Source organism: Niallia tiangongensis (genome assembly GCF_044704065.1).
Lineage (GTDB): Bacteria > Bacillota > Bacilli > Bacillales > Cytobacillaceae > Niallia > Niallia tiangongensis.
Genome location: NZ_CP162613.1, coordinates 4,666,542 through 4,781,884 on the forward strand (window position 1 = coordinate 4,666,542; position 115,343 = coordinate 4,781,884).

Below are 115,343 nucleotides of genomic sequence, written 5' to 3' on the forward strand. Positions count from 1 at the left end.
CTTTACTTGCACCGATAAGAACACTTGTCACGATACCATCGCGAAGGATCCAAGCAACAGCCATTTCCGCAAGTGTCTGCCCGCGGTCCTTTGCAATATTGTTTAGTGCTTTTACTTTTTCAATCGTCTGCTCCACATTCTCTTTATGTAGCCAACGTCCTGTTTCTCGATTTGCCCGTGAATCCTCTGGAATGCCGTTCAAATAGCGATCTGTCAATAGACCTTGTGCAAGTGGACTAAACGCAATTGCTCCAAGCTGCTTTTCAACTAGTACATCCTTCAAGCCATCTTCAATCCCGCGATTAAACATGCTGTAGGATGGTTGGTGAATAATAAATGGCGTTTTTTTCGCTTCAAAAATTTCTGCCATTTCTCTTGTTTGCTCTGGGGTATAGTTAGAAACCCCAACATACAGCGCCTTTCCTTGACGTACTAATAAATCCAAAGCCTCTGCTGTTTCCTCTAATGGCGTTTCTGTATCTGGACGATGGTGGTAATAAATATCTACATAATCAAGCCCCATACGCTTTAAGCTTTGGTCAAGACTGGATACTAAATACTTTTTCGAACCTCCATCCCCATAAGGACCTTTCCACATTGGATAACCAGCTTTTGTTGAAATGATGAGTTCATCCCGATAAGGCTTCATATCCTTTTCCAAGATTTTCGCAAAATTCTCCTCCGCACTACCAGCTGGGGGACCATAGTTATTCGCCAAATCAAAATGAGTAATCCCTAAGTCAAAAGCTCTTCTCACTAAGGCACGCATATTTTCAAAGAAATCCACCTCCCCGAAATTATGCCAAAGCCCTAAAGATAGCGCCGATAATTTCAAGCCACTTTTTCCAACACGATTGTACATCATCTTTTCATATCTATTTTCATCTGCAATATACATGGTTTCCCTCTTTTCTCCTTTTTTATCGTTTACTAACATTATTTATGTACTTCTTTCTTGGTGTATGGGATGAACGATTTGCGAGACTTTATGGTGATTCTTATGTTGATAAGCTCTTTTTTTGTGTGCGAATGCACGTTTACTTGGGAGTCAGTGGCTTTTATTTGCGGCTTTGCCTTTTTACTTGTGGGTTAGCCTCTTTTATTTGCGGCTTTCACACTTTTTCTTGCAACTTTGCATCTTTTATTTGCGACTTGCCTTCTTTTTCTTGCGGCTTCATCACTTTCACTTGCGGCTTTGCCTCTTATACTTGCACCTTCACCTCTTTTTCTTGCGGATTTACCTTTTATTTACAGCTTAGCCTCTTTTTTTTTGCGGCTTTCACACTTTTTCTTGCGACTTTGCCTCTTTTATTTGCAGCTTCACCACTTTTTCTTGCGGCTTGCCTTCTTTTACTTGCAGCTTCACCACTTTTTCTTGCGGCTTTACCTCTTTCACTTGCAGCTTCACCACTCTTACTTGTGGATTTACCTTTTATTTACAGCTTAGCCTCTTTCACTTGCAACTTCACCACTTTTTCTTGCGGCTTCACCACTCTTACTTGCAACTCTAACAATTTTACTTACGACTCTCCCAATTACTTGCAAATCCAACTCGCCTTTACTCCCCAAACGCAAGCTGATAGTTATAAACAGCACCAATTAAATTTGCATCATTCCTGAATTGGCATAATTCCACTTCTGGAAGAAAGGAGGCAACTTTAACGCTTTTCACTACTTTTTCGAGGTGAGCATTTAACTCGCCGATTAGGCCCTCTTTGCTGGAGATTCCACCGCCAATGATGATTTTCTCAGGGTCAAAGCTGTACTGGAGATTATAGATGCCTGTTGCTAAATAGTGATAGAAGGTTTCTACTTCCTCTTTTGCCACCGCATCACCTTGTTCTGCGAGCTCAAATACTTCCTTGCCGCTTAATTCAGTCTCCAGCTCCAGTCGCTTGGAATAACGCTTCGCCATTCGGACAGGGGTAGCAAGTGTACTGAATGTTTGATCATCTTTAAGGAGCATAAAGCCAAATTCGCCGCCAAATAGATGCTTGCCGTGTTGAATTTTCCCATCGACGATAACTGCACCGCCTATTCCAGTGCCGATGACTACAAATAGCACATTCTTTAATCCAGTTGCTGCTCCTCGCCAAACCTCTGCAAGTCCTGCACAGTTTGCATCATTTTCCATCGTGACTGGGCAATCAAACAGTTCTTCTAGTTCGAAAACTATAGGAAAGTGGTGAATATACGGAACAGCGCTTGCTCCTTCAATCACGCCTTTTGCTTGATTTACGGCACCTGGAGCACTGAATGCAACGCCCTCAATCGTATATTCCGCTGCCATTTTTTCTTTTAGCTGGAGCATTTCTCGTTTCATCTCTTCCCAAGTTTTCGGTGTAACAAAGGAGCCTTTGTCCACTAGCTGTTCTTTTTCCCATACTGCAAACTTTACGGAAGACCCGCCTATATCCATTACTAATAAAGACATTTTATCACCACCTCATTTATGTCTGCGCTTTCAATCCTATTATAGCCTGTAATAAAAGACCACCGCAAAGAATGTGCGATGATCTTCGTAAAATATTATTAAAACCCGTTATTTTCACTTACTTCTTTGATCCAATGACCAGACTTCTTAATTGTCTTCACTTGTGTATGGATATTGTTAGAGATAAATCCATAGCGATTGCGATACGCATTCATCCAGCTCCAGCAATCAATTGGCGTCCACAAATGATAGCCGTAGCAATTAGAGCCTTCTTCGATTCCTTTATGAAGCCACTCTAAATGCTCTTGGATAAATTCGATACGATAATCGTCCTCGATTACGCCTTCTTCATTTAAAAAGCGTTCTTCTCGGGAAACACCCATTCCATTTTCAGAAACGAACCACTCAATATTTTTATAATTATCACGGATATTAAGGGCGATATCATAAAGTGCCTTCGGATAGATTTCCCAGCCCTTATCTAAATTCATGCGGCGACCAGGCATATCATAGTTATCAAAGTAACGGTCTGGCATCCAGTCTCCCACACTATTCGGCGCAACATCTGGCGCTTTTACACGAGATGGATGATAGAAATTCACCCCAAGTGTATCAATCGTATTTTCTTTTAATATCGCAAGCTCTTCTTCTGTTGATTCCCAAATCGCTTTATCTTTTGTCAAAAGCTCTACTAATGCAGGTGGGAATTCCCCATAAACAGCTGCATGCAGGAACATTTCATTGCGCCACAGGTCGGCAGTTTGGCCTGCTTCCACGTCTTCTGGCTTATCACTTGCTGGATATGAAGGCGTTAAGTTTAGGATTGTTCCGATTTTTGCCCCTGTTTCATTCAACTTCAGGTCACGGAATTCTTTAATGGCTTTTGCAGAAGCAAGATTTAGATTATAAGCTACTTGCACCGCTTTTTTCCCATTTACTAGTTTTGGATAATGGAATTGATATAAATATTGACCTTCCACAATTACCATTGGCTCATTAAAAGTAAACCAATGTTTCACACGATCACCGAATAACTCAAAGCAACGTCGCGCAAATTTTGCGAAAAGATCAACGACATGCTTAGACTCCCAGCCACCATATTTATGATAAAGCTCTGCTGGCAAATCAAAATGATGTAGGTTAAATACAGGAGTAATACCTTGTTTAATAAATTCATCAATGACATTATTATAAAAATTCACGCCATCCTCATTTAAACTAGCTGTTTCGAAATCATCAATTAAACGAGTCCATTGAATCGAAGTACGGACAGAGTTTAAGTTGATTTCTTTCATTAGCGCAATATCTTCTACGTAGCTATTATAAAAATTAGATGCTGTGTCTGGTCCAACTTGGTTATAAAATACTTCTGGCTCTACTTCATACCAGTAGTCAAAAACGTTCGCATGCTGTTTATTAAAACGACCTTCACTTTGTGGTCCAGACGTAGCTGCACCCCACCAAAAATTCTCCGGAAATTTCTTCATTATTCTATCTCCTTTATCTTTTGTCGTTGAGTCTTCTAATCTAGTAATTTTTATTTCGTTCATACTCTTTCCTGTTATCGTTTTCATTATAATGTATATACTTAAAAATGTAAATGTCTAGATTAATTTTCACTTTATAAAAATCATAGTTGGTGGTAAAGGGGTTTTGAGGTCCTATTTTAGAAAGGTTAGGTAGGATTTACTTGGTAGGTGTAATTTTTTTTGTGGAATTTGATATTGGATTGTGGTGGGGTGGAGTTTATTTGCGGTTTTAAATCTTTTATTTGCGGCTTTTCCCTCTTTATTTGCTAGTTTCGCCATTTTACTTGCGGCTTTTACACTTTTACTTGCAGCTCTTACACTTTCTTGCAACTTTCTCACGTTTACTTGCAGCTTTTACACTTTCACTTGCGACTCACGCACTTTTACTTGCAACTTCTACCCTTTTACTTGCGACTCTTACACTTTTACTTGCAACTCCCACACTTTTACTTGCAACTCCCACACTTTTACTTGCAACTCCCACACTTTTACTTGCAACTCTCCCCAATTCCCTTCACCTCCATCAACCCAAAACCCAACAATCTTTAAGAAAAAACCGGAATTAATGTATATCTGCGGAATTGTCTGCATTTCTTAGAAGTAACAGATTTTCAATTAAAGGGGGACTCTATGGTGGGACGACATTCGAAGAAGTTAATGGTGGTAGAGGCGGTAAAGGATTGGGTGATGGAAGGGAGAGTGAAGCCGGGGGAGCGGATTTATTCGGAGTATGAGCTTTCTAAACTGTTTGATGTGAGCAGGAATACGGTTCGCTTAGCGATTGGGGAGCTTGTGGATGATGGGTGGCTTTATCGGGAGCCGGGTGTTGGCACTTTTTGTGGGGAGCCTTTTGCTAGTAAAATAGGGGATAACCGAACGAATGGGAAGAATATTGGGGTGATGGCAACGTATATTTCCGATTATATTTTCCCATCAATCATTCGTGGAATGGAGAGCTATTTGAAGGATAGAGGCTACTCCTTAACAGTAGTTTGTACGGAAAATGATCATGCCAAAGAACGCCTATGTATTCGGAATCTCCTTGATTTGAAAATGGATGGACTTATTTTGGAGCCTACGAAAAGCAGTCAATTTAATCCCAATATGGACTATTATCTGGAGCTGGAGGAACGTAATATTCCGTATGTGATGATTAATCAGTTTTATTCGCAGCTTTCTCCTTTTCATTTCATCATGGATGATGTCAAAGGTGGATATATGGCGACAGATCATCTGCTTCAGCTTGGTCATGAACAAATTCTAGGCATCTTTAAATCGGATGATTTGCAGGGAGTCAATCGGATGAAGGGCTTTTTGCAGGCGATGCGAAATGGGAAGCTTCCGATTGTTCCAGAGCTTTTAGTAACCTTTACTACGGAACAGTTAAGCGATGATTTTGAAGAAAGATTATTGAATACGCTTACAAATAAGAAGACGATGCCAACTGCGATTGTTTGTTACAATGATCTCGTCGCACGATCTGCATTAAAGGTTTTACAAAAATTACAATTATCCGTACCAGAGGATGTCTCCCTTATCGGTTTTGATGATTCTTCTTTAGCAGAAGAAATAAACCTAACAACCATGGCTCATCCCAAAAGCCGTATGGGAATCGATGCCGCTAAATCTATACTTGCAGCTATAGAGGGAAAAGAACTCGATCCATTAGAGACTTCAACTATTTACGAACCAGAATTAATCGTACGTTCATCGACCGACGTCGTTAAAAAGAACAGATCCGCAGTGTTTTGACACATGCGGATCCTCGGCTACTATAAAATAACTTTTCCTATTAATCCACTGATAATACCTAATACAACAACGGAAAGACTTACAAATACGAGCACTTTCCTTGGGAAGGATTTCGCTACGATCAATAAGGATGGCAAGCTAATGCTTGGTAATGTAATAAGCAAGGCTGCAGCTGGTCCTGCGCCAAGCCCCATCAGCATTAAGGTTTGAATAATTGGGATTTCTGCTGCCGTTGGAATAACGAACAGCATTCCAGCAATGGCAAAAATCAGGATAGCGATTAAACTATTAGACATGCTGTCACTTAATTGTGGGAAAATCCAAAATCGTGCAGCTCCTAAAATTAAAACAGACAAAACATACGCCGGAACGACATAAAGAACCATGCTTCCTAAAGAAGTAAGCCATCTTTTCATAAAGGAACGCTTATCCTCTTCTGCATCTTCTAGTAATTTATCAACAGATACAGTTGGCGTATCTTTCACAAAGCGATTAGCGAGATAGCTAATGCCAAACGTTAAAACTAGTCCAATCACAAGACGTAATAATGTAAACTTCCAAGAAAGGACAAAGGTCATAAAAATTAAGGTTGCTGGATTGATAGTCGGGTTCCCTATCCAAAAAGCTAAACTTGCGCCGACGGAAGCATTTTTTTTGCGAAGTCCAACTGCAACTGGCGCGGCACAGCAAGTACACATCATCCCTGGAATGGATGCAAGTCCTGCAGCTGCTGTACTGCCAAAGCTAGTTTTCCCTAGAACCTTCAGCAACCACCCCGACGGTAACAGCACTTGAACAAGGGATCCAAGCAGAATACCTAAAACTGCTGCTTTCCATACAGATTGGAAGTAGGCAACGGTATAATTTACTGCCGCATTCCAAGTAAAAGTGTTTGAAATCTGATCTTGGAGAATCGAATCTCCAATAGAATGTGTTTGAAAAGAAAGGATCGCTTTATGATAATAAGGCCACCATTTCACATAAGTAAGACCAATTACCGTAACTACTATAAATAGAAAAGCGAACCAAAACGTTCTTTTTTGGCTTGATTGCTCCTCTGTTAACGTACTCATCTCTTTCACCTTCGATATCATTAAATTAAGTGCGATTAAATTATATCACATATTTATTTTTAGACACTCGAAAAAGATTTAACCTCCTTTTTTTCCCATCCAATCTACATAGCATGCATTGAGCTTCCCATTGCTTTATAATAGATAATGAAGCTTATAAAAAAATATTTATTTTACTAGAAAGAAGGTTGGTGTCATATGACACAGTCTTATTCCGTTAAACTTACATCTTTATCTTCCAAAGGAGGCTGCGGCTGTAAAATTGGACCTGCTGATTTATCTGAAGTGATTCGTACCCTTCCACCAGCTGAAAAAAATCCAAATCTTCTTGTTGGCTTAGATACAAGCGATGATGCTGGCGTATACAAGCTTACAGATGATTTAGCGATTGTCCAAACCGTTGATTTTTTCACACCGATTGTGGATGATCCCTATTCATTCGGACAAATTGCTGCGGCAAATGCCTTAAGTGATATATATGCAATGGGCGGCAAACCATTAACTGCCTTAAATATTGTTGCTTTCCCTATTACTGTATTGGAAAAAGAAATTCTGGCTGATATTATGCGCGGAGCCGGCGATAAAGTAAAAGAAGCTGGAGCTACACTTGTTGGCGGTCATTCTATCGATGATAAAGAGCCTAAATTTGGTCTTGCTGTCACTGGTACCATTCATCCAGATAAAGTCCGTACAAATGCAGGAGCTAAGCCTTCTGATAAACTAATTTTAACAAAGCCAATTGGTGTCGGCATTTTAACTACTTCTATTAAAAGAGGCCTTTTGACAACAGAAGAAATTGATCGTGTTACGAAAGTTATGGCTACACTAAATAAGAAGGCTGCTGAAGTGATGGAAGCTTATGAGGTGCATGCTTGTACGGATGTCACTGGATTTGGACTTCTTGGACATGCTTCTGAAATGGCAAAAGGAAGCAATACCACTATTAAAATCGCGTCCAATCAAGTTCCTGTTCTTCCTCGTGTAAAAGAACTAGCACAAGAAGGCGTTATTCCTGGTGGTACGAAAAATAACTTTGCTCATTTAGAAGGCGATGTTACTTTCTCTTCTGAATTGGATGAAATCGATCAATTGATTTTATGCGATGCGGTAACCTCTGGTGGATTGTTGATCTCCGTTAAAGGCAACCAAGCAGATTCATTGCTGCAAGAATTAGTTGATGCTGGCGTAGAAGCTGCCATCATTGGTGACGTCACAGACGAGAGCCCTGGCCATATTTTTGTTGGGTAAGAGAAAGGCGGAGCTACCTTGTTTCAAGATATAACGATTGAACGATTATTTGAATTACGGGAGAAAAAAGAATTTTCCTTAGTGGATGTTCGCTCTCCCTCTGAATTTCATGAGCATTCCATTCCAGGCAGTATTAATATTCCACTTTTTACAGATGAAGAAAGAGCAGAGGTTGGAACAATTTATAAACAAGTCAGCGTAGAAGCAGCAAAGGCTCGTGGCTTGGAAATTGTTTCAGCCAAGCTGCCTGCTTTCATCCAATCATTCCAGGAACTATCCAGAGATGTAGTGGTCTTCTGCTGGCGCGGCGGAATGCGTAGCAAAACAGCGGCAACGCTTATCGATTTAGTGGGTGTGCATAGCTACCGCTTGCAAGGTGGATTCCGCACGTATCGCAGGTGGGTCATTCACAAACTAGATACAATGGAAATGGCTCAAGAAGCAATCGTGTTAAATGGCTATACTGGTTCCAATAAAACCGTGATTCTGCAGCAATTAAAACAAGAAGGACTTCCTGTTCTCGAATTGGAAGGAATGGCGAATCACCGTGGGTCGATCTTCGGACAAATTGGCCTAAAGCCTAACAATCAGAAAACATTTGATTCCTTACTTGTCGGCGAAATCGAAAAGCTGCCCCCTTCTCCCTATTTTTTAATGGAAGGAGAAAGCAAGCGCATCGGAAAAGTATTGCTGCCAGACTTTCTTTTGAAAAAAAAGGAGTATGGTGCGCAGCTCTTTATCCATATGCCAATCGAGGAGAGAGTCCAGCATATATTAGCAGACTATTCTCCATGGGATCATCACGACGAATGTGTAGAAGCATTTCAGCTAATAAAGCGACGCATTCACACACCAGCTGCCGCTAAAATAGAAGAAGCATTGCAGACCGAAAATTACGCCGAGGCCGTCGCACTGCTGCTAACCTATTACTACGATCCACTTTACGAAAGAACGGCAATGCAATACAAAGATGAACAAACAATCGACTTATATGTAAAAAACACAGAGGATGCGATTGCCAAAGTAAAAGAATTTTGGCAAAAGAAAAGTCGCACTGCACAGAAAAGCGAAGTTAACTAGCACTCTGTTGGTTTTTGCGGTAAGAGTGAGCTTTACTGCTTGTTTTTGGACAAGCGGTAGAGCTTTTTTGTTGTTATGGATTGGTGAGAGTTGCAGTTACAATCTGAAAGTTTGGTTCTATTGTCTAAAGGTTTGGTTTATGATCTAAAGTTTTCGGTTATGTGCCAAACTTTTCGGTTTATGCGCCAAAATTTTCGGTTATGCGCCAAAATTTCGGTTTATGTGCCAAAATTTTCGGTTATTGTCCAAACTCTCTACTTTATGAGCCAAAATTTCGGTTATTGTCCAAACTCATCCCCCTCAGCTTTTGATTAAAGGCACAAGCAAAAAGTAGTTCATCAAACGAACGAAAACCACTTTCCCCACCATCCTCCTAATAAATAGCTTTCATCCTCCAAATAAATCCCACCTTTCCCACAATCCCCCCCCAAAAAAACACAAAAAAAACACCTCTCAAATGTAGATATCCCTACACTCAAAAGGCGTTTCATTCTTATAAAACTTTGATTTTATCTAAATCAGATTTATCAAGTACTTGCTTCATATATTCAAGAATTTCTTCTCTCATTTCATCACGTTGCAGTGCAAATTCTAATGTTGTTTTTACGAATCCTACCGTTTCGCCAACATCATAACGATCTCCTTCGAAATCATAAGCAAAGACGCGTTGAATTTGGTTTAATTGTTGGATAGCATCTGTTAATTGGATTTCTCCGCCTGCACCTGTTTGTTGCTTTTCCAAGTACATGAAGATTTCTGGTGTTAACACATAGCGACCCATGATTGCTAAGTTAGATGGAGCTGTTCCAGGTGCTGGTTTTTCAATGAAATTGTTAACCTGGTATCTTCTTCCTTCGCTATCGCTTGGATCCACAATTCCGTAACGATGTGTTTCATTGTCCGGTACTGTTTGAACACCAATAACAGAAGCATGTGTTTCTTCATACTGGTCAATTAATTGTTTTAAGCAAGGTGTATCGCTTTGTACGATATCGTCACCAAGTAGAACAGCAAATGGCTCATCACCGATAAAGCTTTTCGCACACCAAACGGCATGTCCTAAGCCTTTTGGTTCTTTTTGTCTAATATAATGAATATCTGCAAGATTAGAGGAATATTGAACTTTTTCAAGCAATTCAAATTTCTCTTTATCACGAAGGTTTTGTTCTAATTCGTGGGCGTAATCGAAGTGATCTTCAATCGCTCTTTTTCCTTTACCAGTAACGATAATAATATCTTCAATACCAGAAGCAATTGCTTCTTCTACAATATATTGAATAGTAGGTTTATCGACAATTGGTAACATTTCTTTCGGCATTGCTTTCGTTGCTGGCAAAAATCTAGTTCCTAGACCAGCGGCTGGAATGATCGCTTTTCTTACTTTTTTCAAGTTATTTCCTCCTTTAGGCAATTCACTTTATGATTATACCATTTTTTTGCTAAAAAGGAACTCTAATCCGTATTTACTATTGGTGAATTTTTTACAAGACCTACAGAAAGACGTTCTATATTACGTCCAAATAAAAAAGAAAAACTAGATAATATTTTTAAAAACGTTCTTAATAACGTACATCTATCATATCACTTTTATGTTTCATTGAAAATAGTTTTATATGTATTTTTATATAAGCTTATCATCTTTTACAATTTTTTGTCAAATAAGCTTATACTTTCTCCTTTCCCAAACACGAATAGAATGTTCAGAAAACTTTATTCAAGCATACAAAAAAGAGTTGTAATTACAACCCTTTTTTTACAATATTATTCAGCAAATATTTCTTCCTCTGTAACCCATTTGTGATTGGTTACCATCTCACCACCTGTTGTTGGTTGGTAGTCTACCATATACACGGTTGTGTTCTCAGCGAATTCAATAGTTGCCTTCGCGCCTTTCATGCCTTCCATATGATCTGCTTCCAAGGTGACCTCTGTCCCCTTCTCCAGCATTTCACTTCCAGCTTCCTTTATTTCATCCTGGATTACCCATTTATGATGCTTGACCGGTTCTCCTCCTGTCGTTGGAGTGTACGTCACTTGATAGGCGATGGTATTGAATGCATTTAATACGGTCGCTTCTGCACCGTCCATCCCTTCCATGTGATTAGCCTTTAAGATCACTTGACTACCTTCCTTATATGTCGGATCCGCTGCAGGCTCTAGACCTTCAGGGATTTCTGGCGAGCCAGTCTCTTGATGCTCCTGCTGGGTTTGGCTTGATTCCTTGTCACTATTTTCTTCAGCAGATGAACAGCCATAAAACAGTAGCACTACGGTAAAAATAGCAGCGATGGAAACATGTCTACTTTTCATACAATTACCTCCTCTATAATGAATTCTTTCACTTTAGAGGAATTTTTAAACATACGAAAGAATTAATTGGCTAAAGGCAATCGAATCGTGAAGGTTGTGCCGACACCATCTTCTGATACGAAATCTATTTTGCCTTTATGTTCTGCAATAATGTTATAGCAGATGACTAATCCAAGTCCTGTTCCTTTTTCTTTTGTTGTATAAAAAGGTTCACCAAGCTTATTCTTTATTTCCTTTGGAATCCCTTTGCCATTGTCTTTAATAGTGACCACAATCCATTTCCCATCCAGTTTTGCCTCTATATTGATAATGCCGCCATTTTCCATTGCTTCAATTGCATTTTTGACCAGATTGATAAAAACCTGTTTCAACTGATCTACATTACATAAAGCATATAAATTATTGTCATATGTATCTAAATTAATGGCAACATTATCTAAATTGGCTTGTGATTGCATTAAAGTATAGACATCCAGTAGAATCTTCCCAATGTTTATTTCTTTAATTTCCGACTTAGCTGGCTTTCCTAAAAACATTAACTCGTTCGCAATTGTTTCGATCCGGTTAATTTCGATATCTAGGATTGGATAAATATCTTCTAATTTCATTGCTCCTTGGTATGCGAGCTTTAGAAATCCTTTTATAGCAGTAAGGGGATTTCTAATTTCATGAGCAATACTTGCTGCTAATTGACCCGCGATTCCTAGTTTTTCATTTTTAATCTGAAGCTGTTGATTTTCTTTTCTGACACTTATATCTCTCGCGATGATAATAAGTGTCGAGCTTAAATCTTCGAAGAGAAAAGGATATGCTAGAATCTCTACCTCTACTATTTTGCCATTTGGAGTAATAAGCTCCATTTCGTAGGGAGTGGCTATTTCTCCTCCCCAAATAAGCTCTTCCTTATCTAAATACTTTTCTAAGAAATCCGGTTCCATAATCTCATAAGCTGATTTTCCAACAATGTCTTCGGTTTCTAATAGTTTTGAAGCTGCTTTATTTGCATACATAATAATATTGTTGGAAGTAATGAAGACCGCGTCTAGCATGTCTTCTACTAGTCGGGAATAGTAGGTTTGTGCTAGTTGAAGATTGGCAAGGGTTTCTTCATATTTGCTATTCTGTACGGGGGATGGAGGCTTGATTTCTTTTTTATAAGCATTAGATAATGTGAATTCCGTATCTGTCATCACATATGGATGGGAGTTTTTTAAATAGATATAATTGCTTGCAGATAATTCCGTCCCATCATAGGCACATACCGCGTAATTCTGATAATTTCTTATGTATTCATCTACTTCATCCTCATATTGAAGCAGGCTGTCCATGATTTTGTCTTGATTGGAGAGACTTGGGGCTTTCCCCCAAAACCGAACCGTTATATCCTTATTGAAAAAATAATCGGGATCAATTGAGCCACTAGTTGCTTCTATAATACTTGCTAAATGAAGATCTCCACTTCTAAAATAGACCTCTTCACTATCTAAAAAATGAATCCGATTAATTTGTTCCTTATATAACCCGCTTTCTTCCAGCTTCTTGATTATTAGTGGCCATATTTTCTTCTGATCTACTAAGACAACTTTTTGCTCCAAAAGCAGACCGGCTTTTATGAAGGACGCTGCATTCGTTATGTATGTATTTTCGTTGCTTGTTATGTACATGATATGTGCGCCACAAGTCATATCAGAAAGATTTGTAAGAGCAACCTCTGGATGAAACCTTGTCTGAGGAGTATATACAGCCATTAAAAACCCCCAACTTTCTTTATAAGTTTAATATCCTTTTATTATAACACGGAAATTTCCGACAATTTGGCTCATTTTCGTTTTTCTATAAAAATTGAAGGAAGAGTTCCTGCACTACTTTAATGTAGTTAAGGAACTCTCCCTCCTCTTATTCTTCATATTCATACAATGTGGCACTTTCAATATAGTTAATAAATCGACGCAAGTCTTTTGCCTGTTCTCGATTCAATTCCCCCTTTTCATACATCTTCTGAATGCCTGCACGTTGTTGATCGACGATATGTAGTCGTAGTTCTTCTTTCTGTTCCTGTATTTTTTCATTAAAGGCTACGCTTGGTTTTTCCCAACGATCAACCAAGCGTTGATACTCTAGAATGACTATTTGTACTAGCTGCTTTTGCTCCGAGGATTCTTGCCATTTTTCTAGATACGATATGGCAGATTTCATCGAGTTTAACTGAATTTCTTTTCCGATGCGAATTTGTTCTCTTCTATCCATCTTTGTTCCACGATTCTTGCGCATAATGCGACTCCAGCTTCTCATCGCCTTTCCAAATAGAAACCTCGTGCCCGCCTGTACATTTGTGGAAAGTGCTTCTTCCCGATAATCCAATGATTTTTCAAATATCCCAAACACTTCTTCTGTAATTTTATGCTCATTTAGTAATTGGTGAAGATAGCTTCTTTCTTGCTTCAGCGCTCGCAGCCTTATTTCTGTCATCATCTTAAGATTGGTCTCTTCTTCCTCTGTTCCTGCCACGTAATTTAACTGGCGAATACGTCGTTTATATTCATCGATTAATTCATAGGCTGCTGTGCTATTTTCTTCCGTCATGTCTAAGTATAGCTTGTCGATGGTTGAGACCATGATCGTTTTCTTTGCACTTATTAATAAATCCTCATCATCCATTTCGAGTGTGTCACTATTTTTACTAAGAGATGGCAAGAATATCGTTGCTGCAAGTAAAGTGAAAAGAATAACACCTGCAGCAAGAAAGAGGATTAATGATCGTTCGGGAAATCCTTGTCCAGTATGGATAACAAATGGGATGGAAAGAACCCCTGCCATTGTTACCGCTCCTCGAACCCCTGTCAAACTGATAATCAGCGTATGCTTTATACTTGGCTTCTCCATTTCGTTGGTCTTATCGGTTTTATATTCATAAATGGAAAATAAATACGACCAGAAAAAGCGGATACCAAGAATGACAATGCCAATTAGAAGGACGTAACCGATAATTAACCAATTGCTCAAGGAAGGATCTTCTACCGTATCCACAATGGAAGAAGGTATATTTAAGCCTAATAATAAGAAAACAATTCCATTGAGAATAAATATAACGATGGACCAAATATTTTCTGTTAGAACCTGTTCCTCCGCAAGCATTGTCTCTGTTCTTTCACTTACTAATGAATGAATAATCCCTCCGACCACGACAGCAATAACACCAGAAGCATGAAGCATTTCCTCTGCCACAATAAAGATTAAGAAAGGAGTAAGCACCTGTAATAAGGAGTGAAACGTGACATCCTGTATCCCCTGTTTTCGTAAAATAAAACGAATCATGATAATAAGAAGACTTAACGCTAATCCTGCAACTGCTCCTATGAAAAAGGTATAGGTAAAATCAGTAATCGCCTCTGCAACCGAGAAATAGCCTGTAACTACAGCCGCAACCGCATAATTAAAGGCAACTAATCCTGAGGCATCATTTATAAGGGATTCTCCTCTTACTAGGTTAAGCACTCTACCCGGGATATGAATTCGCTTGGCAATCCCATTTACTGCAACTGGATCTGTCGGGGAAAGAATCGCTGCTAATGCAAAGGCTGCAGCTAAAGGGATACTGGGTATAAGCCAATGAATAAAGTATCCGCCGACAATTGTCGTAAGCAATACTAATATAATCGCATTTCCTAGAATGGACGTGCGCATTTTCCATAATTCTTCTCTTGGAAAATGCCTGCCATCGTTATAAAGCAGCGGTGCAACAAAAAGTAGCAAAAACCACTCTGCCTCTAGTTCAAGCTCAAACTCAGAAAATAGAAGGGCCATCACAACCCCAAATGCAATTTGCGTTAGCGCCGTTGGAATGGACGGGATATAGTGGCTAATAATATTGGATAGCAGTAAACAAAATAATAGTAAAATGATTGTGATTAATAAATCCATCTTGTTGTCTCCTTGAAGTTTGCTTTGATTAGTTTCTCTCCTATTTATGTGGATTATGTTGTTCGTAAGGTAATAGTGATCAAAAAGTTAGCAATCCACCTATTTTTTCCCAATGAACGACTAAAAAGAGACTCCCCTAATGGAATCTCCCTATTTGCTTTTAAAGCGTATATCTTTCTTTTATTAATTTCAAATGATGGCGTTCATGACCTGCAATAATATAGGCAAGGGCATTCACTGTAAATTCTCCCTTATTCGCAAAGCCTCTCTTTTCCCAAGCATCCTCTGGAAGACCTTCTATCAAGGCAATGGTAGACGAACGAACAGCTGCGAATTCTTGGAGAAGATTATCTATTGTTCTGGTCGAAAAATTAGCATTCTCCACATAGCTTTCATCATCATAGCCTGCTAATGGCGTTTTATCTCCCCTTGCAATTCGCAATAAGCGATAAGCCTGAATTCTTTCCGTATCGATAATATGCCCAAGCACTTCAATAAGCGACCACTTTCCCTCTGCATAGCGAAAATCCCTTCGATCTTCATTCGCCTTCACATAAGCAATCGTTTCATCTAGCTGAGAACCAATAATTTCGATAATGTCGCCTTCTGGAACTAAACCTACATAGCCTCTATAATGTTCTGGATAATCCGTAACTGCTGGTTTTGCCATCTTAATTCCTCCTTATCCTTCTACTGGGGTTTCTGGACCTTTCAATTCTAGCTGATAAAAAGCTAAATCTAGCCATTTCTCAAATTTATAGCCTGCTTTTTTAATCGTGCCTGCATAAGTAAATCCTAATTTCTCATGGATGAAAATACTTCCTTGATTCGTACTATCGATCCCCGCAATTAACGTCGCATAGCTCTCTTCTTCTGCACGTTCGATTAGAGCTTTTAATAGCTTTGTGCCAATCCCTTTTTTTCTTGCCTCTTTATGGACATAAACAGAATGCTCAATCGAATACTTGTAAGCTGGCCACGCCCGAAATGGACCATATGTAGCAAACCCAATCACCTTTCCATCCTCCTCAAAAACAAAAAGGGGATATCCTCCTTCTTTTTTCTGGTTAAACCATCCTTTTCTGTCTTCCAACGAATGTGCACGATAATCATATACGGCCGTTGTATGTAAGATTGCATCATTATATATTTCTAAAATCTCTCCTAAATCTGTTTCCTTCATCTCTCGGATCATCGTTCTATCCCCTTTTTTCTACTATTGAAAAAATTCCATCTAATTTTATAATCTTATTAAGTAAGATACCAATTCGTCGCGAAAAATGAAAGTATTTTTTATTGGTGGAGAGTAATATTTTCACAGAAAAAGAGATGACTTTTTCAGTAAGCAGTTCTGTTTTTGTGGAGAAAATAGCCTATCAATTAACATAGTAATCGGTATGTTTTTTTCATTAATACATCAACTTCTATAAAGAATTATGTTTAAAATAGCATAAGTATACTGCATCCAAAATAACATCACAAATGGCTGTTGTCATCGTGCAATGCTAATTCTAATGTTAATAAGAATAGATGAAAGCAGGACCTAGCCATAGTAATTATAAAAAGACACATTCCGATAAAATCCGTATAAAAAATATCGAGTGAATCATAAATATTAACGATAATATGTATTTGTAAAGGAGGGAAATGAATGTTACAAGAATTCAATAATTTAATGGATTATATCGAAACACATCTAACGGAAGAAATCTCTGGAAAAGATATATCGAAAATCGTAGGACAATCTGATTATCATTTTAAAAGAATGTTTTCGTATATGGCTGGAATGTCATTGAATGAGTATATCAAAAATAGGAGATTATCGGTTGCGAATGTTGAATTAATTAGCGGAGCAAAAGTTACAGATATTGCCTATAAATATGGCTATCAATCAATAGAAGGATTTTCAAGAGCCTTTCGTGAATGGAGTGGTTTTTTGCCTTCAGAAGTAACTAAAAACAAAATTCAAAAATCATTTCCCAAATTTTCATTCTATATTGATATCAAAGGAGGAAAATCAATGGAATTCAAAATAGAAAAGAAAGAGAAATTTAATATAGTAGGTGTATCGAAAAGAGTACCAATTCAATTCGAAGGTGAAAATAAAGCTATCTTCGAACTAGCTCAGTCCATTACCGAACAACAAAGAAATGAAATGCATCAATTAGCTGATTTATATCCTCATCAGGTCTTAAATGTTTCTTGTGATTTTGATGATGACTACTTGGAGGAAAAAGGCTGTTTAACACATATGATTGGTTTTGCAACGACAAAAGAAAATCCAGTCGATCATTTAGAGCAAATTACTATTGAAGAAAGTTTATGGGCGATTTTCCCTAATCAAGGACCATTTCCAGCTACACTTCAAGAAACTACCGCAAAAATTTATTCTGAATGGTTGCCTTCTTCAGATTATGAACTAGTAGAATTACCTGGAATTTCATTTACAAATTACAATGGTACCTCGGAAAATGTATATAGTGAAATTTGGGTGGCAGTAAAGAAAAAAAGTTAGGGATAAACTTGGATGATTAATATATTTACAAAAGTATTTTTCCGAAAATCACAAAAGGTTGGGTTTTCTTTCATTTTGACCCCAACCTTTTTAAATGCTAATTTATTGTTATTTATGTTGCTAATACAACTATTATTCAATCTCAGATATACCCTTATTTTTTCTCATTATTGTAGCCCCTATCTCCAAACGGCAACAGTTTTTCTAACCATTTATCTTCCAGTTTTGCTAGCTCTTCTTTTTCATTATAATAAGGATCCTCTTTTGGCTTTAACACTTCTACTATCTCAAAGGAAAATGCATCCTTCCCGTATTCCTTCCATTCTTCCACCAATTTTTTATTGGCATATCCGCCATTTTCTAGGGAGAACTTAACTCCATTAATCGTTTTAAAATTCCTCGTGCTAGCTACAAAAATTTTTCCATTCTTTTTATTTGTTATCGTATAAATACCAGCTTCAATCGGAATTTCTCGATATTGTTGTTTTAGTGCTTTTTTGCGGTCCATTATCTTTCACCCTTCTCTCATTTTTTTAACCAATAAAGGCTTCCATCTGTTTTGCGATCAAGGAATCCGTATTCGATTAAATATCTTCTGATTAAAACGTAGTCCTCATAAATGCTCATTAAAAGTTGATTTAATTCCTTTTCCGAATAGCTCTGCTGCTCCTCTAATCGTTTCGCTATTTCACGGAGAACAATTAATTTTTGCTTTTGTTTAATCGGAAATTTACTTAACACTCCTGCTTTAAAATACTTAGCTGCTATTTCTTCCTGCTCTGCTTCGGTAATATTATAGCGGTCATCTACCATCGTAGCCGTTTGATGAACAGGGATAAAACTAGGCGCATGATTGTCCTTTTCCTTCATTAGCTCCATAATCGCCAAAAAATTTCTAGCTTGCCGCTCTTTTTCTTTTAGGGCAAAGCGATGATGCCTAATCGTTGAGGCACTGCCAATTTCCAGCTCCTTTTTCACCTCTGCATCACTTTTCCCTTGATAAAAAAGCTCCAGTAACTTTGTCTGATGCTCCGTTAACCCCGTCATCTTTTTATCAAGCCTAATTAAATAATGAAAAACAGATTGATGGGTCTCTTTAATATGGTAATTCATAAACTTTTCCGCTTCATATAATTTCCCATCCTGGGGATAAATAATGCCTTTCTCCATCTGCTCCCCACATAAAAGACAAAGATAGGAATCTGGTTCCTCTATATAACCCTTTTTCAATTCATCAATTGTTGCATTTTGAAAAAATGATGAAACACCCACAAAACAAACACCTCGTAATTTCGTTTGTTATTTTATAAACATTTTTGTATTTTGTTAGTTATATAATAAATGAGTTTTGATTATTCGTCAATATTGGGGGGTTTTTGGTTTTGGTTTTGGGGTGGCTGGTTTTTGGCATTTATGGGAGCGGAACCGCTTTTTTTTTGTTGCTGGGGTTTTTGGCTTTCATTTGCTTGATGAACGTTGCTTTTTGGTTTGCTGCTTTGCTTTTTGGCTTTCATCCGGGAAAGGTAACAGAGAGAGGTTCTCTGTGACCAAGAGCAAGAAAAACAGCAGAGAACCCTCTTGATGAACGCTACTTTTCGCTTTGCTGCTTTGCTTTTCGGCTTTCATCTTCTTGATGAACGCCACTTTTCGCTTTGCTGCTTTGCTTTTTGGCTTTCATCTTCTTGATAAACGCCACTTTTCGCTTTGCTGCTTTGCTTTTTGGCTTTCATCCTCTTGATGAACGCCACTTTCCGCTTTGCTGCTTTGCTTTTTGGTTTTCATCCCCCAATGAATACCGCTTTTCGCATTGCTCCTCCAATTCCCAGCTTTCAGAACACCATTTTCCTCCTTCCCACTCCTAATTTTCAGCTTTCATCCCCACACCCTCTCTCCCACTCTAGCAATCTCCCAATAGACTTTCCAAATTAAGTATACTAACATAAAAGAAACAACATTTATGGAGGATTCCTATATGAATATTCTTTGGGATTTTGATGGTACGTTATTTGATACGTACCCTGCTTATACAGATGTTCTTTACAAGGTACTTGGAGAAAAAATAGAAAAGGACTCTATTTATAAAGAGTTAAAAGTTTCCTTTTCCCATGCGATTCAATTTTTCAACGTAACGGAACAGCAAATAAAAGAGATTAAGGCTATGAATAAGGAAATCGATGGGAGTGCGGTAAAGCCTTTTCCAGGTGTAGAAGAGATTTTAAAAAAAGCGGATACGAATGTGATTATGACGCATAAAAGCTATGCGGGAGTTACTCATTTTCTTCGCCATTATGGATGGGAGAAATATTTTGCGGAAATAGTAACTTTAGAGAATGGATTTCCTAGGAAGCCTGCGGTAGATTCCTATCACTATTTACATACGAAGTATTCGATTGACTTGGCGATAGGAGATAGAGAATTGGATTTAATTCCAGCAAGTAAATTAGGGATTCAAACCTGTATGTTCCAAAATCAATGTGAATTTGCTGACTTTCATCTAGTAGACTATGCCGACTTTTTCACCGTATACCCGGTGGCAGATAAAGCATAATGGGAAAAAGGAGCCTTCCAATAAATTCAAATTCTTCTAAGGAAAGCTCCTTATTCTAACACTACTTCCACAATCTCTGGTCGATTAAAAATCCGCTGGGGAATAATGCTATTTCCTAAACCTCTATTAACAATCATTACCGTATTTTCTTTTTTATACATACCGGCTGAAAATTGGGGCATGAAGCCTTGATCTGGTGCGACCATCCCCCCGATAAACGGTAATCTTACTTGCCCCCCGTGTGCGTGGCCTGTTAAAACTAGATCCATTTTTTCATAGAGAGAAAACAACTCTGGTCGATGGGACAGCAGCAAATTAAAATGTTCTTCATGAGAAAGGCTGTCTACTATTTCGGACAACTCCTCCTCACCTGACAAAAAGGTTGGGTCATCCACACCAATAAGATTTACCGTTTCTCCTATTATTTTCACTAGCGTCTGTTCATTTCTTAAGACATAAACGCCTGCTTTCAGCAAATTCTCTTCTAAAGTAGGAAATTTTCCTGACCAAGATTCATGATTTCCAGTTACATAATAGGTTGGTGCTATTTGGACAAGTTCTTCCATTAACGTCATGCTTTTCTGTTCGTCATAGGCTTTCGAATCAACAAGATCACCTGTGAATGCAATGATATCAGGGTCTAGTTTTTTTACTTTCCTTATTATAGGGTTTTGATCCTTTCCAAATTCTTTACTATGTAAATCCGATAGCTGCACTACTTTTATCGGTTCTTTTATTTTTTCAGACGAAAGCGTGAAGGTTGAGGTAGATAGACTATTATTTTGGTAGTAGGAAAAAAGCATAAGGATGCATATGCTTATGCCACCTATAAACATTCTTTTTTTCACTCCAATCTCACCTTTTCTCCCAGCTCACCTCAAAACCACCCTGCAATCCATCGCCGGTAATAATGAGCATATAGGTTTCTGTATTTTTTGCTTCAAAGGTTAAATTCGCCTTTTCTTCATTACTCAATCCAATCCTCCGATTCTTTTCATCTATTAAATAATAGCCAAATCCGCCGCCATTTCGATTCGTAAAATCAATGTGGATGGTCACATTTTCTCCTTTTTTCGCTTTAATTGGGATTTGGTCTTCCCCGTTAAAATAAGAAAAATAAGCTTCATAAGACTGGTCACCTCGGACTGTATTCCATTCTTTTTTCACCGTAAAATCAGGAATCGTTAACAAAAGAAAGACAATAGGTGTAAAGGCAAATGTCCATTTAAATCCATTTACCTTCGCCGCTAATTTAATTCCTATATAGAATAATAACGAGCAAATCAAGCCAATGGTTGCAGCTATTAGAGGGAAAACATTCCACACAATCGGTAAAAACAGACACAGTCCTGCTAAAAGATACAACACGATTTCTAGTTTCGGATAAAATTTTACTATACGATCAATTAACATAGAAACAAGAATCCCCACGCCGAAAAAGGCTATCCAAAAGACGGGATTTTTGATTTCATGGGAAAATAAATATAAATCAAAGCTGGATAGAAAAATATAGCAAAAAAAGAGGGTGGCAGCAAAGCCTGCTCCTGCTAGCTTTATTAAGGCATATCGCATTCCCCTACGGACATTCTGACTCTCTAGCATATATGTTCCTCCCAAAGGATAGTTACTAATATTCTATCAAAATAAGGAAATAAATTGTTAAAAACTTGAAAAAATAGTGAATGATTTAAAAGCAATTATTGTTTTATATGCTTCTATTGAATGGATGATTCCTTTTTCATGAGCATTCTCGTTTTAAATATTAACGAGTGGGTCATACTTATGTTATGTACCTTTTCAGGAGTGAAATTATGATGTGGTTTCCTTATATTTATCTCATTTTTACGCTAATCATCATTTGGTTTATGCCAAAACGCCTCACAAAAGTAGAGATATATGTGACCTGGTTTGTGGTTGCATTAATTAATTTAAGCTCAGATATCATTTTGAGCTTTGTGTTCCATATGTATGAGCTCGGACCAAAAGGTGTACAGCTTTCAGTTCATCTAATTGAATTAACACTTGGTTCCATCCACGGAATCCTTTATTTAAATTTTATGCCCCATGATGTTAAAAAATTTATTCCCTATTTTTTCGCTTGGTTTGTCTATTCTATCCTATTAGAGTCTATCCTAATTTACTTTGGGTTCATTACCTACAGCGGATGGAGCTTATGGTATTCAGGAATTTATTATGTAATTGCTTTGATTTATACGAGATGGCATTTGAATTTTATTCGAAGCGGAAAGTAAGGATTATCTGGAGTGATGAATGTTACTTTCTTCTAATGGAGACCCATTGATAAAAAAGCTCTGGTTATGAGCCAGAGCCTAAATCTTTCATCCTTCTCTTGTCATTACCAAAAACTCTACATCATTTGCATTCGTAAATGCAAAAATTTTCCGAAATCCAAATTTTTCATATAACGCAATGGCTCGTTTATTAAAGGCTGCAACAGTTAGGCGTAAAGGTTGATTCATCTCTAAGGAATCAATTATAAATTTTAAAAAGCCGGGTCCCTGTCCCTGCCCTGTTAAATCTGGGCGCATGCCTAAACCAATATCGAGGTACCCTTCTGGATAAGCTTGAAAAAAGTAGCCGATTGGAACTTGCGCTGCATAGCCTGTGCAATAGAAGCCAACTACTTCTCCTTCTTTATAAAGTGTATAGTACGGATTTTCCGCAAACTCCTGTAATGCTTCCTCTGACACTTCACTATTATATAAGTCATACGGTGGCAAAAATGTCCAGCTAAGGATTTCCCTTGCTGCTTGTTCTGTCATCTTTTGCAGTGAATAACTCATTGTGCACTATCTCCTACATGATTTTTACGGGTAAAGTCTAGATATCTTGTTCCTTGAAATTGCAGTTCTCCATTATCTCCTTCTACTAGAATGCCAAATTGTTCTCCTTTTACCTTAAATTCCGTGCGATCTCCACTAGGAAATTCAAACGTAACATAATAGCTACTATGCGCGTTTGTTTCTCCCCCGCCACTCACCTTCGATCTTTTTGTAACTACTGTAGCAGGTGTAGAAAGTCGTGGTTGCTGATTATTTTTACTCCAACTATGAATGCTACCTATCACCGCAAAAATAATAATTCCAATAATAATAGCAAACACAATAAAGATAAAGATCGGTACAGCACTAAACATGAAATCTCCACCAATAAAAGACTCTTCCATATGCTTATCTCCTTTTATGAAAATAATTTTTTCTTTCTTCTAAATATAGCATTTATTACGAAATCATATTGGAAAAAGTTTCAAAAAGGCACCTGAATTTAATTGTTTTATAAAATCAAATTCAATTATTAATAATTTTAAATTGAAACTTAATTTTATTAATTTTATCAAAAATAAAATTGACTTTTTTAATAACATTAATTAATCTAACATAGAAAGGAGGTAGCTATTAGATATGAATTATCCCGTTATTAATGATTGTCCTGTCTGTCATCAAGAGCTTCATGTAACAAAGCTTGAATGCGGAAATTGTCATACGACGATTGAAAATCGATTCCATCTGTCCAAATGGCATGCTTTTTCAGATGAGCAGATGCACTTTATTGAAACATTTATCCTTTCAAGAGGAAGCATTAAAGAAGTGGAAAAAAAGCTTGGTATTTCTTATCCAACTGTCCGAGGAAAACTGGATGATATTATTCAGATTATGACAGAGGGCGAAGCAACAGAAAGAAAAGCAAGCAACATAAGCGTTGAAAGAAAAGCAGATATTTTAGGAAAGCTAGAGAACAATGAGATAACGGCAGACGAAGCTATCCAATTAATGAAGGACATTTAAGGAGGATATAAAGCATGAATGAAGAAATGAAACGAATTTTAACAATGGTTGAAAATGGAAAATTGACATCAGATCAAGCAGCTACACTTATCGATTCATTTGAGGAAAAAACCGAAAAGAAAACCTTACTTGAAGACAGCCCTTATCTAAATCGTTTACTTAAAGTACGTGTACATTCGGAAACAAATGATAATATTAATGTGAATGTTCCAATTAGACTTGTGAAAGTACTTCTCCAAACAGGAATTGGTATCGCAGCAAAAATTCCGCAAGCCCAAGCATATACTGAAAATATCGATACGGAATTATTATTAAGTGCTATCGACAGCGAATTAGTCGGCGAAATCGTGAATGCCAAATTAGCGAACGGTGACACTATCAATGTCTATGTGGAATAGTGGTGGGAAACTATGGTGAGAGTATTTGTCCAAACAGATAAGCATAAGCGCATTTCCCTTATTGTCCCTCATTTTCTGTTGAGTACATTCATTGATATTTCCTTATCCCAACAATTATGGAAATTTATTCATCACCAGACGAAGGACAAAACAGTCGATGCGCTCTATACGAATATAGTCGATATCAAGTTTTTAATAAAGACTTTAAGTAAGGAGCTTAAAGATGTGTCACTTCCTGAACCACTTGTTGATATTCGTTTAAAGGACGGGATGTGTGTTAAGGTGGTCATTATATGAAGCGTGTACTTTTCTTAGAAAAGAAAAAATCCAGTGCTCGCAACACTAGATTTGTGTGAAACCTTATTTTTTTATTACATAGAACTCTTTTTCTGCACTCGTTTGATAAGGAAAGGAGTTCTTTTCATACTATAGCATAGGACGGAAAATTTGTGAATTACTCCAGTGGTGCACCTGGCGGGTAGAAACTTGGCGGCATTTTAATCCATCCATGCTCTCTCATTTTCGTTTTAAGCTCCATCCCATAAATGCTTTTCTCTGTATGAAAACGAAACCACATTAATCCCAAATCGCTGCGGACACTTTGAGTAATATTGGTCGAACATATAACAATATTGCTTGTTACCTTCGCTGCTAGTAAGTTAGCTATTTCCATATCGGTAGATTTTGCTCCTAAAGGGATGGCATTCGGATCCGATTTGGGCTTTGATTCAGCGGAATTGGAAAGAGGGACTCCTTCTTTTATCATAAATTCCTCTAAAACCTTGCGTTGCTGGGTTGCTAATTCTTTGGCTCCATTAATCAATTCGATCAACACATTGTCTGTCGTCGTATTAAGCGCCATTTCCAATACAGGAATTTCATCCGCAATCGCAGCATGATATGTCCATAAGCCCATTGCTTCCCCAATATGGAGAAGCGGCTTCGGTTCCGAATCAAATCTCGTCTTAAAGTAATCGAGAAACGCTTCCATTTTATGTGCCATTATGTTCACCTCTTAGTGTTTTTACCTATACTATTTACTTCAAAATGGAATTTTATGCAAAAAATAAATAATCCTGTCTTTTTGTATTTAAAACATACAGAAAATCTGTAGGAAAAAAGGGAAAGTAGCCCTTTCATGCTCCCTTTTTACCCTTATTTGAGCTTTATAGGATTATTGTGATTAGCAGGCGTTCTTTCCTTTTGATTTTGGTATTTTTACTTGCGACTTCTCCACTTTTACTTGCGACTTCTCCACTTTTCCTTGCAACTCTCCAACTTTTACTTGCGACTTCCCCTCTTACTTGCGACTTTCCCACTCTTTCTTGCGACTCCCCCACTCTTTCTTGCGACTCCCCCTCTCTTCCTTGCGACTTCTCCTCTCTTCCTTGCGACTCCCCCACTTTTACTTGCAACTCTCCAACTTTTACTTGCGACTTCCCCACTTTTACTTGCGACTTCCCTACTCTTACTTGCGACTCACCTCAAGCACTCTTACCCGCAACTCAGCTACTCTCAACGCGAAACCCCAATTTGCTTTCTTACCTCTTCCAAAAATGGCAGGGTTCGGGAGCGCGCTTTTTCGGCTCCTTGTGCAAGAATGGCATCTATTTGCTCCGGATTTGCCATTAATTCCTTGTATTTTTTGCGCGGTTCTTCTAAAAAGCGATTCATGACGTAGAACAATTCTTTTTTGACTTCTCCCCATCCGATGCCATTTTCGTATCTTTTGCGCATCTCGGCAGTTTCTTCCACGCTTGCAAATTCCTTATACAAAGTAAACAGAATAGACGTCTCTGTATCTTTTGGTGCTTCTGGAGGCAATGAATCTGTCTTGATTTTATTGATCAGCTTCTGTAATTTTGCTGGCTCTTCAAAAAGAGGAATCGTATTCTGATAGCTTTTGCTCATTTTTCGACCATCTAAGCCTGGTAAAATGCTCGTGTCTTCGTCCACAATATATTCTGGCAATATAAAGGTTTCTCCGTATTGATGATTAAAGCTTTCGGCAATATCTCGTGCAATTTCCACATGCTGGATTTGGTCTTTGCCGACGGGTACCATATTTGCCTGGAATGCAAGAATATCAGCAGCCATTAAGATTGGGTACGTAAACAGCCCCATGTTTACACCATCATCTATATCTTTCCCTGCTTGTTTATTGCTGTCGATGATTCCTTTATAAGCATGGGCCCGGTTCATCAACCCTTTTGGAGAAAAACAGGCTAATATCCAGTTCAACTCAAAGATTTCCGGCACATTGGATTGGCGATAAAAGATAACTTTTTCAGGATCTAATCCAAGCGCTAACCATGTTGCAGCCACTCCATTTGTTAATGTTCGAAACTCTTCTCGGTCATGAATTTTCGTTAGTCCATGGTAATCTGCGATAAAATAGGCTGCCTGATACTCGTTATTTTTCGCTAGCTTTAAAGCAGGCTTAATCGCGCCTATATAATTACCTAAATGAATCTGGCCAGTTGGCTTAATTCCAGTTAATACGATGTTTTTCATTTTCTGGTCCTCCTTTTTATTTTAGGCTCTGTTATTATTCATTGTTGATTTTCTTTATAACAGAGCTTATTTTAAAAGCAACACAAAAAGGGCTACCCATCCTGTAAATAAGGACGAGTAACCCGTGGTGCCACCTTTATTCGTTTATGAAAATAAACGCACTTATCCGTACAGAAACAAAGCTGTTTCTTATACTTTGTCTTTTTTAACGGTAAGACGTTCCGCGCAGCCTACTATTTGTTCAGCCTTGTAGCTCCGAAGCCCATTCAGCAATCAATCCGTACTGATTCGCACCAACCATCAGCTCTCTTTAAACCTTTCAACTGCTTACTCTTCTTCCTCATTGCTCTTTTATATTAGCTATATAGTAAATTATATGGAAAAAAAGGTCAAGAGATGTGTACATATTCCTGTCTTTTAGAAGGATATTATGGATAACAATTCAATAATAGGAGCGAGAAAATCTCATGAAGAAAACACTCTGCTTTACCCTCATTTTTCTGTTTATTTTTCCGATTACAACAAGCTTCGCGGCCCCACTAAAGGACGTAAAGGCAGCCTTTATTAGGGAGGGAAATTTATGGATTTATCTCCAGGAAAAAGAGAAGAAAATTACAACCTCAGGGAATGTTATTGGCGAGCCCCAATGGTCCCATGACGGACAATATCTAGCCTATCAAATGACTGGTCCTCCTGAGCTAAACGAGAATCAGCAAGAAATTGAAATTTGGATTTACGATGTGAAAAAGGACAACAAACAGAAACTCTTTCATAATGGCTATTCTCCCACTTGGGCACCAAAAAAAAATTCTCTAGCTTTTACCGATCACCGTATCCTTGATGTAGCTGATTTCAACCATTTTTTTAACATCGAGCTTGGTGTAGATGCCTATCAATGGTTCCCAAAAGGTAATGGGTTTATTTTATCAACAAGTGGAAATTTAGAAGCGGATGGCTGGAAGAGCGCTAAGCTTTATAAAAAAACGATTCAATCGCCGTATAAAAATATTCAGACTGCTACAAGTACACCCTTTTTCACCCTTCCAAAAGAGGTCGGTGTCGGGGACAGCAAAATTATTCCGATAAATGCTTCTGATTTTACTTTCTCGCCAAGTGGCAAATGGATTTCGTTTATCGCATCCACAACGGCAAGCATTTCGATGGATAGCAATATGCTGTGCGTTCTCTCAAACGACGGAAAAAAATTCGAGGTAGTAGATGAAATCATTTGGCAGGTAGGAAAGCCAAAATGGGCTCCTTCCAAGGATACACTTGCCTATATCGAAGGCGGGGGCAGACTTGTTTTCGGGTTAAATAATAAAAAATTAAAAACAAAGGATATGCCAGTAAGTGGCGCCTTTACACCAAAGCATTATGCAGATTTAGACTTTGATTGGCTCGATAATGAATCCCTTGTTGTTTCAAGAATTCCAGAGGCCGAATGGAACAATGATTTAACGAAACAACCGCGCCCCTCTCTTTATGCAATTTTGACAAAAAGCAACAGCCAGAAGAAGATAACGAATCCAGCTAAAGGCTATGGTGACTATCAGCCGAAATTCAATCCATCTGTGCAAAAAATTACTTGGTTCAGAGGTACTTCTCTCGTCGATAATAAACGAAATGTATGGATTGCCAATCCAGATGGCAGCGAAGTAACCGAATGGCTTAAAAATGTTGAAACTATCGCTGTTTATTAACAAATAAGGGATTACCCTCCTATAATGTGAAACTTCCATTAGTGGGGTTTTCCTTCATCTCCACTGATGGTTATCAGATAAATTATTTTCAAAAGAAAATAAAATTGTCTCTTGAATTTCCCAATTGTATCTGGTAGTATCTTTATCAAGTTAGTGCTAACTAGAAAAATTTGTTTATAATGCCTTTTTATATATATGCTTTGATTGGAAACAGTAGTGCCTATTTCCCTGTTATTAGAGAGTCAATGGTTGGTGCAAATTGACACAAAAATAGACGCGAATTACCTCCAGGAGCATTCTTTGTGAAAGAGTTTTTTCGATTAGCAAAGAACGGATGAGCCGTTACCCATAATGAGTGGAGGAATATTCTATATTCTTCAATTAGGGTGGTACCACGTGCATAAAAGCAACCACGTCCCTTTTTTAGGGGCGTGGTTTTTTGTTTTTTTATCATTAATTTAACGAAAGGAGTAAGAAAGATGAGTCCATTTATTGAACAGTTAACGAGTGACCAAGAAAAAGAAATGCAGAGGCAACTAGATGTCTATCGTCAAGGCGTACAAGATATCATCCCAACAGAAGAACTCGCCGAAAAAATCGCTAAGTCCCTTGTGACAAATACACCTTTGAAAGTAAAGCTCGGCCTTGATCCATCTGCGCCAGATGTTCATCTTGGCCATACAGTTGTCTTGAATAAACTGCGCCAATTCCAAGAAAACGGGCATACGATTCAACTGATTATCGGTGACTTTACCGGAAAAATTGGCGACCCAACTGGCAAATCAGCAGCAAGAAAACAGCTGACAGATGAAGAAGTGAAGGAGAATGCGAAAACGTATTTTGAGCAATTTGGAAAAGTCCTGGACATGGAAAAAGTCGAACTTCATTACAACTCTAAATGGCTCTCTTCCCTTTCCTTCGAAGACGTCATTGGACTCGCTGGTAAAATAACCGTTGCTCGTTTACTAGAACGGGATGATTTTGAAGAGCGATTAGCTTATGGAAAATCGATTTCCTTGCATGAATTCTTTTACCCGTTAATGCAAGGCTATGATTCTGTCATGTTAGAGGCAGATATTGAGCTTGGCGGAACAGATCAGCATTTTAATATTCTGATGGGTCGCCATTACCAGGAGAAGTTCGGAAAAGAAAAGCAGATTGCGATATTAATGCCTCTTTTAGAAGGGTTAGACGGCGTCGAAAAAATGTCAAAGTCGAAGAAAAACTACATCGGCATCGATGAAAGTCCAACTGAAATGTACGGAAAATCAATGTCCATCCCTGATCCATTGATGAGCAAATACTTTGAACTGATTACAGACTTAGAAACTATTGAAATAGCTCAAATCAAAAAAGATTTACATGCAGGAACTCTCCATCCTCGAGATGCGAAAATGCTTTTAGCAAGAACGATTGTCCGGATGTACCATGGAGAAGAAGCCGCCGAAAAAGCGGAGCAGCAATTCATCACTATTTTTCAAAAAGGCTCCTTACCAGATGACATTCCGACCATCCATTGGACTGGAAAAAATCCTGAATCGCTCATCCAGCTTCTAGTTGACTTACATCTATTAACTTCCAAAAGCGAGGCAAAGAGGATGATTCAAAATGGAGGAGTTCGGATTAATGGAGAGAAAGTAGAAGAAACCGATCTAGACGTTTCCATCAGCAAGGAAGTAATTATTCAAGTGGGAAAAAGAAAATTCATCAAACTACTTGGCTAATAAGCGGAAGAGGCTGGGACATAAGTATTCCAGCCCAGGTGAAAGCCAAACAATTACACGAAATTTCGTATGATTGTTTGGCTTTTTAATTAGCTTTTTAAAAAGCTGTTTCAGTTGGATCACCCGCAGCCTGAATACACTCCGCTTTCCGTGGGGCTCGCGCTGAGCCGCGGTCTGCCTTTGGCCTGCAGGGTCTCAGGCTGTCTCGCTAATCCCACAGGAGTCTACGTGTATTCAGGCTGCTTCATATCTCCTACTAATTTATTTTTTATTAAAAAAACAATATTTTTTTAGGAAATTGCCTTTAATAACGGAGTGGAATGGAGCGGAAAACACTCGACTCCTGCGGGAAATAGAGGAAAGGCTGAGACCCCACAGGCGAAGCCGAGGAGGCTCAGCTTCCTCCCCGCGGAAAGCGAGTGTTTGTAGCGCAATGGAACAAAATAGTTTATACACCTGACTATATTTAAAACAGAAATAACCATTGTATAAAAGGAACCTTTATTTAAGCGCTAAATTAGAGATTGTTCGTCTTTACAGATTGGCTATTTAGTTTTGTCCCAGCCTCTTCCAATCATTACGAGCTTACTACTTCTCCACCGTTTACATGGAGGACTTGCCCTGTTACAAAACGAGAATCATCGGAAGCTAAATATACAAACGTTGGAGCCAATTCAAATGGCTGTGCTGCTCTTTGCATTGGGTTATCAGAACCGAAAATAGCTACTTGATCAGAGGAAAAGCTAGCTGGAATTAACGGCGGCCAAATGCGTCCCGGTGCTACTGCATTCACTCGTATTCCATCTTTTACAACGCTTCTCGCAAGGGCACGAGTGAAACCAACATTTGCTGCTTTTGTGGCAACATAATCAATTAGCAGCGGTTCCCCTGCATACGCAACAACAGAAGCCGTATTAATAATGCTGCTTCCCGGCTTTAAATGTGGGAGTGCTGCTCTTGTTGTGTAAAAATGGGAGTAAATATTAACCTTAAATGTATCATCAAATTGTTCATCTGTGATATCCGTTAATTTAGCCTGTTGAAATTGAATACCGACATGGTTACAAAGAATATCCAGCTTCCCAAACGTCCTTACCGTTTTCTCCACAATGTCGATACATTGCTTTTTTTTTCGTAAATCTCCTGGTAATAAGAGACAGCGTTGCCCTAATTCTTCGATTCTTTTTTTCGTGCGGTTCGCATCCTCATGCTCATCTAAATAAGCAATTGCCACATCTGCACCTTCTTTTGCAAAGGCAATCGCAGCAGCTGCACCAATCCCACTGTCTCCCCCAGTAATTAACGCCACTTTCCCCTTTAGCTTTCCACTTCCTATGTAGTGGTCATTTTCGATAATTGGCTTTGGAACCATATAGCTTTCTAACCCTGGCTGACGGAGCTGTCTATTTTCTGGAAAATTAAGCGAAATTTCCTCATACTTTGTTACTTTTCCATAATTAGGATATAGCGGATATGGATCCGTCTGCTTATTTGCTTCAAAAAGCTCTTGCATTTCGGTTAACCGGATAAGCTGTTCCGATTGATGGTTTCGTGTTTCGAATAATTGATAGTATGCTTCTGGAACTTGATACATCGGATCTCTCGGATCATTCACATAAAAGGACATACTGACCCCTCCAATAATAGTAGTAAATTATCCTATGTGATTCTGCGTATTTGGTGCCTAATTAACTACTATATAAAAGCCGGACTCGCTCTCTTTTTAGGAATAATGAATACGTTAAAGGAAGGAACTGAAGGAGGGGTATTAAATGAGGTATGAATTTAATCCAAAACTAAAATTATTGCTACTGAAACAATCGAAAGATACGGTTAACATGACATATATCAACCATAAATGGTCAATGCCAAAAACCACAGTGAAACCACCTTATTATAAAAAGCCAATTTATGAATTGCATTATCCGAAAGTTTGAAAAGAAGTTAAAACTAACTTCATATGCATTCTCCAATAGCAAAGTTTGTACTATTGGAGAATGCTTTTTTTATGATGCTCTCCCCACTGAAATCTGAATTAGGTGGTTTTCATTCCATCTCAGAAACTATCTTCTTTAATAAATCTACTGGTATATCATAACTTAGGCGGCCATTAAGGGAATTATGTAATTCAATTGTCACCTCATTAGCAGCCCCTCTACCCTTTTTTATTCTCAGAACCATTCTTGGATCTTTAAAAATTTCTACCGTATCTATCTTTTGATGAATGGTGTGTTTCCCATATTTTTTCTCCATATCAGCAGCCACCCCCTTTTTTCCTATGAGCGTGATAGCGACCTTCTTCTCCAATCCCTGTATCAATTAGATAAACTACTTTATTTGTATCTTGATTAATGGAAGGTATAACATCAAATACCTGTTCAATTAATCCACCTGTCGGACGGGTAGGAATCGGAATTAACACATTTATTTCTGATTCTGGATTACATTCTTTTAATCTCTCTATTAATTCATGGACTTTCATCACACACCTCTTATCAACTAGTTTTTTCCACATCCTAATTCACCGATTCACTTATTTTCCGCTTAAAAGCAGCTCGCGTTTGTCCCCAAAAAATAAGCACAATGCCGATAATTTGGAAAATATCGGGGCGATACGCTGTTAATACAATGTCCATAAAAATCGCAACTGCTGGATCGATAAACACGAGAACGGCAATGGATCCAGAAGATAATTTCGGCAAGCTGCTGAAAAATAAATAATAAACGAAGCCAGTATGGATAATTCCTGTTAATAAAATATAAAACCAATTTTCCCCTGTTAGATGATTAAAATAATCCCATTTTACAAAGGGCACAAGCATAATGATGCCGACACCTGTTTGAATAATCGTGGTTAAGATTGGATTTAGCTTAGCAATTTTCTTCCCTGTCAATGTCGTTAACGCATAAAATAGCGCAGCGCCAAACGCCCACGGTAATCCAGCAGACAGAAGCTCATCGATAGACAGATAATCCTGCATTCCCCCTACCAATAAAGTTCCGACGAAACAAATAATAACCGTTAGCATTAATTTAAGCGTAATCCTTTCTCGATAAAGAAAGCTGCCTAATAAAACGACAAGCACTGGTGCCAAATGATAAATTGAAACGGCAACCGTTACAGACAGATGTTCAAAGGAACGGAAGAAAAATACCCAGTTCACGACAAGAAACACGCCACACAGAATACTATAGCCAATCTCTTTTTTCTCAACCGCTTCCTTTTTTCTCCTTGAAAAAAGATAGACAATACTTAGCACCACACAGGCACAAATACACCGAATAAAAACCAATTCAATAGATGGCAAATTCGTTTTTGCGGAAAAATAGCCAATCGAACCAAATATCGCCATCGATAATGCAAATTTCATTGTTGCGTTCATTTTTTTCCTCCACAGCTGTTTTCAAGTTGCTAGTTTTTTTGCTTATTTCTCTATCATATAGAAAATTTTAGCTTTAATAAATATAATAGATTGCCTTTTTTCAGTTAATTTAGTAAATTCTATTAAATTTTAAGGTGAAGTCTGTGGATATGTTTGCTAGTTTTGTTTTTATTGTCTAAAATCTGAGGGATATAATCCAAACTTTTGCTTTATTGTCCAAACTCACCCGCTTATGATCCAAACTTCCCTTTATTGTCCAAACTCACCCGCTTATGATCCAAACTTTCTTTTATTGTCCAAACTACACAGCTTATGATCCAAAGTCCCTTTTTATTGTCCAAACGCCATAATATATAATCCATACACAAAAAAAACCCATCCAAAAGGAAAGGGTTCAATTCTTTTTGCACCATAATATTTTGTTTTCCAATAAGAGTTGGATAGCTTGTCCACTTTTACTCCTTTTGAAGAGGAACTATGGATAAACTTATTACTTCCTATGTATATACCAACATGGGATGCACCTTTTTTATATGTTTCAAAGAAGATTAAATCTCCCCGTTTTAAGTTCGCTTTTTTTACTTTTTTTCCTTTTTTATACATACTTGCAGCTGTTCTTGGCAAGGATTTGCCTGTTTTTTTATAACTATAGCCAACAAAGCCGGAGCAATCAAATCCTTTAGGAGTAGTTCCTCCATATTTATAAGGTGTACCAATATAGTTTTTTGCTACCGTAACGACTGATTTCTTTGAAGCAGCACTTGCTTCGTTCGTGCCAAATATGCCAGTAAAAAATAATCCAAATGACAGGAGTGACAAGACAATAACCTTTTTCATCTAGCGACCTCATTTACGTAAGATTAGGTTCCAAGGCTTCCTTCTATCAACAAAACTATCTTCTCATATTATTCAGATAATGAGGTTACATCTATATACAAAATAGATTACAATTCTATTACAATACTATATAAGAATAATATCCCTCCCATTCCATAATCTTCTTTTTCCAAGCTATTCTAATTTAACGAAGGAAAAGTCGTAACATGATATACTAGTAGAAAAAAGAGGGAGCGTGTAAACAGTGGATTTTATTGCTATCGATTTTGAAATAGCAAATGCTGATATGGCTAGTGCTTGTTCGATTGGACTAGCTTATGTGGAAAATAACTCCATTATAAAAGAGCAATACTTTTTAATGAAACCTCCAAGTCTATCATTTGATCCAAAGTTTATAGCGGTTCATGGGATAACAGAAAAGGATGTTGAAGACGCGAAAAGCTTTCCGGAAGTATGGGAAATGATAAAAGAGGACATTTCCAGCCATACAATCATTGCACATAATGCGCAGTTTGATATGAGTGTGCTCTATTGCTGTCTGGAAAAATATCAATTGGATAAGCCTGACTTTTCGTATATTTGCAGTATCCCTATTAGTAATCGGGCAACAAGAGGAGCAAAGGTTGGGCAATCTTTAAAGGATCGCACATCTTACTTTGGCATCTCGATGGAAGAGCATCACCATGCAGGTTCAGATGCGAGAGCATGCGCGGAGCTTGTGATTGCTTGTATTGAGTCAAGAAAAAAGGATTCGTTAACTAATTACTGTGCTTCTTATCCTACTCTTCCTATTAAACTGTTTTCTGAATTAAAGCCACAAACCACTTTTGGAAGAGCAACGACTTTTTCAAAAAGAAAGCCTGTTAAACAATTCAATTCCATTTCCATATCGGAAATTATGCCATCAACTGATTCATTTGATGAAAATCATCCACTCTATCAAAAAAATCTAGTCTTTACTGGAGACCTGCATTCGCTTGATAGAAAAGATGCTATGCAACAGGTTGTAGACGTTGGTGGTGTCATTAAAAGTGGTGTGAGCAGCAAAACCGATTATTTGGTTGTAGGTGTACAGGATCAAAAGCTTGTTGGTTCTGAAGGCATTAGTTCAAAAGAGAAAAAAGCCTACGATTTACAATCAAAAGGAAAGCCGATTGAAATTATTAACGAGCAACAATTTTTAGCGCTTTTGAAAAAAGAGCGAGTTAATTATTAAAAAAGAAGAGCTGGGACAAAACAAAATAGCAACCTGTAAAGACGAACCATCCTTAATTTAGCTCTTAAATAAAGGCTATTTTTTCATGCTAGTTATTTATGATTTTAAATATAGTCAGTGTAAAAACTAATTCGTTATTAAAGATTGTTTTTCTATAAACTATTATGGAAATAGAAAAAATTAATTAATTGGAAAGACGGAGCAGCCTGAATACACGTAGACTCCTATGGGAGCTGCGAGAAAGTCCGAGACCCTGCAGGAGCGTGAGCGACGAAGCGGCTCGGCGCTCGCCCCATGGAAAGCGAAGTGTATTCAGGCTGCGGATAATAACACCATCTTTACGGAAACAGCCTTTTATAAACCAATATAAAACCGAACAATTACACGGAACTACCGTATAGTTGTTCGGGTTTATCTATGGCTGGAATACTTATGTCCCAGCCTCTTTACCTTTTTCTTCTAAGTTGAAAAGGCAGAAGCAAAAGGTAAAACAAAGCAAGTGCCACTACTTCAAGAACCAGCAAGTAATATGGATATGGCCCTAAATAATCTAAGAGGGAACTGTTTGCTGGCTTATATGCTAAAAACATATAATTGCCACCTGTTAAACGATTGACTATCCAGGTTAGTGCCGCGCTGCTATTTAAAAAAAGAAAAGACAGAATTAGTCCTTTTTTTGTCGGTTTATACTGATGGACAAGCACAAAGTACAGACAAGTCCATATAATAAGAATGTGCGTGATAAAAAAGTGGAAATAGCGGAAATGGGGATAACCTAAAAATAATTCAGGTGTGATAACGGCCATTAATGCGCCGATAATCCCGATAAAATAAACCACTTGAAATACAAGCTCCCATTTAGTAATTAGAAGCAATAAGCAAAGGATTAAACTGATGGAACAAAGATGGAACGGCAGCATAAAAGCAGCATCCCATAACCTATCCTTATACATCCAATAATGGTACATTACCTCTAAACCAAGTAATAATCCAAAAATTACAGACCGAAAAACACCGCTTCGCATTTGGATGTAATGTCGAAAAATTGCAAGCAAAACTCCCCCAATGAGAAGAATGCCTATCATAGTTAGATGGGATATAGAAAATAATGCAAAGGGGAAATCATCATATAGATGCCCGTACCATCCCTTCATTTAAGCAATTCTCCTTTCTGGTATTTTCCAAAAAAGTATTTTTTCCAAATTTTTTTACAAACTACGTATAAAAGTTTAATAGTTTGGGAATATTATAGACAAATACTACTGATCAAAGAAAATCAATTTCAAAAGGAGAGGATTACAATGAAAATACAAACAAATTCTGCGGTGACTGATTTTATTGAGAAAGATAAATTTGAATTAGAATCCTACCTTGAATATTTATTTAGCCTTGTTTCGGAAAAATAATCGGAAGGATATGATGATCTATCCTTAATAACCTGGGCATTTGACACTTCCCTTTTAAAGAAGAGATGTGTTAAATGCCCATTAACTTACGCTTGGTTTCCCTGCAATCAGAAGAGAGGCAAAAACCTACACTGATTGATAGCCACCCTTTAGAAAATTATCGTATCCTCCAGATCTTTTCTTTGTATACCGATGTTTTTCCATCCATGTATTGCTCCAAGCCTTTATCAAAGCCATCTACCCACATTTTTGTAAATTTTATTTAAAAAACACTTAATATTTCCAATTTAATTTGATAGAATAGTAAAAGCAATCTATAAAAGGTAGGAGCATCAATAAAAATGGAACTTTCTCGAATTAATATCGAAAATGTTTGTGAATTATTGGACACAATCGATCTTTTAAAAACCGAATTGCTTAAACATGGGGTTGAAAAAGGCTTAAATGATCCCCATACCATCCAAATAAGCGAGCTACTAGATACATATATTGTCATGTATCAAAAAAGGATAGCCCAGAAGTAGAAAAATTCTATAACCTCTTCCAATCCACTTCTAAACCAATTCCAACAAAAATGAATTAGCGAATGAGATTAATCACATCTTTTAAGGCTGCTGCCGCTGCTCCTTTAGGATGAGAGGCACCGCCAACACAGCAAATCGTTCCCATCTCCTCTGTTTCAAACAATATTCCTTTATTTGTCCCTTTTACATGAATCAATGGATTTTCAGGAGTAAGAATTTCCGGTTTGACCTGCAGAATAAGCTTGTCTCCTTGTTTTTTTGCTGATGCAATAAGCTTCCACTCACACCCATTTATCTTTGCCCGCTGCATATCCGCTTTTGTAATCTTTTCAATTCCCTCTATTGCAATATCCTCTAATGTTAACTTCGTATGAAATAATCCATTTGCCAGCAGTAATATTTTGCAAGCACTGTCTAGTCCTTTTATATCTAAATCAGGGTTTTTCTCTGCAATCCCCTTCTCTTGTGCCAGATGTAATGCCTCTTCAAAGGTTATATTCCCCTCTGACATACTTGTTAAAATAAAATTGGATGTTCCATTTAGAATTCCTTTGATCGATAGAATGTTGCTTCCTGCCAAACTAAATTCTCCAATGTCTATTGTTGGTAGCGCTGCTGCTGTTGCCCCACTATATTTAATTTGGCATCCATTTGCATTTGCCCTTTCTAATAATTCAGGCAAGGAATGGACAAGTGCTCCTTTGCTGACAGAAACAATATCCATATTTGACTCAAGTGCTTGTTTTATGTAAGAAAGGGCAGGTCCGCCTGTTTCTAGATTGGTAGGTGTGCATTCTAGTAGAATATCCCCTTTTAACGCTGGGGATTCAACAGTTAAATCTTTCATACTAGCATATTGGGAAATTCCTAGAGACCCTTTTGGCAAATTATATAAGACAGAAAGGTTTAAGCCATCCGGTTCATAAATCATCCCGATAGAACCGATTACTCCAACTACTTTAAATTCTGTGTGATATTTTTCTACAAAATCTTCCTTTTTTCGATCCAATAACTCGACAAATTCCTTTGCAACTGTCCCATACCCAGTAATGATTATTTTTCTTTGCTTCATCGTTTAAGTTATTCCTTTCTTTCTTTTTTTCCTATAGATTTCTTTCTTTTTGAAAGTATTTCCTTTATTTTGGATTAAATATTTTCATTTCAGTTAATTTACTGTAACTTTTCGTAGACTTAACCGTGTTATTAGGAGGGTACTGAAAAAGTATAGTTTCTCCAAATTAAATAAGTATTTATTTATTTGAATGCGAATATAAAGTTGGTTTGGAGAGGCGACAGCTCGACTCCTATGGGAGCTGCGAGAAAGTCCGAGACCCTGCAGGAACGCAGTGACGAAGCGGCTCGGCGCTCGCCCCATGGAAAGCGAGCTGTCGCCTCGGAAAACAAATGAAATACCCGAATTTAAAAGTCGGCCACCAACAATTATGATTATATTGCAGTTTTTCAGTGGTCTCGTTATTAGTAAGAGGGGGCGAAGATGAAGGATTCTATAGATACTATTTATCAAACCAATTTTAATGATATATATTATTTTCTCCTTTCACTCTGCCATAATCATCATTCCGCGGAAGATTTAGTTCAAGAGACATTTTTTAGAGCACATCTCTATCTAGAAAATTTTCAAGGTGAAAATGTGAAAGCATGGCTACTTACTATTGCTTATCATGTATTTATCGACCATTTTCGAAAAAATAAGCGACTAGTAATCAAAGAACACGATTTCTTTCAAAGAGAGATGGATCATGCACAGAGAATAGAGGATATTGTCGTAGCAAAAGAAGATATCCAAAGAGTTATAAACATTCTCAAAATATTACCTGAAAAACAAAGGATGGCGGTGTTATTAGCTGATTTTCATGAATTAACAACCGAAGAAGCAGCATCGGTAATGAGCGTTAGTCCTACGTACTTTAAAGTACTACTGTTCCGAGGAAGACAGGTAATAAGACAGAGGGGGCAAAAAGTTCATGAGTGAGGAATACAAAAAAAAATTAGAAGCCTTTAAAAAAGGGGAACTTTCGAAGGCCGAAGCAAAAGAGATTGAAAGTGATTTAGAAAAAGTCGAACAATATTTACAAGTTTTCGAGGAAGCTGAAATGGAAAACCAGAAACAAGCTCCGAATTCTATAATGAATCAAAAAAAACAACAGAGAATTTTAAGAAGGGGAAAATGGAAAGCAAGATTTCAAACAGCATTTACGGCATTAGGTATATTTATTTTGTTCACCATTATTTCTACCATCTCTACAGCTGCTTATTATGCTTGGGGTAGTCCAGATAGAAGTGATTTATACCGAAATGTTATTGATTTAACATTAACAGTAACGGATCCATACGGGAGTTTCAGTGGAACGAGCATAAATACAAAGCCTTATTTTGGAATGGAAGCAACAACAGATATGAAGAAAAAAGTGGGAGATGAATTATTTAAAGTTGGAGAATATAAAACAAATTTTCTATTCTCCTTGATGGGGATGCCTGAAAAAGAAATACAAGGTACCACCTCTCAACAACAACCCGTTTTCTCTTTTTTACCTAAAGAAACATCACCATCAGAATGGAACAGGTTAGAAAAAGTGAAAAACGGCACCGTTTCATCTGTTTATCTTTCCTTTTCCGAATTATTCACTACTGACCAAGTATTTGATTATTTTAAAGAAAGAAATTTAGAAATTATTTGGTTTGCAGTAGATACAGGAATAGAGAATAAAGGAGACTACGGAATTGATCCAATCGGTTTTCCTAATTCACCAATATGGCACGACGATGATATGATTATTGATTCAGTCGAAAAAACAGGGAATTTTTGGCTTTCAACGGAGTCTATCTCCTCATCTTCACCTGAGTATACTGAAGGGGATTCAAAGATTCTTCAAAAACAATTTATAAAAACACTCACATTTTTAGAGAAATATGAAAAAAAAGCAGAGAATTTTTATTTTGGTAAGTTAGAATTAGATAAACGAATAGCTTATATGGAAGAGCATGGAATTTACCACTATGGAGTAGTTATTACAGGTCCAACAGAGGAAATTTTAAAATTGAAAAAAGAAAGTTGGATTAAAGAAATTCGTATTGATGAAGTAAGATTTTGGAATTGGGATAATTAATAGAGAGAGAGGCTGGGACAAAACTAGATAGCCAATCTGTAAAGACGAATAATCTCTAATTTAGCTCTTAAATAAAGCTACTTTCTCATGATGGTTATCTATGTTTTTAAATATAGTCACATGTAAAAACTAAGTCGCTCCATTGCGCTACAGACACACGATGCGCAGGGGAGCAACCTAAGCCTCCTCGGCAAAGCCTGTGGGGATAAAGATTGCTCTACTTCCCGCAGGAGTCGAGTGTCTTCCGATCCATTCCACTTCGTTTTTTAAAATTTTTTAATAGAAAAATTTAATTATATGGAAGCACTGAGCAGTCTGAATACACGTAGACTATGGGAGCTGCGAGAAAGTCCGAGACCCCGCAGGAGCTAGCGACGAGGAGGCTTGGCGCTCGCCCCATGGAAAGCGAAATGTATTTTAGACTGCGGATAATAGCAACAGACTTTTTTGAAACCTTCTTTCTAAAACAAAAAACACGAACAATAATGCGTCTACATAGATATTCGTGTTTATTACTAATTGAAATGCTTATGTCCCAGCCTCTTTCCCCCCTACAGATATTTCCGATGCAATGCCTTGCCATCATAGGTATAAAGAAGTTCTTTATCCTCTACCACTGTTTCAATATGGACGCCTCTTCCCCATAATTGCTGAATATATGGAAGCACCTTTTCTAAGTATTTTAAGTCTAATTCTATTCCTTCATAACCATGCTTTAAATATAACTCACCGTTTTTGTTATAGTCCCCGTCATTGACTGTAATATATGGAAAGCCTCCATTTACCCGCATGCTCACCAATTGATCCCGCACCTGTTCCCAAGCTTTATCGACAACTTTATAATCTCTACCCTGCTTTTGGAAAAGATACATATCTTCTCTCATTACGAGATCCTTTGCTAAATAATTTCTTAAGAAAGAAATATCCGATTCTATTTCACGTACCTCAAACATTTTTTCTCGGCCAGATCCTGGTTTAACTCCCCTTTTCTTCATTTCTTCGGTTGGATTATTATAGCGGTCCTCGATATCTTCAAATATCTTTAATCCTAGATAATAGGGGTTGATGCCTGTTTTGGACGGCTGTACTACACCCGCATTTAGCTTTGCAAATTCGATTGCTTCTCCACTTGTTAAATCTAATTCCCTGACAATTCGCTGATGCCAATAAGATGCCCAGCCTTCGTTCATAATCTTTGTTTCTAATTGTGGCCAGAAATAGAGCATTTCTTCTCGCATCATCGTTAAAATATCCCTTTGCCAATCAGAGAGCTCTCTACTAAAGTTTTCGATAAAAAGCAGTAAATCCTTCTCTGGCTGTGGCGGGAATTTCTTTGCTACCTTTTTCTTTGGCTTTTTCGGTTTATTCCGATCATCTAATCCCCATAATTCATCATAAGGAGTACTCGAAGTTTCCTCTTCCTCTACAAACTCAACATCCTCCATCGACCACGCTAGTTTTGGTCGCATTAAGCTCGGATCTATATGTTCATCGATCGCTAAAACTGCATCCAAAAAGGTTTCCACTTCATGCTTCCCATATTTAATTTCGTATTGGCGAATACGATCGGCTGTTGCTGCCATACTTTCGACCATTTCACGCTTCGTATTTTGAAAACGAACATTATTTTTAAAGAAATCACAATGCGCCAAAACGTGGGCAACAATTAGTTTATTATTTATTAGGGAGTTACTATCCAGCAAAAAGGCATAGCACGGATTTGAGTTAATGACTAATTCATATATCTTTGATAAACCTAAATCATAATGCAGCTTCATTTTATGAAACTGCTTACCAAAACTCCAATGGGAAAATCGAGTAGGCATTCCGTATGCACCGAATGTATAAATGATATCCGCAGGACAAATTTCATATCTCATTGGATAAAAGTCTAGTCCAAATCCAGAAGCAATCTCGGTAATTTCGTCAATGGCATATTCTAATTCCTTTTGTTCTACCTCATTCATTCCGCTCTCTCCTTTCACCGTTTAAACTAATGTATGAAAGGAAAAAGTGAATCATGAGTAAATTAGATAGAAATTGCGTTAGATTGATGGTTTTTTATTAAGGATGAGGTTGGGGTTAATGGGAGGAGCGATTCCTGGGAGATGCAGACTGTTGTTTTTTACAAATGAGGCTCTTTTGGAGAATGTCTTTGGTGGTGATGCTTTTGAAGGTCTGTTTTCTTTACTTTTGTCAGCGTTCATCCCCTTGATGTACGCCACTTTTTGCTTTGTTGCTTTGCTTTTTGGCTTTCATCCCCTTCATGAACGCCACTTTTTGCTTTTTGGCTTTAAATCCCGCTTATGAAGCAAATTCCCACACAGCTTACATTCCAATCACCCACTTATCCTCAAAAAGAAAAAGGAGCATTCTCTTTAAACTGGCACCCATGTCAAGGACACAGTAAAAAAAGAGATTAAGCAGTGAGAAGATGATTCCTATATTGAATAGGGGTCATCTTTTTTAAGTTCCACTGATATCGATAATTGTTATAGTAAACCATGTAATGATTTATTTTTGCCTTTAGTTCTTTTAAGGTTTTACAAGATTGATAGTCCACATCATCTTTTAAATGACCAAAGAATGACTCTTGAGGGGCATTGTCCCAACAGTTTCCTCTTCTAGACATCGATTGGTCTAGACCATATTTTTTTAATAACCTTTGAAATTTTGGGCTCGTATAATGACTTCCTTGATCTGAATGAATAAAGGCATCTTTATGTATAATTACTTTCTTGTTGTTCATCAATTTCTGGATTGTCTTCGTTGCGATATCTAAGGTAATACGGTCAGAAACATGATAAGCTAGGAGTTCGTTTGTGGAAGCATCTTTTACGGTCGACAAATAAGCCATACTATTTCCGTTATATGGCAAATAAGTGATATCCGTTAATAAAACCTTTCCTGGTATACCCTGCTTAAACTCTCTGTTTAGCTTGTTTGGTACGACTTGATGTTCCTTTGTTGCTTTAGCGATTTTTTTATAAGGATTTACTTTTCTATGAGGACAGACTATACTATATTTCTTCATGATTCTTTGTATCTTTTTACGACTAAATATAATGTTATATTCATTCTCCAAGATCATTTTTATGGACCTGGAACCTTTCTTATATCCCCGTCGATTAAAGGCTTCTAGTATGATTTCTTTCGCTTCCAAGTCCAATTGTTCTCTCGCTTCTCGGATAGTATATGCTTGAAGGAAACTATAGTATCCAGAACGGGAAACCTCTAAAAGTTTGCAAAAATACTTAGTCATACGCTTAAAACCATTTTGTTCAATGGTCTCAGAAATTAATTGATATACTCTACTTGGTTCTAGTTTTTTTGTTTCGTTTAGCAGCCTCCTTTCTGTCACTTCTAGCTTTTTTAATAACTCTACCTGACCCTCCAATAGCTTAATTCTAGCTTCTTGCCTTTCAATCACTTCAGACGGCGTAAGTTCTCGCTTTAATGGTCTACCAGAACCGGCTTTTCTTGAGTCTGTGAGTCCGATTAACCCATCCTTTTCATAGGCTTTCTTCCACCTGTATGCGGATTGTTCAATTCGTTTAATTCCTATTACGTCCACATCAAAGTCGTTATCCATGAAGATTTGTCGAGGAAGTTTTCCACCTAGATACTCATCCATAAATCTATTTTTAAATGAATCCGTATAGGTAATAGCTCGCTCGCTGACACTTTGTACATTTGGATTCCTTTTAAGCATTTTTATCTCTTTAGTTGAAAATGTTATCTTACTCATGTTGTCCCCTAATCCCTTTTTAGTAATTTAAGTGAGTTAATTTCATAATTCGAGCTTTTAAAGAAACACAGACTTACAGAATTTTATCTCCTATAAAATTTTTAAGCTGCTTGTTGCTTACTTAACTTACGGTTAATCCTATCTGCTCCTAACTTGGAAGCATTGTAAACAAGCGTTACGAGATCAAAATGGACTTTCGCTCTTTTCCCAGTACGATAACGAACATTATTGAGCTGGAAATAACCTTTAAGATAGGCATTTACTCGCTCAACCGCTGTACGTCGTTTAAAGATGGTTTTCCAAGTTTTTGATCCACGGGCTGGTGCGGTATATCTTCTAAGATCGGTTGTGATTTTTACTTTGTATACTTTCTGGCAAAGACCATCATTCGCTAACGGACAGTCTTTACACTCTTTTGGACGTGTATATTTTAATGTTTCATACTGATGATCAAAGCTATCGTAACGGTAAGAATGCTCTCGAACACATGTAGGGGCGAAGTGCTTATCAAATCCAATAGGTTCGGGTTCATTCCGCTTATTATAAGCAATCACAGATTGATGGCCCATTCGATGAATTTGGGTATAAATCGCCTCAAAATCATAGCCTGCATCCATTGTTTGATAACGTAATGAAGGAAACAAAACGTGTTCGTGAAGTCCTTTTAATAAAGGGATCGCAGCTTTTCCATCATTTAAATTAGCGGAAGATAGAAGAGATTGAAAGATATACTGACTCTTTGTCCCTACAGCTAAATGAGCTTTGTAGCCATACCAAAAAACATTTTTTCCTTGGCTGTTTTTCTTGATTCCCCATTGAGGATCTTGAGGAATTTCAGCTCGAAGTTCATCCAGAGGAATATCTAGTTGTTCTTCTATTTTCTTGTCATAAAGTGGAAGGTTGGCTTCCTGTTCTGCTTTTTCGATAAGCCATTGTTCACGCTCTTCTTTTGATTTACGTCCACGTTTTTTCGGTTCCGATTTTGGCTGTTCTTCCTTTGGAGGTGCTGCATCTTTGGCTAGTACATGCGTGGCATCAATGGCAACCGTGTCATCCTCCACAAAGCCTTCTGAAATGGCTTGATGGAGCAGTGTTCCTTGCACATTTTCAAGAACATCGGATTCACAAAGAACAGTAATCATTCTAGAATAAGCTGCTTCTGAGGGGATAGAGTCTGAAACTAAAAACCCACAGTCGAGACGAAAGATCATGTCATATTTTAACCGTTTCACTAAATCCTTAATAAACGGAATTCGCTCCGTAATTCTAGCGATGAGCGAATAAATCATCGCTGCATAGTTTAGCCCAACAGGCCTTCCAAAACGCGATTTCTTCGTTACCACAGCGAAGATCGGTTCGATGTCAATGGTAGAAAAAACAGCTTCAAACCGTTGGGTAGGTTCTAAATGATATAATTCTTGTAGGTCAAATAGGCTTCCTTGTCGTATAATAGTCATAGGGAGTCTTCCTCCAGTCTTATTAGTTTGTGTAGTGCTTACTAAATTCGACATTTTGGGGAGGTACTCCTTTTTTTGTGTCTCTGAGACCTTGAGACTCTAAGCGTTAAATTTATGAAATTGATTCAAGTATATAAAAAAATACCTGTAGATAAAACACTCTTTTTTCAAGTGTCCTAACTACAGGTACCAGTTTACTTCGAACACTCCTTTTCCCCTTATTCTATTATCTCTTTCACTTTTTTCACAACGTAGCCGGAACTGCCTTTGTCTTCAACGCTTTCCATCATCATTGCAATCAATAAGTTCTTTTTTTCTTTATCGTATGTGACATACCAGCCGTTTTCTGTTCCTTTTTCGCCTTGTTTCTCTTTTAATTCGGCTGTACCTGTTTTTCCTGCGAACGTTTTGCCACTTATTTTCCCGGCGCGTGCAGTACCATTTGGATTGTCAATTACTTGCTGGAGATCATCAGAAATAGTATTAGCAACCGATTCGTCCATGATCTTTTCTTTCCAAACCTTGCTCTTCTCGTCACTATCCAATAATACTGGCGTCATGAGGTTTCCGCCGGTAACAAATGGGGTATAAGCTGTAGCAAGATGAATCACACTCATTTCCACATGACCTTGTCCGTAGCCTGAGTCTGCTAATAATTGTTCTGTATCTAATTTTCCATATGTGGATGTTTCAATCGGGAAAGCGTATGGGAATGATTCTTCAAAGCCAAATTTCTTCAGCTCTTTTGCAAATTTATCTTTCCCTAAATCTAAGGCTGTTTGTGCAAAGTAAATATTATCACTGTAAAGAAGGGCATCAGCGAGATTAACTGGTGCTGAACTGCTATGAACTCTTGTTACATAATAACCGCCCCACGATTTATCCTTTTGCCACTGTTTTGTGGTAATCTTTCTTTCCTGTTCCGGGGTAATAACGCCCTCGGTTAATGCCGCAGCTGCTACAAGAGGCTTCATAACAGAACCAGGTGCATAGTTATTTTTAAAACGATTGGTAAAAGGATCTAGCTTATTATTATCGTACGCTTCTTTCTCAGACGTTGTTAGGCCCACAATCATCTTATTTGGATCATATGCCGGGCTGCTAACTAATGCCAGGGTTTCTCCTGTTGATGGATTAATAGCGGCTGCTGAGCCTGCTTCTCCATCCATTTTTTCATATATTTCCTTTTGTAAATCTGCATTTATCGTCAACTTAATATTTTCGCCATTTTGCACTTCTTTTTTCGCTAGCGTAACGGTACTGCCGTCTGCTTTTTTAATTAATATTTGTTCACCATTCGTGCCTTTAAGTCGCTCTTCTAGCACTTGCTCCAAGCCTCTTTTTCCAATTACATCTGTGCTAGAATAGCCTTTTCCTTCATTTTTCTCTAGCTCTTCTGCTGTAATGCTGCCAATGTAGCCAATCAAATGGGCAGCACTTTCTCCAAATGGATAAATTCTGCCTTTTGTATCTTGTTTTTGAACGCCAGGTAATGCAAAAAGTTTATCCAAATAAGCACGATCTCCTGTGGCAACCTTTTTAATTGGAACAAAAAAGCTCGGCTGTACCCAGTCTGCATCTAAAGCCTTTTGAATGGTTTCTTTTTTTATATCTAGGAGCTTTGCTAGTTCATTGATAACTGTGTCTGGATTATCTCCCATTTGCTCTGGAACAAGTCCAATTTCGTAGATGACACCATTCATCGCAAGAGGATTTTCATTGGTATCGACAATACTGCCGCGCTCTGCTTGAATCGTGTTAACGGAGATTTTATCGTCAGGACCTAACTCGGAAAAAATATAAGTAGTATCCCAATTAATATACCAGTTCTCTTCTTTCTCTCTTTCTTCTTTAACCAATGCAGCCTCATTGTCAAAGCTGATTTCTCCTGCCATGCTATTCATTTTTACCGAAAAAGGAATTTCTGCTTGTTCTACTTTATCAAACTTCTCGTCTTCCGATGGTTTTGTATAGGTTATTTCTAAATCATTGATGTTTAAGTCCTTGTAGATTTTTTCATATCTGGAAACAAAATCGTCTTCCGAAATGTTTTCTTTCGCTTTTGTAGAAAGAAAAGCATACATCTCTTTAAATTTCTGATCATTCCACAGCTTTATATATTGTGATAGCCGTTCATCTGGGGTAGGCTCATTTTTATTGCATCCTGTTGCCACTGCTACCAGTATTAATATCAGTAAAAGCATCCATCTCTTTTTCATTCCTATCTCCCCTTCTAATCTACTACTACTAGCGTACCATTTTTTCATAAAAACGGAAAAAGAATTACCTGAAAACTTTATTTTTTTATTCTCTGTCTACTACCTGTATATTATTATCATCCGAAAAAAATAATAACTCTATTACGAAAAGGAATAGTAAAAGGTTCAAATGTTTTTTAAATACTTTTTTATCATCATTTGCTACAATACATGCTAATGATAGCTATCCTTTATAGGAGGAATACATATGATTATCTTATTTGATGGGGTTTGTAATTTATGCAATTGGAGTGTGCAATTTATTATAAAGAGGGATCCAAACAGCCAATTTTCCTTTGCTTCTTTGCAAAGCGATGTTGGAAAAAGCCTGCTTGAAAAACAGCATCTATCTGATGTAAATAGTGTTGTCCTTATTAAACAGGGTAAATGCTATGTAGAATCAGATGCAGCTTTAGAAATATGCCGTCATCTTTCAAATGGCTGGAGACTTCTAACTATTTTAAAAATAATCCCTTCCTTCATAAGAAATCCTCTTTATCGCTATATTGCTAGAAATCGTTATAAATGGTTTGGCATACAACCATCCTGCATGCTTCCGACAGAAGATATGAAAAAACGTTTTTTATAGTACAAATGCTTCTGTTGCTTATTAATAGATGCATTTCTCCTATTTTGGCTGACGGGGCTTTTTTGCTAGACGTTGGCAGAAACTGTGGAGTTCTCTGCTCCCTTTTCCTCTTTTTTGATGATGAGATGGTATGATACGCTCTCTCTGTTCCCTTTTTCCCTTTTCACAAGACAAAACGGTAACTGATCGAACACCTCCATTACTTTTTCTAAATAACAGCCATTTAAAAAAAAGCAAAAAAAAGACCGCTTTCTCATCAGAAAACGGCAGAAAATTGGAGATAAAAGGACTACTCGTAAAACAGATATTGGGGATTAATAGAAATCACGATTTCTATTAAACATGCTCAATTAAGTTCTATTATGCTAATAAATAGAAGGCGTAGGTGGGCACATCTAAAACAGCAAAAATATTCTTAATATATTGCGGTAAAATTAATTAAATCATATTATATAGATAGATGAATTCTTGATTTTTAAGGATATTTCGCCATTTTACGGCATTTTACACTATTTTCCCCAATAAATCACAGCAAAATATAACTTTAGGAATATTCATAAAATAAGGCATGCTTTTCTAAGTAGGAGTGGATCGATTGGATTTTTCAGCGGTTGGAGAAAAAATCAAGGAATTACGAAAGCAAATGGGCTTATCACAAAAGGAACTTTCTCATAATATATGTACACAGGCTCAGATAAGCAAGATTGAAAAAGGAGAAGTACTTCCATTGTCTTCTACTCTTTATCTCATCTCTAAACGATTGGGAGTAGATGTGAATTATTTCTTTGATATTGGCACAACACCGAGACTGGATTATGTGGATGAAACCCTTCGTCAATTAAAGGCATCACGACGAAATACCGATTACCATACACTAAAACAAATTGTAAAAGCAGAAGAAAAAAATCCTTTATTTACCCACCATAAGAAAAACTACCAAATGCTACTTTGGCATAAAGCTATCTATATATATGAAATCGAACGTGATTTTAATCGAGCCGTAAAACTTATTAATGAAGCAATTGGGCTTACCTTTGACACAGTTTTCACTGAAAGAGAGTTAGAAATCTATATTAGCAAAGGGATCTTTTACTATGAGGAAGGTTTCATTGATGATTCCCTAATGATTTATGAACAAGCATTTAAAGCAATCAATCAGCTTCCCTATTTACAAGATGATACGATTAAAAGTAGATTATATTTTAATATTGCTAAATCATTAACGGATCAATCACGATATGACGCTTCCATTACTTATTGTAGGGAAGCAATCGATTGGGCCATCCAACAGGATAACCTTTATTTGTTAGCTCACTTTCACTATCATATCGGATATAACTACGAATTACAAAAGGATTTTGACCTAGCTACTCAATATATGAAAGATGCACTAATGATTTTCCAGTTGGTAAAAGATGATCGTTATACAGATTATATCCAAACCAAAATAAATAACTGGCAAAAGTAATACGTCTTCAGGGATTGACTCTCCAATCTTTTACACACATTACTAGTGTGTAAATGATGTTTGAGAGCAATCCTTTTTTATTTTCCCCATTTCTTCGCTTTTAATCATTTCCTCCTATATACCTGGTTAGTTTGTACCATCGTCTATTTCCGGTTCTTTCAAACGATAACTTATTCCCTATTCTAAATTATCTATGAATATTTACCTATTTTCCTATAAGTCTATCTATTTTACTTAAATAAAGGGTCAATAGCCTGATAGAGTATGGTAATATAGGTATACAATAGTATATTCATTAGGAGTGAGTGATAAAAAATGAAGAAAAAAGTCACAGTATTGGCAACTACCGCGATTCTGTCAACCACTTTCGCAGCGAACGCCTCAGCTAGTACTTATGTAGTAAAAAAAGGGGATACATTAGGACAGATTGCGAAGACATACAATACTACTGTTAATGAGTTAAAATCGATTAATAATCTTTCATCAGACTTAATTTTGATCAATCAAAAATTAACGATTGTAGATAGTTCAAAGTCTACAAGCAGCAATACAACTACAAAAAGCCAAGCTTCAACGGAGACAAGCTCTACTGCAAAAACGTATAAAGTTGTTTCAGGAGATTCCCTTATTAAAATAGCAAATAAGCATTCTATTTCTTTAGGTGAGTTACAGCAATGGAATAATCTAACATCCACACTTATTTATCCTGGGGATGTTCTGTATGTTTCCAAGCCTGGAACTGCTTCTTCCAACACTTCTGCTCCTAGTTCATCTGGAAATTCCAGTAGTACTAGCAGCAATACAGCGGTTAACGAGAATACTGCTACATCTACTGGCACCTATACGATTAAAAGTGGTGATACATTAAGTAAAATTGCTTCTACTTATAAAATGTCTGTTAGTGAGCTCAAGCAATTAAATAATCTTAAATCTGATTTAATTTTCCCAGGACAAAAACTAAAGGTTACAGCATCTGAAAAAGTTACGAATACAGGAAATACTAACTCCTCTTCTAGTTCTAGTACTCCAACCTTTATTTCTACTGGAAATAGTGGAGAATCCTATGCTTCTAAGGTAGTTTCTGCATCTAAAAGTCTTATTGGCCTTCCATATGTTTGGGGAGGTTCCACAACGGATGGCTTTGACTGTAGCGGATTTGTTTATTATGTATTAAACCAAAGTGGAAAATCGATTGCTCGTTATTCTGCAGAAGGATACTATGATCGCAGTTATTATATAGATGTTCCATCCATTGGAGATATTGTCTATTTTAAAAACACTTATAAACAAGGTATCTCTCATTTAGGAATTTATATTGGCAATAATGAATTTATCCATGCTGATTCAAGCGGTGTTCGAGTGACAAGTTTAGATAACGCTTATTACAAAGAGCATTTTGATAGTTTTAAACGTTTCTATTAATAGAGATTATGATTGGGGCTGTCTAATTGGACAGCCTTTTTTATGTTGTGGTGGTGGTTTGGCTGATATCTTAGCTGCTTTGGATTATATCCTTGTCGCTTTGGATCAATTATTCATTTCGGATCATATCCCTGCTGCTTTGGATCATTTATTCGTTTTTTGGCTCATATCCCCGCTGCTTTGGATCATTTATTTGTTTTTTGGCTCATATCTCCGCTGCTTTGGATCATTTATTCGTTTTGGCTCATATCTCCGCTGCTTTGGATCATTTATTCGTTTTTTAAATCATTTCCCCGCTACTTTGAATCACTACTTTACCCGACATCACCACTAGCTAACTAAATTCTTCTTATTCCCCCGCTTTCTTTAATTAATTTCCCTACTATTCCACTTAAAACGGATGCTACTTTTTCTTCCCTTCTTATGTCCTCTACCATCTCCTCACAAAAAGCGTTATAATTAATGAATGGACTTTTTTCGTGTTTCATTTTTCAAAGCCATTTTTGAAGCACAAAAAAACATAACATTGAATCAAAAATACTAATAAACGTTCTTACGGATATGGGAGGGATACATTATGCTTCTAGAAAAATATTTAGAGCCATTGAATTTTTGTGCAGAAAACTTAATGAATTTATTGGATGCAAATGATCCCCGAATAAAAAACATTGTCGAAAAGGGACTTCTTTTATATAGGCAAAGCTTTGTCTATCAAGTCAAATTTTCCAATGAACTGGTCTCTGGAATGATCCAGGATGTTACGGCGGTAAAGGCAACATTGGATTTGGACTATATTCCATACAGCTCATGTACTTGTCATGCGGAAGGTTTTTGTCGCCATCAGCTTGCTTTGTTTTTCTATCTACTCGCTCAAGTTGGAAAGGTATCCACATGGCTAGAAGCTTGGCGAAAACCAATTCAGAAGGCGGAAACGTTAAAAAATCTCGGCATAATGCGAGCAAGCGACTTATTGAAAGAAACCGAGGATAAAGAGCCAAATTACGAAGACTGGATTGAAACCTTTGAAAAGAGTTTTCAATCACTTATCGCAACAAATGAAAACAAACCATATATGATTGCCGAAACGTATTATATTTATATGCGAAAAATAAAAGCAGCCACCCCTCTTCAAACAGAGTGGAAGCTCCTTTATTTAGTCATCGCCCAAGTATTCACTTTTAAACAATTATTAACACTAAGCAAAACGGTAGATCATAATACACAAACAATTAATCGTTATTATCGTCATCTTTTTCAAGATTTAATGAACAGCATTGAAGATAATCTTTATAAACTATCGAACTTCACCTTTCCATTTGCTTTTGACAACTTTTTAATTCGTTTAAAGGACGACCTGAGTGCGATTCTCACGATTCAGCCAATTTTAACATTTGAGTGTATTCAGCTCTATCGACTTATGTGGACAAATCTTTTTGCTAATAAAAGCTGGAGACAAGATGAATTGGAGCAGCTATTAACTAATAAAAATCCAGCATTCTCTGAAAATGTTGCCATTATCCATCTGGAAATTCTGCTCGAAAAAGATTTGGATGCCCTTAAGGTGATTCAGTCTCTGGATTCTCAGGTTACTACCTATATGCTTTATTGGATCGATTATTTGTCGAGTCGCAAAGCATGGAAACGAATGGAATTATATGTTCCAGCGTTTATTCAAGAATTGAAAAATTACTTATCTGCAGATGAAGATGACGAGTATTGCTATGAATTTACGCAAATGGCCCTGCGAGCGATTCTTCCTTACTGCATAGCATTAAACAAAGAGGATTTATTGGAAAAGGCATATATTCATACACTTCCATACAGCTATCGCAAATATGAGGATTTTCTGTATGAGAAAAAACAGTTTGATAAATGGATCGATTTATTTACGATGATGGGATATGGCCTAGATAATCTCCATAAGGAGCAAATAAAAATATTGCAGGAGTACGATCATTCTTTACTGCTTTCTTTATATCACCGTTCTATTCAAGAGCATATTGAGGGGAAAAATAGAGAGCATTATCGAATCGCTGTCCGTCAATTAAAGAAATTACGTACCCTTTATAAAAAAATGAAAAAGCAAACCGAATTCGAGCATTTCTTACTGGTTATCTTAGAGCGTACGAAACGATTAAGAGCCTTTCATGAAGAATGTAGAAAGGGAAAGCTAATCCATGTTGAAAACTAATTATTTGAAAATAAATGTTCATTATTATGAGAAAAACGGATTTTTTTTAACCGGCGAAATGGAGGATCATTATCTATATCCAAACTATTGGAAAAAACTTCTTTTTCAGCAGCATCAGGAAAGCTATTACGGTACTATTTTAGATACTGTCAAGATTGATGGGGTAGAAGGAGTATTAGTAAGCGGCTGGCAGTTGGTTACCTTACTTGCTACGGAAGGATTTAATCGGTATATCGAATGGGATTGGAACGATACTGCACAGGTTTGCTTAGCTGCGGCACCAAGTATACTCGAAGCTATCAAGCATAAGGAATGGATCCCAGATTTCAGTCAATGGGAAACGGGGAATTTTCAATGGTCCCTTCCACATCGGGTGATTGATGAGTTTGATCCAAGCTTCTGGGAAATGGAGCTTCATGAGGAGTTAGAAAGTCAAACGAATAATGACTTTATTCATAAATGGTTCCAAAAGTCTCTTAATCATTATTTAGAAGATCGCGAAGAAACAAAGCAAAGCTTCCATGAAAGAATGGACACATTAAAGAACGCAAACATTCCTTCTGAACAGCTTTCTGCTTATTTTACGGAAGATAAATGGCAGGAATGGATGGGGTTAAAAGAAAACGACTATCCATTTACATTAGGAATCCGGTTAGATGAGCCGACAGAAATCGATACAACCTGGGATTTGGATTTATTTTTAAAATCCAAGGAGAATCCGGAGCTCGTAGTAGATATTCATGATGAGAGCAATATGCCGAAGAAGTGGTTAGATTATACTTCTTATATAGAGGAAGAACAACAGCGCTGGCTCCTTCTTTTTCCATGGTTAAGAGGAAAAAACGGAATAACCAATCAATTAACAGAGGAAGAGGCATGGCTTTTCTTATCAGAAGCAAGTGAAACATTCCTGGCACTTGGTGTGGACATTCTCCTTCCTTCCTGGTGGCAAGCAATGAAATCGGCAAATCTGAAAGTAAAAGCAAAGGTTTCGAGTGCAAGTCATCGTCCATCCTTCGTAGGTCTTCAGGCGATGCTTGACTATAATTGGCGCTTTTCTATGAATGGCGTCACCCTTTCTGAAGATGAATTCAATAAGCTGGTAGAAGAAAAACGTCGCCTTATCTTTATTAAAGGTCGTTGGATAAAATTAGACCCTGCCTTTATTCGTCAAATACAGGATTTAATGAAAAAGGCCGAAAAAGAAGGTTTGCATGTCCGTGATATTATCGAACAGGAATTAATGCAGGCAGAGGAACAACAAAATGACGAGCTCGAAAATCCAAAGACATTTGCCAAAATTCAAATTGAACTAAACAGACAATGGCGAACAATGATTAATCAATTAAAAGAGGTCAAAAATCTTCCATTGGAGGAAGTTCCGCAAAGCTTCTTAGGAGATTTACGCGCCTACCAGGTACTTGGTATGAGTTGGCTTCTTTTCCTAAGAAAATATGGATTTGGAGCGATTTTAGCAGATGATATGGGACTAGGAAAAACGGTACAGCTCATCTCCTATCTTTTAAAGGTGAAAGAAACAGAAAAGGAAAAGAAGGCACCTGCACTGATCATTTGCCCAACCTCTGTGCTTGGCAACTGGCAAAAGGAATTGGAACGTTTTGCACCTGATTTAAATGTATATCTCCATTATGGAGCGAGTCGTTTAAAAGATGATGCTTTTATTCAAAAAGCAAAGGAATCGGATGTGGTTTTAACCTCCTATGGATTAAGCCATATTGATTTGCAAAATTTTGAAGAAATCACTTGGAGCACCATCGCGATTGATGAAGCGCAAAACATCAAAAATGCGCAAACAAAGCAATCAAGAGCCGTTAGAAAATTAAAAGGCACCCATTATATTGCCCTTTCTGGAACACCGATGGAAAATCGCCTGAATGAGCTCTGGTCTATTTTTGATTTTACCAATCATGGTTATTTAGGCAGTCTTGGCCAATTTCAAAAGCGCTTTGTCATTCCGATTGAAAAAGAAAATAAACCGGAACAGATTCAGCAATTGCAGACGCTTATCCGTCCATTCTTACTGAGAAGAACGAAAAAAGACGAAGACGTTGCATTAAATCTGCCAGATAAGCTGGAGCAAAAGGAATATTGTCCGCTAACAACGGAGCAGGCTGCCTTATATGAACAATTAGTCACCGATACATTTGTGCAAATTGAGCAGCTATCTGGATTTGAGCGAAAAGGCCTTGTCCTGCAAATGTTAAGTAAGTTAAAACAGCTATGCAATCACCCTGCCCTTTATTTAAAAGAACAGACGCCAACAAGTTTACTGGATCGGTCTGTGAAAATGGAGAAACTAGCAGAGCTGACAGATACCATTTTGGAAAGAGGAGAAAGCTGCCTTATTTTCACCCAATATATTGAAATGGGACATATGATTCAGCAAATGATGAAGAAAAAATTCAAAGTGGATGTGCCATTCCTAAATGGCAGTATGTCCAAACAACAGCGCGATCGCCTTATTGAACAGTTCCAGGATGGCGAATTCCCGATATTCCTTCTTTCCTTAAAGGCAGGAGGAACTGGATTAAATTTAACAGCAGCCAACCATGTTATCCATTATGACCGCTGGTGGAATCCAGCTGTTGAAAATCAGGCGACTGACCGTGCATACCGAATTGGTCAAACGCGTTTCGTTCACGTGCATAAGCTTATTTGTACGGGAACACTCGAAGAAAAAATCGATGCCATGCTGGAGAAGAAGCAATCATTAAATGATCAAATCATCCAAAATGAAAACTGGATGACAGAGCTAACAACCGATGAATTAAAAGATTTGGTATCATTAAATGAAAGTCCCGCAGTGCTATAAAAAATGCACGGCGGGATCTTCTTTCTTATTTATCCTCTGATTTTTCTACTAAAGGCATTAAAGATTATCGTAAAATTCTCTAATTCTTTAAATTTCACTTTTTTTACTTTTACTTGCTTTGCTTGTGCCTGTGCATATTGCACTGTCGGCTCGGTACGGACCGTTCTGTTTCTTTATAAGCGCTCCCAGCTCGTCCACGTAGATTTTGCTGATTTGCTTTTCCTTTCGAAGTGATTACTTAGTGTAGTACATTACCTGCAAATACACTATTTGAAAATAGCATAAAGAACATAATGACGAGAACAAACAGTTTACTTTGTTTCATTTTAAAACCCGCTTCTATATTATCGGAATATATCGAACTATATAAAAATATCGCAATATTCTCATATTTATTAAGTGACAAAAATACTGTATCTTCCTTAATATGCTTAGTAATTTAGTCAGTAAATATCGCCATTATATACTTCTTTCGTCAAGTACTGACGTTATTCTGCTTTTCTTCCTTTTTTAAGATAGTCTATTTCTAAAAGATTGCTGTTTTTTTCAATAGAAATAATGAATTACTGAGCAACCTAAATACCATAGACGCCACGGGGATAAGCGAGAAAGGTGAGTGCCGAGGAGGCTCACCGCTCGCCCAACGGCAAGCGAAGTGTATTCAGGGTGTGGGTAATAGCAACAAACTTTACAAACACCCTTAGGATAAGACGATATTTGAAGGACTACGAAGGTCATAACAATATATGCGAGATGAGATGGTCAACGGATGAAAGAAATTGTTGCTAAGGTCGTAGAACAATGTTTTTAATATAAATTAAAAAAGGATTTTTTTCAGTGGGTTCTTAGATGAGAGATGGTGGAGAACATTTTTGTAATATAGATTAGGTTACTTGCAAAACAAAATCCTACTCCTCATAGAGTTTAGATGAAATGTTTCAGGTAAGGTATAATAAAAGAAAATGGAGAATTTGCCTAGGGAGGGTCTATCATGAAAACCTTTAAATTAATTTCTTTACAGATTCTAACGAAGGAAAAGCTGATACCAATAAAATTAATCGACGGATTGATTATTAATAAGGAAGATGATTATAATCATTGGCTAATAGAAGTTTATACGGATTTTTCCTCTATCGACTTTCTTGATGAAGCCCTTCAAAAGAAGGAAGATTTGCTTGTCCAAGCCGTTATTACAAAAAAAGAAAATGATCCCGCTCCTTTTGAAGTAACCATTCTGTCTATCCAAAAATTTGGAGACAAAGTAAGTGTCCTATTAGAAGGAACATTAAAACGAGATAGAAAAGACTACGCTGAATTGCTTCTACAATATTTAATTGAAGAAGGATATGAAGGGAAATATTTATCTGATAAATTTACTGAACTAATGCAAAGCAAACCTCAGACATTTTTGGAGAAGAAGTTGTAAAACAGGAAAGGTGTTCCTAGTATTTATATAACGGAAATAGATTATCCTGGCAAAAAGAACTTTAATCGCGAAGTTCTTTTTTCTATTTTAATAAGACTAATTTCATGAAATTGTTGCTTAAAAATTTTTAAAAACCAATAGTGGTTGGAACGAACCTATAAGCCCTAATAAAAAATCAGCTGATAAATACAAGCGTTTCCATTCACGTAATTAAGCCCTTTCCCGCTCCTACCCTGCATTTGGTATAAAATAAACCTTGTTATAAAATCTAACAAGTTGCTTGTTTATACCTTTTTTAATAGATAGAATGCAGCTATGAGATATCAAATATGTGATCACAAATATCATTTGCTTGGAGGTGTATATCGGATTGAAGAATTCTGTGATTGTCGTACCTACTGTAGCTCAAGAAGTGTATAAAGCTATTCGTAACCAGATCATTAGAGGAGAATTTGCTCCTGGACAAAAGCTGTCCATAAGAAAATTAGCTGAATTATACGGAGTTAGTACAATGCCTGTTAGAGAGGCTTTATCTAAGCTTGAAACAGAAGGGTTTGTTCAATTTGATAGAAGAAGCATCATCGTGAATCAACTTTCTACCAAAGAACTAATCGAAATATTTGCCATTAGAAAATTACTTGAAAAACAAGCGATTGAATGGGCTACACCAAATATTTGTCCTCACGATTTAGTATTGCTTGAAAACATAATTAAAGAAATGGACGAGAATATTCATTCCCCTTTTGAATGGAGACGATTAAATAAGAAATTTCATTTTGAATTGTATTCGCACGCTCATTCGAAACCGCTATTGGAGTTACTACACCAGCTTTGGGGAAGAGTAGAGTCTTATATGAATATCTATTCTTCGTCTGAACACCTTTCCTCAGCCCAGGCAGAACACTATAAAATGCTAGAACTAATAAAAGAAAAACAATTGGATGCTTTAACGGCCCTTATACTCGAGCACATCCAAATAACTTGCGATGCCATTATAGAAGAGATGGCCAAATTAGAATAACCATATATTCTTTTCAGTTCGAATTTTTCTATATTATTTTTTCAGAAAAATCATAATCTTGCATCAAAAAATTTTATGAATGCGATGCTTTAAAAAATAGGAGGAAAAAAAGTGAAAAAATATCTAATTAGCATTATTTCTATTATTTTATTATTAAGTTTAGCTGCCTGTAGTTCTTCTAGCAGCTCTGCATCTAAATCAGAAGACTTTCCAACAAAACCGGTAAAATTAGTAATTCCATATCCTCCAGGTGGCGGAACAGATGTATTATTCCGTTTAGTTGCTCAATATGCGGAGAAACATTTGGGCCAAACGATTGTACCTACAAATATGGCTGGTGCTACTTCTACTGTTGGTTCTCGTTTCGTAAAGGATGCTGAAGCAGATGGTTATACGATATTAGGTACACATCAGGTTGTTGCAACAGCAGAACATACGGGAGTTGTAGACTACGGATTCTCTGCTTTTGATCCAGTTGTACTAATGACTTCTACTCCCCATATTCCATCTATTAGTAAAAAATTTAGCGAAGAACACAATATCAAAACAATGAATGATTTTATTGAATATGTAAAAGCGGGAAATAAAGTGAATTGGGCATATACAGTGGCATCTGAAGACCATTATTCTATCGCTGCCATGCTGGATGCTGCAGGGGTGGATCCTAAATCTCTGAATTATATTCATTACGATGGAACCGGACCTCAATATGCTGCAATCCTGGCAAATCAAGCGGATGGGATGATTGCCGATTATGCATCGGGAAAAGGATATTATGATGACGGAATACTTGTACCGCTTGGAATGGTATTTGATGAACGTAATCCTTTCTTGCCAGATGTACCGACGTTAAAAGAACAAGGTATCGATTTCTCGGTTACAGTGGATAGAGGTATTCTTGCTCCTAAAGGGACTGATCCAGAAAGAATTAAAGTAATTAATGAAGCATTTAAAAAGGCGCTAGAAGATCCAGAATTGCAGAAAAAAATTGAGGAATTAGGAAGTTTTCCTCATTACATGACTTCTGAGGAATACTCTAACCATGTTAATGAATTAGATAGTGAAATGGGTAAACTTGCTCCTAAAATGGAGTTTTAATAAAGGGGGCTGAATAAAATTGGTTAATCGATTATTCTCCATATTTATTTTAATTGTAGGTAGTATCTTTTTTATAAACTCCAATGGATTTTCCGAAAAATCAGGGGTGCAGACTTTTGCACCCTCGTTTTTCCCTAGAATTATCATTGGTTTGATGATGATTTTAGCTTTATCCTTACTGATAAAAAGTTTCCTAAATAAAGATAAGGATTCCTTCTCTATGGAGACTATAAAGAGCTATATTTCCAAGCATTTTCGTGTTTTGTTCATTCTGTTCTTATTCCTTCTTTATGTCATTTTCTTAAATATAGTAGGGTTTTTAATTTGTTCGATTGTTTTTTTATTCATTTCCACGATTATCTTACGCCCTTTCCAAAAAAAATACATGACAACAAATATTATTTTGTCAGTGGCTTTTCCTGTCATCGTACTTCTTGTGTTTGAACAAGTATTACATATTTATCTACCATAATGGAGGGTGATTAAGTTGGATATTACAATGGTTTTAGCGGCTTTTCAAGAAGTATTACATCCTATGATGATTCTGTCTATCGTTATCGGCGTTTTTGTTGGGATTATCGCTGGTGCAATCCCAGGTTTCACCTTTACGATGGCACTTATTTTAGCTTTTCCATTCACCTTTGGAATGGAACCAATTCAAGGTTTAGCCATCATGATTGGCATTTATATTGGAGGATTATCAGGAGGATTGATTTCTTCTATTCTTCTAGGAATACCTGGAACTCCTTCCTCTGTCGTAACCACCTTTGATGGCTATCCAATGACGAAAAACGGAGAAGCACCACGAGCACTCGGAATTGGCATCGTCTCATCGGTTATTGGAACAATCATTGGTGCCATTATTTTATTTTTATTAGGACCAATCATTGCTAAAGGAAGTCTTCTATTCGGACCTTGGGAAATCTTCTCTCTTGTTGTCTTTGCACTCACTCTTATCGCCGGCTTAAGTGGTAAATCTATGCTTAAGGGTTTAATCGCCGGCTGTCTTGGACTGCTAATTGGAACGGTTGGTGTCTCTCCAACTGGAACCGTACGATTTGATTTTGGAATACCTGAACTTTCCTCAGGATTCTCAACCTTACCTGTTCTGATTGGTTTATTCGCAATTTCCCAGCTACTAATTAATGTGGAAGAAATAAAAAGTTCTGTTCCTACTAATCATGCTACTTCCAACATGAAAAAATTAATTCGTATTCCGTACGGACAAGTATTTTTCGATATTTTTCAAGAGAAGTGGAACGTACTGCGATCCGCAGTCATTGGTTGCTTTATTGGCTGTCTTCCTGCTGCTGGAGCTGAATCTGCTACATTTATTAGTTATGATCAAGCTAAAAAGTTCGGAAAAAACAAAGCTAAATATGGGAAAGGACATCCTGGCGGTATTATAGCTTCTGAAAGCTGCAATAATGCTGTTGCTGGCGGAGCCTTTATCCCAACCATCACTTTAGGAATACCTGGAGATGTGGCACAGGCAGTAATGATCGGCGCATTAATTTTGCATGGGATTAATCCTGGACCGACACTATTTACACAACAGCCTATTTTAGTCAATTCCATCTATGTTGTGATTATCCTTAGTGCCATTTCCATCTTTTTTATACAAACATTACTATTACCTATCTTTACAAAAATAACGGCAATTCCTAAATCTTTAATGGTACCTTGTATTTTAGTTATCAGTACAGTTGGTGCTTTTGCGCTTAATAATCAACTATTTGATATTATTCTTGTTTTCATTTTTGGATTAATCGGTTTTATTTTTCATAAAATAGATGTTCCTTTATCACCGATTATTCTTGGACTAATTCTAGGACCAACCTTGGAAAAGGAAATGACAAGAGCTTATCAAATGGATTCAAGCATATTGCCATTTTTTACACGACCAATCTCACTTGTTTTCTTAATTCTTGCTGTTGCTTCCATCATTTTCACCATCATTCAATTAAAGAAGAATAGCAATTCAGTACCTGCTTCTCCCAATAATGAAGAATCACAAACTCATCTTTGATCTATCCTGGATGAGTTTCCTTATTAGTGTTTTCTAAAAGCTTGTTTCCAATACTCACCAGTCTTAATACATATAGATTCCTGTAGCCTTAGCCAAGTATTCAGACTGTAGAGAAACAACGACTGAAAACAGTCCATTATTAAAACACTAATTATACAGACTTTGATCTACATAGGAGGTAACATACATACATGAAACAGTCAATAATTGGGACAAAATCCATGGTTGTAAGTCCTCATTATCTTGCAACTTCTGCCGGAAATTCTATATTAGAAAAAGGAGGAAATGCCTTTGATGCAGCAGTAGCTGTTAGCGCTTGTCTAGCGGTTGTCTATCCACATATGACTGGACTCGGCGGAGATTCCTTTTGGCTAATGTATCAGTCAGAAGAAAACAAATTAACTGCCTATAACGGAAGTGGTCGTTCAGGAGCAAACATTACTCGAGCTGATTTTTCAGGCGAGAATGCTATTCCTTTTAGAGGGATAAGAAGTATTCTTACTGTCCCAGGAATGGTAGATAGCTGGGCTGCTGTATTGAAAAAATACGGGTCATTGGAATTATCCGAAGTATTGGCTCCTGCCATTCATTATGCAGAATTTGGCTTCCCCGCTTCAAATGACCAAATTAAGAATACAATTAAAAATAAGGAAATCCTCCAAGAAGATGAGGATATTGCAGCTATTTTCCTCAAAGGAAATGAAGTACCAAAAATGAATGAGAAATTTATTCAAAAGGATCTTGCCAGTACCTTAAAAGAAATTGCCCAAAAAGGTCGTAATGAATTCTATAAAGGTAAACTAGCAGAAAAAATTGTCTCTAGCCTACAAAACAAAGGTGGATTATTAACAAAAGAAGATTTTTTTAATCATCATGGTAATTGGACCGAGCCCATTTCTTCTACTTATCGGGAATATACCATGTACCAGGTTCCGCCAAATTCACAAGGATTCGTTGGATTAATGGCGTTAAATATTCTTGAAAACTTTGAACTACCATCTATCCCACATAATTCGTACCAGTATTATCATTTACTTATTGAATCACTAAAACAAAGCTTCCAAGATCGCAATAAATATTTAACAGATCCTGATTTTCATGAAATTCCACTAGACCGCTTATTAAGCAAACCTTATGCAAAAGAACTGGCAGATAATATTTGTTTGGACCATACAAATGCTATTACGACCCAAAGTGTTGGCAATGATACTGCCTATGCAGCAGTCGTTGATGATAATGGAAATGCCGTTTCTTTTATCCAGAGTATCTATTTTGAATTTGGATCAGGAATTGTAGCGAAAGATACTGGTGTTATTTTGCAAAATAGAGGCTCTTTCTTTTCCTTGAACGAAAGTCATGTCAATTGTTTAGAACCAAAAAAGCGCACTTTTCATACGTTAATGCCAGCTATGTCCTTTAAAGATGGTAAACCGATTGTTTTATACGGGACACAGGGCGGAGAAGGACAGCCACAAACGCAAACAGCCATCATTACGAGAATGCTTGATTATGGAATGGATCCTCAAACAGCCATTAATAAGCCAAGGTTTGTGTGGGGAAGAACTTGGGGAAAAACGACAGAAGAGTTAAAGATAGAAGGTCGTGTCTCAAAGGAAGTAAGAGCTAAACTAGAACAGTCCGGTCATCTTGTGAATTGTGTAGAAGATTTTGATGATATTATGGGTCATGCCAATGCAATTCTAATCGACAACCAAGGTTTCTTATATGGTGGCATCGATCCAAGAAGTGATGGAGCTGCAATTGGGCGTTAGTATTACCTCGAAAAATTTAAATTCAGATCCGTTCTTACCACAAGCTACCGTTCCAAAAAGCAGCTTGTTGGTAAGAACAAAGCCTAGAAATCATTTGATGCAGAAGACTTATTATTCGTCTACGTCGTCTTTGTCATTAGCATCATCTTTATCTTCGATCATGTCTTCACCAGGATCATTATCATCCTTAGTTGGATCTAAATCATCATCTGTATTCTCATCTGGTACATCTATTTCGTTGTCGTTATCCAAATCAGTGTCTGGAACAACATCATCCGTATCTAAATCTGTATCTTCAATTGTTGTATCGTCATCTGGTGCTGGACTTTGATCATCATTGTCACCACATGCTGTTAAAAGCATTGCGGATAACGCTGAAATACCTAATAACTTAATCCATTTATTCATTCGTTATACCCCTTTTCTTGATAAGTATCATCAGGACCTTTAATTGGTCAATAATTAGGTTATCCAAGAAAAGAAAATTATTACGCCTTATTCTTTAATTCCAATAATAAACAAAGTTGTAAAGCTTCTTTGCAAATAAAAAGAGGCTGGGACAAAATAAAATAGATAATCTGTAAAGACGAACATTCTCTAATTTAGCTCTTAAATAAAGGTTACTTTCATATACTGATTATTTATGTTTTTAAATATAGTCAAGTGTGAAAACTAATTCGTTCCATTGCGCTACAGACACTCCATTCGCCGGGAGGCAACTGAAAAACTGTTAGCTATTGATGATTGAAAGTAACCTCTTTCTAAACTTAGATGTGGGAACTGTTTTCCGAGGTGACCGCATGACTCACTGGGGCGAGCGCCAAGCCTCCTCACAACTCATTCAGATTGCGGGGAATAGCAACAAACTTCATGGAACATCCTTTTTATAAACGAATAAAAAAGCCCAAACGATTATACGAACCGTTCATTGGCATCTTCGTATAATCATTCGGGTATATTTTAAGCTGGAATACTTATATCCCAACCTCTTTTTTCCTACATATTATGCTTCTTTTTTATCCCCTAGGGCAAACATGATTTCTGCTTCACATGCAATTTCACCATCAACAGTAGCTACACATTTTCCCTTCCCGAAGTTTCCACGCACTCTTGTCATTTCTACTTCAAGACGTAGTTGATCCCCTGGATACACTTGCTTTTTAAAGCGACAGCTATCGACTCCAGCAAAGAATGCCAGTCTCCCCTTATTTTCTTCTTTGATCAACATAGCAACCGCTCCAACCTGAGCCAACGCTTCTACAATCAGCACACCAGGCATTACAGGATACTCAGGGAAATGTCCATTAAAATACTCTTCATTAGCAGAAACATTTTTAATCCCAACTGCTTTTTTGCCTTCTTCCACTTCTAAAATTCTATCTACTAATAAAAATGGATATCGATGCGGAATAATTTCTTTAATTTGATTGATATCTAACATTTTGTGACCTCCTACTAATATGTGGTTATATATTATTGTACTAAAAAATCCTATAAAAAAGGAAGGGATATCCCTTCCTTTTTTTAGATGTTTTTTCAAAGTGTGTGATATTAGCCAGCTGTCTGTAAAGTTTTGAAAAATATTTTAGGTAAATCACTATCAAGAAAGGGAATATGTATGTTATTTATACAAAATTCCCCTCTTGTTTACTCTGCATTTATTAAATTGACTATATGTGTCCATGTTTCTTTTTTAAAAGTATCGCTTGCTTTTCCGTCTCCCATTACACTATACCCAACAATTGCTCCTGCTAGAACACTGACAACCATTATAAAAACGATGGCAATAATGCGTAGCCATATAGGAAACAGACGAACTCTTATCTGTCGCTTAGGAGAAGCATTCTCTTCTGTGTTCTTCTTCTCTTTCCGTTCTTTTTTTACCTGTTCTCTTGTCTTAACCATTTCCTGACTACTACTATTTAATGCCATCATTTCTCTCCTTTTTAACGTATTCCATTCACTAATCCCATCATCTGATCTGCTAAAGAGATGGATCTGGACTGAAATTGATAGGAGCGCTGTGTAGCAATCAGATTAACCATTTCTTTGCTTATATCTACATTAGATTGTTCCAATGCATTTTGTTGCATCCCAATTTCATTTCTTCTAACACCGTCTAAATCCAAAATTGCTTGATTTTCATCCGCAGAGTCAGAAAGTCGGTATAAATTATCACCTGTTTTTTCAAGGCTTTGGGGATTATTGGCATAGGAGATACCAAGATTCACCATTTCCTGCCCACCGTTATTCAACTGAACTGTTAGCGTTCCTGTTGCTGAAAAAGCATATTCTTTAACATTATTATTTAATAAAATTGGGTTATTATTCTCATCAAGGATAGCATGCCCTTCTTTTGTAACGAGCATATTCTCATTATCAGACACAGGAGATAAGTACATAGCTCCATCTCTTGTATAGCGAACTTCCGTTGCTCCGCCATCCTGTACTAGCACTCTGTATAATTGCCCTTCTTTTGTTAACGCCGTATCTAAAACGCGATCAGATGCTTTAATGGTTCCCTGTGTCATCACCAATTGTGTTTGAGCAATTTTTGCGCCTACGCCTTGTCTGATTCCGTTTGGAGTCTGACGATTGACTTCTTGGGCTTCATCCTTTTGGTTATTAAATTGCTGAAAAAGCATATCTGTAAAGGTTCCATTTTGCTTTTTATAGCCAGTTGTATCAACATTGGCCATATTATTACTAATGAGGTCCATTTGCTTTTGTAGCTGAGTCAATGTATTAGTAGCCGTTATCATCGTTCTATTCATAGCAATCCTCCTTTACTACCCTGTCTATTGAAAAGCTGCTTTCGGAAAGTTTTTGCTTCTAACCCGCAGCCTGAATAATTTATTTGCAAAAACAACAATCTTTTAGAAGCAGCCATCAAAAAATAAATCTTATATTTTACCAATTTCATTTGCAGCTTGATCCATGCTCTTATCATATGCCTGCAGCATTTTCTGATTTGCTTCAAATGCTCGATACGCCGTCATCATATCTGTCATTGTTTGGGCTGTATCAACGTTGGAATTCTCTAAAAACCCTTGTTTTATCTGGAAATTCACTTCATTATTTGCGTAAGCACTCGGAAGAACCGCACCGTCCTCAGCACGATACAAGCCTTCTCCCTCTTTAACAAGCTGCTCTGGTGTATCTGTATAACTTATTCCAAGACGATATGCTTCTCCATTACTCCCTGTAATCACACCATCAGATGTAACCGAAAAATCTGTGCTTGTTAATTGAATGGGTTCATTATTTTCATTTAAAACGCGTAATCCGCTAGCAGTGGTTAAATAGCCTTGTCCATCTAAAGTGAAATTTCCATTTCGTGAATATGCTATATCGCCATTTGCATTTTGGATTGTAAAGAATAATCCACCACTAGGATTTGTACCATTCCCAGGAACATTTACATTTAATAGTGCTAAATCCGTATTTAGTTCCGTTTGATTAAGGTCTCCCTGTGTAAACTTTGGTATAGCTTCCTGCATATAGACTCCTGTTGCTAAATAGCCTACTTGTTCTTTTTCGACAGTGCCAACCGCATTTTTCCTAACACTTTGCTGTAATAATTCAGGGAAAGCTCTCATAGATGATTGATCTGCTTTAAATCCTGGTGTCGTACTATTGGCCATATTATTGGAAAGCATTTCAGTTTTGCGTTGCTGTGCAAGCATTCCAGAAGCTGCTGTATAGAATCCTTTAAACATACTTGTCTCCAATCTATACAAAATTTTCGATTCTCATATATATACTCTATTATAAAAAAAATATTAAAATATTACATTAAATTTTGTTGAAAAAAGTCTAAAATGTTTGTATTCATCATTTATTATATCGGGTTTCCTTTATAACAATCTACTGGTAGATATAGGAGGGAGTTTTGAGGGATTCTTTTCTAAAATTAGGCAGTTTCATACAGCAATTATTTTTAAAAGACTCTTTCGTAATGTTTGTTGCTAATTAACCTGCAGCGTGAATACACTTGGCTTACCGTGGGCTGCGCTTAACCCTCCTAGATTACACTTGTGGGGGCTTACCTATCTATCTCACTACTCCCTGTGGCTTCTACATGTGTTCAGGCCACTTTAGTATAAACAACCATTAAAAAAAGAAATTCACTTTCAAAATAGCTTACATTAACAAAATAAAAAATCGGAATAAGAAAAAATTTTCTCATTTCCGATTTTTTTAGGTTTAATGTTCAACAAAACGGGTATGAAATAACTAGATTTCATTTTCCGATGCATAAACAAGAATTTTTCGTTCTTGTTTATGCTCCCCCATATTAATTAGCTTAATTTTCTTTTTGGGAGACGATCAATGTTATCTAGCATAATCCCCGTACCTATTGCTACACAATCCATTGGATTTTCCGCTACTAACACTGGAACTTTAAGTTCATCTGCTAATAGTAAATCAATTCCGTGAAGTAATGCTCCACCACCTGTTAAGATAACTCCACGATCAATGATATCTGCTGAAAGCTCAGGAGGCGTTCTTTCTAGGACACTTTTTGCAGCTTGTACAATAACTGTCACTGATTCTCTCAATGCTTGTTCAATTTCATCTGAATAAACGGTAATTGTTCTAGGAAGTCCAGAAACCATGTCACGTCCACGGATGTCCATTTCTTCTTTTCTAGATCCAGGGAAAACAGTTCCGATATTAATTTTTATATTCTCTGCAGTACGTTCTCCAATTAACAGCTTATATCTGCGTTTAATATATTGAAGAATTTCATTATCAAATTTATCACCAGCCATTTTAATACTGGAAGATGTAACGATATCGCCCATTGAAAGCACAGCTACATCCGTTGTACCACCACCAATATCAACAACCATATTTCCGCTTGGTTGGAAAATATCCATTCCAGCACCAATTGCTGCAACCTTAGGCTCTTCTTCTAAATAGATTTTCTTTCCACCGCTTTTCTCCGCTGCTTCTTTAATTGCCTTTTGTTCCACACTTGTAATATTTGTTGGACAGCAAATGAGAATTCTTGGCTTTGAAAGAAATCCTTTTACGTTTAATTTATTGATAAAGTGCTTTAACATTGCTTCAGTTACGTCAAAATCAGCAATAACGCCGTCCTTTAATGGTCGGATAGCCACGATATTCCCAGGTGTACGTCCAACCATGCGACGAGCTTCTTCTCCAACTGCTAATACTCTGCCTGTATTGCGATCTAATGCCACAACAGAAGGCTCATTTAATACTATACCTTTTCCTTTTACATGAATTAGAACATTCGCCGTTCCTAAATCTATACCAATATCTCTAGCAAACATTAAATACGCTCCTCCTTCGTCTTAGCTTTTCCTATTATTGATTTAGTCATTTCATTTTCCTTATAGAGACAAAGAGCTGGCTTTCACACTATATGTAACGATACCTTCATACTTAAGTTTCATTAAATGACGCTGACCAATAAACATTCATTTTTCTTAATACTCTGTTTTGAATGTTTTCCATTCGCCCAGCTGGCATTTCTCCCCTAAAAAATGCCATCAACTATTTACATCGCTTAAATATGTCTTTCTTATCGCTCTATATTAAATCAACCATTTTATCTTTTTCAATAGATGCATTATGTATGTTTTAGGTTAAAATTTTGTATGTTTTTTCTCTATCTATTTATACCACTCTAATTTTTTATTCTATCACATGGATGCAGAAATAAGTAACTTTTTGTCAAAAAAATGAGTTTTTTTTCACAAAAAGAATTTATAGTACGTCATACAGTTCTTGAACGATCATTCCACCATTTTCAAGCTGTTTATGTTTTCTGACATTGATTTCAAAGTCCTTTAAAGCTATTATGTACCTTTTATTAGCATTTCAATCGGAGCCTATATTTATACAAAATCTTTTTTTCTCTATCGATGAAGTCACCTCCATCGATAGACTGTTGTAGCAGCATTTCTCAAACTTTCCTTTCTATTTTAAAAATCTTCTGGGCATTTTTTATAAATCTTTATCTCATCCTGTTTTTTTCTTACGTAATGCTAACAGTGATGAAAAATTGCCGCATGCTTCTTACTGTACAGTTTCCCCTTCTAGCTCTTCCTTTTTATACTTCATTTTAGTTGCTTCCCCACCCCGCAGATGTCGAATTGATTTATGATAATCAAGTATCTCTTTTACTTCATTTGCTAAATCTGGGTTAATTTCAGGAAGTCTTTCTGTTAAATCTTTATGGACTGTACTTTTGGATACGCCAAACTCTTTCGCTATTACGCGAACTGTTTTTCTCGTCTCCACGATATACTTTCCAATCTTGATAGTTCTCTCTTTGATGTAATCGTGCACACCACTCGCCCTCCCTAAATTGGATGTGAGAAGTGTGAAATGAGACTCGCTTTTCGCTTCATCGAAATTCTTCATCCCGCACGTTTCCTTTCCTGCAAAATACGATTCTTCATGCGGCAGAAAGTCAAAGGCTTTCTGTACTTATTATGATTAAACATGTCCTCGACTACATATCCATTGTCTTCAAACGACCCCTCACTCCAAACTTCCTCTTTGTAAGGTTTGTAACATTTTATTAGCTTGGGTGAGACTTTATGCAAAAAAATATGAATAGGGACAAGGTTTGTCTAATTTTTTTTATTATTTCTTTGATTTTAATGAGTTTCTTGACTATTTTCTTGGTAATGCTGGATTAGATAATAGAATATAGGAATGTTTATTAATGCGCTGAAATGAAATTCAAATGTAGAAGGATTATTTTAGAATGAAATAATTTTCCCCTTTAATGAAGTTTGTATATCCAAAACTGAAGTTTACTGAGGACAAATATTTCCCGAGAAATTTGTCAGTTTTCGCTCTTGAGTGTTACTTTTCCTAAAACGTTTCTGAAAACATCGAAATAACCCTATTACTTTTTACCTATTTGATTTCCTTATATATAATTCAATCGAACTAGTACAAACATTAATGGAGGGGGAATTTGTCTAGAAGCTTTATTTGTTTAATTAATCTATGCTTCCCTTTTCGACATTTCCCATGCTGAAGGTATTTTTTTCGTGCAGAAATGACTACCTTTGATAACTAACTTGACGCCATTTCTATTTTCCTAAAAAAAAGGCTGCTATAAAAGTCTTCTTACTTTGCATAAGATTTTATCTAATGCATGTAAGAGCATTTTATAGCAACCTCTTATTATTTTTCACAGTTTTTCAATCTCAACTGTTTTTCTATTATGCGTTTGGATCTGTAGTTCCTTCTGCATCTTCATCCTGATTAGAATTTATTCGATTTTCTAATGAGTTGTCTGTTGGCATTTCTTCATCAGCGGAGCTTGACTCTTCCACCTCTGAATCAGCTGCTGATGTAGCACCAGAAGTATCATCGCTTTGCAAAGCACTTAACGGCTTGCCAAAATAATCAATTGGGTTTACAGCAACATTATCTTTTCTTACTTCAAAGTGAACATGAACACTTGCATCTTGATTTAACTTACTTTTTCCAGCAGTTGCTAATGGCTGACCTTTCTTAACTTCATCGCCAACCTCTACTTGGAAGTCCTTCACAGATTGATAATACGTTTTAATCCCATTTTCATGATCAATTTCAATTGTGTTACCTAATAGAGAATCTTCCGCCACTTTAGTAACGGTTCCACTTAAGGCAGCTACTACTTTGAATTCACTATCATCTTCCATTTTTAAATCAATACCTGTGTTTGGCTGATATTGATTATTATAAAACACTAATGATTCAGCTTGTTTTTCTTTACTTGCCGTATTATTGTAGAATTCCTTTTGTGTAATAAATGACTCTTCATCTACTACTGGCCACGCAAAGTTTTCAAATTCCTTTGCTACTGGTTCTGCAGGCTCATCAATTGGCTTTGTTGGCATATCAGCATCATATTTATACTTATCTGTTTCTGATGCGCTATTTTGATACCAAAGGACACCTGTTAGAATAATAGCAGCACTTGCGATATAAACGGCTGGAAATGCCCAACGCTTTTTAAAAAAGCTCTTTACTTTTGACTTTTTTGGAGAAGTACGTTTGTTTTCTTCCTCTCTCATTTTATCATCACCTCAGCAATCATTCTGAACAGATAATGATAAATATATACCTATTAGTATAAAAATTTTTTACACTTATTTTTCGACAAAGTTCTTTATAATATTCATGAAAATTTTATTTTCTATTTTAGTAGAACGAAAAAAGCAAGCCTCGTAACGAAGACTTGCTTTGGGATGATATATTTATTGGGTTTGGATCATATCTGCGCTCGGTTGGATTTTTTTGGCCTATATCTTATTTCTGAGCTGTATATTTCGTCAGCATATCATCTGAAGCGGTAACTTCTACCCCTTTATAATAGTATTTAACGATTTCATCATATGTTTTTCCGTTGGCTGCCATTCCGTTGGCTCCATATTGGCTCATTCCGACACCATGACCATATCCCTTTGTGGCAATATATACGGCATCTCCCTTTCGTTCCATTGTAAAGTCAGTTGATTTAAGATTTAACTTTTCCCTAATATCTTTTCCTGATATTTCTGTTCCATTGATTTTTGCACTTGCTATTCTTTTACCCTTTGTATATTTAACGTCTTCTAATACTTCACTGCCAGATCCTAAAGACACTCCTAACGTCTTCTCAAGCTCGTTTACAGTTATTGTTACCTCCCCTTTAAACTTTGGAGAATTAACATCCCACGGGCTTTCTACGCTTTGTAAATAGGAGATAGAATTGGGCCATATAGCATCTGAATTTTCCGTGTAACCATTGCTTGTGGAGAAGAAGGTGGCATCAATCGGATCGCCCTTATAGGTTAATATTTGTCCCTTTGTAGCTGCTACAGCCTCTTCAATCTTTTCCATATTCTTTTTCCAATCATAACCGGCATTTTCCCAAATTTTCTTTAACTCTTCTTGATTGTTGTATACTTGATAATCAATTGTGTCTCCTACTAATGCTCCCTCTGGCAAATCCGATTTTTCTTGATTCATCATTCTTTTTACAATATATGTTCTTGCTGTTAAGGCTTGTGCTTTCAATGCTTCCATTTCAAACTTCGCTGGCATTTCGGATGCAACAACCCCAACTACATATTCTTCTAAGTCTAATTTCTCTACTTCTTGCTTATTTTGCCTGTATACGGCTACTTCTATTGCTGGCTCTGTGGCTTCTACAGATTCTGCATTACGCTTTGGCTCATCCTTTTTATCCTGAATAGAGGGCAGAACAAGGATTGTGGGAACAAGTAAAGTAATAGCAAACAGAATAACTCCTAGTACGATGAAAGGTTTGATTTTAATCATGAATTAAAAGCCTCCATAAGATAGAAATAAGACCTTCTAACTGTCTCTAAAACATTCTTATGGAGGTGGACAAGCTTTTATTCCTTCTTTTTCTGTTTAAGCAGATAGCTTTTACTAAAAAAAATTGTTCTAAATATTTCGGTTGTGCATACTATTTTAGCAATCCTGTTATTTAGACACCTCTTGCTATATCTTCTATTATACAACAACTTTTCCATTAGATATTTTAAAGGAAACCATTTTTCATACACCCAATTTGGGTCTGTATTGTTATACTAAAATATCTTTTCATGTTATGTATAATTTTGCCCATAAAAAAACAAACTTTATTTATCTGAACGTACTCGATAAATAAAGTTTGCCTTTGTATTATGCATTTAAATCTGCAACATAGCTTGCAGTTAATGTTAATTCACTTTCTTCCGTAATTCTTTCGATATCAGCACCTAAGGCAGCCAATTTCTGATGGAAATTTACATAGCCACGATCTAAATGCTTAAGCTCAGTAACACGTGTGATACCATCAGCTACAAGTCCAGATAAAATCAGAGCAGCAGCGGCACGCAAATCAGTAGCAGCTACTTCTGCACCTTGCAGATTAGTTGGTCCGTTCATTACAACAGAACGACCTTCAATTTTCACATCGCCATTCATGCGTCTGAATTCTTCTACATGCATAAAGCGATTTTCGAAAACTGTTTCTGTAATCATACTTGTTCCTTTTGCACGAAGAAGTAATGCCATCATTTGTGATTGCATATCTGTTGGGAATCCTGGATGAGGCATTGTTTTAATGTCTACAGCTTTTAAATTATCTGCATTAACTACACGGATACCGTCTTCTTCTTCTTTGAAGACAACACCCATCTCTTCCATTTTTGCAATTAAAGAAGATAAATGCTCAGGAACTGCACCCTGTACAAGTACATTTCCGCCAGTGATAGCAGCAGCAATTAAGAATGTGCCCGCTTCAATTCTGTCAGGAATAATAGTATGTTCTGTACCATGTAGTACTTCCACACCTTCGATACGAATTGTTCCAGTACCTGCGCCTCTTACTTTTGCTCCCATTTTATTTAGGAAGTTTGCTAAGTCCACAATTTCTGGCTCTTTTGCTACGTTTTCTACAATTGTCGTACCTTCTGCTAATGAAGCAGCCATTATAATATTTTCAGTAGCACCTACACTTGGAAAATCAAGATAGATTTTTGCTCCTTTTAATCGGCCATCTACTGAAGCTTCGATAAATCCATTACCAACTTGAACCTTTGCACCCATTGCTTCAAATCCTTTAAGATGCTGATCAATTGGTCTAGAACCAATTGCGCAACCCCCAGGCAATGCCACTCTTGCATGGCCATTTCTTGCTAACAAAGATCCCATAACTAAAACAGATGCACGCATTTTTCGTACATATTCAAACGGTGCTTCCACACTTAAGTCGCTTGATGCATCAACGATTACTTCTCCATTTTCAAAATGTACGTCTGCATTCAAATATCGTAATACTTCATTAATCGTATATACATCTGAAAGAGTCGGAACTGATTTAATTATACTTTTTCCATCACTTGCTAATAATGTAGCGGCGATCACAGGCAAAACGGCATTTTTTGCGCCTTCTACTTTAACCGTTCCATTTAACCTTTTTCCGCCGCGGACGATGATTTTATCCAAAGTCTATTCCCCTCCGCGTCCAATATCTCTATATTAATATTCAATCGTTATGATGGGTGTGCCAACTACAAACGTAGTTTTTCCTCCCATATCTTGTGTTCTCAATCCTATTTGTACGTTCATTTCCTTTTCGCTATTATCAATTCGTTCTTCAAATAAGGGCGTATAAGCGGTGGTGGATATAAAATCATCCTCTTCCAACGCCTCTACTTCTTTTGCCTGAAATACATCTAGCAAATGGTTAACTTTATAAGGCAAAGTCTCATCCATCTTATCACTGAATTCGCCTTTAATACAAGAGAAAATTGTCGGTTCCCCCCGAAATATGTCAGGAATTTTTTTGCTTATTTCCATATCTAACCTTTTCATTTCTTTGTCCTCTAACTTCTTCCCTCTCACCTCATAGATAATATATGATTGAACGGCATTAGTTGTTAAAGAAGTGGTTATGATAATACTTTCTTCCGTTTGATTACTGGATGGAACAACCATCTTTGCTTGCCAGCTTTGATGTGTTTTTGTTTCTACCCAGTCACCATTTGGGAAAACTTTCTTCAATTTTGACTGATATGCTTTTGCATCTTCAATGCTTGTAACATTTTCCAGTCTTTCTCTTGCATGCAGAGACCATTCATTTATTGTTACGTTTTCTTGTTTTTGTAAAATTTCATTTATTGTTATTAAATCCGACTTCGTTCTCGCGATAGTGATGTTATTCCCAAATGTAAGGCAAGCCAAACCAATTATAATTGTTATGATCATTAACGTTTTATTTATCTTCATTGTAATTCCTCCCCCATACTACCATTGTTTCCAAGGAGAAGAATTGCATACTAATGATTAATCGTCACTTTTTGACATGAATAAAACGTTAATCAAGACACAAACTATTTAAGCACACAAAATGAATTTTACTGAAAAAACGGAGCAATGAAAACATGTATGAAGACCTATCTTTCTTATTAATTTTTTCTTGTTATGGTAATTACTTCAATATTAATGGTAATTGTTGTGACCAACTTAAGTAGTCTAGTAAAAAATTACTGACAATCGACCCCATAATGATGGCTAATAATACATACAATACTCTTGCTTGGAAAACTCGATTCTTACGAAGAATTTTTTCAAAATTCAGTGACTGTAAAGCCCACCACGAAAGAGCAATAAACACGATATGTATTAAAATACTCAGTAATGCCTGTTGTCCAAAAGCTTCTACCATCTTTTCCTCCAATCTATCCCTACAGATTCAACTATTATTTGACGTATTCACCTATAAAAAAGTTTCACTTTGTTTCAGTATTTTTTTGGTTTTTTGCCCGAGATAATTGGATTGTCAGAGTTCCTGATAGTTAAGGTGAATTCCCCCTATCTATGGGCATTTTTCCGAGGCGATAGCTCGTCATGGGGCGCCCTTTGTCGCTACGCTCCTTCTAGTGTCTTTGCCTTTCTAACAGCTCCCATAGAAGTCGAGCGAATGCTTCTCAACCGACCATTTACTTTTCCTTTCCCTCTAAAAACCGTTGTTTATTTATTTAAAAATATCGAGCTACCTGAATACATGTTGTCTTATGCTGGGATTAGTAAGAGAGATGAGATTCCGTTCCGTTCTCTCCCCACGGAAAGTGGAGTATATCAAGTCGCGGGTAACATCGTGATAGAAGTAAATTTTTCCAATTCCCTCTTAACAATCAGCGCGATAATGAAAAACCACTGATTGAAATTTCCCTCTCTGTATTTTTTTTAAGCAATCTTAACATATTAAAAAAGCCCCCTTAGGGACTTTTTTAGTATTTTTTCTCAACAATGGATATACGATTCATTGCACGTTGAAGCGCAAGTTCTGCACGTCTAAAGTCTACATGCTCTGTTTTCTGGGCATGTATCCTTTGTTCAGCACGCTCCTTAGCACGTAAGGCACGATCATAATCAATTTTTTCCGCTAATTCAGCAGATTGAGCAAGTACTGTCACCTGATCTGGGCGAACTTCTAAAATTCCACCATTCACCGCTAGATATTCAGAATCTGAACCTTTTTTCAAATGAACAGCTCCTATTTTAAGTGGAGCAACCATCGGAATATGGCCTGCTAAAATTCCAAGCTCTCCACTTTCTGCTTTTGCGATCACCATTTCTACATCTGATTCATGCACCGGGCCATCAGGAGTTACTACATTGACTTTAATCGTCTTCATTACTACCCCTCCTGATTAGTTTATACTTCTACACCCATAGATTTCGCTTTTTCGATTGCTTCTTCAATACGTCCAACTAAGCGGAACGCATCTTCTGGAAGATGATCATATTTTCCCTCAAGGATATCTTTAAATCCTTTTACGGTTTCTTTTACAGGTACATAAGAACCTTTCTGGCCTGTAAATTGTTCCGCAACGTGGAAGTTTTGAGATAAGAAGAATTGGATTCTTCTTGCACGATGAACGATTAATTTATCGTCATCACTTAGCTCATCCATACCTAGGATACTAATGATATCTTGAAGCTCTCTATAACGTTGCAGTGTAGATTGTACACTCCTTGCTACATTATAATGCTCTTCGCCAACAATTTCAGAGGAAAGGGCACGGGACGTAGAAGCAAGTGGATCTACTGCTGGGTAAATACCCATCTCTGTTAATTTACGCTCAAGGTTTGTTGTTGCATCTAAGTGAGCGAATGTTGTTGCTGGCGCTGGATCTGTATAGTCATCGGCTGGTACATAGATAGCTTGGATAGATGTTACAGAACCTACATTAGTTGATGTAATCCGCTCTTGTAATCTACCCATTTCTGTTGCTAATGTTGGTTGGTAACCAACCGCTGATGGCATACGACCAAGCAACGCAGAAACCTCAGAACCAGCTTGAGTAAAGCGGAAAATGTTATCAATGAAGAATAGAACGTCCTGTCCTTGTTCATCACGGAAATATTCTGCCATTGTTAATCCTGTCAAGGCAACACGCATACGAGCACCTGGCGGCTCATTCATTTGTCCGAATACCATTGCTGTTTTCTTAATAACACCAGAATCCGTCATTTCATGGTAAAGGTCATTTCCTTCACGTGTACGTTCTCCAACGCCAGCGAATACAGAAATACCACCATGCTCTTGGGCGATGTTATTAATTAATTCCTGAATTAAAACGGTTTTACCAACACCGGCTCCACCAAATAGACCGATTTTACCACCTTTAATATAAGGGGCTAATAAGTCTACTACTTTAATACCAGTTTCTAAAATTTCTACTTGTGTTGATAATTGTTCAAACTTAGGAGCTTCTCTATGAATTGAATCTCGTCTAGCACTTGCTGGAATTTCTGAATCTAAATCGATTGTTTCTCCTAATACATTAAATACACGACCTAATGTAACATCACCAACAGGAACGGAAATAGATTTTCCAGTATCTATTACCTCTGAGCCTCTTGTAACACCATCTGTAGAAGACATTGCAATAGCTCGAACTGTGTTATCACCTAAATGAAGGGCCACTTCAAGTGTTAATTCTACGTTAGAAGTACTATTTGGACCTGGAACAACTTTTAATGCGTTGTTAATGTCAGGCAGACTTCCTCCATCGAACTTCACGTCAACAACTGGTCCCATAACTTGAAGAATTCGTCCTGTGCTCATTAATTTCCCTCCTAAACTTTCTTAAAAGCAGGTTCTGCTAAAACCTAACGTCAAGCAGAACTTATTTATCATCGTTATTCTAACGCTGCAGCTCCACCAACGATTTCTGTAATCTCTTGTGTAATAGCTGCTTGTCTTGCACGGTTATACTGTAGACTTAATTCACCTATTAATTCTTTCGCATTATCAGTAGAATTCTTCATCGCTGTCATACGTGCAGAATGCTCACTTGCTTTACTATCTAGTAAAGCACCATATAGTAGACTCTCTGCATACTGCGGTAATAGAACATCAAGAATTTCTTCTGCTGATGGCTCAAATTCATAAGATGTTAATGTAGTATTCGTAGCATCCATATCCGTTAACGGAAGAACCTTCTTCTCTACTACATCCTGTTGGATTGCACTTACATAATGACTGTAATAAACATAGAGCTCATCAAAAGTACCATCATCAAACATGCCTACGGCTTTGCTTGTTACATCTTTAATATCTAGGAAATCTGGTAGATCTGGTAGTCCAACTACATCCAAGATAACATTATGTCCTTGTTTTAATAGGAAGTCCCTACCGATTCTTCCAATGACAATAATAGAATACTCATCTTTTGATTGATGTCGCTCTTTAATTGTTTGATTCAATTTTCTAAGTACGTTACTGTTGTACGCCCCTGCCAATCCACGTTCGGAAGTAATGACAAGATAGCATGTTTTTTTTACAGGACGTGTTTGAAGCATTGGATGGCTAACGCCTGAGCTGCCGAGCGCTACTGAATGTGTCACTTCTTCCATTTTAGACATATACGGAATAAATGCTTTTACATTAATAACCGCTCTATTCATTTTAGCCGAATATACCATTTGCATGGCTTTCGTAATCTGGCTAGTCTTTTTTGTTGATTCAATACGAGCTTTTATATCGCGTAAAGATGCCAAAGATTCTCACCACCAATCTTTAAGTTTGCCTTCTTATTCAGAAGCTACAAACGTTTTTTTGAAATCGTTAATTGCTGCTTTCATATCATCATCAGATGGAAGATCCTTTGTTGAAACAATATGTTCTACCACATTTGTATGATTGTGATCTAGCCAATTTAAGAATTCTTCTTCGAAACGTCTAATATCAGTAACAGGAATATCATCTAAGTGGCCACGTGTTAGGGCATATAGAATCGCAACCTGTTTTTCTACTTTTAACGGTCTATTAAGATCTTGCTTCAATACTTCTACTGTACGAGCACCACGATTTAATTTATCTTGTGTCGCTTTATCTAAATCAGAGCCAAATTGAGCAAAAGATTCTAGCTCACGGAATGATGCAAGGTCCAAACGCAATGTTCCTGCAACCTTTTTCATTGCCTTGATTTGTGCAGAACCACCAACACGAGAAACAGATAAACCTGCATTTATCGCTGGGCGTACACCAGAGAAGAATAGATCAGATTGTAAGAAAATTTGTCCATCTGTAATCGAAATTACGTTTGTTGGAATATAAGCAGAAACGTCCCCTGCTTGTGTTTCAATAAATGGAAGAGCTGTAATAGAACCCCCACCTTTTGCGTCGCTTAATTTAGCAGCACGCTCAAGAAGACGAGAATGCAAGTAGAATACATCCCCTGGATATGCTTCACGACCTGGAGGACGACGAAGTAATAGGGACAATTCACGATAAGCGGATGCTTGTTTTGTTAAATCATCATATACGATTAAAACATGCTTACCGTTATACATAAATTCTTCACCCATCGCTACACCAGCATATGGAGCTAAGTATAGTAGTGGTGCTGGTTGAGAAGCGGATGCTGTTACAACGATCGTGTAATCTAGGGCACCATTTTTACGTAATGTTTCTACAGCGTTACGTACAGTGGATTCCTTTTGTCCAATTGCAACATAAATACATACCATATCTTGGTCAGCTTGGTTAAGAATCGTATCGATTGCTACAGATGTTTTTCCTGTTTGGCGGTCACCGATAATTAACTCACGCTGTCCACGACCGATTGGCACTAATGCATCAATCGCTTTAATACCTGTTTGAAGCGGCTCGCTTACGGATTTACGATCCATAACGCCAGGTGCTAAGAATTCGATTGGACGTGTTTTTGTTGTACTAATTGCACCAAGTCCATCAACTGGTTGTCCAAGAGGGTTCACTACGCGTCCGATTAGCGCATCACCTACTGGAACCTCCATGACTCTTCCTGTACGACGAACTTCATCCCCTTCACGAATATCTGTGTAAGGACCAAGAATAATGATACCTACATTGCTTTCTTCTAAGTTTTGAGCTAAGCCCATTACTCCATTAGAAAATTCCACAAGTTCTCCAGCCATACAGTTATCTAGGCCATGTACACGAGCGATACCATCACCAATATTAATTACTGTACCAACTTCACTTACTTGAACTTCTGATTGGTAACTTTCAATTTGCTTTTTTATAAGAGCACTGATTTCTTCCGCTTTGATGCTCATGCGTTTCACCCCTATCTAAAGAATTACTATCCTAATAATTGTCGTTGTAGACGGTCTAGCTTCCCTTGAAGACTACCATCATATATTTGATTACCGATTCTCACCTTAATTCCACCTAATAGGTTAGAATCAATGATATTTTCAATATTTAGCGATATTTTCCCAACTTTTGCAGCGAATGTAGCTGAAATAGCTCTTTTCTCATCCATAGTTAACGGTTTAATAGAATATACTTTTGCATCTGCAATCCCTTTTGCTTCATTTACGAAAGCAATAAATTGTTCACAAATACTAGTAATCATCTCTTCCCGATGGCGATCAATCAGTAGCATCAAAAGGTTTTGTACATACTCACTTGCTGAAGCAAATGCTACTTTCACCATTTCTTTTTTCTTTTCTAATGAGATATTAGGAGATTGTAGAAATGTATGAATTTCTGGTGAAGAGGTTACAAGTGATTTCACCACACGCACTTCTTCATCCAATTGATCTATCTGTCCGTTTTCTTTGGCGATTTGGAAAAGGGCTAAAGCATAACGCTTTGCAACACCTGTATCCATCATCGTTTCTCGCCTACCTCTTGAATGTAATCATGAATTAATTTCTCTTGATCTTGCTCATTTAATTCTTTTTCGATCACTTTAGAAGCGATTAAAACAGAAAGAGAAGAAACCTGATCGCGAATTGTTGCAACAGCTTTTTCTTTTTGTTGCTCGATTTCTACTAAAGCTGCATTTTTCAAACGTTCTGCATCTTTTCTAGCATCGTCAATGATCGTTTCTCTTTGAGCGTCTGCCTGTTGTTTTGCTCTATCGATTAATTCTTGTGCGTCAGTACGCGCTTCTTTCAATAACGCTCTTTGTTCTTCTAATAGTTTGGCAGCTTCTAGTCTGCTTTTCTCCGCATTATCTATTTCATTTGCAACAAATTCCTCGCGATCCTTCATCATTTTCATTAAAGGACCCCAAGCAAACTTTTTGATTGCCCACAATAATAATAAGAAAGATATTAATTGAACAACTACGTCACCGCCCGCGAAATTCATTACGGCACCTAATACTAATCCATTTGTGAACACGCTTGATTCACTCCTTTCAGGTAATGTGTTTTATCACATACAGGAAACCTTTATTCGCTTATGGAAAAAAGGTGAATATGCTTATTTATAAAATAATAGGAACATTTTTTTGGCTATCAATATACTCATTTGTTCATTGTTTTTTTGTGAATTGTTGGTTTTAAATAAAGGAATGGCGAAGGTTCTTATCGAATGATCTTCGCCATAACTAAGGAATAATATATTCTTATTCGATTAAAGAACCATAAATGCGATAACAACCGCCATGATAGGAATCGCCTCTACGAATGCAACCCCGATAAACATTGTTGATTGAAGCATACCTCTTGCTTCTGGCTGACGAGCAATCCCTTCTACTGTACGAGAAACGATTAATCCGTTACCTAAACCTGCACCTAGTGCTGCTAAACCAATTGCTATTGCTGCTGCTAATGAACCCATTATTAAAATCCTCCCTAAATTGTAATTATTATAAAGTTTGTCCATTTTCTGAACTGGGTATATATATTAATGGTCTTGACTTACTTTATGAGCCATATAAACCATTGTTAATAAAGTGAAAATAAAAGCTTGGATACTTCCGATAAAAATAGAGAACCCTTGCCATACCATTGTTAATGGGAAGGCAGCTATTGTACCGATAAGATTTGTCTTTGCTAATCCATTTACTAATAAATCTAGTAAAACCTCACCCGCAAAAATGTTTCCGTATAAACGAAGACCAAGTGTGAGTGTATTAGAAAATTCTTCGACTATTTTTAATGGTAGTAAAAATCCTACCGGTTGAACAAATTCCCTAAAGTATCCTTTTGTACCACGCATTTTGACACCGTAGTAATGAGTTAAACCGACTACCATAATCGCTAATGTTAAAGTTATACCAGGATCGGCAGTTGGTGATTTCCACCAAAGCTGATGGTCTACTGTAATAGCGAAAGGTAAACCTAACATATTGGAAATGAAGATGTACATAAGAAGAGTGATCCCTAATACGTGAAATCTTCCACCGTCTTTCCAATCCATGTTATTCTTAATAATATTTCGGACAAAGTCCATTATCCACTCCATCAAATTTTGTCTGCCAGTTGGCTTCATTTGAAGGTTTCGAGTGAGAAAAAACGCGATTAAAAATACAATTAAACTTGATACAATAATCATTAAAACATTAGATAGGTTAAAAGTTAATCCTAAAAACACTTTGGTAGGTGCTTCATGATGCAATATTACTCACCTCTTTTCTCACCATTCTTATGTAAAATAAAATAACGCACTAAATAATCTGCCATAATGACAATATAAGCTGTCATCAATCCAATTACAACACTTATTAAGTGAACTTTTTGTGGATATTCTACGGCAATTAAGCAAACAATTACTGCTGTCGCCATTCGGGAAAGAGTTCCTAAACCATAAACCTTCCCTTCATCCTCAATGGCTTTATCAAATACTTTTGCTCTTCTAACCAGTAAGGTGAGATTGAATACACTGGCGCTCGTTCCGACGAAGAGACCAAGAAAAACAGATTGATAGGGGGTTAGCGCCCAAGCAAATGCACAAAATGATAAAAAGAAATACAGATATTTCTTAACCCTTATGTATATCTCAAACAATTGTTCCAATTCTCTATCCTCCTTTATTTTCAGGGCATCACTCTAAACCCGCGAAAAATAAAGCGAAGCAGAGAAAAAGCACATTCCTTTTGTATCATTTTCGGGCATTATGCATTATGTTTTTCTTCCATTTCTTGAAGAAAAACTAAGCAAATTCATCGTTTGCCCGTTAACTCTATTAACACTATCCCTGTGTTAAAATCTTGATACTCCGCGGGTGAAAACCTATTCATACCCCTTGTAAGCATACAATAGGGTATTGTCAATGTCAATGCATTTAAATACAAAAAAAAATTTCATTGCTCACCTTTTAACAATCTCTTTCTTATAGCTTATTTTATTTTTAATATTTTTTCAAGCATGTCCTCTTTCCCGGCTTTTTTCGCGAAAACCTTGATTCGATAGTTTCCTGCTTCATCCAAATTCCCCACACTAAATTCCCCTTTTAACCGACCTCTTTTTACTTCTTTTTTCCAATCTAAAAAACGCACAAATTGTAATGTATCTTCCCGAAAAAGAGCAATTCCAAATTCTTCAGCCCCTGTTGGTAAATATGTCTCATATTCATAGCTATTTCCCTCAGTTATTTTAAGGAGATCGAACCCCATAATTCTCGGATAGTCTGGTTCCTCTAGCACATATAAATATGGTAGCTTAATCAATTGTCTTCCAGCTCTTACGTTAATTATACCATCTTGAAGTTTGTCATTAAAAAGATTATTGTCAATATTCATTATGATTGGGACATTTTTCTTTTGCCCTGGTTTTAGGGTAAAAGACAGAGGCAGTCTCCAGCTAATTCCCCTTTTCCCCTTTGGAAAATCAAAAGATATTTTTTCGATATTTTCACCGACATTTTTAACTGTAATGTACGCCTTATATTGGTTTTCTTCTTTCACCAATTTGTATTTTCCAAAGCGAATACTTCCAGGCATAATCAAAACATTAGCATCTATCGCTTTATCAACTTGAATTCGACCTGCTCCTTGTTCGTATACTTTATATGTCACATTTTGTCTATTTTTAACCGACTTTGCTGTATTCATTAAAGCTGCTTTCACTTCCTCTGGACCCCAGTCCGGATGCGCTTCTAGTAACAATGCACACGCTCCCGCAACAAAGGGTGCAGCCATACTTGTCCCTTGCAATGCCATATAACCATTAGGCACTGTGCTATTTATCACAACTCCTGGCGCAAGAACATCTGGCTTAATTTCCCAAGTGCTAGTAACAGGACCTCTAGAGCTAAAATCTGCCAATACATCTTTTTCCCACTTTTTCACAATTGTTAAATATGTTTCCTTTTTACGAATAGACTCCTTTATAAATTCTCCCTCTTCCCTCGTAATTCCTGCCACTGGTATAGCTACTTCTTTTTCTAGCATCCCTTGAAACGGTCCTTCTATATTGTTGTATATCAATACACCGATCGCTCCCATTTCATAGGCGTTTTGCACTTTTTCTGTAAAGGTTAATTCTCCTCTTTCCAGTAATACAATTTTTCCTTTTACATCGGTTAATTGATTTCTTTTCCCTAATCTGCCGCTAACTAAGTGAACAGAGCCAACATCTGCCCATTCTTTACTATTTTCCATATTGGTTAAAGGGATTTTATTATCATTTATGATGATAAAGGGTGTATTTATGTTTGGAGTGGACGCTCCAACTGAAATAGCTTTAGAGGCTGTGCCTGGAGAACCTACCGTCCATTCTGCAGGACCTGCATTCCCCGCAGCCGCTACTGCAATAATCCCCTTTTTCACCACCTCATTTAAAGCAAGACTAATCGGCAAATCCGGACCATTTACATCACTGCCTAATGAGAGATTGATAATATCTACCTTATCTCTTACAGCTCTGTCGATTGCTGCCAATATTTGTTCTGTTGTTCCAGATCCCCCCGGCCCTAGTGCTCTATAAGCATAAATAGTCGCATTTGGAGCTACACCTTTCATCTTTCCATCTGCCGCGATAATCCCAGCAACATGCGTACCATGGAAAGTATCTCTCTTTCCTAATCCCTTTGTTTCCATTGGGTCCTTATCCTTATCTACGAAATCATAGCCTTCCTTATAGTTCTTGTGTAAATCTGGATGCTGGTAGTCTATTCCTGTATCTATCACGCCTATCTTTATCCCTTTCCCACTTAGATGCTCTATCGATTTGCCTAAGTAATTTCTAATTTCATCTGCTCCTATAATTTCAACTGGGTCTTCTGTTTCTGCCATATAAGTTTGAACCTTTGATACTTGATTTACACTTTCACTTTGTTTTAATTTTTCCAGTTCACGTACTGGTCCTTCTACCGAAAAACCGCTGAAAACTTCTTTAAATGTATATCTTCTTTCTAAATGAGGATATCGCTCAAGGAGCTCATCTATTTCTTGCTCTGTATAATTGGTCTTCGTATGCACAATTGCTATTTGTATTTCATTTGGATTTTGCGAGGGTAAGTCTGGAGTCTTTAAGGATGCAGCCAATGTTGTATAGGATATGAATAGTGGAAAAATGAGGAGTATTCCAAGCGTTCTTTTTAGCATGCCAATCGCCCCCTGCAAATCATTATGCTTTTTATTCTGACCGCAAGTTGTTATTTTATGTATCAACGAAATCTGGCGTGACTTTTCTCACACATACAAATTCAAATAATAAATGAATACCAGACTGAATATAAATTTAAAAAGGAAAAGCTACATAATTAGGAGGTTATATTTATATATGGAAACAGGATTTGTCTATTTATCATCCATTATTGTTGCAATTATGTTCATGTCCATATCATTCTTTCAAGTATTACTTTCACTTGGTTATCCATTAGGAGAGTATGCGATGGGTGGTTTACATAAGGTTCTTCCTAAGAAATTGCGGTTTGTTAGTATAATAAATGCTATTATCCTCCTATTTATGAGTTTGGTTTTTCTAACACATACAGATGTCTTAACCGTCTTTCATTTTTTACCTACAAACATATTAGTCTGTGTTATTACCCTATACCTCGGTTTAAATACACTAGTAAATCTGCTGTCTCAAAGTAAAAAAGAAAGGTTAATCATGACACCATTATCAGGCATTGCATTTCTCTTATGTTTAGTTATAGCTTTATCGTAATAGCGATGTAAAAAATGCTCCGAGCTATTTTGCCCAGAGCATTTTTACTGTCCATTATCGATTTAGTACGATTATTTTGTACCAAATAATCTGTCACCAGCGTCTCCAAGACCTGGTACAATATAACCTTTTTCATTTAATTTCTCATCAAGTGCTGCAATGTAGATATCCACATCTGGATGTGCTTCTTTTAATGCTTCTACGCCTTCAGGAGCAGCAATTAAGCACATAAATTTAATGTTTTTTCCGCCTCTGTTTTTTAAAGAGTTAATCGCTTCAATCGCAGAACCACCTGTCGCAAGCATTGGATCCACTACAATAAAATCCCTTTCTTCTACATCAGAAGGTAGCTTTACATAGTATTCGACTGGTTTTAATGTTTTAGGATCACGGTATAATCCAATATGTCCAACCTTAGCAGCAGGAATTAATTTTAAAACCCCGTCAACCATCCCGATACCAGCACGCAAGATAGGAACAATCCCTAGTTTTTTACCAGAAAGTACTTTAGATTTCATTTTGCTAACTGGTGTTTCGATTTCAATTTCCTCTAATGGCATATCACGAGTAATTTCAAAAGCCATCAACGTTGCTACTTCATCTACTAACTCTCTAAATTCCTTCGTACCTGTTTGTGTTTCTCTAATGTATGTAAGTTTATGCTGAATAAGTGGGTGATCAAATACATATACCTTTGCCACGACATTCACTCCGTTCCTTCATTAATAGTATAAATATCCTCTTTTTTCGACAGGATACTTCGTTAACACACTTCTATTCATTCTACAGAAAAAGTTTTAGTGAATCAACTGAAATCCTTTTCTAAATTCGAAAATTCTATGATAGTTTTTCCGAAAATACAAGAAAAAAACCGAGCTTAAGAAAAGAGGACAACATTAGGCCACTTTACGCCTTGATGATTGTCCTCTTCTTATTACAATTGTTTATACAATTCGAATTTACTAGTTAACGATGTTACCCTTTGAGCTGCCTCCGCTAACTTCTCACTATCTTCATAGTTTTTAAGTGTAAAACCAATAATAGAAGCAATTTCATCCATATCTTCTAAACCGAAGCCACGAGATGTTACTGCTGCTGTTCCAATGCGGATTCCACTTGTTACAAATGGACTTGCAGGATCGTATGGAATCGTATTTTTATTAACTGTGATCCCCACTTCATCTAGTACATGCTCCGCTACTTTTCCAGATAGTCCTAAAGATTGTAGGTCAACTAATAATAAATGATTATCCGTTCCATTTGATACTAAGTTTAATCCTTCTTTTTGCAGACCACTTGCTAGTCTTTTCGCATTTGCAATGATATTTTCTGCATACTCTTTAAAATCCGCTTGAAGTGCTTCTCCAAACGCAACTGCTTTCGCTGCGATTACATGCATTAATGGTCCACCTTGGATTCCAGGGAAGATTGATTTATCGATTTTCTTCGCAAATTCCTCTTTACAAAGAATCATTCCACCACGAGGTCCACGCAATGTTTTATGTGTAGTTGTTGTTACAAAGTCAGCATAAGGAACAGGACTTTGATGTAGCCCTGCAGCAACTAAGCCAGCAATATGAGCCATGTCCACCATTAAATATGCTCCAACCTCATCGGCAATCTCACGGAATTTCGCAAAATCAATTTCACGAGGATATGCACTTGCTCCAGCAACGATTAATTTTGGCTTATGTGCTAATGCTTTTTCTCGAACATCTTCGTAATTAATATAATGTGTTTCTTTATCTACACCATACTCAATAAAATTATATTGAATACCGCTAAAGTTAACAGGGCTTCCATGCGTCAAATGACCACCATGAGATAAGTTCATTCCTAACACGGTATCACCGTGCTCTAAAATAGTAAAATAAACTGCCATATTAGCTTGTGCACCTGAATGTGGCTGTACGTTCACATGTTCCGCACCGAAGATTTCTTTCGCACGGTCGCGAGCAATATCTTCCACAATATCTACATATTCACATCCGCCATAATAACGTTTGGCAGGATAACCCTCTGCATATTTATTGGTCAATACAGATCCTTGCGCTTCCATTACCGCTTCACTTACAAAGTTTTCTGACGCAATCAATTCAATTTTCGCTCTTTGGCGACCTAATTCTTGCTGTATTGCTTTAAAAACCAGTTCGTCTTGCTCTGCTACATGCTTCATATGTAAATCCTCCCGACTATTTCTCTCAATTCCACCGTAAATCTGCCTCTATTCTATCACGTATATATTTTAAAAAGAAAGAGTTAATTTACGAATTATCAAGAGAATTTTATATTATTCGTTCGGTTTTCAGCGTTAATTTTCAATAAATTATCTTATATTTATTCAAAACAACAGAAAAACATGTATTTATCTACTATATTAATAAAGTGAAACTTCCATGAGTGGGGGTTTCCTCCCACCTTCACTGATCGTTAGTTGAACCATTCGGACCCTTTACGGACAGTTGATCGCCTACCTATCTTCTTCGTATTCTCATAAAGCTTGCAGGTGAGAGTCTTACTGTCCGTTATGAGTGGGATAAAATGAACGTGTAGGAAAAATAAATCTTCTAGGTGCTAGACCTGTTTTTTTCGCCAAAAAATATTATTCAACTATAACACAAGCATAATCCGGGGAGATGTGTAAGCGAGAACGCTTCGTTGAACTTTTTAAAGCATTTATATCTGGTTGGTTTTATTTGATTGAAAGAGGTGGGCTTTCTCTGTTACCTTTTTGACTGCTTTTCTTACTTTTGCGGCTCTGAGGCGCCTTCTCTGTTACCTTTCCGGCTATTTTTCTTGCTTTTGCGGCTCAGAGACGACTTCTCTGTTACCTTTCCACCTACTTTTCTTGCTTTTGCGGCTCAGAAGCGACTTCTCTGTTACCTTTTTGGCTACTTTTCTTGCTTTTGCGGCTCAGAGACGCCTTCTCTGTTACCTTTCCGGCTACTTTTCTTGCTTTTGCGGCTCAGAGGCGCCTTCTCTGTTACCTTTCCGGCTACTTTTCTTGCTTTTGCGGCTCAGAAGCGACTTCTCTGTTACCTTTTTGGCTACTTTTCTTGCTTTTGCGGCTCAGAAGCGAGTCCTCTGTTACCTTTTTGGCTACTTTTCTTGCTTTTACGGCTCAGAGACGCCTTCTCTGTTACCTTTACGGCTACTTTTCTTGCTTTTGCGGCTCAGAAGCGCCTTCTCTGTTACCTTTTTGGCTACTTTTCTTGCTTTTGCGGCTCAGAGACGACTTCTCTGTTACCATTTTGGCTATTTTTCTTGCTTTTGCGGCTCAGAGGCGCCTTCTCTGTTACCTTTCCGGCTACTTTTCTTGCTTTTGCGGCTCTGAGGCGAGTCCTCTGTTACCTTTCTGGCTACTTTTCTTGCTTTTACGGCTCAGAGACGCCTTCTCTGTTACCTTTTTGGCTACTTTTCTTGCTTTTGCGGCTCAGAGACGACTCCTCTGTTACCTTTCCGGCTACTTTTCTTGCTTTTGCGGCTCAGAAGCGAGTCCTCTGTTACCTTTTTGGCTACTTTTCTTGCTTTTGCGGCTCAGAGACGACTCCTCTGTTACCTTTCCACCTACTTTTCTTACTTTTGCGGCTCAGAGACGACTCCTCTGTTACCTTTCCACCTACTTTTCTTGCTTTTACGGCTCAGAGACGCCTTCTCTGTTACCTTTCCACCTACTTTTCTTGCTTTTGCGGCTCAGAGACGACTCCTCTGTTACCTTTCCACCTACTTTTCTTACTTTTGCGGCTCAGAGGCACGTCCTCTGTTACCTTTCTGGCTACTTTTCTTGCTTTTGCGGCTCAGAGACGACTCCTCTGTTACCTTTCCACCTACTTTTCTTACTTTTGCGGCTCAGAGGCACGTCCTCTGTTACCTTTCCACCTACTTTTCCTGCTTTTGCGGCTCAGAGACGACTCCTCTGTTACCTTTCCACCTACTTTTCTTACTTTTGCGGCTCAGAGGCACGTCCTCTGTTACCTTTCTGGCTACTTTTCTTGCTTTTGCGGCTCAGAGACGACTCCTCTGTTACCTTCCTAGCTACTTTTCCTGCCCAAACGTCGCAGAGACAACTCCTCTGTTACTTACCCAGCCGCATTTCTTGCCTAAACAGCACAGACAACAGCTCCTCTACTACCTTCCCGCCTGCTTTTCTTAACAAAACTGCTTAGACAATCCTGCTCAAGCATCCTTTTCATCATGGCTTTTAGCAATCAAGCAACTCCCAGCGACTACAAAATAATATAAAAAAACCAATAAAACCCTACAAACAAACAAGGAATTTTATTAGTTTTTCCAATCCAATTAACAAGAAAGATTCTCTTTCGTTTTCTCATAGACCGCTCTGGGACCACCGATTAATTTCGGGCGTGATTTTGCGAGTGTAACACGTGCATTCCCAATGTCTTTAAGGGATGTTCGTATCGGCACCGCGACATGCTTTAAATGCATTCCAATAAACGTGTCGCCAATATCTATTCCACCGTCAGCCTGAATAAACTCAACTACAACAGGATCCTCCATATGCCCGAAGGCGAAGGTTGCCATTGCTCCACCTGCATGCCGAACCGGCACAACCGATACCTCTGGCAGATTTCTTGCCTGCATTACTTTTCTTTCTACTACTAATGCACGATTTAAATGTTCACAGCATTGAAAAGCAAGGGAAACTCCAGATTGCTGCTGATAGTTCTGACATTCTTCGAAAATTAGCGAAGCAACATCCACTGTTCCCGCAGTTCCAATTTTTCGACCGATTACTTCACTTGTGCTGCACCCAACCACAAATAAATGATTTTCTCCAAGCTGTGCCTGTTCTTGATATTCGGTTAGAATCGTTTGTAACTGCTCCTTTAGCTTAAGTGTTTCCTCGTTCATATAAAACACCCCTCTTCAAGTTACCTACATTTCTTTTTACTATAACCATCATTGCACAAAGATATTTCGAGTACAAGTAATCTATTCTTTAATTTGAAATCGGCAAATTGTTTGCTGTAGCTCTTCTGCATGCTCTTGTAATTCTAATGCTAAGCTATCAACTTTACGAATAAGTGCTGTTTGACTTTCTGTAATATTTGTTACCTGCTGTGCACCTGCAGCTGTTTCTTCTGCAATTGCCGCTACTTCTTGTGATTGCTGTGTAGTATCATAAATCTGCTCTTTCTGCTGATGAATCAACGCGGTAATATCTGCCGTAGCATAAACCATTTTATTTGTTGTCTCATTCATCTCGTTGAAAATAAAGCTTGTCTTCTCCCCAGTTTCCGCTTTCTCTTGAGCATCCTCTACTTGCTTTGTAATTTGCTCAACAACATTTTTCACCTCTGCTTGCATATTACTGATGATGTCTGCAATTCCATCTACTGCTTTAGCACTTTCATCAGCAAGTCTTCTTACTTCTTCTGCAACAACACTAAACCCTGCACCATGTTCACCTGCACGCGCAGCTTCAATGGAAGCATTTAATGCTAATAAATTTGTCTGTGAGGCGATTTCTCCAACAAGCATCAATACCTCTTCTATTTCCTTGGAATGAATTTCTAAATTTTGCACAGACTTTAGGGAATTCGTATTCTCCACTGCCAAATCCTTCATTCCTTCCACTAAGGAATGAACAACTTTATTTGTCTGCACTAATTTTTCTGACATTTGCTCTGAAATCTTTTTGGACATATTCGCTTTTTCTTCCACCGTAAGAGCGATATTCATTGATTCTTCCACAGACTCAGCAGAAGCCTGTACACTTTGTGCTGATACTTCAGCACCGCCAGCAATTTCTCCAACCGAACTAGAAATAGCCAGTGTGTGCTCGAGCGCATGTTCAGATTCAGCAGAAATCATTTTTACGGTTTCATTTGTTTTATTAAAGTTATTTTCAATGCTTTGGACCATTTCTCGTAAATTTAAAAGCATATGATTAAAAGCTAAACCTAAAGATTTGATTTCGTCATCTGATTTTGATACTTCAACATCTTGGCTAATATCCCCATGAGCTGCTTTTAACGCACCCTGTTCGAGTCTTTTTAAAGGTTTAATAATAAAACCAGCTGCTAAAAAGCCTAAAAAACCAGACCAAAATACCCCTAATAATAAGGTGGCAATGTTAAAAAAAGCCGAACTAATAGCTATTTGACTTTCAATCGCCGGATAAATGATATACATACAAAAAGCACTTGTTGAATAGGTAATAATCGCTAAGATTGTAATAAATAATGCCAGCTTTTTTCTCAAACTAAACTTATAATGCACCTTGGTTCCCACTCTTTTTCCCCCTTGTAAATAAAAAGCACCTTACCACTCGCTATTCATTATTTTTTCCATTATTTTATCAATCAGCTTTTCTAATTCCTGATAGGTTTCTCGATACATGGAAACAGATCCCCCAAATGGATCACTAACATCACCATTTGGATCATCCTCTGCAAATTCTTTTATCGTAAACGTTTTCTCAATAGAGGATGGATATGCAGACGTAAGCATATTTTTATGTCCATTCGTCATGGTAAAAATATATGTCGCCCAATCAATTAACTCTTTTGTTACCACAGCCGAAGAATGACTATGCTGGATTCCCTTTTCAGTCAAAACCTCTTGTGCTTGCAAAGAAGCAGCATTACCATCTATTGCATAAACACCAGCTGATTTTACTTCCACATCAGAAGAGAATTTATGCCTTAAAATAGCCTCAGCCATCGGACTTCTGCACGTGTTACCTGTACAAACAAACAATACACGAATCATCTCTTATCCTCCTTTTATATGTCTTTATTATAGACCAATTTACCTAAAATTTCTATTTACTTACAGTGAAACACTGTTCTTTTATCGGAGAAAACTAGTACATTTTTAGCATTTGTCTCTTGTTAATATTTTGAAAGTTAAATGTAGTTTTCAGAAAGTTTGTTTAAAACATCAAAAATTATTTAAAAAGCGGCTCCCATCATTTGATGAAAGCCACTTTCCCTATCCAAATACAGCTGTAAAACTAATTAATAGCTTTATTCCAAATACAAGAAGGATTGCCCCTCCAAGCATTTCTCCATAGGAACCTAACCATCCCTTTACTTTCCTGCCAATCAGTAAGCCTAGCCAGGTCAGCACCATTGCACTAATTCCAAAGCAAAGCAGCACAACTACTGTTCTTGCCTGGTATATTCCTAGACTTAAACCAACAGAGAAGCTGTCCAAGCTTACACTGACTGCAAACAGAAGTAACCCAAACCCAACCGGTGTTATCCGGCTTGTCTCTACTTCTTTAAATCCAGTCCAAATCATTTGAATCCCTAATAAAACAAGCAATGCACCACCTATATATCCGGCTATTTCACTAAAGTTTTCCGAAAGAAGCTTACCTGTAATCATTCCAAGCAGCGGCATAATTACATGGAAGATTCCAATCACAAAGCCGATTTTTGCGATTTGCTTTAATCTTAGATGAAACATCCCCATTCCGAGCCCAACAGAAAATGCATCCATACCTAAAGCAAATGCCATTAAAATAAGTGTAAATAGTTCTCCCGCAATTGCAGACATTTTTTGGCCCCCTTGGACTTGCTAATTAGAGATTATGCACGTCCAAGTTCATTTAGAAGTGGGATTCTGCAATATTTTCAGATGAAAAAAAATTTTCTAATCTTTATTTAATCACTTGATGGGAAGCAGCTTTCATTAATCTATTCATGATTGCTTGTCCAACACCCTCTGCTGGAAACATTTCACCAAAGATTATATCTACTTGCTTATGATCAAAGCTCCGCAAACCATCGTAAAGCTCTGTAGCTACTGTGGATAAATCTGCCCGTTTTCCACAAGCATAAATAAAATCAGCATGATAATATCCTTTATTTTCTGCTGTTGTAAGAACACCTACTTTATGTCCTTTTTGTTTTTCTTCTTCTACTAATAATTGAATTTTTTCCTTTGAACCGTCTACTAAAAACAATGGTGCATTGGGAGCATAATGGGTATATTTCATACCTGGCGATTTCGGCTTGATCTCCTTATTAGTCAGCGCCTGATCCATTCTTACTTCTCCCACAACACTTTCCAGCTGTTCTTTCGTAATACCACCAGGACGGAGAATAACTACCGTTTCCTCCGTACAATCAACAACCGTTGATTCAACTCCTACTCCAGTTGGACCTCCATCGACTATTCCTGCGATAAAAGAATCTAAATCCTCTTTTACATGAGATGCTTTCGTCGGACTTGGTTTTCCAGAACGGTTAGCACTTGGAGCAGCAATTGGCAAACCTGATTCTTCAATGATTCGTAAAGCAACAGGATGATCGGGCATCCGAATGCCTACTGTGGATAAACCAGCAGTGGCAACTTCTGATAACATCCCTTGTTTCTTTTCAAAAATAATGGTTAGTGGGCCAGGCCAAAAAGCATCCATTAATTTTTCTGCTGTCGCTGGCACCTTTTCTACTAATTCATCTAATTGCGCTCGTTTTGCAATATGTATGATAAGCGGATTATCAGACGGTCTTCCTTTAGCAGCAAATATTTTTGCAATAGCTGAATCTTCCTTTGCATTTCCACCTAATCCATAAACAGTTTCAGTCGGAAACGCAACGACCTCATTTTTTTTCAAAAGATCAGCAGCTTGTTGTATTTGTGAATAACTTTCTTCCTTATCCACATTTTTATCCACCGACCAATAAATTGTCTTCATTTGAATCCACCTTTTTCAATTCTAATATTTCTTCCTCAAAATCGCTTCTAATTCCCCATTTTTCGACAATACCATCATTTACTGAAAAGGACAAGTATCTCACCAAACGGGGATAAAAATCTGATTTGTCCACAAATTGTGAATAAATAGTATGAAAAAGTGGATAACTTATGCTATTTATTCACAATATTCATAGGGATATACATAAAATGGGACTTATCAACAGCAAAAACGCTTTTTACAGCATTCGACTCCTTCAACACCTGTGGAATATCGTCCATGTCTATCTTCTGAAACCCTAATAACTGAAATAATTGAATAGAATGATGGTTATTAACACCGCAATAGATGGCGTCCATATCTTTTTCTTTCGCTAATTTTAGAGCTTGCTGAATTAAAAACAAAATATCTTCTACCGTTCCCTTGGAAAGTACCATCGAACGAAGCAAACCTACTTTTTCAAACGGCTCTATCCCAATTGTTCCGATAAGCGTCTGATCAGCTTCAGTTTCCATTAGCAAAAAGTAATCAAGCCATTCTTCCAATCCTTCTACTGTCACTTCTGCTTTATTTAGAAAATCAGCAATTTTTTCTACGTCTGCTGTTTCAGCTTGTCTAATGATATGCATTTCATCCGTCACCTCTTCATCTAGTATTTATTCTATTACTATGAAAAGGTTGCGAAAAAAATGCTAGATTTTCTACTTTAAACCAAACTCTTTTATTTTGTTATATAACGTTCCTCTGGAGATTCCTAACAATGTAGCTGCAGCACTCTTATTCCCATAGGTTTTTTTGAGTGCCTCTTTTATGCGCTGCATCTCATTCTCTTCCTTATTCCCTTTTTCTCCTCGAATAGAAACTTTATACTTATCCACAATTTTAGCAGGGATATGCTCCAGCATTATTTCATTATTGTCTTCACTTACCAACACACTGTGCTCAATCACATTGTTTAGTTCTTTTATATTGCCAGGCCAATCATATGCACACAGAATATGCAATGCTTGGTCATTTATTTTGACTACTTTTTTATTGTGTTTTTCTTTATACATTTTAATAAAATCGCTTACTAGACCTGGTATATCCTCTTTTCGATTTCGGAGTGGCGGAATGTCAATATGAATAACACTAATTTGATAATAAAGTTTTTCATTAAACAGCCCTTTCCTTACTAACTCTCCTAAAGGCTGGGTAGAAGATAGGATTAATCTTGTTGCCGTTTCTTTCTGCTGCTCTCCTCCAACTCTAGTAAAAGATTGATTCGTCATATAATATAGAAGTTTTTCCTGAACAGCAAGTGGCATCTTATCCACTTCTTCAATAAACAGTGTACCCGTTTCTGCCTGCTCCATCTTTCCTTGCATTTCTTCTGTCTCTCTAGAATCAAAGGTCATTTTCTGATAGCCAAACAGCTCCATTTCTATTAAATCCTTCGGAACCGTTGAACAATTTAGAGATAAAAACGGATTACTCCTCTTAGAACCACCGTAATGAATCGCCTGTGCAAGCTGCTCTTTTCCTGTACCTGCTTCTCCGTTAATAAGAACTGGTATTTCTGCCGAAGCTACTTTTTGAGCAATTTCAACTGCCCTTTTGACCTCTTTACTTTCAGATAAAAGGGAGGAAAACGGCTCTTCCTTTTGTACATACAGGGATGAATTCGAATCCAACTCTTGATTTAAACGAATGAGCTTGGTTATATCACGTTCTGTTGAAATGCCACCGATTATTTCATTTCCAACAAGAACGGGGGAAGCGTTAATTAATACATGGGTATGTTCATTCGGCCGATGATAGGTCCCTCTAATCGGATTGCCTTCTTTTAAGATTTTATGTAATTGAATCGATTCTGAGTCAAAGTGTTCTCCAATTTTTTTGCCAATAATCGCTTCTTTTTTTATATGATAGGTATCCTCTGCCACACTATTCCAGTAGAAGACAGTTCCGTTCCTATCTACAGCTGTTACTGCGTCGTTAACGGTTTCTGCCAATGTTTCAAAATAAGTCGTGACATGTCTATTTTCCTTTTGCAAAGTCCGAATTCTTGCAGCAGCCGTCACAATACCTCGATAATTCTTTTCCCTCTTTATAATTAATGGTCTTAACCAATTGATCTCTTCTTTATTTATCTCCTCGCATGAAATAACAGCTGATGGCAATATCCCGCTTGCACGCAGCCAGGTTTTAATTGTTTGACTTTTACCCACTGCTGACAAAAGGAACTGCTCTTCTTTTCCAATCGTATATAACTGCTCACTTTCTATAATGACGTAGGAATAATCGAGTAGTATATCTGTTAGTCTGCTGATTTTTTCGTTGTCTGAGAGGAGGATAAATGAAGTTTCTATCTCCTGTTGTGAATCGGTAAACATGGCTTAATCCTTTCTTTCCTTATTATTGATAATTTATCATTAAATAGTCGTTTTTTCCAATGGCTGTTTCGTAAAGTTTCTTGCTATGAACCGCAGCCGCAATACAATTCGTATTCCGCGGGGCGAGCGGCAAGCCTTTCTCGCTAATCCCATAGAAGGGAGTCTAGGTGTATTCAGGCTGCTCCGTATTCCTAATTAATTTATTTTCCCTTTTGAAAAAGCAACAATCTTATAGAAAACAGCCTTTCCAATAAGGGGGAATGTATCAAAAAAGCTGTCTCCTAAAGGGAGTCGCACGTGAATGATTAATATGCAGAAGTTTGTTTACTTCTTTCTAGTAATATTCTTGTGATTCTCTTTAAAGGAGACAGCTTGCTAATAGCTTATTTAATTAATCTTTATTATTACAGCACTTTTCTCGTACTTAATTTTGCTTGGGTGAAGAGTAGAAGATAGTCGAACCCACCTGCTTTGGAGTCTGTTCCGGACATGTTGAAACCTCCGAATGGATGCACTCCTACTAGTGCCCCTGTACATTTTTTATTAATATACAGGTTGCCGCAATGTTGATTTTCTAATGCGTATTGGATTCTGGCTTCTTCAGCTGAAAAGAAAGAGCCTGTTAATCCATAATCGGTATCATTATATACATCGATACCTGTTTTCCAATCAGGCACTTTACAAATGGCCAATACTGGACCAAAAATTTCTTCTTTCATAATTCGGGCATCTGCAGGAACGTCCGTGAAAATAGTTGGTTCCATATAATAGCCGTTTCCTTGTGCACGGGATCCACCTGTTACTAGCTTTCCTTCCCCTTTACCGATTTCAATATAGCCCAATATTTTGTTTAATGCTTTTTCATCAATAACTGGCCCTACTGATGCATTTGTTTCTGGCAGACCAATAGCTAAATTTTTTGTTCGTGCTACTACTTTTTCTACCACTTGATCGTATACAGACTCTACAATGATTGCTCTGGAGCCAGCAGAACATTTCTGCCCTTGGAATCCGAATGCCGCTGCCACAATCGCTTCTGCAGCTGCGTCAATATCTGCTGTTTCATCCACAACGATGCCATCCTTTCCGCCCATTTCCGCCACAATACGTTTTAACCAAATTTGACCTGGCTGTACAACAGATGCACGTTCATAAATCCGGCATCCTACTGCTCGGGAACCAGTGAAAGAAATAAACCTCGTTTTTGGATGTTCTACTAAATATTCGCCTACTTCCAAGCCATCTCCTGGAAGATAATTAATAACTCCAGATGGTAATCCTACCTCTTCCATTAGCTCAACAAACTTAGCGGCAATAACAGGCGTATTATCGGAAGGCTTTAAGATAACTGTGTTTCCTGAAACTACACCAGCAACTGTTGTTCCTGCCATAATAGCCAGTGGAAAGTTAAATGGAGAAATGACAATGCCAACACCAAGCGGAATATACGTAATCTTGTTATCCACTTCACCAGCGGTTGAGTATAGTGGCTGATTTTTCGATGTTTCACTTAATCGAATCATTTCTCTTGCATAGAACTCAAGGAAGTCAATTGCTTCTGCAGTATCTGCATCTGCTTCTGCCCAATTCTTCCCTGACTCTAAGATTAAGTAAGCGGAAAACTCATGCTTTCTTTCTCTCATTAATTTCGCTGCTTTAAACAAATACTCAGCACGCTCTGACGCGTTTACCTTCTTCCATGTCTCAAATGTATGTAATGCTTCTTGCATTGCTTTTTCTGCATATTCTTTATTCCCTTTACTAACTTCTCCGATTACTTCATCAACATTTGCTGGATTAATCGAGACTGTTTTTTCTTTTGTCCTAATTTTATCGTTCCCAATGACAAGCGGATAAGTTTTTCCTAATTCCCCTTTTACTTTTTGAATAGCCGCTTCCATCGCTTGAATGTTTTCTATCTTTGTAAAATCAGTAAATGGCTCATTTTTATAAGGTGGGATACTAGTAATGTTTGTCATGTTTATTTCTCCTTTTCGTTTTATTCATTTCGCTTTTCAGAGTTGAATTTTTCCAATCATTCTCTAAATCTATTAACATTTAAAAATAAAAGGGGAGCTCTTATACAGCTTTGCTTATTTAAACAAATTTTTAAGAATAAACCATACATTTGCTGGTCTTTCTGCTAATCTTCTCATAAAATAGCCGAACCAATCTTTTCCGTATGGAACATATACTCTTACTTTGTAGCCTTCTTTCACTAGCTTATTTTGCAAATCCTCACATATGCCATACAGCATTTGGAATTCAAACTTGTCTTTACCTATTCCATGCTTATTAGCAAGCTCTTTTGTGAATTGAATAATTTTTTCATCATGGCTGGCAACTGCTGTATAATTTCTATTCAGCATATGCATTTCAATGATTTTTTTATAATTTTCATCTACGTCTTTTTTCTCTGGAAATGCTACATCTGGCGACTCTTTATAAGCCCCTTTTACAAGACGTAAATTTGCATTTAATTCATTCAAATGTTTCATATCTTCTTCTGTTCGATACAAATAAGCCTGAATGACTAAACCAACATTATCAAATTCTTGACGGAGCTCTTCATAGATATCGATTGTTATTTGACAATGAACATAGTCTTCCATGTCGATACGAACAAAATTTCCGTATTGGTTAGCTCGGGAAACAATTTTCCGCATATTGTTCAAACATAAGTCTTTATCAATATCTAATCCAAGTGATGTCATTTTCACCGATAAATGCGATTGAACCCCTGATGCATGAATTTCATCTAATGTTTTTAAAGACATGATGGTTGATTCATTTGCTTCTTCTTTCGTGTAGACGAATTCTCCCAAATGATCAAGTGTAACTACTCGGCCGGATTTGTTTAATTCTGCGACTTTCGAAATTGCTTCTGCAATGGATTCACCCGAAACGAATCGTTTGGCTCCAAAGCGTAAGCCATATTTGCGAGCTAGTTTATTTGCGGATTTATTCTTTGCTAATGACTGAAACATATTTCTCCATGCAACTTCCATTATCATGCTCCCCTTTTGAACACTTTTGTTTAAAATGTATTCACTGTACATTTATGTTTAATTTATGCTTTGATTATACAATAGGACTTCCTGGAAAATCTATAATTTTCTGATAAATTTTTATTATTTGATTAAATAAAATACTGGAAGCGCATAACCAACGAAAATATTTCTATCTCTATTAATAAAACCCGTTGATTTCCGCTTCGGGTAATTGCTTCGCGCAGGGAGGAATGGAAGCCTCCTTCGCCTGTGGGGTCTCCCGCTTCCCCTCACTTCCCGCAGGAGTCAATTCCCCTACGCTCCAACCAACTCAGAATATTGAACTTCATTTATTTATAAAAGTACTAACTTTACAAAAGAGACTTTAATAAAAAATAGCTTTTAAATTTAGTAAACATCTGTTTTGGATGCATATTACTCCCTTTTCACTGAACTAGCACATACACCTCTCCAAACTAACAATTTCTTTGAAATACCCTTTCCAACTATAAATCTCCTTATTCCGTCCAATCAAAAAAAGATTATCCTAAAAGTACGCTTCTCAAAAGAAGAGGTTGGGATATAAGTATTCCAGCCATAAAAAAACCCGAACAACCATACGATCCATATGATTGTTCGGGTTTATTTCGGTTTATAAAAGGCTGTTTCAGTAAAGATGGTGTTATTATCCGCAGCTTGAATACACTTCGATTTCCATGGGGCGAGCGCCGAGCCGCTTCGTCACTTAAGTTCCTGCAGGGTCTCGGACTTTCTCGCAGCTCCCATAGTCTACGTGTATTTAGGCTGCTCCGTCTTTCCAATTAATTAATTTTTTCTATTTCCATAATTGTTTATAGAAAAACAATCTTTAAAAATGAATTAGTTTTTACACTGACTATATTTAAAATCATAAATAACTAGCATGGAAAAGTAGCCTTTATTTAAGAGCTAAATTAAGGATTGTTCGTCTTTACAGATTGGCTATTTAGTTTTGTCCCAGCCTCACTTTTAAGAGAGTACTTCTAAGACAATCTCTTTAACTAATATTATATGTTCGCCGTCTTTTTTCTACCTATAAAACGCCTTGCTAAAACTCCATATTTTGGGGAGCAAAGAAAACTGATCATAAAAATGATTCCTGTGGAAAAGGCCATTGCCCCTGAGATGGAGGTATCTAACCATACCGCCATATAATAGCCAATAAATGCGGACAGAATCCCAAAGCCACTGCTTAATAAAAATAGAAAGGATAAGCGATCTGTCCATAAATAGGCGGCTGCGGCAGGAGTAATCAGCATAGCTACTACCATAATTGCTCCAACCGCATCAAATGCAGCAACAGTTGTTAATGACACTAAAGACATAAACAGATAGTGCATAAAGATAACAGGAATACCCAGACTTGCAGCAAGTGCAGGGTCAAAAGATGTTATTTTCCATTCTTTATAGAAAGCTATTATAACAACGACAACAACTAGCAAAACAATGCTTAGTAATACAACTGCTTCTGGTATACTTCCAAGGAGGGGAATTTCTATTCTCTCCCATGGGATAAAAGTAATTTCTCCCATCAAAGTATGCTTCACATCTAAATGAGCATTTCCCACTTTGGTTGCAATTAGAATGACCCCTATCGCAAATAATGTCGTAAAGACTATCCCGATAGAAGCCTCCTGCTGTACTCCTCGTGTATGAAGCCATTGAATAACAATTGCAGTAACCAAGCCGGTAATAACCGCTCCAATTAACATATGGATTCCTGTTAATTCTCTAGTAATTAAATAGGCACATACAATCCCCAAAAGCACGGTATGGCTTATGGCATCTGCCATCATCGCCATCCTTCTTAAAATTAATAGGACACCAATTAGACCACAGCTTAATCCAACTAATGAGGCAGTTAACAATATCCAACCTGTATAGCTCATTATTGTTCTACCTCCTTCGTCATTTCTAATAGTGCCATGCTCTTACTCTGTCTTTTTTGCTGAAAAAATACAACTGCCAATCCCTTCTTACTTCCTAAAAATAATGATACGAGGAAAACAGAAGAAGCTGTTACCACAATGAAGGGTCCGGTCGGCCATCCTTTGCCGATTGTACTAAGCAATGTCCCAATCATTCCCGAACTCCCACCAAACAAAGCGGATAGAATCACCATCACTTTAAACGATTCCGTCCAATATCTTGCACTAACACTCGGGATTATTAATAAGGCGGCCATTAATATAACACCAACTGCTTGAATCCCAACAACAATGACTAATACAAGGATCGCCATATATAGTGCATTCATCTTAGTAATCGATATGCCTAAGCCTTTAGCAAAGCTAGGATCAAACAAAAAGATTTTCCATTCTTTGAACAGGAGAACCGTTATGAAAAGCACAATAAGAGCCACTGTCATCATTGTCCAAACATCCTTGGATACCATGGAAGCTGCTTGCCCAAATATAAAACTGTCTAAACCACTTTGATTACCGCCTGGCATCCGATTAGCAAATGTTAGCAGCATAATCCCTAAGCCAAAAAAGACGGATAAAACAATTCCCATTGCCGCATCTTCCTTCACTCGACTGGAGCTTCTTATCCACTGAATGAAAAAAGCACCTAATAACGCAGTAACTGCTGCTCCCATAATCATCACAAAAAGATTTTTTTCTCCTATTATCATAAAACCAAGTACTACTCCTGGTAATGCTGCATGAGAAAGAGCGTCACTCATTAAGCTTTGTCTTTTCCAATAAGCGAAGCTGCCAATAACACCAGCGGCCATTCCTAATAAGAACGTACTAAATAAAACCGATTGGGCATTATAAGAAAGAAAACTAAACATTATCGCTTCTCTCCCATCCAATGCAAAGTACCACCATACGCTTTCCTAATATTTTCTTTCGTAAAAGTTAAATGGGTTGGTCCATGTGCTATTACCGTTTTATTTAATAGGAGAACATGATCAAAATACTCTTCGACGGTTTGCAGATCATGATGAACAACCATCACTGTTTTCCCGCTCTCCTTTAGCATCTTTAACGTCTCCATGATTGCTTTTTCTGTCGTTGCATCGACACCCGCCAATGGTTCGTCTAAGAAATAAAGATCCGCATCTTGGGCAAGAGCTCGAGCGAGAAATACCCGCTGCTGTTGCCCACCTGATAATTGGCTAATTTGCCGTTTTGCAAAGTCTTCCATCTTCATTTCTTTTAACGCCGCCATTGCTTTTTGCTTATGTTCTTTCTGCGGCCACTTTAACCAGCCGATTTTTCCATATTGCCCCATCGTTACAACATCTAGGGCATTTGTCGGAAAATCCCAGTCTACAGAGCCGCGCTGAGGAACATAGCCGATCTTTGATTTTGCTATTTTATAGTTTTCGCCAAAAAAACGAACCTTACCAGTAATAGCTGGATGGAGTTCCAACATCACTTTTAATAATGTAGATTTCCCAGCACCATTTGGGCCAACAATACTCGTTAGCGTTCCCGGCTTAATTTGAAAATTCACATTGGATAACACCTCATTTTTTCGATAGGCAGCTGAAACATTCTCTACAGTAAGAATCGTCTCCATATTACTCCACTCCTCTGCTCAATGCTTGATAAATAGTTGAAACATTATGTTCATACATCCCTATATACGTTCCTTCTTTTGAATCTGCATCCCCCATAGCATCTGAGAATAATTCTCCACCAAGCTCTATATCGAGCCCCTCTTTTTTCCCACCTTCAATCACTGCATTTATGGAAGCAGGGTTAATGCTACTTTCGATAAAAACAGCAGGAACTTGATGCTCCACTAGTAATTGAATAGTCTCCTCTATATCCGATAATCCAATTTCCGCTTCCGTGCTAAGACCTTGTAGACCAACAACCTCGATATCTAGCATTCTTCCAAAATAACCAAATGCGTCATGGGCTGTAACTAATACGCGTTTATCTGATGGCAATGTTTCCAACTGCGCTTTTGCTTCTTCCTTCAATGTATCCAATTTTTTAAAATACGCTTGCTTATTTTTTTCAAAATAATCGCTATCATCTGGTAAAGCTTTCTTTAACTCGCTTGTTGCTGCATCAAGTGATTCCTTCCATAAATCAATATCGAACCAAATATGGGGATCAATTGCACCTTCCTCATCCTTTAAAAGCTTTTCCTCTGGGTTAACTTCTCCAATAGCAAGAACCGGCCTTGTTTTTCCAATTTCTGCAAATACCTTAACCATATTCGCCTCTAGATGTAATCCACTATAAAAGATGATGTCAGCATCCTCCATTTTCTGGATATCTCCTTGTGTAGCTGTATATAAATGAGGATCAACACCAGGTCCCATTAGGCTTTTCACCTCTACTTTATCGCCGCCAATTACCGACATTGGTTCTGCAATTTGTGCAATCGTAGTAACAATCGTAAGCTTACCGTCTTCCTTTGATCCTGTTGATTCAGCTGAACACCCTGTTAAAAAAACGAACGTCATTAGTAATCCTGTTAATACAACTTTCCACATTGTTATTCCTCCTTTCATCATCACAAAAATCATAACCGATGGACAATTTGTTTCCCTAAGGAAACTTTTGTGTTTATATACAAAATACTTAACTATCTGAAAAATGTCAATGGTTTAAGATAAATTAGGTAAATTTCCTTAACTTTTTTTGTTTGGGGCAGTATTTTAAGTGCAAAACAAATAAAGATGCTCTCTAACGAGCATCTTTCCTAACCATTGCCTATTATCCAAAAATCTTATCCCATAACTCTACTAGGAAAAATTTCACTTTTACTTTCTCTTCTTCCTCTTTAACGAATACAGGATCTTCTTTCCCTTTCTTTTCGACTTTCTTGTCTTCTTTCTTTTCTACCTTTGCTGGTTTTTCCTTTTCTACGTTCTTGTCTTCTACTGTGTCTGCTTTGGCAGCTTTTTCTTTATCTGCTTTTTCCCCTTTCGCCTCTTCCTCAAATCCATCACTTACTGCTACTCCGTTAGAAAAATCTAAGAAGCATAATGGCGGGAAAAGGACACACCACCAATTGGCACCTTCCCCTTCCCCTAAAGTAATAAGAATCGCATCATATTGACCTGCTGGATATAAGAACTCACCATATAGCTTAGTTGGAAAATCTACTTTATCAAACGTAACATTCACTGCTTGGTTTGCTTTTTCTTCCTCTACTACTCTTTCCGCAATCCGCTGAATCTCTGGTAACTTTGCCTTTAGTACGTCTTTTGCTGCTTCCTTGGAAGTCAATTCAGAAACCCAGTTTGTAATTTCTTCATTTACAGCATCTCTTACTTTTCTTTTTAATGCCTGATCTGCTTCTAAATCACTATTAGCTAAGATTCTAAGACGAATCGCATCATTCGGAATGATTACCTCATTGTTTGCTGCCACTTCAGTTTTTGGAATATATAAACTCATAATAGTTGTTAGAATAAGTACAAATAAATAAATAGTTGCCATCGGTTTGTTTTTCATCTTTAGCACCGCCCCTTCACTAACACAGTGTGGACAGATTAATAGAATCTTAAACTAGTAAAATTTATTTTTTCTGAGCTGTTTTTGTAGGGTAATCTGCTCCAGGCAGATATGGTGGATTTTACTTGTGGTTTTGGCTTCTTTGCTTGCGATTCATCCTTTTACTTGCAGGTTCGGCTTCTTTGCTTGCGACTTTCATCCTTTTATTTGCGGGTTTGGCGCCTTTACTTGCGACTTTCATCCTTTTATTTGCAGGTTTGGCGCCTTTACTTGCGATTCATATTTTTACTTGCAGGTTTGGCTTCTTTGCTTGCGACTTCCATCCTTTTATTTGCGGGTTTGGCACTTTTACTTGCGACTTTCATCCTTTTACTTGCAGGTTCGGCATCTTTACTTGCGATTCATCCTTTTACTTGCAGGTTCGGCATCTTTGCTTGCGACTTTCATCCTTTTATTTGCGGGTTTGGCACTTTTACTTGCGACTTTCATCCTTTTATTTGCAGGTTTGGTGCCTTTACTTGCGATTCATATTTTTACTTGCAGGTTCGGCTTCTTTACTTGCGACTTTCATCCTTTTATTTGCAGGTTTGGCGCCTTTACTTGCGACTTCCACACTTTTACTGGCAACTTCAGCATCTTCACTTGCGACTTCCACAACTAAACAAAAAAGACATATTCCACACACCTTAACAAGTGTATGGAATATGTCTTCAAACCCTTCGCTTAAGGGCGGCGGATAAGCAGAATTTAAATAAATCAAAATCCAACTTCTGCAAATACCATTCGATCTTTTCCATTAATATCAAATTGTACTTCTACTTTTGCTTGAGGATATGCTGCTTGTAACAGCTGTGCTACTGAGTTGCTTTGTCCTGCGCCTACCTCAAATCCAATAACCGCTTTTTCCTTTAGAACATGAGGTAATTCTTCACAGAGTCTTTTATACAGAACAAGACCATCTTCTCCTGCAAACAGCGCTCTATGCGGTTCATGCTCGGTAACAACGTCAGACATTGTCACGATATCTCCTTCTGGGATATATGGAGGATTGGAGAGGACAATATCAACCATTTTACCCTGTGCAATAAATGGCTGCAGCAGATCGCCCTGTATGAATTCTATAGCCTCTGCACCTAAATTCTCAGCATTTCGCTTTGCTACAGCTAACGATACTTCATAAAGATCTGTAGCTATTACATGCAACGAAGGATTTTCAAGCTTCATCGTTACTGCAATCGCACCGCTTCCTGTTCCCACATCCACTAGCTTTAAAGGCGCATTTTTCCCAAACAGCCTATCTATTCGCGCAAGAGCAGATTGAACAAGCTCCTCTGTTTCAGGTCTAGGAATAAGCACTTCCTTATTTACCGCAAAGGCTCTGCCATAAAATTCTTCCTGTCCAATAATATATTGAACAGGCTGTCCTTGGGCATGTAAGTAGATCAGCTTTTTAAAGCTTTCCATTTGCTCTTCTTCCATATCTTCTCGGAATTTTACGAGCATTTCCGATCTACTCACTTGTAAAGCATGCCTTAGTAATATTTCTGCAGCGTATTCTTCCCTGCCGTGTTCCTTTAAATAAGAAGAAGCCCATTTTAGGGCTTCGAATACTTTACACATCGGAAGCACTTTCCAAACGACTAGATTGTTCTTCAAAAATAAGCGCATCGATAATATCGTCCATTTTACCTTGAAGAATTTGATCTAGCTTTTGAATAGTCAATCCAATACGGTGGTCTGTTACACGGTTTTGCGGGAAGTTATACGTACGAATTCGTTCTGAACGATCCCCTGTTCCCACTGCTGATTTACGTTGTTGATCATATTCCGCTTGTGCTTCTTGCTGGAATTTATCATAAACACGAGCTCGTAATACTTTCATTGCTTTTTCTTTATTTTTAATCTGTGATTTTTCATCTTGACAGGAAACAACAGTGCCTGTTGGAAGATGCGTTAAACGGACTGCAGACATCGTTGTATTAACACTCTGTCCTCCAGGTCCGCTAGATGCAAATGTGTCAACACGAATATCTTTTTCGTGGATTTCAATCTCTACTTCTTCTGCTTCAGGCAAGCATGCTACTGTTGCAGTAGATGTATGAATACGACCGCCAGACTCTGTTTCTGGGACACGTTGTACACGGTGGGCACCATTTTCAAATTTCAATTTGCTGTATGCACCTTTTCCATTAATCATAAAAATGATTTCTTTGTAGCCACCAACACCAGTTGAACTTGCATCAATGACTTCCATTTTCCACCCTTGCGCCTCAGCAAAACGGCTATACATACGGAAGAGATCCCCTGCAAATAAAGCAGCCTCATCTCCGCCAGCAGCTCCCCTTACTTCCATAATAACGTTTTTATCATCATTCGGATCTTTAGGGATTAACAAAATTTTCAAACGTGCTTCTAATTCTTCAATACGCGTGGCAGTTTCATCTAGCTCTTCCTTCACCATTTCGCGCATTTCTGAATCTAGCTTTTCTTCCAGCATCATTTTTGCTTCTAGATGCTGTTCTTTCACTTCTTTATATTCACGATAAACTTCTACTGTTTCTTGAATATCCGATTGCTCTTTCGAATAGTCACGCAGTTTTTTTGTATCATTCACAATTTCAGGATCACTTAATAATTCATTAAGCTTTTCATAACGATCCTCTACAGCTTGAAGACGATCAAACACACTATTCACCTCGTTTTTATCCATAACGTATTCATTATATTATAGGCTATTTTCTCCGTCAAAACCAATTCTTATGAAAAATGGCATTTATGGCTTATTTTCACTTCTCATGAAGCCCATTGCTTTCCGCAGGGATGGATGGACGACTCCTCTCACTTCCCGCAGGAGTCAGCTGTCCTCCGTTCCAACCAACTCTGGAAAACACAACTTCCCTACATATTCAAAAGGCATTAAAATCTACGAAAATAATCTTCGAGAACATTCTTCTTCTCAAACTAAATGCTATTATTTGTCGAATAGCCGCAAGAATTCCAGAGTCAATTTTCCCTTTATCTATTATAATAGATATAACACTAGAAAGAGAGGATATGACAGTATGTCCCTGACCAATCAATCCATTTATGAATATGTGATGGAGCAGGCTCCAACCATAACAAAGAATTGGTTTGCCATTAAAGATGGGGAAGTAGGGTCTATTTATTCTAAGAATACTTCCCCATCTGTTGCGAAGCTGTTAACAAAACAGCATACGTATACGATTCAAACTGTTATTAGCGCTTTTCTAGAAGATGAGAGCATTTTTGCTGAAAATCTAGAGCAGTGGGCAAATACGGTAGCAAAAAGTAGAGTAGAATTAGGAACACCAGTTCATGAAGTATTACTGGCATTAAGTGTTACAAGACAAGTCATTTGGGATTCCATCGAACAGTTTATTCTTGAACAAAAAAATGTACCGACAGCATTAATTTTACAATGGAGTTCAAAATTCCACTTTACTTTTGATAGACTAACAAATCAATTCACAACGATGTATCATGCTTTTACAAATGAAAAGCTTCATTGCCAACAGGAATTAATACAGCAATTAAGTGTCCCTGTTATTCCGATTACAGAATCAATTGGAGTTCTCCCATTAGTCGGAGACATCGATAGCTTACGAGCAAAATTAATTTTAGAGACGGTCCCTGTTAAATGTAAAGAGGAAGGGATTAATCATTTATTCATTGATTTATCTGGCATTTCTTCTATCGATACAATGGTTTTGCATGAGCTAATGAAACTAACAAAAATACTCTCTTTCATTGGCATTGAGGCGACTATTTCTGGACTTAGTCCTGATACGGCACAAATGATTACTACCTTAGGAATTAGTTTAGGGAATGTCCCTACATATAGCACGCTGAAACAAGCGTTGTCCTTTGAACAGACGCCCGTTCAAAAGGCTTTGCATTTAAAAGTAAAGCCAGTGGATTAACACTGTTCTAGCTCCAATATCTATTACAAAAAACAAACTATTTTAAAAAAAGCTCCGATAATTTCTGCTTATTTCACTCAATAGAAAGCCTAATGTTCCAAGAGATAATAAGTGATTATCGGAGTCTTTGCTAGTATGATGTTTCTATGAAACTAGTAAATTGGTTAAGCGAATTAATTCAGTAACTTTTCCCCTACAACAAACTCATCACGTATCTCGCCAACAATTTCTTCTAGTATATCTTCCATTGTGACTAGACCGACAATTACGCCTCTTTCATTCTTTACTAATCCCATATGCACTCTTTCCTGCTGCATTTTAAGAAGAGCGCTTTTGATAGGTGCTGTTTGGAGAAAAATAGGCATCTCATGAATAAACTCTTCCATTTTTGTTTCTCTTCCAGCAACTACATTTGTTAGCATCTCTTTAGTATTTACATAGCCTACCAGCTTTGTTTGATCCTTTGTAACAGGATATCTGGTATATTCATGTTTATCCAAAACAGTCAAAATCTCTTCAAAGGACATTTCTAATTCTACATTTACAATTTGCTCTCTTGGAATCATAATTTCTTTCAGAATTCGATTATCAAAAGCAAAAATATTCTTTAAATACGCTAATTCTGTTTGATTGATTTCGCCACTTTCATAGCTTTGGTTAACAATGAGCTTTAATTCCTCTTCTGAGTGAGCTGTTTCATGCCCTATCGGTTTTATACCAAACCATCCAAGTATTGCTCGCGATGAGCCATTCAATGCGTGGATAACCGGCTTCGTAATTCTTCCAAACCAATATAATCCAGGAGCTAGCATTAACGTCATTTTTTCCGCATATTGGATTGCTAATGTCTTTGGCGCCAACTCTCCAATTACTACATGCAAAAAGGAAACAACTGATAAAGCTATCGCATAAGAAAGCACAGTTGATAAAGCACCTGGTACATCGAACCTTTCAAACAAAGGATGAAGCATCTTTTCCACAGTTGGTTCTCCTAATGCTCCTAAAACCAATGCGGTAATTGTTATGCCCAGCTGACAGGCAGATAAATAATAATCCAAATCATGCGCTACTTTCTTTGCTATGACCGCCTTTTTATTACCTTCTGCAATTAACTGATCAAGTCTTGACATTCTTACTTTTAATATAGCAAATTCAGCACCTACAAAAAATGCTGTCAATAAAATAAACACTGCTACTAAAAACAAATTTAATAGAATAATACTGTCCAATTATTTCCCTCTAGCCTTGAGGGATTCACCTCCATGATTATAGATAAAGCAGTTTTTCATCCTAGCTAGTTTTTCACCACGTTTTGAGTAAGACATACCTCTTTAATTTGGTAATTGTCCATATCTGTTACCATCCATAAACGGTCACCCTGCTCTACTTGATCTCCAATCTGAGCAGTATCCAATAGCTTATATTGAATCCAGCCTGCTATTGTATCAAGCTCTTCGCTTTCTTCAAATGGTATCCCAAAACGTTCTTCTAATTCATCTAGCAATACACGGCCGTTAATGAAATATTTATTTCCCGACTCCCGGATATCCGCTACTTCATCTGCATCAAACTCATCACGGATTTCACCAACAAGTTCTTCTAATATATCTTCCATCGTCAGTATACCAGACGTACCACCATATTCATCGATAACTAACAGCATATGCACTCTTTCTTGCTGCATTTTTAGAAGGGCATCCTGCAAGCTTGTTACTTCCAATACAACCGGAAGATCACGGACAAATTCTTTTAATTCGCGATTTCTTCCCCAAGCCATTTGTGTCAGCATCTTCTTCACATTAACGACACCTACGATATGGTCTTTATCTCCATCTTCTGTTACTGGATAACGAGTATAATTATGCTCATCCAAGATATTTACGATATCGTCGTATGACATATCTTTGTTTAGCGTAACAAATTCCGTTCTTGGAACCATAATATCCTTCGCTACCCTTTCATCGAAGGAGAATACATTTTCCATATAGGCAAGCTCCGTCTGGTCGATTTCTCCACCTTGGTAACTTTGCGTCATTACTATTTTTAATTCTTCTTCCGAATAAGCCTGTTCATGCTTAGCAGGTTTTATCCCCATTAAACGAAGCACTACTTGTGCAGATCCATTTAATGCCCATATAAAGGGTTTCATCACTTTTCCAAACCAATATAATGGCGGTGCTAGCATTAAAGTTAATTTCTCGGAAAATTGAATGGCAAGTGTTTTTGGAGCCATTTCTCCTACCACGACATGCAGAAAAGTTACCAATGCAAAAGCAATTGCATACGACGAAACAGATGCGACAGATGGAGAAGCATTCATTAAATTAAATACTGGATATAATAGTTTCTCAATTGCTGGTTTCCCTAATGCACCAAGACCTAGTGCTGTAACAGTAATACCTAGTTGACATGCCGAAAGATAATAGTCTAAATTACCAGCTACCTTCTTCGCGACAATTGCCTTTTTGTTTCCTTCTGCAATTAGCTGCTCTATTCGTGACATTCGAATTTTAACTACAGCAAACTCAGAACCAACAAAGAAAGCTGTCAGCACTAATAATAGTGCTAGTAAAAATAAATTTGTTATCGTTATTATGTCCAATTATTTCCCTCTTTTGAGGGATTCACCTCCAGGAATAATTACAGTAAAGACAGTAATTTCATTACGTCTAATAATTTTGTTTCAAGTGTGTGATACACTTTCTTTTTCTCTTCCTGCGGCGCATCTTTCAATCTTTCTTCCAATGATGTCAGCTTTTTATGCAAACATGCAATTTCATTCTGTACCTCATTCATAATTGGCTCTATTTCATGATCTTCTCTTGATTGAATAATTTTTCGAATTTCTTCAATTGACATCCGTTGTTTTTTCAAAAGTTTGATTCGTTCCAATGTATGAAGAACATCTTCCGAATACAGGCGATAATTGGAATCAGATCGCGTTACAGGAAGCAATTTATTACTTGTATAATAATCAATCGTTCTTGTTGACAACCCACTTAATTTCGCCACTTGGCCAATTCGCAATAACGCCTTCCCAATGAAAAAACCCCCTTTTAGTTTATAAGATATCTTTATCATAGCACAGAGAAGAAAATCCGTACAGTACCACGTTATGGTTATAGGTTCTGTATTTTTTCGTTCTAATTTTGAAAGGAATTATGATGCTGGAATGGGGAACTCTCTCTGTTACCTCTCGACTTGCTTTTTCTTAGTTGCGGGCTCTGAGCGGTTCACCCTGTTTCCTGTTTCCTTTGGCTTTCTCCCTCATTCTTTCGGACATTGACTTAGGTTCGTCAACCTCTCTCTTTTCCCTTAAATACTCATGCCAACATAAAAAGCTCCTGCTAAGAAGGACAAAACCATTCCTAACAAGAGCTTTTTTCTTATAAAGCCGTTGATGTATTATCTTGATTTGCTTTTTCTGTATTTCTAGGTACTTCATGATGATGACGGCATCGTGGTTCATACGATTCAGATGCACCTACTAATATTACCGGATCTTCGTAGCAAGCCGGTGCACCATTAATCAATCTTTGTGTTCTGCTTGCAGGAGATCCGCAGACTGCACAAACCGCTTGAAGCTTTGTCACTAATTCTGCAATCGCCATTAATTCTGGCATTTTTCCGAATGGCTCGCCTCTAAAATCTTGATCCAAGCCAGCACAAATGACACGGTGTCCACTATTTGCCAAATGCTGAATAACGCCAATAATTTCATCATCAAAAAACTGTACTTCATCTATTGCAACTATCTCTATATCGGAAGTCACATATTCAAAAATGTCGGCTGATTTACTAATAGGAATCGCATTAGTCGATGTGCCATTATGTGAAACAACAGATTCATCACTATAGCGATTATCAATACTTGGTTTAAACACTATAAACTTCTGCTTAGCAAATTTCGCCCTTCTTACACGACGGATGAGTTCTTCTGATTTTCCCGAAAACATACTTCCACAAATAACTTCAACCCATCCATGATGTTTCATTACATACATGAAACCGCTCCTTCCTAGTATAAAACAACTTCTCACTTTTCTTACTCTATTCTGCTTTTTCTATTTTAATCGTCAGGATGTGAGTATACATAGAATAATTTCACTACCAACATTCTCTCTTACATACTTTAACAGCTATTAAGGCTGATTGAAATAATATATTCGACTCAACCATCATTTTTAACAGCATCTCATAACAGAAAAATAATCAAAAAATGCATTAAGATACTTAAGAATAAGAGCTATGAGGTTTACTTTCATTCTTAAATATCCTAGTATAGGTCAAAATAAAAAACAGGCAAGGAGAAAGTAACTTCTTGCCTGTTCTTGATATTTCATATTACTTAATGCCGTATTTTTTGTTGAAGCGATCAACACGTCCGCCAGCTTCAGCAAATTTTTGACGTCCAGTATAGAACGGATGACACTCAGAACAAGTTTCAACTTTGATTTCTTTTTTAACAGAACCAGTTATGAACTCGTTACCACAAGCACATTTCACCGTAATTTCGTTATAAGTTGGATGAATTCCTGCTTTCATTTCTTTTCATCTCCTTCCGCCCTGCAACTTTCGAAACAGAGTTATAAAACAATGCCGTAAGCACTGTAATTTTAAAAACACATTGAGTATATTATAACAAGGACATTCTTG

At 37.3% G+C, this 115,343-nt stretch carries 108 protein-coding genes and 2 other annotated features (1 of these 110 only partly in view); of the genes, 30 read left to right on the forward strand and 78 right to left on the reverse strand.

What is annotated here, in order from left to right; all coding sequences use genetic code 11:
• The 4 genes from mgrA to AB3U99_RS22110 form a co-directional block, all read right to left on the reverse strand.
• Nucleotides 1-898, reverse strand: the 5' portion of a protein-coding gene (gene mgrA, locus AB3U99_RS22095) for an L-glyceraldehyde 3-phosphate reductase (RefSeq protein WP_400248151.1). 92 nt of this gene lie to the left of the window's left edge; only the first 898 of its 990 coding nucleotides appear in the window; it begins with the start codon at nucleotides 896-898; the stop codon falls past the left edge of the window.
• 660 nt (nucleotides 899-1,558) lie between these two features.
• On the reverse strand, nucleotides 1,559-2,434 hold the full coding sequence (locus AB3U99_RS22100; RefSeq protein ID WP_400243895.1) for an ROK family protein: 876 nt from the start codon (nucleotides 2,432-2,434) through the stop codon (nucleotides 1,559-1,561).
• 98 nt (nucleotides 2,435-2,532) lie between these two features.
• Nucleotides 2,533-3,924, reverse strand: coding sequence for a glycoside hydrolase family 1 protein (locus AB3U99_RS22105; protein ID WP_400248152.1), 1,392 nt, complete (start codon nucleotides 3,922-3,924; stop codon nucleotides 2,533-2,535).
• Between the two features lie 412 nt (nucleotides 3,925-4,336).
• Nucleotides 4,337-4,471 carry a hypothetical protein gene (locus tag AB3U99_RS22110; RefSeq protein WP_400243896.1) on the reverse strand — a complete coding sequence of 45 codons (135 nt, stop codon included), beginning with the start codon at nucleotides 4,469-4,471 and terminating at the stop codon, nucleotides 4,337-4,339.
• 125 nt (nucleotides 4,472-4,596) lie between these two features.
• On the opposite strand from AB3U99_RS22110, the gene AB3U99_RS22115 reads away from it, so the two are divergent.
• Complete coding sequence (locus AB3U99_RS22115) at nucleotides 4,597-5,715, forward strand: GntR family transcriptional regulator (protein WP_400248153.1); 1,119 nt, start codon at nucleotides 4,597-4,599, stop codon at nucleotides 5,713-5,715.
• Nucleotides 5,716-5,735: 20 nt separating this feature from the next.
• Here the strand turns inward: AB3U99_RS22115 and AB3U99_RS22120 are convergent, their stop codons facing one another.
• On the reverse strand, nucleotides 5,736-6,788 hold the full coding sequence (locus AB3U99_RS22120) for a permease (RefSeq protein ID WP_400243897.1): 1,053 nt from the start codon (nucleotides 6,786-6,788) through the stop codon (nucleotides 5,736-5,738).
• 198 nt (nucleotides 6,789-6,986) lie between these two features.
• Between AB3U99_RS22120 and selD the strand changes: the two genes are divergently transcribed.
• Both selD and mnmH read left to right on the forward strand, forming a co-directional pair.
• Nucleotides 6,987-8,036, forward strand: a complete 1,050-nt coding sequence (selD, locus tag AB3U99_RS22125; protein WP_400243898.1) for a selenide, water dikinase SelD — start codon at nucleotides 6,987-6,989, stop codon at nucleotides 8,034-8,036.
• Between the two features lie 18 nt (nucleotides 8,037-8,054).
• The gene (mnmH, locus tag AB3U99_RS22130) at nucleotides 8,055-9,116 is read left to right on the forward strand and encodes a tRNA 2-selenouridine(34) synthase MnmH (protein WP_400243899.1); all 1,062 of its coding nucleotides are present in this window, start codon (nucleotides 8,055-8,057) and stop codon (nucleotides 9,114-9,116) included.
• Nucleotides 9,117-9,609: 493 nt separating this feature from the next.
• Here mnmH and galU read toward each other — a convergent pair whose 3' ends face one another.
• The 6 genes from galU to AB3U99_RS22160 form a co-directional block, all read right to left on the reverse strand.
• Nucleotides 9,610-10,506, reverse strand: a complete 897-nt coding sequence (gene galU / locus AB3U99_RS22135; RefSeq protein WP_400243900.1) for a UTP--glucose-1-phosphate uridylyltransferase GalU — start codon at nucleotides 10,504-10,506, stop codon at nucleotides 9,610-9,612.
• 371 nt (nucleotides 10,507-10,877) lie between these two features.
• Nucleotides 10,878-11,426, reverse strand: coding sequence for a YdhK family protein (locus AB3U99_RS22140; RefSeq protein WP_400243901.1), 549 nt, complete (start codon nucleotides 11,424-11,426; stop codon nucleotides 10,878-10,880).
• Between the two features lie 62 nt (nucleotides 11,427-11,488).
• Nucleotides 11,489-13,174, reverse strand: a complete 1,686-nt coding sequence (locus tag AB3U99_RS22145; protein WP_400243902.1) for an ATP-binding protein — start codon at nucleotides 13,172-13,174, stop codon at nucleotides 11,489-11,491.
• A gap of 148 nt (nucleotides 13,175-13,322) precedes the next feature.
• Nucleotides 13,323-15,347 carry a Na+/H+ antiporter gene (locus AB3U99_RS22150; protein ID WP_400243903.1) on the reverse strand — a complete coding sequence of 675 codons (2,025 nt, stop codon included), beginning with the start codon at nucleotides 15,345-15,347 and terminating at the stop codon, nucleotides 13,323-13,325.
• Between the two features lie 160 nt (nucleotides 15,348-15,507).
• The gene (locus tag AB3U99_RS22155; RefSeq protein ID WP_400243904.1) at nucleotides 15,508-16,017 is read right to left on the reverse strand and encodes a DinB family protein; all 510 of its coding nucleotides are present in this window, start codon (nucleotides 16,015-16,017) and stop codon (nucleotides 15,508-15,510) included.
• A gap of 12 nt (nucleotides 16,018-16,029) precedes the next feature.
• Entirely contained in the window at nucleotides 16,030-16,542 is a 513-nt protein-coding gene (locus tag AB3U99_RS22160) for a GNAT family N-acetyltransferase (RefSeq protein WP_400243905.1), read from the reverse strand.
• Nucleotides 16,543-16,998: 456 nt separating this feature from the next.
• Between AB3U99_RS22160 and AB3U99_RS22165 the strand changes: the two genes are divergently transcribed.
• Nucleotides 16,999-17,862 carry a GyrI-like domain-containing protein gene (locus AB3U99_RS22165; RefSeq protein ID WP_400243906.1) on the forward strand — a complete coding sequence of 288 codons (864 nt, stop codon included), beginning with the start codon at nucleotides 16,999-17,001 and terminating at the stop codon, nucleotides 17,860-17,862.
• Between the two features lie 154 nt (nucleotides 17,863-18,016).
• Here the strand turns inward: AB3U99_RS22165 and AB3U99_RS22170 are convergent, their stop codons facing one another.
• Nucleotides 18,017-18,370: a GIY-YIG nuclease family protein gene (locus AB3U99_RS22170; protein ID WP_400243907.1), complete on the reverse strand. Its 354-nt coding sequence runs from the start codon at nucleotides 18,368-18,370 to the stop codon at nucleotides 18,017-18,019.
• Between the two features lie 17 nt (nucleotides 18,371-18,387).
• A complete protein-coding gene (locus AB3U99_RS22175) occupies nucleotides 18,388-19,134 on the reverse strand; it encodes a DUF2087 domain-containing protein (protein WP_400243909.1) in 747 nt (248 codons plus the stop codon).
• 700 nt (nucleotides 19,135-19,834) lie between these two features.
• On the opposite strand from AB3U99_RS22175, the gene AB3U99_RS22180 reads away from it, so the two are divergent.
• On the forward strand, nucleotides 19,835-20,410 hold the full coding sequence (locus AB3U99_RS22180; protein ID WP_400243910.1) for an HAD hydrolase-like protein: 576 nt from the start codon (nucleotides 19,835-19,837) through the stop codon (nucleotides 20,408-20,410).
• 50 nt (nucleotides 20,411-20,460) lie between these two features.
• Here the strand turns inward: AB3U99_RS22180 and AB3U99_RS22185 are convergent, their stop codons facing one another.
• Together AB3U99_RS22185 and AB3U99_RS22190 are read right to left on the reverse strand one after the other, a co-directional pair.
• Nucleotides 20,461-21,246 (reverse strand): metallophosphoesterase, encoded by a 786-nt coding sequence (locus tag AB3U99_RS22185; RefSeq protein ID WP_400248154.1) that lies wholly within the window; start codon nucleotides 21,244-21,246, stop codon nucleotides 20,461-20,463.
• Between the two features lie 19 nt (nucleotides 21,247-21,265).
• On the reverse strand, nucleotides 21,266-22,012 hold the full coding sequence (locus AB3U99_RS22190) for a hypothetical protein (RefSeq protein WP_400243911.1): 747 nt from the start codon (nucleotides 22,010-22,012) through the stop codon (nucleotides 21,266-21,268).
• A gap of 209 nt (nucleotides 22,013-22,221) precedes the next feature.
• On the opposite strand from AB3U99_RS22190, the gene AB3U99_RS22195 reads away from it, so the two are divergent.
• The gene (locus tag AB3U99_RS22195; RefSeq protein WP_400243912.1) at nucleotides 22,222-22,662 is read left to right on the forward strand and encodes a hypothetical protein; all 441 of its coding nucleotides are present in this window, start codon (nucleotides 22,222-22,224) and stop codon (nucleotides 22,660-22,662) included.
• Between the two features lie 87 nt (nucleotides 22,663-22,749).
• Here AB3U99_RS22195 and AB3U99_RS22200 read toward each other — a convergent pair whose 3' ends face one another.
• Both AB3U99_RS22200 and AB3U99_RS22205 read right to left on the reverse strand, forming a co-directional pair.
• On the reverse strand, nucleotides 22,750-23,214 hold the full coding sequence (locus tag AB3U99_RS22200; protein ID WP_400243914.1) for a GNAT family N-acetyltransferase: 465 nt from the start codon (nucleotides 23,212-23,214) through the stop codon (nucleotides 22,750-22,752).
• A complete protein-coding gene (locus AB3U99_RS22205) occupies nucleotides 23,211-23,597 on the reverse strand; it encodes a DUF2500 domain-containing protein (RefSeq protein WP_400243916.1) in 387 nt (128 codons plus the stop codon). The genes AB3U99_RS22200 and AB3U99_RS22205 overlap by 4 nt, the downstream gene beginning before the upstream one ends.
• Before the next feature lie 235 nt (nucleotides 23,598-23,832).
• On the opposite strand from AB3U99_RS22205, the gene AB3U99_RS22210 reads away from it, so the two are divergent.
• The 3 genes from AB3U99_RS22210 to AB3U99_RS22220 are packed head-to-tail and all read left to right on the forward strand — an operon-like array spanning nucleotide 23,833 to nucleotide 24,911.
• A complete protein-coding gene (locus tag AB3U99_RS22210) occupies nucleotides 23,833-24,216 on the forward strand; it encodes a DUF2089 domain-containing protein (RefSeq protein ID WP_400243918.1) in 384 nt (127 codons plus the stop codon).
• A gap of 14 nt (nucleotides 24,217-24,230) precedes the next feature.
• On the forward strand, nucleotides 24,231-24,614 hold the full coding sequence (locus AB3U99_RS22215; RefSeq protein WP_400243920.1) for an SHOCT-like domain-containing protein: 384 nt from the start codon (nucleotides 24,231-24,233) through the stop codon (nucleotides 24,612-24,614).
• Nucleotides 24,615-24,626: 12 nt separating this feature from the next.
• Complete coding sequence (locus AB3U99_RS22220) at nucleotides 24,627-24,911, forward strand: hypothetical protein (RefSeq protein ID WP_400243923.1); 285 nt, start codon at nucleotides 24,627-24,629, stop codon at nucleotides 24,909-24,911.
• 157 nt (nucleotides 24,912-25,068) lie between these two features.
• Here AB3U99_RS22220 and AB3U99_RS22225 read toward each other — a convergent pair whose 3' ends face one another.
• The 3 genes from AB3U99_RS22225 to AB3U99_RS22235 all read right to left on the reverse strand — a co-directional run bounded on the left by AB3U99_RS22225 (nucleotide 25,069) and on the right by AB3U99_RS22235 (nucleotide 27,128).
• Entirely contained in the window at nucleotides 25,069-25,617 is a 549-nt protein-coding gene (locus AB3U99_RS22225) for a DUF3231 family protein (RefSeq protein WP_400243925.1), read from the reverse strand.
• Nucleotides 25,618-25,780: 163 nt separating this feature from the next.
• Nucleotides 25,781-26,059 (reverse strand): hypothetical protein, encoded by a 279-nt coding sequence (locus AB3U99_RS22230; RefSeq protein WP_400243927.1) that lies wholly within the window; start codon nucleotides 26,057-26,059, stop codon nucleotides 25,781-25,783.
• Between the two features lie 70 nt (nucleotides 26,060-26,129).
• Nucleotides 26,130-27,128, reverse strand: coding sequence for a tryptophan--tRNA ligase (locus AB3U99_RS22235; protein ID WP_400243929.1), 999 nt, complete (start codon nucleotides 27,126-27,128; stop codon nucleotides 26,130-26,132).
• 106 nt (nucleotides 27,129-27,234) lie between these two features.
• Nucleotides 27,235-27,481 (reverse strand) — a binding site (T-box leader).
• A 114-nt stretch (nucleotides 27,482-27,595) separates the two neighbouring features.
• Here AB3U99_RS22235 and AB3U99_RS22240 point away from each other — a divergent pair.
• Complete coding sequence (locus AB3U99_RS22240) at nucleotides 27,596-28,828, forward strand: hypothetical protein (RefSeq protein ID WP_400243931.1); 1,233 nt, start codon at nucleotides 27,596-27,598, stop codon at nucleotides 28,826-28,828.
• Nucleotides 28,829-29,019: 191 nt separating this feature from the next.
• Nucleotides 29,020-29,251: a binding site (T-box leader), on the forward strand.
• Between the two features lie 56 nt (nucleotides 29,252-29,307).
• Nucleotides 29,308-30,552 (forward strand): tyrosine--tRNA ligase, encoded by a 1,245-nt coding sequence (gene tyrS / locus AB3U99_RS22245; protein ID WP_400243933.1) that lies wholly within the window; start codon nucleotides 29,308-29,310, stop codon nucleotides 30,550-30,552.
• 577 nt (nucleotides 30,553-31,129) lie between these two features.
• Here tyrS and AB3U99_RS22250 read toward each other — a convergent pair.
• The gene (locus AB3U99_RS22250) at nucleotides 31,130-32,065 is read right to left on the reverse strand and encodes an SDR family oxidoreductase (protein ID WP_400248156.1); all 936 of its coding nucleotides are present in this window, start codon (nucleotides 32,063-32,065) and stop codon (nucleotides 31,130-31,132) included.
• A gap of 259 nt (nucleotides 32,066-32,324) precedes the next feature.
• Here AB3U99_RS22250 and AB3U99_RS22255 point away from each other — a divergent pair, with 259 nt between their 5' ends.
• A complete protein-coding gene (locus AB3U99_RS22255) occupies nucleotides 32,325-32,489 on the forward strand; it encodes a hypothetical protein (protein ID WP_400243935.1) in 165 nt (54 codons plus the stop codon).
• Nucleotides 32,490-32,598: 109 nt separating this feature from the next.
• Here AB3U99_RS22255 and AB3U99_RS22260 read toward each other — a convergent pair whose 3' ends face one another.
• The 4 genes from AB3U99_RS22260 to AB3U99_RS22275 all read right to left on the reverse strand — a co-directional run bounded on the left by AB3U99_RS22260 (nucleotide 32,599) and on the right by AB3U99_RS22275 (nucleotide 34,772).
• Nucleotides 32,599-32,805: a hypothetical protein gene (locus AB3U99_RS22260; RefSeq protein WP_400243937.1), complete on the reverse strand. Its 207-nt coding sequence runs from the start codon at nucleotides 32,803-32,805 to the stop codon at nucleotides 32,599-32,601.
• 1 nt (nucleotide 32,806) lies between these two features.
• The gene (locus tag AB3U99_RS22265) at nucleotides 32,807-33,034 is read right to left on the reverse strand and encodes a hypothetical protein (RefSeq protein WP_400243939.1); all 228 of its coding nucleotides are present in this window, start codon (nucleotides 33,032-33,034) and stop codon (nucleotides 32,807-32,809) included.
• A gap of 34 nt (nucleotides 33,035-33,068) precedes the next feature.
• Entirely contained in the window at nucleotides 33,069-33,935 is an 867-nt protein-coding gene (locus tag AB3U99_RS22270) for a DMT family transporter (RefSeq protein WP_400243940.1), read from the reverse strand.
• A 330-nt stretch (nucleotides 33,936-34,265) separates the two neighbouring features.
• On the reverse strand, nucleotides 34,266-34,772 hold the full coding sequence (locus AB3U99_RS22275) for a C40 family peptidase (protein ID WP_400243942.1): 507 nt from the start codon (nucleotides 34,770-34,772) through the stop codon (nucleotides 34,266-34,268).
• A gap of 244 nt (nucleotides 34,773-35,016) precedes the next feature.
• Here AB3U99_RS22275 and AB3U99_RS22280 point away from each other — a divergent pair, with 244 nt between their 5' ends.
• Complete coding sequence (locus AB3U99_RS22280) at nucleotides 35,017-35,988, forward strand: exonuclease domain-containing protein (RefSeq protein WP_400243944.1); 972 nt, start codon at nucleotides 35,017-35,019, stop codon at nucleotides 35,986-35,988.
• Between the two features lie 446 nt (nucleotides 35,989-36,434).
• On the opposite strand, the gene AB3U99_RS22285 is transcribed toward AB3U99_RS22280, so the two are convergent.
• A complete protein-coding gene (locus AB3U99_RS22285; RefSeq protein WP_400243946.1) occupies nucleotides 36,435-37,142 on the reverse strand; it encodes a TIGR02206 family membrane protein in 708 nt (235 codons plus the stop codon).
• Nucleotides 37,143-37,735: 593 nt separating this feature from the next.
• On the opposite strand from AB3U99_RS22285, the gene AB3U99_RS22290 reads away from it, so the two are divergent.
• On the forward strand, nucleotides 37,736-37,918 hold the full coding sequence (locus AB3U99_RS22290; RefSeq protein ID WP_400243948.1) for an aspartyl-phosphate phosphatase Spo0E family protein: 183 nt from the start codon (nucleotides 37,736-37,738) through the stop codon (nucleotides 37,916-37,918).
• Nucleotides 37,919-37,973: 55 nt separating this feature from the next.
• On the opposite strand, the gene AB3U99_RS22295 is transcribed toward AB3U99_RS22290, so the two are convergent.
• Nucleotides 37,974-38,990 (reverse strand): homoserine dehydrogenase, encoded by a 1,017-nt coding sequence (locus AB3U99_RS22295; protein ID WP_400243950.1) that lies wholly within the window; start codon nucleotides 38,988-38,990, stop codon nucleotides 37,974-37,976.
• Between the two features lie 423 nt (nucleotides 38,991-39,413).
• On the opposite strand from AB3U99_RS22295, the gene AB3U99_RS22300 reads away from it, so the two are divergent.
• A complete protein-coding gene (locus tag AB3U99_RS22300) occupies nucleotides 39,414-39,911 on the forward strand; it encodes a sigma-70 family RNA polymerase sigma factor (RefSeq protein ID WP_400243952.1) in 498 nt (165 codons plus the stop codon).
• Nucleotides 39,904-41,046, forward strand: coding sequence for an anti-sigma factor (locus tag AB3U99_RS22305; protein WP_400243954.1), 1,143 nt, complete (start codon nucleotides 39,904-39,906; stop codon nucleotides 41,044-41,046). Before AB3U99_RS22300 ends, AB3U99_RS22305 begins: the two co-directional genes overlap by 8 nt.
• 551 nt (nucleotides 41,047-41,597) lie before the next feature.
• Here AB3U99_RS22305 and AB3U99_RS22310 read toward each other — a convergent pair.
• A complete protein-coding gene (locus AB3U99_RS22310) occupies nucleotides 41,598-43,013 on the reverse strand; it encodes a SpoVR family protein (RefSeq protein WP_400243955.1) in 1,416 nt (471 codons plus the stop codon).
• A 118-nt stretch (nucleotides 43,014-43,131) separates the two neighbouring features.
• Between AB3U99_RS22310 and AB3U99_RS22315 the strand changes: the two genes are divergently transcribed.
• Entirely contained in the window at nucleotides 43,132-43,356 is a 225-nt protein-coding gene (locus tag AB3U99_RS22315) for a hypothetical protein (RefSeq protein ID WP_400243957.1), read from the forward strand.
• A gap of 109 nt (nucleotides 43,357-43,465) precedes the next feature.
• On the opposite strand, the gene AB3U99_RS22320 is transcribed toward AB3U99_RS22315, so the two are convergent.
• The 3 genes from AB3U99_RS22320 to AB3U99_RS22330 all read right to left on the reverse strand — a co-directional run bounded on the left by AB3U99_RS22320 (nucleotide 43,466) and on the right by AB3U99_RS22330 (nucleotide 48,470).
• Nucleotides 43,466-44,794 carry an IS3 family transposase gene (locus AB3U99_RS22320; protein WP_400242725.1) on the reverse strand — a complete coding sequence of 443 codons (1,329 nt, stop codon included), beginning with the start codon at nucleotides 44,792-44,794 and terminating at the stop codon, nucleotides 43,466-43,468.
• Between the two features lie 101 nt (nucleotides 44,795-44,895).
• Complete coding sequence (locus AB3U99_RS22325) at nucleotides 44,896-46,251, reverse strand: IS1182 family transposase (RefSeq protein WP_400243959.1); 1,356 nt, start codon at nucleotides 46,249-46,251, stop codon at nucleotides 44,896-44,898.
• A gap of 218 nt (nucleotides 46,252-46,469) precedes the next feature.
• Nucleotides 46,470-48,470, reverse strand: a complete 2,001-nt coding sequence (locus AB3U99_RS22330) for a penicillin-binding transpeptidase domain-containing protein (RefSeq protein ID WP_400243961.1) — start codon at nucleotides 48,468-48,470, stop codon at nucleotides 46,470-46,472.
• A gap of 247 nt (nucleotides 48,471-48,717) precedes the next feature.
• On the opposite strand from AB3U99_RS22330, the gene AB3U99_RS22335 reads away from it, so the two are divergent.
• From AB3U99_RS22335 to ggt, 11 genes are all read left to right on the forward strand, one after another.
• Entirely contained in the window at nucleotides 48,718-49,098 is a 381-nt protein-coding gene (locus AB3U99_RS22335; protein WP_400243963.1) for a thiol-disulfide oxidoreductase DCC family protein, read from the forward strand.
• 595 nt (nucleotides 49,099-49,693) lie between these two features.
• The gene (locus AB3U99_RS22340) at nucleotides 49,694-50,566 is read left to right on the forward strand and encodes a helix-turn-helix domain-containing protein (protein WP_400243965.1); all 873 of its coding nucleotides are present in this window, start codon (nucleotides 49,694-49,696) and stop codon (nucleotides 50,564-50,566) included.
• Nucleotides 50,567-50,881: 315 nt separating this feature from the next.
• Nucleotides 50,882-51,988 carry a LysM peptidoglycan-binding domain-containing protein gene (locus AB3U99_RS22345; RefSeq protein WP_400243967.1) on the forward strand — a complete coding sequence of 369 codons (1,107 nt, stop codon included), beginning with the start codon at nucleotides 50,882-50,884 and terminating at the stop codon, nucleotides 51,986-51,988.
• 577 nt (nucleotides 51,989-52,565) lie between these two features.
• Nucleotides 52,566-54,179, forward strand: a complete 1,614-nt coding sequence (locus AB3U99_RS22350) for an SWIM zinc finger family protein (RefSeq protein WP_400243969.1) — start codon at nucleotides 52,566-52,568, stop codon at nucleotides 54,177-54,179.
• A complete protein-coding gene (locus tag AB3U99_RS22355) occupies nucleotides 54,166-57,012 on the forward strand; it encodes a DEAD/DEAH box helicase (RefSeq protein WP_400243971.1) in 2,847 nt (948 codons plus the stop codon). The genes AB3U99_RS22350 and AB3U99_RS22355 overlap by 14 nt, the downstream gene beginning before the upstream one ends.
• Before the next feature lie 991 nt (nucleotides 57,013-58,003).
• On the forward strand, nucleotides 58,004-58,438 hold the full coding sequence (locus tag AB3U99_RS22360; protein ID WP_400243973.1) for a YwpF family protein: 435 nt from the start codon (nucleotides 58,004-58,006) through the stop codon (nucleotides 58,436-58,438).
• A 370-nt stretch (nucleotides 58,439-58,808) separates the two neighbouring features.
• Complete coding sequence (locus AB3U99_RS22365; protein ID WP_400243975.1) at nucleotides 58,809-59,459, forward strand: GntR family transcriptional regulator; 651 nt, start codon at nucleotides 58,809-58,811, stop codon at nucleotides 59,457-59,459.
• Between the two features lie 111 nt (nucleotides 59,460-59,570).
• Entirely contained in the window at nucleotides 59,571-60,557 is a 987-nt protein-coding gene (locus AB3U99_RS22370; protein ID WP_400243977.1) for a Bug family tripartite tricarboxylate transporter substrate binding protein, read from the forward strand.
• Nucleotides 60,558-60,576: 19 nt separating this feature from the next.
• Nucleotides 60,577-61,029 carry a tripartite tricarboxylate transporter TctB family protein gene (locus AB3U99_RS22375; protein WP_400243979.1) on the forward strand — a complete coding sequence of 151 codons (453 nt, stop codon included), beginning with the start codon at nucleotides 60,577-60,579 and terminating at the stop codon, nucleotides 61,027-61,029.
• A 15-nt stretch (nucleotides 61,030-61,044) separates the two neighbouring features.
• Nucleotides 61,045-62,586 carry a tripartite tricarboxylate transporter permease gene (locus AB3U99_RS22380; protein ID WP_400243981.1) on the forward strand — a complete coding sequence of 514 codons (1,542 nt, stop codon included), beginning with the start codon at nucleotides 61,045-61,047 and terminating at the stop codon, nucleotides 62,584-62,586.
• 191 nt (nucleotides 62,587-62,777) lie between these two features.
• Complete coding sequence (gene ggt, locus AB3U99_RS22385; RefSeq protein ID WP_400243983.1) at nucleotides 62,778-64,358, forward strand: gamma-glutamyltransferase; 1,581 nt, start codon at nucleotides 62,778-62,780, stop codon at nucleotides 64,356-64,358.
• Nucleotides 64,359-64,469: 111 nt separating this feature from the next.
• On the opposite strand, the gene AB3U99_RS22390 is transcribed toward ggt, so the two are convergent.
• The 22 genes from AB3U99_RS22390 to AB3U99_RS22495 all read right to left on the reverse strand — a co-directional run bounded on the left by AB3U99_RS22390 (nucleotide 64,470) and on the right by AB3U99_RS22495 (nucleotide 86,674).
• Complete coding sequence (locus AB3U99_RS22390; RefSeq protein ID WP_400243985.1) at nucleotides 64,470-64,766, reverse strand: hypothetical protein; 297 nt, start codon at nucleotides 64,764-64,766, stop codon at nucleotides 64,470-64,472.
• Between the two features lie 595 nt (nucleotides 64,767-65,361).
• Nucleotides 65,362-65,799, reverse strand: a complete 438-nt coding sequence (fabZ, locus tag AB3U99_RS22395) for a 3-hydroxyacyl-ACP dehydratase FabZ (protein WP_031536700.1) — start codon at nucleotides 65,797-65,799, stop codon at nucleotides 65,362-65,364.
• 206 nt (nucleotides 65,800-66,005) lie between these two features.
• Nucleotides 66,006-66,290: a DNA-directed RNA polymerase subunit beta gene (locus AB3U99_RS22400; RefSeq protein ID WP_400243988.1), complete on the reverse strand. Its 285-nt coding sequence runs from the start codon at nucleotides 66,288-66,290 to the stop codon at nucleotides 66,006-66,008.
• A gap of 14 nt (nucleotides 66,291-66,304) precedes the next feature.
• A complete protein-coding gene (locus AB3U99_RS22405) occupies nucleotides 66,305-67,132 on the reverse strand; it encodes a flagellar hook-basal body protein (protein WP_400243990.1) in 828 nt (275 codons plus the stop codon).
• Between the two features lie 129 nt (nucleotides 67,133-67,261).
• Nucleotides 67,262-68,077, reverse strand: a complete 816-nt coding sequence (locus AB3U99_RS22410) for a flagellar hook-basal body protein (RefSeq protein WP_400243992.1) — start codon at nucleotides 68,075-68,077, stop codon at nucleotides 67,262-67,264.
• A 582-nt stretch (nucleotides 68,078-68,659) separates the two neighbouring features.
• Nucleotides 68,660-69,661, reverse strand: coding sequence for a rod shape-determining protein (locus AB3U99_RS22415; protein WP_400243994.1), 1,002 nt, complete (start codon nucleotides 69,659-69,661; stop codon nucleotides 68,660-68,662).
• A gap of 748 nt (nucleotides 69,662-70,409) precedes the next feature.
• Nucleotides 70,410-70,682: a sporulation transcriptional regulator SpoIIID gene (gene spoIIID, locus AB3U99_RS22420; RefSeq protein ID WP_016204804.1), complete on the reverse strand. Its 273-nt coding sequence runs from the start codon at nucleotides 70,680-70,682 to the stop codon at nucleotides 70,410-70,412.
• Nucleotides 70,683-71,572: 890 nt separating this feature from the next.
• Nucleotides 71,573-72,412 (reverse strand): peptidoglycan DD-metalloendopeptidase family protein, encoded by an 840-nt coding sequence (locus tag AB3U99_RS22425; protein WP_400243997.1) that lies wholly within the window; start codon nucleotides 72,410-72,412, stop codon nucleotides 71,573-71,575.
• Between the two features lie 235 nt (nucleotides 72,413-72,647).
• Nucleotides 72,648-73,661 carry a stage II sporulation protein D gene (gene spoIID / locus AB3U99_RS22430; protein WP_400243999.1) on the reverse strand — a complete coding sequence of 338 codons (1,014 nt, stop codon included), beginning with the start codon at nucleotides 73,659-73,661 and terminating at the stop codon, nucleotides 72,648-72,650.
• Between the two features lie 369 nt (nucleotides 73,662-74,030).
• Nucleotides 74,031-75,338 carry a UDP-N-acetylglucosamine 1-carboxyvinyltransferase gene (gene murA / locus AB3U99_RS22435; protein ID WP_400244000.1) on the reverse strand — a complete coding sequence of 436 codons (1,308 nt, stop codon included), beginning with the start codon at nucleotides 75,336-75,338 and terminating at the stop codon, nucleotides 74,031-74,033.
• Nucleotides 75,339-75,371: 33 nt separating this feature from the next.
• A complete protein-coding gene (locus AB3U99_RS22440; RefSeq protein ID WP_400244003.1) occupies nucleotides 75,372-76,121 on the reverse strand; it encodes a YwmB family TATA-box binding protein in 750 nt (249 codons plus the stop codon).
• Nucleotides 76,122-76,323: 202 nt separating this feature from the next.
• Entirely contained in the window at nucleotides 76,324-76,560 is a 237-nt protein-coding gene (locus AB3U99_RS22445) for a DUF1146 family protein (protein ID WP_400244005.1), read from the reverse strand.
• Between the two features lie 565 nt (nucleotides 76,561-77,125).
• A complete protein-coding gene (locus tag AB3U99_RS22450) occupies nucleotides 77,126-77,533 on the reverse strand; it encodes a F0F1 ATP synthase subunit epsilon (protein ID WP_400244007.1) in 408 nt (135 codons plus the stop codon).
• 20 nt (nucleotides 77,534-77,553) lie between these two features.
• Complete coding sequence (atpD, locus tag AB3U99_RS22455) at nucleotides 77,554-78,969, reverse strand: F0F1 ATP synthase subunit beta (protein WP_400244009.1); 1,416 nt, start codon at nucleotides 78,967-78,969, stop codon at nucleotides 77,554-77,556.
• A gap of 74 nt (nucleotides 78,970-79,043) precedes the next feature.
• Nucleotides 79,044-79,904, reverse strand: coding sequence for an ATP synthase F1 subunit gamma (atpG, locus tag AB3U99_RS22460; protein WP_400244011.1), 861 nt, complete (start codon nucleotides 79,902-79,904; stop codon nucleotides 79,044-79,046).
• A gap of 33 nt (nucleotides 79,905-79,937) precedes the next feature.
• Nucleotides 79,938-81,446 carry a F0F1 ATP synthase subunit alpha gene (gene atpA / locus AB3U99_RS22465; protein ID WP_400244013.1) on the reverse strand — a complete coding sequence of 503 codons (1,509 nt, stop codon included), beginning with the start codon at nucleotides 81,444-81,446 and terminating at the stop codon, nucleotides 79,938-79,940.
• A 26-nt stretch (nucleotides 81,447-81,472) separates the two neighbouring features.
• Complete coding sequence (locus AB3U99_RS22470; protein ID WP_400244014.1) at nucleotides 81,473-82,009, reverse strand: F0F1 ATP synthase subunit delta; 537 nt, start codon at nucleotides 82,007-82,009, stop codon at nucleotides 81,473-81,475.
• Entirely contained in the window at nucleotides 82,006-82,524 is a 519-nt protein-coding gene (locus AB3U99_RS22475; RefSeq protein WP_400244016.1) for a F0F1 ATP synthase subunit B, read from the reverse strand. Before AB3U99_RS22475 ends, AB3U99_RS22470 begins: the two co-directional genes overlap by 4 nt.
• Nucleotides 82,525-82,758: 234 nt before the next feature.
• Entirely contained in the window at nucleotides 82,759-82,965 is a 207-nt protein-coding gene (gene atpE, locus AB3U99_RS22480; protein WP_016204791.1) for a F0F1 ATP synthase subunit C, read from the reverse strand.
• 66 nt (nucleotides 82,966-83,031) lie between these two features.
• Entirely contained in the window at nucleotides 83,032-83,745 is a 714-nt protein-coding gene (atpB, locus tag AB3U99_RS22485; RefSeq protein ID WP_400244019.1) for a F0F1 ATP synthase subunit A, read from the reverse strand.
• A gap of 2 nt (nucleotides 83,746-83,747) precedes the next feature.
• On the reverse strand, nucleotides 83,748-84,143 hold the full coding sequence (locus AB3U99_RS22490) for an ATP synthase subunit I (RefSeq protein ID WP_031536717.1): 396 nt from the start codon (nucleotides 84,141-84,143) through the stop codon (nucleotides 83,748-83,750).
• 323 nt (nucleotides 84,144-84,466) lie between these two features.
• A complete protein-coding gene (locus AB3U99_RS22495; protein WP_400244022.1) occupies nucleotides 84,467-86,674 on the reverse strand; it encodes a S8 family serine peptidase in 2,208 nt (735 codons plus the stop codon).
• 178 nt (nucleotides 86,675-86,852) lie between these two features.
• Here AB3U99_RS22495 and AB3U99_RS22500 point away from each other — a divergent pair, with 178 nt between their 5' ends.
• Nucleotides 86,853-87,242 (forward strand): hypothetical protein, encoded by a 390-nt coding sequence (locus AB3U99_RS22500; protein ID WP_400244024.1) that lies wholly within the window; start codon nucleotides 86,853-86,855, stop codon nucleotides 87,240-87,242.
• Between the two features lie 71 nt (nucleotides 87,243-87,313).
• Here AB3U99_RS22500 and upp read toward each other — a convergent pair whose 3' ends face one another.
• The 20 genes from upp to prfA all read right to left on the reverse strand — a co-directional run bounded on the left by upp (nucleotide 87,314) and on the right by prfA (nucleotide 109,432).
• Nucleotides 87,314-87,943, reverse strand: a complete 630-nt coding sequence (gene upp / locus AB3U99_RS22505; RefSeq protein ID WP_400244026.1) for a uracil phosphoribosyltransferase — start codon at nucleotides 87,941-87,943, stop codon at nucleotides 87,314-87,316.
• 233 nt (nucleotides 87,944-88,176) lie between these two features.
• Entirely contained in the window at nucleotides 88,177-89,418 is a 1,242-nt protein-coding gene (gene glyA, locus AB3U99_RS22510) for a serine hydroxymethyltransferase (protein ID WP_400244028.1), read from the reverse strand.
• A gap of 2,123 nt (nucleotides 89,419-91,541) precedes the next feature.
• Nucleotides 91,542-92,114, reverse strand: a complete 573-nt coding sequence (locus AB3U99_RS22515; RefSeq protein ID WP_400244030.1) for a TIGR01440 family protein — start codon at nucleotides 92,112-92,114, stop codon at nucleotides 91,542-91,544.
• Between the two features lie 81 nt (nucleotides 92,115-92,195).
• A complete protein-coding gene (locus AB3U99_RS22520; protein ID WP_400244032.1) occupies nucleotides 92,196-93,497 on the reverse strand; it encodes a methyl-accepting chemotaxis protein in 1,302 nt (433 codons plus the stop codon).
• A 30-nt stretch (nucleotides 93,498-93,527) separates the two neighbouring features.
• Nucleotides 93,528-93,977 carry a low molecular weight protein arginine phosphatase gene (locus AB3U99_RS22525; RefSeq protein ID WP_400244034.1) on the reverse strand — a complete coding sequence of 150 codons (450 nt, stop codon included), beginning with the start codon at nucleotides 93,975-93,977 and terminating at the stop codon, nucleotides 93,528-93,530.
• A gap of 222 nt (nucleotides 93,978-94,199) precedes the next feature.
• Nucleotides 94,200-94,769 (reverse strand): manganese efflux pump MntP family protein, encoded by a 570-nt coding sequence (locus AB3U99_RS22530; protein ID WP_400244036.1) that lies wholly within the window; start codon nucleotides 94,767-94,769, stop codon nucleotides 94,200-94,202.
• A gap of 103 nt (nucleotides 94,770-94,872) precedes the next feature.
• Nucleotides 94,873-95,913, reverse strand: a complete 1,041-nt coding sequence (locus AB3U99_RS22535) for an L-threonylcarbamoyladenylate synthase (RefSeq protein WP_400244038.1) — start codon at nucleotides 95,911-95,913, stop codon at nucleotides 94,873-94,875.
• Nucleotides 95,885-96,007, reverse strand: a complete 123-nt coding sequence (locus tag AB3U99_RS22540; RefSeq protein WP_400244040.1) for a hypothetical protein — start codon at nucleotides 96,005-96,007, stop codon at nucleotides 95,885-95,887. The genes AB3U99_RS22535 and AB3U99_RS22540 overlap by 29 nt, the downstream gene beginning before the upstream one ends.
• Nucleotides 96,008-96,086: 79 nt before the next feature.
• A complete protein-coding gene (locus tag AB3U99_RS22545; RefSeq protein WP_400244042.1) occupies nucleotides 96,087-96,542 on the reverse strand; it encodes a GNAT family N-acetyltransferase in 456 nt (151 codons plus the stop codon).
• A gap of 72 nt (nucleotides 96,543-96,614) precedes the next feature.
• Complete coding sequence (locus AB3U99_RS22550; protein WP_400244043.1) at nucleotides 96,615-98,288, reverse strand: sigma-54 interaction domain-containing protein; 1,674 nt, start codon at nucleotides 98,286-98,288, stop codon at nucleotides 96,615-96,617.
• 404 nt (nucleotides 98,289-98,692) lie between these two features.
• On the reverse strand, nucleotides 98,693-100,267 hold the full coding sequence (gene pruA / locus AB3U99_RS22555) for an L-glutamate gamma-semialdehyde dehydrogenase (RefSeq protein ID WP_400244044.1): 1,575 nt from the start codon (nucleotides 100,265-100,267) through the stop codon (nucleotides 98,693-98,695).
• 114 nt (nucleotides 100,268-100,381) lie between these two features.
• The gene (locus tag AB3U99_RS22560) at nucleotides 100,382-101,296 is read right to left on the reverse strand and encodes a proline dehydrogenase family protein (RefSeq protein ID WP_400244046.1); all 915 of its coding nucleotides are present in this window, start codon (nucleotides 101,294-101,296) and stop codon (nucleotides 100,382-100,384) included.
• A gap of 1,028 nt (nucleotides 101,297-102,324) precedes the next feature.
• Nucleotides 102,325-103,206 carry a metal ABC transporter permease gene (locus AB3U99_RS22565; protein ID WP_400244048.1) on the reverse strand — a complete coding sequence of 294 codons (882 nt, stop codon included), beginning with the start codon at nucleotides 103,204-103,206 and terminating at the stop codon, nucleotides 102,325-102,327.
• Nucleotides 103,206-104,114: a metal ABC transporter permease gene (locus AB3U99_RS22570; RefSeq protein ID WP_400244050.1), complete on the reverse strand. Its 909-nt coding sequence runs from the start codon at nucleotides 104,112-104,114 to the stop codon at nucleotides 103,206-103,208. The genes AB3U99_RS22565 and AB3U99_RS22570 overlap by 1 nt, the downstream gene beginning before the upstream one ends.
• Nucleotides 104,114-104,848: a metal ABC transporter ATP-binding protein gene (locus tag AB3U99_RS22575; RefSeq protein ID WP_400244052.1), complete on the reverse strand. Its 735-nt coding sequence runs from the start codon at nucleotides 104,846-104,848 to the stop codon at nucleotides 104,114-104,116. The genes AB3U99_RS22570 and AB3U99_RS22575 overlap by 1 nt, the downstream gene beginning before the upstream one ends.
• 1 nt (nucleotide 104,849) lies before the next feature.
• Nucleotides 104,850-105,779 (reverse strand): metal ABC transporter solute-binding protein, Zn/Mn family, encoded by a 930-nt coding sequence (locus AB3U99_RS22580; protein WP_400244054.1) that lies wholly within the window; start codon nucleotides 105,777-105,779, stop codon nucleotides 104,850-104,852.
• Nucleotides 105,780-106,002: 223 nt separating this feature from the next.
• The gene (spoIIR, locus tag AB3U99_RS22585) at nucleotides 106,003-106,746 is read right to left on the reverse strand and encodes a stage II sporulation protein R (protein ID WP_400244056.1); all 744 of its coding nucleotides are present in this window, start codon (nucleotides 106,744-106,746) and stop codon (nucleotides 106,003-106,005) included.
• 514 nt (nucleotides 106,747-107,260) lie between these two features.
• Nucleotides 107,261-107,506, reverse strand: coding sequence for a hypothetical protein (locus tag AB3U99_RS22590; RefSeq protein WP_400244058.1), 246 nt, complete (start codon nucleotides 107,504-107,506; stop codon nucleotides 107,261-107,263).
• Entirely contained in the window at nucleotides 107,503-108,366 is an 864-nt protein-coding gene (gene prmC / locus AB3U99_RS22595) for a peptide chain release factor N(5)-glutamine methyltransferase (protein ID WP_400244060.1), read from the reverse strand. The genes AB3U99_RS22590 and prmC overlap by 4 nt, the downstream gene beginning before the upstream one ends.
• Nucleotides 108,359-109,432, reverse strand: coding sequence for a peptide chain release factor 1 (gene prfA / locus AB3U99_RS22600; RefSeq protein ID WP_400244062.1), 1,074 nt, complete (start codon nucleotides 109,430-109,432; stop codon nucleotides 108,359-108,361). Before prfA ends, prmC begins: the two co-directional genes overlap by 8 nt.
• A gap of 376 nt (nucleotides 109,433-109,808) precedes the next feature.
• Between prfA and AB3U99_RS22605 the strand changes: the two genes are divergently transcribed.
• Nucleotides 109,809-110,687: an STAS domain-containing protein gene (locus AB3U99_RS22605; protein WP_400244064.1), complete on the forward strand. Its 879-nt coding sequence runs from the start codon at nucleotides 109,809-109,811 to the stop codon at nucleotides 110,685-110,687.
• Nucleotides 110,688-110,860: 173 nt separating this feature from the next.
• On the opposite strand, the gene AB3U99_RS22610 is transcribed toward AB3U99_RS22605, so the two are convergent.
• From AB3U99_RS22610 to rpmE, 5 genes are all read right to left on the reverse strand, one after another.
• Nucleotides 110,861-111,916 (reverse strand): hemolysin family protein, encoded by a 1,056-nt coding sequence (locus AB3U99_RS22610; protein WP_400244066.1) that lies wholly within the window; start codon nucleotides 111,914-111,916, stop codon nucleotides 110,861-110,863.
• Nucleotides 111,917-111,981: 65 nt separating this feature from the next.
• Nucleotides 111,982-113,289 carry a hemolysin family protein gene (locus AB3U99_RS22615; protein ID WP_400244067.1) on the reverse strand — a complete coding sequence of 436 codons (1,308 nt, stop codon included), beginning with the start codon at nucleotides 113,287-113,289 and terminating at the stop codon, nucleotides 111,982-111,984.
• A 38-nt stretch (nucleotides 113,290-113,327) separates the two neighbouring features.
• Nucleotides 113,328-113,714, reverse strand: coding sequence for a MerR family transcriptional regulator (locus AB3U99_RS22620; RefSeq protein WP_400244069.1), 387 nt, complete (start codon nucleotides 113,712-113,714; stop codon nucleotides 113,328-113,330).
• A 359-nt stretch (nucleotides 113,715-114,073) separates the two neighbouring features.
• Nucleotides 114,074-114,691 carry a thymidine kinase gene (locus AB3U99_RS22625; protein ID WP_400244071.1) on the reverse strand — a complete coding sequence of 206 codons (618 nt, stop codon included), beginning with the start codon at nucleotides 114,689-114,691 and terminating at the stop codon, nucleotides 114,074-114,076.
• A 340-nt stretch (nucleotides 114,692-115,031) separates the two neighbouring features.
• A complete protein-coding gene (gene rpmE / locus AB3U99_RS22630) occupies nucleotides 115,032-115,232 on the reverse strand; it encodes a 50S ribosomal protein L31 (RefSeq protein WP_400244074.1) in 201 nt (66 codons plus the stop codon).
• Nucleotides 115,233-115,343 lie beyond the last annotated feature (111 nt).

What these genes read in the sequence shown, in the direction of transcription:
- AB3U99_RS22100 (WP_400243895.1), bottom strand. Translation starts at nt 2,434, where the DNA reads ATGTCTTTATTAGTAATGGATATAGGCGGGTCTTCCGTAAAGTTTGCA.
- AB3U99_RS22120 (WP_400243897.1), bottom strand. Translation starts at nt 6,788, where the DNA reads ATGAGTACGTTAACAGAGGAGCAATCAAGCCAAAAAAGAACGTTTTGG.
- selD (WP_400243898.1), top strand. Translation starts at nt 6,987, where the DNA reads ATGACACAGTCTTATTCCGTTAAACTTACATCTTTATCTTCCAAAGGA.
- AB3U99_RS22140 (WP_400243901.1), bottom strand. Translation starts at nt 11,426, where the DNA reads ATGAAAAGTAGACATGTTTCCATCGCTGCTATTTTTACCGTAGTGCTA.
- AB3U99_RS22145 (WP_400243902.1), bottom strand. Translation starts at nt 13,174, where the DNA reads ATGGCTGTATATACTCCTCAGACAAGGTTTCATCCAGAGGTTGCTCTT.
- AB3U99_RS22150 (WP_400243903.1), bottom strand. Translation starts at nt 15,347, where the DNA reads ATGGATTTATTAATCACAATCATTTTACTATTATTTTGTTTACTGCTA.
- AB3U99_RS22155 (WP_400243904.1), bottom strand. Translation starts at nt 16,017, where the DNA reads ATGGCAAAACCAGCAGTTACGGATTATCCAGAACATTATAGAGGCTAT.
- AB3U99_RS22160 (WP_400243905.1), bottom strand. Translation starts at nt 16,542, where the DNA reads ATGATCCGAGAGATGAAGGAAACAGATTTAGGAGAGATTTTAGAAATA.
- AB3U99_RS22165 (WP_400243906.1), top strand. Translation starts at nt 16,999, where the DNA reads ATGTTACAAGAATTCAATAATTTAATGGATTATATCGAAACACATCTA.
- AB3U99_RS22170 (WP_400243907.1), bottom strand. Translation starts at nt 18,370, where the DNA reads ATGGACCGCAAAAAAGCACTAAAACAACAATATCGAGAAATTCCGATT.
- AB3U99_RS22180 (WP_400243910.1), top strand. Translation starts at nt 19,835, where the DNA reads ATGAATATTCTTTGGGATTTTGATGGTACGTTATTTGATACGTACCCT.
- AB3U99_RS22185 (WP_400248154.1), bottom strand. Translation starts at nt 21,246, where the DNA reads ATGTTTATAGGTGGCATAAGCATATGCATCCTTATGCTTTTTTCCTAC.
- AB3U99_RS22190 (WP_400243911.1), bottom strand. Translation starts at nt 22,012, where the DNA reads ATGCTAGAGAGTCAGAATGTCCGTAGGGGAATGCGATATGCCTTAATA.
- AB3U99_RS22195 (WP_400243912.1), top strand. Translation starts at nt 22,222, where the DNA reads ATGATGTGGTTTCCTTATATTTATCTCATTTTTACGCTAATCATCATT.
- AB3U99_RS22200 (WP_400243914.1), bottom strand. Translation starts at nt 23,214, where the DNA reads ATGAGTTATTCACTGCAAAAGATGACAGAACAAGCAGCAAGGGAAATC.
- AB3U99_RS22205 (WP_400243916.1), bottom strand. Translation starts at nt 23,597, where the DNA reads ATGGAAGAGTCTTTTATTGGTGGAGATTTCATGTTTAGTGCTGTACCG.
- AB3U99_RS22210 (WP_400243918.1), top strand. Translation starts at nt 23,833, where the DNA reads ATGAATTATCCCGTTATTAATGATTGTCCTGTCTGTCATCAAGAGCTT.
- AB3U99_RS22215 (WP_400243920.1), top strand. Translation starts at nt 24,231, where the DNA reads ATGAATGAAGAAATGAAACGAATTTTAACAATGGTTGAAAATGGAAAA.
- AB3U99_RS22220 (WP_400243923.1), top strand. Translation starts at nt 24,627, where the DNA reads ATGGTGAGAGTATTTGTCCAAACAGATAAGCATAAGCGCATTTCCCTT.
- AB3U99_RS22225 (WP_400243925.1), bottom strand. Translation starts at nt 25,617, where the DNA reads ATGGCACATAAAATGGAAGCGTTTCTCGATTACTTTAAGACGAGATTT.
- AB3U99_RS22235 (WP_400243929.1), bottom strand. Translation starts at nt 27,128, where the DNA reads ATGAAAAACATCGTATTAACTGGAATTAAGCCAACTGGCCAGATTCAT.
- AB3U99_RS22240 (WP_400243931.1), top strand. Translation starts at nt 27,596, where the DNA reads ATGAAGAAAACACTCTGCTTTACCCTCATTTTTCTGTTTATTTTTCCG.
- tyrS (WP_400243933.1), top strand. Translation starts at nt 29,308, where the DNA reads ATGAGTCCATTTATTGAACAGTTAACGAGTGACCAAGAAAAAGAAATG.
- AB3U99_RS22250 (WP_400248156.1), bottom strand. Translation starts at nt 32,065, where the DNA reads ATGCAAGAGCTTTTTGAAGCAAATAAGCAGACGGATCCATATCCGCTA.
- AB3U99_RS22255 (WP_400243935.1), top strand. Translation starts at nt 32,325, where the DNA reads ATGAGGTATGAATTTAATCCAAAACTAAAATTATTGCTACTGAAACAA.
- AB3U99_RS22260 (WP_400243937.1), bottom strand. Translation starts at nt 32,805, where the DNA reads ATGGAGAAAAAATATGGGAAACACACCATTCATCAAAAGATAGATACG.
- AB3U99_RS22265 (WP_400243939.1), bottom strand. Translation starts at nt 33,034, where the DNA reads ATGAAAGTCCATGAATTAATAGAGAGATTAAAAGAATGTAATCCAGAA.
- AB3U99_RS22270 (WP_400243940.1), bottom strand. Translation starts at nt 33,935, where the DNA reads ATGAACGCAACAATGAAATTTGCATTATCGATGGCGATATTTGGTTCG.
- AB3U99_RS22275 (WP_400243942.1), bottom strand. Translation starts at nt 34,772, where the DNA reads ATGAAAAAGGTTATTGTCTTGTCACTCCTGTCATTTGGATTATTTTTT.
- AB3U99_RS22285 (WP_400243946.1), bottom strand. Translation starts at nt 37,142, where the DNA reads ATGAAGGGATGGTACGGGCATCTATATGATGATTTCCCCTTTGCATTA.
- AB3U99_RS22290 (WP_400243948.1), top strand. Translation starts at nt 37,736, where the DNA reads ATGGAACTTTCTCGAATTAATATCGAAAATGTTTGTGAATTATTGGAC.
- AB3U99_RS22295 (WP_400243950.1), bottom strand. Translation starts at nt 38,990, where the DNA reads ATGAAGCAAAGAAAAATAATCATTACTGGGTATGGGACAGTTGCAAAG.
- AB3U99_RS22300 (WP_400243952.1), top strand. Translation starts at nt 39,414, where the DNA reads ATGAAGGATTCTATAGATACTATTTATCAAACCAATTTTAATGATATA.
- AB3U99_RS22305 (WP_400243954.1), top strand. Translation starts at nt 39,904, where the DNA reads ATGAGTGAGGAATACAAAAAAAAATTAGAAGCCTTTAAAAAAGGGGAA.
- AB3U99_RS22310 (WP_400243955.1), bottom strand. Translation starts at nt 43,013, where the DNA reads ATGAATGAGGTAGAACAAAAGGAATTAGAATATGCCATTGACGAAATT.
- AB3U99_RS22315 (WP_400243957.1), top strand. Translation starts at nt 43,132, where the DNA reads ATGGGAGGAGCGATTCCTGGGAGATGCAGACTGTTGTTTTTTACAAAT.
- AB3U99_RS22320 (WP_400242725.1), bottom strand. Translation starts at nt 44,794, where the DNA reads ATGAGTAAGATAACATTTTCAACTAAAGAGATAAAAATGCTTAAAAGG.
- AB3U99_RS22325 (WP_400243959.1), bottom strand. Translation starts at nt 46,251, where the DNA reads ATGACTATTATACGACAAGGAAGCCTATTTGACCTACAAGAATTATAT.
- AB3U99_RS22330 (WP_400243961.1), bottom strand. Translation starts at nt 48,470, where the DNA reads ATGAAAAAGAGATGGATGCTTTTACTGATATTAATACTGGTAGCAGTG.
- AB3U99_RS22335 (WP_400243963.1), top strand. Translation starts at nt 48,718, where the DNA reads ATGATTATCTTATTTGATGGGGTTTGTAATTTATGCAATTGGAGTGTG.
- AB3U99_RS22345 (WP_400243967.1), top strand. Translation starts at nt 50,882, where the DNA reads ATGAAGAAAAAAGTCACAGTATTGGCAACTACCGCGATTCTGTCAACC.
- AB3U99_RS22350 (WP_400243969.1), top strand. Translation starts at nt 52,566, where the DNA reads ATGCTTCTAGAAAAATATTTAGAGCCATTGAATTTTTGTGCAGAAAAC.
- AB3U99_RS22355 (WP_400243971.1), top strand. Translation starts at nt 54,166, where the DNA reads ATGTTGAAAACTAATTATTTGAAAATAAATGTTCATTATTATGAGAAA.
- AB3U99_RS22360 (WP_400243973.1), top strand. Translation starts at nt 58,004, where the DNA reads ATGAAAACCTTTAAATTAATTTCTTTACAGATTCTAACGAAGGAAAAG.
- ggt (WP_400243983.1), top strand. Translation starts at nt 62,778, where the DNA reads ATGAAACAGTCAATAATTGGGACAAAATCCATGGTTGTAAGTCCTCAT.
- AB3U99_RS22390 (WP_400243985.1), bottom strand. Translation starts at nt 64,766, where the DNA reads ATGAATAAATGGATTAAGTTATTAGGTATTTCAGCGTTATCCGCAATG.
- fabZ (WP_031536700.1), bottom strand. Translation starts at nt 65,799, where the DNA reads ATGTTAGATATCAATCAAATTAAAGAAATTATTCCGCATCGATATCCA.
- AB3U99_RS22400 (WP_400243988.1), bottom strand. Translation starts at nt 66,290, where the DNA reads ATGGCATTAAATAGTAGTAGTCAGGAAATGGTTAAGACAAGAGAACAG.
- AB3U99_RS22405 (WP_400243990.1), bottom strand. Translation starts at nt 67,132, where the DNA reads ATGAATAGAACGATGATAACGGCTACTAATACATTGACTCAGCTACAA.
- AB3U99_RS22410 (WP_400243992.1), bottom strand. Translation starts at nt 68,077, where the DNA reads ATGTTTAAAGGATTCTATACAGCAGCTTCTGGAATGCTTGCACAGCAA.
- AB3U99_RS22415 (WP_400243994.1), bottom strand. Translation starts at nt 69,661, where the DNA reads ATGTTTGCTAGAGATATTGGTATAGATTTAGGAACGGCGAATGTTCTA.
- AB3U99_RS22425 (WP_400243997.1), bottom strand. Translation starts at nt 72,412, where the DNA reads ATGAGAGAGGAAGAAAACAAACGTACTTCTCCAAAAAAGTCAAAAGTA.
- spoIID (WP_400243999.1), bottom strand. Translation starts at nt 73,661, where the DNA reads ATGATTAAAATCAAACCTTTCATCGTACTAGGAGTTATTCTGTTTGCT.
- AB3U99_RS22440 (WP_400244003.1), bottom strand. Translation starts at nt 76,121, where the DNA reads ATGAAGATAAATAAAACGTTAATGATCATAACAATTATAATTGGTTTG.
- AB3U99_RS22445 (WP_400244005.1), bottom strand. Translation starts at nt 76,560, where the DNA reads ATGGTAGAAGCTTTTGGACAACAGGCATTACTGAGTATTTTAATACAT.
- AB3U99_RS22450 (WP_400244007.1), bottom strand. Translation starts at nt 77,533, where the DNA reads ATGAAGACGATTAAAGTCAATGTAGTAACTCCTGATGGCCCGGTGCAT.
- atpD (WP_400244009.1), bottom strand. Translation starts at nt 78,969, where the DNA reads ATGAGCACAGGACGAATTCTTCAAGTTATGGGACCAGTTGTTGACGTG.
- atpA (WP_400244013.1), bottom strand. Translation starts at nt 81,446, where the DNA reads ATGAGCATCAAAGCGGAAGAAATCAGTGCTCTTATAAAAAAGCAAATT.
- AB3U99_RS22470 (WP_400244014.1), bottom strand. Translation starts at nt 82,009, where the DNA reads ATGATGGATACAGGTGTTGCAAAGCGTTATGCTTTAGCCCTTTTCCAA.
- atpE (WP_016204791.1), bottom strand. Translation starts at nt 82,965, where the DNA reads ATGGGTTCATTAGCAGCAGCAATAGCAATTGGTTTAGCAGCACTAGGT.
- AB3U99_RS22495 (WP_400244022.1), bottom strand. Translation starts at nt 86,674, where the DNA reads ATGCTAAAAAGAACGCTTGGAATACTCCTCATTTTTCCACTATTCATA.
- AB3U99_RS22500 (WP_400244024.1), top strand. Translation starts at nt 86,853, where the DNA reads ATGGAAACAGGATTTGTCTATTTATCATCCATTATTGTTGCAATTATG.
- glyA (WP_400244028.1), bottom strand. Translation starts at nt 89,418, where the DNA reads ATGAAGCATGTAGCAGAGCAAGACGAACTGGTTTTTAAAGCAATACAG.
- AB3U99_RS22515 (WP_400244030.1), bottom strand. Translation starts at nt 92,114, where the DNA reads ATGAACGAGGAAACACTTAAGCTAAAGGAGCAGTTACAAACGATTCTA.
- AB3U99_RS22525 (WP_400244034.1), bottom strand. Translation starts at nt 93,977, where the DNA reads ATGATTCGTGTATTGTTTGTTTGTACAGGTAACACGTGCAGAAGTCCG.
- AB3U99_RS22530 (WP_400244036.1), bottom strand. Translation starts at nt 94,769, where the DNA reads ATGTCTGCAATTGCGGGAGAACTATTTACACTTATTTTAATGGCATTT.
- AB3U99_RS22535 (WP_400244038.1), bottom strand. Translation starts at nt 95,913, where the DNA reads ATGAAGACAATTTATTGGTCGGTGGATAAAAATGTGGATAAGGAAGAA.
- AB3U99_RS22545 (WP_400244042.1), bottom strand. Translation starts at nt 96,542, where the DNA reads ATGCATATCATTAGACAAGCTGAAACAGCAGACGTAGAAAAAATTGCT.
- AB3U99_RS22550 (WP_400244043.1), bottom strand. Translation starts at nt 98,288, where the DNA reads ATGTTTACCGATTCACAACAGGAGATAGAAACTTCATTTATCCTCCTC.
- pruA (WP_400244044.1), bottom strand. Translation starts at nt 100,267, where the DNA reads ATGACAAACATTACTAGTATCCCACCTTATAAAAATGAGCCATTTACT.
- AB3U99_RS22560 (WP_400244046.1), bottom strand. Translation starts at nt 101,296, where the DNA reads ATGGAAGTTGCATGGAGAAATATGTTTCAGTCATTAGCAAAGAATAAA.
- AB3U99_RS22565 (WP_400244048.1), bottom strand. Translation starts at nt 103,206, where the DNA reads ATGAGCTATACAGGTTGGATATTGTTAACTGCCTCATTAGTTGGATTA.
- AB3U99_RS22570 (WP_400244050.1), bottom strand. Translation starts at nt 104,114, where the DNA reads ATGTTTAGTTTTCTTTCTTATAATGCCCAATCGGTTTTATTTAGTACG.
- AB3U99_RS22575 (WP_400244052.1), bottom strand. Translation starts at nt 104,848, where the DNA reads ATGGAGACGATTCTTACTGTAGAGAATGTTTCAGCTGCCTATCGAAAA.
- AB3U99_RS22580 (WP_400244054.1), bottom strand. Translation starts at nt 105,779, where the DNA reads ATGTGGAAAGTTGTATTAACAGGATTACTAATGACGTTCGTTTTTTTA.
- spoIIR (WP_400244056.1), bottom strand. Translation starts at nt 106,746, where the DNA reads ATGAAAAACAAACCGATGGCAACTATTTATTTATTTGTACTTATTCTA.
- prmC (WP_400244060.1), bottom strand. Translation starts at nt 108,366, where the DNA reads ATGTGTAAAGTATTCGAAGCCCTAAAATGGGCTTCTTCTTATTTAAAG.
- AB3U99_RS22605 (WP_400244064.1), top strand. Translation starts at nt 109,809, where the DNA reads ATGTCCCTGACCAATCAATCCATTTATGAATATGTGATGGAGCAGGCT.
- AB3U99_RS22625 (WP_400244071.1), bottom strand. Translation starts at nt 114,691, where the DNA reads ATGTATGTAATGAAACATCATGGATGGGTTGAAGTTATTTGTGGAAGT.
- rpmE (WP_400244074.1), bottom strand. Translation starts at nt 115,232, where the DNA reads ATGAAAGCAGGAATTCATCCAACTTATAACGAAATTACGGTGAAATGT.